General features: G+C 66.0%; 64 protein-coding genes, 1 tRNA gene, 2 pseudogenes and 1 riboswitch. Of the genes and pseudogenes, 27 read left to right on the forward strand and 40 right to left on the reverse strand.

All coding sequences use genetic code 11. The annotated features are described in order from the left end of the window. The 4 genes from ASC94_RS06510 to rpsL form a co-directional block, all read right to left on the reverse strand. Window positions 1-255, reverse strand: a 255-nt coding sequence (locus ASC94_RS06510) for a GTP-binding protein (protein WP_229417188.1), incomplete at its 3' end; no start/stop codon positions are given. 74 nt (window positions 256-329) lie between these two features. Next, a complete protein-coding gene (fusA, locus tag ASC94_RS06515; protein WP_056392506.1) occupies window positions 330-2435 on the reverse strand; it encodes an elongation factor G in 2106 nt (701 codons plus the stop codon). A gap of 111 nt (window positions 2436-2546) precedes the next feature. Next, window positions 2547-3017 (reverse strand): 30S ribosomal protein S7, encoded by a 471-nt coding sequence (rpsG, locus tag ASC94_RS06520; protein ID WP_008444271.1) that lies wholly within the window; start codon window positions 3015-3017, stop codon window positions 2547-2549. Between the two features lie 115 nt (window positions 3018-3132). Then, the gene (gene rpsL, locus ASC94_RS06525) at window positions 3133-3516 is read right to left on the reverse strand and encodes a 30S ribosomal protein S12 (RefSeq protein ID WP_056392507.1); all 384 of its coding nucleotides are present in this window, start codon (window positions 3514-3516) and stop codon (window positions 3133-3135) included. A 268-nt stretch (window positions 3517-3784) separates the two neighbouring features. Between rpsL and ASC94_RS06530 the strand changes: the two genes are divergently transcribed. The 4 genes from ASC94_RS06530 (at window position 3785) to ASC94_RS06545 (ending at window position 9461) form a co-directional block, all read left to right on the forward strand. Then, window positions 3785-4741: a GlcNAc-transferase family protein gene (locus ASC94_RS06530; protein WP_056392513.1), complete on the forward strand. Its 957-nt coding sequence runs from the start codon at window positions 3785-3787 to the stop codon at window positions 4739-4741. 85 nt (window positions 4742-4826) lie between these two features. Next, on the forward strand, window positions 4827-6758 hold the full coding sequence (locus tag ASC94_RS06535) for a phosphoethanolamine transferase (protein ID WP_056392514.1): 1932 nt from the start codon (window positions 4827-4829) through the stop codon (window positions 6756-6758). 118 nt (window positions 6759-6876) lie between these two features. Then, window positions 6877-8331 carry an FxDxF family PEP-CTERM protein gene (locus ASC94_RS06540; RefSeq protein WP_082616308.1) on the forward strand — a complete coding sequence of 485 codons (1455 nt, stop codon included), beginning with the start codon at window positions 6877-6879 and terminating at the stop codon, window positions 8329-8331. Beyond that, the gene (locus tag ASC94_RS06545; protein ID WP_056392519.1) at window positions 8328-9461 is read left to right on the forward strand and encodes a DUF1624 domain-containing protein; all 1134 of its coding nucleotides are present in this window, start codon (window positions 8328-8330) and stop codon (window positions 9459-9461) included. Before ASC94_RS06540 ends, ASC94_RS06545 begins: the two co-directional genes overlap by 4 nt. 21 nt (window positions 9462-9482) lie before the next feature. Here the strand turns inward: ASC94_RS06545 and ASC94_RS06550 are convergent, their stop codons facing one another. Further along, complete coding sequence (locus ASC94_RS06550) at window positions 9483-10406, reverse strand: LysR family transcriptional regulator (protein ID WP_056392522.1); 924 nt, start codon at window positions 10404-10406, stop codon at window positions 9483-9485. A gap of 103 nt (window positions 10407-10509) precedes the next feature. Between ASC94_RS06550 and ASC94_RS06555 the strand changes: the two genes are divergently transcribed. Further along, window positions 10510-10956, forward strand: coding sequence for an ester cyclase (locus ASC94_RS06555; protein ID WP_056392524.1), 447 nt, complete (start codon window positions 10510-10512; stop codon window positions 10954-10956). A gap of 20 nt (window positions 10957-10976) precedes the next feature. Further along, window positions 10977-11897 carry an NADP-dependent oxidoreductase gene (locus ASC94_RS06560; protein WP_056392526.1) on the forward strand — a complete coding sequence of 307 codons (921 nt, stop codon included), beginning with the start codon at window positions 10977-10979 and terminating at the stop codon, window positions 11895-11897. On the opposite strand, the gene ASC94_RS06565 is transcribed toward ASC94_RS06560, so the two are convergent. The 3 genes from ASC94_RS06565 to ASC94_RS06575 all read right to left on the reverse strand — a co-directional run bounded on the left by ASC94_RS06565 (window position 11878) and on the right by ASC94_RS06575 (window position 18332). After that, window positions 11878-13491 carry a hypothetical protein gene (locus ASC94_RS06565; protein ID WP_082616310.1) on the reverse strand — a complete coding sequence of 538 codons (1614 nt, stop codon included), beginning with the start codon at window positions 13489-13491 and terminating at the stop codon, window positions 11878-11880. The genes ASC94_RS06560 and ASC94_RS06565 overlap by 20 nt on opposite strands. A gap of 64 nt (window positions 13492-13555) precedes the next feature. Beyond that, a complete protein-coding gene (locus ASC94_RS06570) occupies window positions 13556-15226 on the reverse strand; it encodes a DUF5597 domain-containing protein (protein WP_056392527.1) in 1671 nt (556 codons plus the stop codon). 13 nt (window positions 15227-15239) lie between these two features. After that, window positions 15240-18332, reverse strand: a complete 3093-nt coding sequence (locus ASC94_RS06575; protein WP_056392528.1) for a TonB-dependent receptor — start codon at window positions 18330-18332, stop codon at window positions 15240-15242. A 343-nt stretch (window positions 18333-18675) separates the two neighbouring features. Between ASC94_RS06575 and ASC94_RS06580 the strand changes: the two genes are divergently transcribed. From ASC94_RS06580 to ASC94_RS06595, 4 genes are read left to right on the forward strand one after another with little or no spacing between them, the layout of a single operon-like run. Then, window positions 18676-19944: an efflux RND transporter periplasmic adaptor subunit gene (locus tag ASC94_RS06580; protein WP_056392529.1), complete on the forward strand. Its 1269-nt coding sequence runs from the start codon at window positions 18676-18678 to the stop codon at window positions 19942-19944. Window positions 19945-19962: 18 nt separating this feature from the next. Further along, window positions 19963-20658 carry an ABC transporter ATP-binding protein gene (locus tag ASC94_RS06585; protein ID WP_056392531.1) on the forward strand — a complete coding sequence of 232 codons (696 nt, stop codon included), beginning with the start codon at window positions 19963-19965 and terminating at the stop codon, window positions 20656-20658. Between the two features lie 11 nt (window positions 20659-20669). Beyond that, window positions 20670-21983 (forward strand): ABC transporter permease, encoded by a 1314-nt coding sequence (locus ASC94_RS06590; protein ID WP_056392534.1) that lies wholly within the window; start codon window positions 20670-20672, stop codon window positions 21981-21983. Between the two features lie 8 nt (window positions 21984-21991). Further along, window positions 21992-23227 carry an ABC transporter permease gene (locus ASC94_RS06595; protein ID WP_056392541.1) on the forward strand — a complete coding sequence of 412 codons (1236 nt, stop codon included), beginning with the start codon at window positions 21992-21994 and terminating at the stop codon, window positions 23225-23227. Window positions 23228-23244: 17 nt separating this feature from the next. On the opposite strand, the gene ASC94_RS06600 is transcribed toward ASC94_RS06595, so the two are convergent. Continuing rightward, window positions 23245-23949: an SDR family oxidoreductase gene (locus ASC94_RS06600; protein ID WP_056392543.1), complete on the reverse strand. Its 705-nt coding sequence runs from the start codon at window positions 23947-23949 to the stop codon at window positions 23245-23247. Between the two features lie 177 nt (window positions 23950-24126). Between ASC94_RS06600 and ASC94_RS06605 the strand changes: the two genes are divergently transcribed. The 6 genes from ASC94_RS06605 to ASC94_RS06630 all read left to right on the forward strand — a co-directional run bounded on the left by ASC94_RS06605 (window position 24127) and on the right by ASC94_RS06630 (window position 31858). Continuing rightward, on the forward strand, window positions 24127-24726 hold the full coding sequence (locus ASC94_RS06605) for a TetR/AcrR family transcriptional regulator (RefSeq protein ID WP_056392544.1): 600 nt from the start codon (window positions 24127-24129) through the stop codon (window positions 24724-24726). 180 nt (window positions 24727-24906) lie between these two features. Further along, a complete protein-coding gene (locus ASC94_RS06610) occupies window positions 24907-26268 on the forward strand; it encodes a sigma-54 dependent transcriptional regulator (RefSeq protein ID WP_056392546.1) in 1362 nt (453 codons plus the stop codon). Window positions 26269-26317: 49 nt separating this feature from the next. Continuing rightward, window positions 26318-27673 carry a PAS domain-containing sensor histidine kinase gene (locus ASC94_RS06615; RefSeq protein WP_056392548.1) on the forward strand — a complete coding sequence of 452 codons (1356 nt, stop codon included), beginning with the start codon at window positions 26318-26320 and terminating at the stop codon, window positions 27671-27673. A gap of 119 nt (window positions 27674-27792) precedes the next feature. After that, on the forward strand, window positions 27793-28326 hold the full coding sequence (locus ASC94_RS06620; RefSeq protein WP_056392550.1) for an FxDxF family PEP-CTERM protein: 534 nt from the start codon (window positions 27793-27795) through the stop codon (window positions 28324-28326). Between the two features lie 102 nt (window positions 28327-28428). Beyond that, complete coding sequence (locus ASC94_RS06625) at window positions 28429-29199, forward strand: spermidine synthase (protein WP_056392551.1); 771 nt, start codon at window positions 28429-28431, stop codon at window positions 29197-29199. 205 nt (window positions 29200-29404) lie between these two features. Continuing rightward, a complete protein-coding gene (locus tag ASC94_RS06630) occupies window positions 29405-31858 on the forward strand; it encodes a TonB-dependent siderophore receptor (RefSeq protein ID WP_056392553.1) in 2454 nt (817 codons plus the stop codon). Between the two features lie 81 nt (window positions 31859-31939). Here the strand turns inward: ASC94_RS06630 and ASC94_RS06635 are convergent, their stop codons facing one another. Further along, complete coding sequence (locus ASC94_RS06635) at window positions 31940-33487, reverse strand: PLP-dependent aminotransferase family protein (protein ID WP_056392555.1); 1548 nt, start codon at window positions 33485-33487, stop codon at window positions 31940-31942. A 68-nt stretch (window positions 33488-33555) separates the two neighbouring features. Here ASC94_RS06635 and ASC94_RS06640 point away from each other — a divergent pair, with 68 nt between their 5' ends. Beyond that, complete coding sequence (locus ASC94_RS06640; protein ID WP_056392628.1) at window positions 33556-34197, forward strand: pyridoxamine 5'-phosphate oxidase family protein; 642 nt, start codon at window positions 33556-33558, stop codon at window positions 34195-34197. 34 nt (window positions 34198-34231) lie between these two features. On the opposite strand, the gene ASC94_RS06645 is transcribed toward ASC94_RS06640, so the two are convergent. The 10 genes and pseudogenes from ASC94_RS06645 to ASC94_RS06690 all read right to left on the reverse strand — a co-directional run bounded on the left by ASC94_RS06645 (window position 34232) and on the right by ASC94_RS06690 (window position 48213). Further along, complete coding sequence (locus ASC94_RS06645) at window positions 34232-35977, reverse strand: hypothetical protein (protein ID WP_056392557.1); 1746 nt, start codon at window positions 35975-35977, stop codon at window positions 34232-34234. Then, a complete protein-coding gene (locus tag ASC94_RS06650; RefSeq protein WP_056392559.1) occupies window positions 35974-38142 on the reverse strand; it encodes a DUF4175 family protein in 2169 nt (722 codons plus the stop codon). The genes ASC94_RS06645 and ASC94_RS06650 overlap by 4 nt, the downstream gene beginning before the upstream one ends. Beyond that, window positions 38126-39394: a BatA domain-containing protein gene (locus ASC94_RS06655; RefSeq protein WP_056392560.1), complete on the reverse strand. Its 1269-nt coding sequence runs from the start codon at window positions 39392-39394 to the stop codon at window positions 38126-38128. The genes ASC94_RS06650 and ASC94_RS06655 overlap by 17 nt, the downstream gene beginning before the upstream one ends. Beyond that, window positions 39391-40404, reverse strand: a complete 1014-nt coding sequence (locus tag ASC94_RS06660) for a DUF58 domain-containing protein (protein WP_056392562.1) — start codon at window positions 40402-40404, stop codon at window positions 39391-39393. The genes ASC94_RS06655 and ASC94_RS06660 overlap by 4 nt, the downstream gene beginning before the upstream one ends. A gap of 12 nt (window positions 40405-40416) precedes the next feature. Then, entirely contained in the window at window positions 40417-41409 is a 993-nt protein-coding gene (locus tag ASC94_RS06665; protein ID WP_373888101.1) for an AAA family ATPase, read from the reverse strand. Between the two features lie 2 nt (window positions 41410-41411). After that, entirely contained in the window at window positions 41412-42032 is a 621-nt protein-coding gene (locus tag ASC94_RS06670) for a DUF4159 domain-containing protein (RefSeq protein WP_056392568.1), read from the reverse strand. A gap of 109 nt (window positions 42033-42141) precedes the next feature. Further along, window positions 42142-43479 (reverse strand): TldD/PmbA family protein, encoded by a 1338-nt coding sequence (locus ASC94_RS06675; protein WP_056392570.1) that lies wholly within the window; start codon window positions 43477-43479, stop codon window positions 42142-42144. 14 nt (window positions 43480-43493) lie between these two features. Next, window positions 43494-45103 (reverse strand): annotated as a pseudogene (locus tag ASC94_RS06680) (TldD/PmbA family protein). 108 nt (window positions 45104-45211) lie between these two features. Further along, window positions 45212-46549 (reverse strand): TldD/PmbA family protein, encoded by a 1338-nt coding sequence (locus tag ASC94_RS06685; RefSeq protein WP_056392572.1) that lies wholly within the window; start codon window positions 46547-46549, stop codon window positions 45212-45214. A 27-nt stretch (window positions 46550-46576) separates the two neighbouring features. After that, window positions 46577-48213: pseudogene (locus ASC94_RS06690) on the reverse strand (TldD/PmbA family protein). Between the two features lie 263 nt (window positions 48214-48476). Here ASC94_RS06690 and ASC94_RS06695 point away from each other — a divergent pair. The 3 genes from ASC94_RS06695 (at window position 48477) to ASC94_RS06705 (ending at window position 50974) form a co-directional block, all read left to right on the forward strand. Beyond that, window positions 48477-49283, forward strand: coding sequence for a class I SAM-dependent methyltransferase (locus ASC94_RS06695; protein WP_056392574.1), 807 nt, complete (start codon window positions 48477-48479; stop codon window positions 49281-49283). A gap of 94 nt (window positions 49284-49377) precedes the next feature. Then, entirely contained in the window at window positions 49378-50106 is a 729-nt protein-coding gene (gene aqpZ / locus ASC94_RS06700) for an aquaporin Z (protein ID WP_056392576.1), read from the forward strand. 7 nt (window positions 50107-50113) lie between these two features. After that, window positions 50114-50974, forward strand: coding sequence for a hypothetical protein (locus tag ASC94_RS06705; protein WP_056392578.1), 861 nt, complete (start codon window positions 50114-50116; stop codon window positions 50972-50974). A gap of 31 nt (window positions 50975-51005) precedes the next feature. Here the strand turns inward: ASC94_RS06705 and ASC94_RS06710 are convergent, their stop codons facing one another. Together ASC94_RS06710 and ASC94_RS06715 are read right to left on the reverse strand one after the other, a co-directional pair. Next, a complete protein-coding gene (locus ASC94_RS06710) occupies window positions 51006-52631 on the reverse strand; it encodes a serine hydrolase (RefSeq protein WP_056392579.1) in 1626 nt (541 codons plus the stop codon). After that, window positions 52628-54481 carry a M1 family metallopeptidase gene (locus ASC94_RS06715; RefSeq protein WP_056392581.1) on the reverse strand — a complete coding sequence of 618 codons (1854 nt, stop codon included), beginning with the start codon at window positions 54479-54481 and terminating at the stop codon, window positions 52628-52630. Before ASC94_RS06715 ends, ASC94_RS06710 begins: the two co-directional genes overlap by 4 nt. A gap of 86 nt (window positions 54482-54567) precedes the next feature. Continuing rightward, window positions 54568-54740: riboswitch (yybP-ykoY riboswitch) on the forward strand. A 27-nt stretch (window positions 54741-54767) separates the two neighbouring features. Here ASC94_RS06715 and ASC94_RS06720 point away from each other — a divergent pair. Beyond that, window positions 54768-55343 (forward strand): TMEM165/GDT1 family protein, encoded by a 576-nt coding sequence (locus ASC94_RS06720; RefSeq protein ID WP_056392583.1) that lies wholly within the window; start codon window positions 54768-54770, stop codon window positions 55341-55343. Window positions 55344-55502: 159 nt separating this feature from the next. On the opposite strand, the gene ASC94_RS06725 is transcribed toward ASC94_RS06720, so the two are convergent. After that, window positions 55503-64202: a GH36-type glycosyl hydrolase domain-containing protein gene (locus tag ASC94_RS06725; RefSeq protein WP_373888102.1), complete on the reverse strand. Its 8700-nt coding sequence runs from the start codon at window positions 64200-64202 to the stop codon at window positions 55503-55505. 242 nt (window positions 64203-64444) lie between these two features. Then, entirely contained in the window at window positions 64445-66550 is a 2106-nt protein-coding gene (locus ASC94_RS06730) for an aminotransferase class V-fold PLP-dependent enzyme (RefSeq protein WP_056392586.1), read from the reverse strand. A 128-nt stretch (window positions 66551-66678) separates the two neighbouring features. On the opposite strand from ASC94_RS06730, the gene ASC94_RS06735 reads away from it, so the two are divergent. The 4 genes from ASC94_RS06735 to ASC94_RS06750 are packed head-to-tail and all read left to right on the forward strand — an operon-like array spanning window position 66679 to window position 72009. Next, complete coding sequence (locus ASC94_RS06735; protein WP_056392588.1) at window positions 66679-67164, forward strand: Lrp/AsnC family transcriptional regulator; 486 nt, start codon at window positions 66679-66681, stop codon at window positions 67162-67164. After that, the gene (locus ASC94_RS06740) at window positions 67161-68312 is read left to right on the forward strand and encodes an HPP family protein (protein ID WP_056392591.1); all 1152 of its coding nucleotides are present in this window, start codon (window positions 67161-67163) and stop codon (window positions 68310-68312) included. Before ASC94_RS06735 ends, ASC94_RS06740 begins: the two co-directional genes overlap by 4 nt. A 32-nt stretch (window positions 68313-68344) precedes the next feature. Beyond that, entirely contained in the window at window positions 68345-70162 is a 1818-nt protein-coding gene (locus ASC94_RS06745; protein WP_056392593.1) for a DUF885 family protein, read from the forward strand. Window positions 70163-70182: 20 nt separating this feature from the next. Continuing rightward, a complete protein-coding gene (locus ASC94_RS06750; RefSeq protein ID WP_056392595.1) occupies window positions 70183-72009 on the forward strand; it encodes a DUF885 family protein in 1827 nt (608 codons plus the stop codon). Between the two features lie 119 nt (window positions 72010-72128). Here the strand turns inward: ASC94_RS06750 and ASC94_RS06755 are convergent, their stop codons facing one another. From ASC94_RS06755 to ASC94_RS06780, 6 genes are all read right to left on the reverse strand, one after another. Further along, window positions 72129-75671, reverse strand: a complete 3543-nt coding sequence (locus tag ASC94_RS06755; RefSeq protein ID WP_056392597.1) for a response regulator — start codon at window positions 75669-75671, stop codon at window positions 72129-72131. Next, complete coding sequence (locus ASC94_RS06760) at window positions 75668-76297, reverse strand: chemotaxis protein CheB (RefSeq protein ID WP_056392599.1); 630 nt, start codon at window positions 76295-76297, stop codon at window positions 75668-75670. Before ASC94_RS06760 ends, ASC94_RS06755 begins: the two co-directional genes overlap by 4 nt. Beyond that, the gene (locus tag ASC94_RS06765) at window positions 76294-77136 is read right to left on the reverse strand and encodes a protein-glutamate O-methyltransferase CheR (protein ID WP_056392601.1); all 843 of its coding nucleotides are present in this window, start codon (window positions 77134-77136) and stop codon (window positions 76294-76296) included. Before ASC94_RS06765 ends, ASC94_RS06760 begins: the two co-directional genes overlap by 4 nt. Continuing rightward, on the reverse strand, window positions 77133-81179 hold the full coding sequence (locus ASC94_RS06770) for a response regulator (RefSeq protein ID WP_056392603.1): 4047 nt from the start codon (window positions 81177-81179) through the stop codon (window positions 77133-77135). Before ASC94_RS06770 ends, ASC94_RS06765 begins: the two co-directional genes overlap by 4 nt. A gap of 124 nt (window positions 81180-81303) precedes the next feature. Beyond that, complete coding sequence (locus ASC94_RS06775; RefSeq protein WP_056392606.1) at window positions 81304-81618, reverse strand: DUF962 domain-containing protein; 315 nt, start codon at window positions 81616-81618, stop codon at window positions 81304-81306. 1 nt (window position 81619) lies between these two features. Beyond that, complete coding sequence (locus ASC94_RS06780; RefSeq protein WP_056392607.1) at window positions 81620-82222, reverse strand: hypothetical protein; 603 nt, start codon at window positions 82220-82222, stop codon at window positions 81620-81622. Window positions 82223-82860: 638 nt separating this feature from the next. On the opposite strand from ASC94_RS06780, the gene ASC94_RS31560 reads away from it, so the two are divergent. Both ASC94_RS31560 and ASC94_RS06790 read left to right on the forward strand, forming a co-directional pair. Then, entirely contained in the window at window positions 82861-83367 is a 507-nt protein-coding gene (locus ASC94_RS31560; protein ID WP_162251396.1) for a GNAT family N-acetyltransferase, read from the forward strand. A gap of 223 nt (window positions 83368-83590) precedes the next feature. After that, entirely contained in the window at window positions 83591-84592 is a 1002-nt protein-coding gene (locus ASC94_RS06790) for a DUF4351 domain-containing protein (RefSeq protein WP_162251397.1), read from the forward strand. A gap of 46 nt (window positions 84593-84638) precedes the next feature. On the opposite strand, the gene rpoC is transcribed toward ASC94_RS06790, so the two are convergent. The 10 genes from rpoC to ASC94_RS06840 all read right to left on the reverse strand — a co-directional run. Next, complete coding sequence (gene rpoC, locus ASC94_RS06795; RefSeq protein WP_056392613.1) at window positions 84639-88862, reverse strand: DNA-directed RNA polymerase subunit beta'; 4224 nt, start codon at window positions 88860-88862, stop codon at window positions 84639-84641. A gap of 79 nt (window positions 88863-88941) precedes the next feature. Beyond that, on the reverse strand, window positions 88942-93051 hold the full coding sequence (gene rpoB, locus ASC94_RS06800) for a DNA-directed RNA polymerase subunit beta (protein WP_056392615.1): 4110 nt from the start codon (window positions 93049-93051) through the stop codon (window positions 88942-88944). A 254-nt stretch (window positions 93052-93305) separates the two neighbouring features. Beyond that, window positions 93306-93680 carry a 50S ribosomal protein L7/L12 gene (gene rplL, locus ASC94_RS06805; RefSeq protein WP_056392617.1) on the reverse strand — a complete coding sequence of 125 codons (375 nt, stop codon included), beginning with the start codon at window positions 93678-93680 and terminating at the stop codon, window positions 93306-93308. 76 nt (window positions 93681-93756) lie between these two features. Continuing rightward, entirely contained in the window at window positions 93757-94287 is a 531-nt protein-coding gene (rplJ, locus tag ASC94_RS06810; RefSeq protein WP_056392631.1) for a 50S ribosomal protein L10, read from the reverse strand. A 279-nt stretch (window positions 94288-94566) separates the two neighbouring features. Next, on the reverse strand, window positions 94567-95262 hold the full coding sequence (gene rplA, locus ASC94_RS06815) for a 50S ribosomal protein L1 (RefSeq protein ID WP_056392619.1): 696 nt from the start codon (window positions 95260-95262) through the stop codon (window positions 94567-94569). A 2-nt stretch (window positions 95263-95264) separates the two neighbouring features. After that, a complete protein-coding gene (gene rplK, locus ASC94_RS06820; protein ID WP_056392621.1) occupies window positions 95265-95696 on the reverse strand; it encodes a 50S ribosomal protein L11 in 432 nt (143 codons plus the stop codon). A 114-nt stretch (window positions 95697-95810) separates the two neighbouring features. Further along, window positions 95811-96431 carry a transcription termination/antitermination protein NusG gene (nusG, locus tag ASC94_RS06825; protein ID WP_056392623.1) on the reverse strand — a complete coding sequence of 207 codons (621 nt, stop codon included), beginning with the start codon at window positions 96429-96431 and terminating at the stop codon, window positions 95811-95813. Further along, window positions 96431-96814 carry a preprotein translocase subunit SecE gene (gene secE / locus ASC94_RS06830; RefSeq protein ID WP_056392625.1) on the reverse strand — a complete coding sequence of 128 codons (384 nt, stop codon included), beginning with the start codon at window positions 96812-96814 and terminating at the stop codon, window positions 96431-96433. The genes nusG and secE overlap by 1 nt, the downstream gene beginning before the upstream one ends. A 35-nt stretch (window positions 96815-96849) precedes the next feature. Then, a tRNA-Trp gene (locus ASC94_RS06835) sits at window positions 96850-96925 on the reverse strand. A 74-nt stretch (window positions 96926-96999) separates the two neighbouring features. Continuing rightward, a partial coding sequence (locus ASC94_RS06840) for an elongation factor Tu (RefSeq protein WP_082616314.1) occupies window positions 97000-97309 on the reverse strand: 310 nt, incomplete at its 5' end.

A 97309-nucleotide genomic window follows, 5' to 3' on the forward strand; every position in this document is an offset into this window, starting at 1 on the left:
GTGGCCTGGGCAGTCAACGTGCGCGTAGTGACGCGAAGCGGTTTCGTACTCAACGTGCGCGGTGTTGATGGTAATGCCGCGTGCTTTTTCTTCTGGTGCTGCGTCGATCTGGTCGTAAGCTTTAGCTTCGCCGCCGAATTTCTTCGACAGAACGGTTGCGATTGCTGCGGTCAGGGTGGTTTTGCCGTGGTCGACGTGACCGATGGTGCCAACGTTGACGTGCGGCTTAGTCCGCTCGAATTTACCTTTTGCCATTTTATTCTTCCTTAGAACAAGATTTAAAGTTGCCCGGCCGGAGGGATCACCCCTCGGCCGGTCAATTCATTATTTTACTTCGCTTTAGCGGTAACGATTGCGTCGGTTACGTGCTTAGGCGCTTCCGAGTAGTGCTTGAATTCCATCGTGTAGGTTGCACGGCCTTGCGTTGCGGAACGCAGGGTGGTCGAGTAACCAAACATTTCCGACAGAGGCACTTCGGCTTTGATGATCTTGCCGCCGCCGCCTGGGATTTCGTCCATGCCCTGCACCATACCACGGCGGGACGACAGGTCGCCCATCACGGTACCGGCGTAGTCTTCCGGCGTTTCCACTTCCACTGCCATCATTGGTTCCAGGATGACTGGAGCCGCTTTACGGCAGCCGTCCTTGAAGGCCATCGAAGCAGCCATGCGGAACGCGTTTTCGTTCGAGTCCACGTCGTGGTACGAACCGAAGAACAGCGTTACCTTCACGTCCACCACTGGGTAGCCGGCCAGCACGCCGGTAGGCAGCGTTTCGCGCACGCCTTTTTCCACTGCAGGGATGTATTCGCGAGGAACGGTACCGCCCTTGATCGCGTCAACGAATTCGAAGCCCTTGCCCGGTTCTTGCGGTTCGATCTTCAGAACCACGTGGCCGTACTGGCCGCGGCCACCGGATTGCTTGACGAACTTGCCTTCGATTTCTTCGCAAACCTTGCGGATGGTTTCGCGGTAGGCAACCTGTGGCTTACCAACGGTCGCTTCCACGCCGAATTCGCGCTTCATACGGTCAACGATAATTTCCAGGTGCAGCTCGCCCATACCACCGATGATGGTCTGGCCGGATTCTTCGTCGGTCTTCACGCGGAACGACGGATCTTCCTGTGCCAGGCGGTTCAGCGCCAGACCCATTTTTTCCTGGTCGGCTTTGGTCTTCGGCTCAACAGCCTGCTGAATCACTGGCTCTGGGAACACCATGCGTTCCAGCACGATGATCGACGATGGATCGCACAGGGTTTCGCCGGTGGTCACGTCTTTCAGACCCACCGCAGCGGCGATGTCGCCGGCGCGCACTTCTTTGATCTCTTCGCGCTGGTTGGCGTGCATCTGCAGAATACGGCCCAGGCGCTCTTTGCGGCCTTTTACCGAGTTGTACACGGTGTCGCCCGAGTTGATGGCGCCGGAGTACACGCGGAAGAAGGCCAGCTGGCCGACGAACGGGTCGGTCATGATCTTGAAGGCCAGCGCCGAGAATTTCTCGTCGTCGGCAGCTTTACGCGATGCAGGCTCTTCGTGCTCGTCGGTACCGGTCACGTCTTCGATGTCGACTGGCGATGGCAGGTACTCGATCACGGCGTCCAGCATGGCCTGTACGCCCTTGTTCTTGAAGGCGGTACCGCACAGCATAGGAACGATTTCGGAAGCGATGGTGCGGTCGCGCAGCGCTTTCTTGATCTCGGCTTCGGTCAGGTCGCCTTCTTCCAGGTACTTGTTCATCAGGTCTTCGGTCGCTTCGGCAGCGGCTTCCACCATCTTCTCGCGCCACTCGGCAGCCGAGTCAGCCAGCTCTGCAGGAATGTCGACGTAGTCGAACTTCATGCCCTGGGACGCGTCGTCCCAGATGATGGCTTTCATCTTGACCAGGTCGATCACGCCTTTGAAGTTGTCTTCAGCGCCGATAGGGATCTGGATCAGGACCGGGTTGGCCTTCAGGCGAGCGCGCATCTGCTCGTAGACCTTGAAGAAGTTGGCGCCGGTACGGTCCATCTTGTTGACGAAGGCCAGACGTGGCACTTTGTACTTGTTGGCCTGACGCCATACGGTTTCCGACTGAGGCTGTACACCGCCCACTGCGCAGTAAACCATGCAAGCGCCATCCAGCACGCGCATCGAGCGTTCAACTTCAATGGTGAAGTCAACGTGGCCCGGGGTGTCGATGATGTTGATGTGGTGCTCAGGGAAGTTGTTCGCCATGCCCTTCCAGAAGCAGGTGGTCGCTGCGGAAGTAATGGTGATGCCGCGCTCTTGTTCCTGCTCCATCCAGTCCATGGTGGCGGCGCCGTCGTGCACTTCACCGATCTTGTGGTTCACACCGGTATAGAACAGCACGCGCTCGGTGGTGGTGGTTTTACCAGCGTCGATGTGAGCGGAGATACCGATGTTGCGGTAGCGCTCAATGGGGGTCTTGCGGGCCATAATAGATCCTAAATCTTTTAATGGACAAAACCGGACGCCATTTTTTCCAAAATGAGCCCGGCTTCGAACAAATGATTAAACGGCCGGAACACCAGATTCCGGCCAGTTTTATTAGAAGCGGAAGTGCGAGAACGCCTTGTTCGCTTCAGCCATACGGTGCACTTCGTCACGCTTCTTCATTGCACCGCCACGGCCTTCGGCCGCTTCCATCAGCTCACCGCCGAGGCGTTGTGGCATGGATTTTTCGCTGCGCTTGTTCGCAGCTTCGCGCAGCCAACGCATGGACAGAGCCATACGGCGCACTGGGCGGACTTCAACCGGCACCTGGTAGTTTGCACCACCGACGCGACGGGATTTCACTTCAACCAGCGGCTTGGCGTTGTTGATCGCGGTAGCGAACACTTCCAGCGGATCTTTGCCGGACTTGGCGGCGATGTGCTCGAAAGCACCGTAGATGATGTTTTCAGCGACGGACTTTTTGCCCGACAGCATCAGCACGTTAACGAACTTGGCGACATCGGTGTTGCCGAATTTTGGATCCGGCAGAATCTCGCGCTTGGGTACTTCACGACGACGTGGCATATCAATTCCTTTCAATCTTCAGTTGAGCGTGCGGCGATATGTTCCGCAGCTCGCGGATCACCATCATAGTGGTCCACTTACTCGGTCAGTACGACCGATACATGTGCTTTTTGTATTACTTCTTGCCAGCTTTTGCGCGCTTGGTACCGTACTTCGAGCGAGCTTGCTTACGGTCTTTAACGCCCTGGGTATCCAGTGCACCGCGAACCATGTGGTAACGCACACCCGGCAAGTCTTTTACACGACCGCCGCGCAGCAGAACAACGCTGTGCTCTTGCAGGTTGTGGCCTTCACCGCCGATGTACGAAATCACTTCGAAACCGTTGGTCAGACGCACTTTGGCGACTTTACGCAGTGCCGAGTTAGGCTTCTTAGGGGTGGTGGTGTACACACGGGTGCAAACGCCACGTTTTTGCGGGCTGTTTTCCAGCGCCGGCGATTTGCTCTTCACGCGCAGCGAAACGCGTGGGTTGCGAATCAATTGATTGATGGTTGGCATCGTTGTTAATCCAACAAAATTACTACCGTTGACAACCCGGACAAGCGTCCGGGGGCTAAAACCTAGTCTCAACTTGCTTCACCGGGGCACGAACAGCCACCCACCAGGAGCGGCCTGCAAAATGCGTATACGATGCGCAGAGTAAATTGAGAACTCGCGAGTATAGACCGGTAAACACCTGCAGTCAAACCCTTTCGCCGCCGGGAAGCCTGCCACTGCGGCATTTCGGCAGCATACCTGCAGTGGGGAAACTGTTACCATTTCCACCATGGCGAACCAGAATATCTTCGTCAGCCTGGCCTCCTACCTGGATCCCATGCTGTTCTTCACGCTCAACGAGGCGGTGGCCAAGGCCACCCATCCGGAGCGGCTGCGCTTTGCCGTGGTGGACCAGCATTATGCCAGCCAGCGCGCCGCCATCGCCGCGCTGCCGTTCGCCGGCCTGGTGCGCTATGTGCACGTGCAGGTGCAGGACACGCTGGGCGTGAGCTGGGCCCGCAACCTGGCCTTCTCTTTATATGACGGCGAGCAGTACCTGCTGCAGATCGATTCCCACACCTGCTTCGAGCCGGGCTGGGATGAGTCGCTGCGGCGCCAGCACAGCCAGCTGCTGGAGCTGGCGCCCAAGCCCGTGCTGAGCACCTACCCCTACCGTTTCGACATGGTGGACGGCGTGCCGCACTATACCCCGCCCGAGGGCAAGACCGTGCTGGTGCTGCGCCCGCATCCGGACACCCCGCTGGTCCCCGGCGGCGATGTGGTGCTGCGCTTCATCGCCAGGCACCTGTTCACCGACCGGCCGGTGCCGGCCTGCCACATCGCGGGCGGCTTCGTGTTCTGCCACGGCAGCTTTGTCGACGAGGTGCCGTACGACCCCTATTTATACTTCCACGGCGAAGAGCAAAGCCTGGCGGTGCGGGCCTGGACCCGCGGCTGGGACATCTACCACCCGCTGCACGTGCCCCTGTACCACTTGTACAAGGCGCCCAACACGCCGCACGACAGCCACCACTGGCACGGCGAGGTGGACCGGCTGCGCGCCTTCAGCGGCGCCTACCTGACGGTGCGCGCGGCCGAGCGCCTGAAACGCCTGCTGTGCGGCGACGGCCTGCCCGGCGCCTGCGGCCTGGGCAGCGAGCGCACGCTGGCGCAGTATGCCGCCTTCAGCGGCATCGACTACCGCAACGGCACCGTCAGCGACCCTTTCCACGGCCAGCTCTGCTAGGGCGGGCCGGGCCGGCGGCAATAAAGCGCTCGCCGCGCGGCGCAAAGGGCCGGATAATGGGCAACTTTTTTTCATTTTCCGTGTCATGCGTCTTCTGTTTCGCCCCACCGCCCCTCCCGCCAGCGCCTCCCTGGGCGCCCAGGCTTTCCTCCTGCTGAGCTACCTGGCCCTGTCGGCCGTGCCCTTCGTGCCCCTGCTGCTGGGCAAGCCGGTGGACGCGCCGTGGCAAACGCTGGGCATGGAAGTGGTGGCGTGGATCGCCGTGTGGGCAGTGTTCAAGCGCCCCGCCTGGTTCCACTGGCTGCTGCTGCCGGCCTTCCTGGCGCTGCCCACCGAGGTCTATCTGATTGTGTATTACGGCCAGGGCATTTCCACCCACCACCTGGGCATCATTGCCGAGACCAGTCCCAAGGAGGCGATGGAATTCCTGGGCCGCACGGTCTACCTGATGGCAGCCGTGCTGGCCGGCGTCATCGTCTGGTTCGGTGCCGCCTGGTACGTGGCGGTCAAGACGCGCGCGCTGGCCTGGAGCGACGTGTCGCGCTGGGTGGCGCTGGGCATCGTGGCGGCGCTGGCTTGCGTGGCCGGCTATGGCTGGGAGTTCGGCGTGGCCGGCAAACCGGCCGTCAAGCACGCATCGGCCCCGGCATCGGCCCCGGCGGCCAGCGTGCACGCCTCCGGCTTCGGCGACGGCGCGTCGGCCGAAGTGGAGGACGCCGAAGAGGAGGAAGCAGCGAGCGCCTCGGAAACCGGCGCCGTTGCAGCGGCCGGGCGCAGCGGCTGGAAGCTCGCGCCGCTGGCCTGGTGGGCCAAGGTGCCGGTGGACTTCGCCGCCTTCGCCAACACCTGGCCGTTCGGCCTGATGGCGCGCGGCGTGGACTTCTACCACGAGCGCCAGCACCTGGCCGAACTGGGCCGCACCAGCAGCAGCTTCACCTTCCACGCGCGCCAGGCCGAAGGCAACGACGCGCCGCAAGTGGTGGTGATGGTACTGGGCGAATCGTCGCGCTACGACCGCTGGAGCCTGAACGGCTACACGCGCGAGACCAATCCGCTGCTGGCCAAGGAAGGCAACCTGGTGGCGCTGCGTGACGTGATCACCTCGGTTTCGGCCACGCGGCTGTCGGTGCCGGTCATTATTTCGCGCAAGCCCGCCATGCAAAGCCTGAAGGACGGCTTCGCGGAAAAATCCTTCATCACGGCCTACAAGGAAGCCGGCTTCAAGACCTACTGGCTGTCGAACCAGATTTCCTTCGGCCAGTTCGACACGCCGGTTTCCGTGTTCGCCAAGGAAGCGGACGTGATCCAGTTCCTGAACCTGGGCGGCTTCACCAACAACTCCAATTTCGACCAGGTGCTGTTCGATCCGCTCAAACACGCGCTGGCGGACCCGGCGCCGAAAAAGCTGATCGTGCTGCACTCGCTGGGCAGCCACTGGAACTACAGCCAGCGCCATCCAAAGGAGTTCGACAAGTGGCAGCCCTCGCTGTACGGCATCAACAAGCCGGCCTACACCGACCTGAAGATCAAGCCGCAGCTCAACAACAGCTACGACAACTCCATCCTCTACACCGACTGGTTCCTGGCGCAGGTGATCGGCACGCTCAAGGCGCAGCAGGCCGCCGCGTCCATGCTGTATGTGGCCGACCACGGCCAGACCCTGTACGACGGCACTTGCCGCCTGGCCTTCCACGGCCACAACACGCAGTATGAATTCCACGTGCCCGCCTTCGTCTGGTATTCGGACCAGTACGGCGAACGCTACCCGGACAAGGTCCAGCAGCTGGCCAAGCACAAGAAGGCGCGGCTGGCGACGGAAAACATGTTCCACACCCTGCTCGACATGGCCGACATCCGCTACCAGGGCGAGCGGCTGGAGTGGAGCTTCCTGAGCGCCAAGTTCAAGCAGCACAAGCGCTACGTGGACAGCTACGGCTGGACCAATTACGACAATGCCATCATCAAGGGCGACTGCCGCGAAGTGATCGACAAGAACAAGCCGCTCAAGCAGGACTGAGCGCTGCGCGCGCGCCACACGGCCGTTGGATGGCTGAACAAAACGTGCTCTAATGTGAGCTGGATTGGTTGCATATTTCTTAATGTTAAATAATTTTTACTAACAATAAGGGGCAAACATGAAAGCGGCAACATTCGCACGCATGGCGGCATGCGCGGCAGCAGCATGCGCGGCAGCACTGGCGCCCGCAGGCGCCTTGGCTGGATCAGCCAGCGCATCGCTGGGCGGGCTGGTATTCCAGCTGGTGGACCTCAATCCCTCCGACGGCGTCACGCCCTCCATGGTGTTCGACAGCCTGACGGACGCCGAACCGGGCATGTCATACGACCAGCACACCCCGGACAGCTATGTCTACGGCTATTCCGAGGAATACGGGGTGCTGTACCAGCCAGGCGCCGGCGGCTACACCGAGACCCGGGTCGCCACCGACGCCCTGAGCAGCGCCGCGCAGGTGGGCCTGCCCGGCGCGCAATTCCAGGCAGTCGCCAGCTGGCATCTGAAATACACGCTGTCGCCCAACACTGCGCTCATCACCATGATGACGGCCGCCGTCGGCGTGGTGCCGGAAGGCAGTTATGCGCACAGCCGGGTGGAGTTCCAAAATGAGCTGGAAAACGGCAGGCGATCCTTCGGCGCGCTGCGCACCAGGGAGAATGGCCTGCCCGACACTGCGCAAGGAACGCTATATGGCAGCGTGCGCAGCGACGCCACCAGCCTGGTCGGCCACTTCACCATGAGCGCGCGCGCCACCGCCAGCGCGCCGGCCGTGCCTGCGCTGGGCGCAGTCAGCCCGGTCCCGGAGCCGGCCGAATGGGCCCTGCTGCTGGCCGGGCTGGCGGTGCTGGGCTGCCTTACGCTGCGCCGGCGCCAGGCCGGCCCGGCGCTGCTACGCGCGCTGTCGTTCGCCGGCCTGGCGATGGCAGGCGGCCATGCGGCGGCAGCACAGAACGCCAGTTTAAACATCGGTTCCTGGGAATACCGCCTGATCGACCTGGCGCCGCAGGATGGCATCGCCCCGCTGCTCAACTACACGCCGGGCGGCGCCAGCCTTACCAGCAGCATCTACTACACCCCTAACGACCAGCTCAAGGACACGGCCGGCCTGCCCATCAGCTACAGCGACCGCTACGGCCATGCATCGGCGCTGGTGACGACGGAAGGCATGGCCCTGAGCAGCCAGTCGAGCCGGCAGCTGCTGGCCAGCGGCATCCAGGAACTGCTGTTCACCCTGACACCGAACACGCTGGTGGAGTTCACGGTGCTGGGGCATACCGAACTGAAGGTGGACAAGCCGACCTACGCCTACACCCGCACCTTCATGAATCTCACGCTGCTATCGGACCATGCCATTAGCTCGGCCAGCGACTTCACGGAGCTGAAGCAGAGCGGCGCGCGCGACTTCACCTTGTCCGGCGTGCTGGTCTCGCAAGACGAGGCTGCTACCGGGACCTTGTCGCTGATCGGCAGCGCGGTTGTGTACGCCGTGCCGGAGCCGGCCACTTGGGGCATGCTGCTTGGCGGGCTGGGCGTGGTCGGCATGGCCGCGGTGCGCCGCCGTACAGCCGCCCCATGACCGCTGCCGCCACGGCCCGGCTCACCTCCATCGACATGCTGCGCGGGGTGGTGGTTGTGCTGATGGCGCTGGATCACACGCGCGATTTCTTCGGCCCGGCAGCGTTCGCGCCGGACGACCTGGCGTCCACCACGCCGGCCTGGTACTGGACCCGCTGGATCACCCATGTGTGCGCCACCGTGTTCGTCCTGCTGGCTGGCACCTCCGCCTGGCTGCGCGGTGCGAGGAGCGCCTGCGGCGCTGCGGCGGCGGGGCCGGCGCTATCTGCGCTGTCACGCCACCTGGCCACACGCGGCCTCCTGCTCCTGCTGCTGGAAGTAACCTGGATTAACTTCAGCTGGCAGTTCGGCTACTACCTCATCGTGCTCCAGGTGATCTGGGCGCTCGGCATGGGGATGCTGCTGCTGGCCGTGCTGGTGTGGCTGCCGCGCTGGGCAGTCGCGCTGGTGGCGGCACTGCTGATCTGCGGTCACAACGCGCTGGATACCTGGCGGCCCGGCGGCCCGGTCTGGCAGGCCCTGCACCAGGGCGGCTACCACCCGCTGAGCGAGCGCTTCGGCATCCTGTTCGTGTACCCGCTGCTGCCCTGGCTGGGACTGATGGCGGCCGGCTACGCGATCGGACCCTGGTTCGCCGCCGGCGTTCCCGCCCGCCAGCGCCAGCGCCGCCTGCTGGTCGCGGCCGCTGGCCTGCTGCTGGCCTTCCTGCTGCTGCGCGCCGCCAACGTGTACGGTGATCCCGAGCCCTGGTCGGTGCAGGGGCGCGGCTGGATGTTCGACCTGATGGCCTTCATGCGCGTGCACAAATACCCGCCCTCGCTGCAGTACCTGCTGGTAACGGGCAGCCTGGGCCTGGCGCTGCTGGCCGCGTTCGAACGCGTGCGGCCGGCCGGCTGGGTGCAGCTGTTCGGCCGCACGCCGCTGTTCTTCTATACCGTGCATGTGGCCCTGATCCACATGCTGGGCAACATCTACTTCCATCTGCGTTTCGGCGCCGTGCCCGAATTCAACGGCCCCGTCCCGCGCATCCCTGACGGCTACCAGCCCTCGCTGGCGGTGGTCTACGCGGCCTGGCTGTGCATGCTGCTGCTCATGTACGGCCTCACCCGGCTCTGGCTGCGCCTGAAATAAGCGGCACGGGCCGCCGGCATCTCATGGTTCGCGCGCGAACTGTCCGCTGGTGCGGACCATGAGATCGCGCAGCCAGCGCTGCGCGGCCTGGCTGTCGTTGCGGCGGTGCCAGATCATGTGGAAGGCGATGTCCGGCAGCGGCACGGGCGGCGGCAACATCAGCAATTCGCCGGCCTGCGCCGAGTGCAGCGCCACCCGCCGCAGCAAGGTCGCGGTGTAGCCAGTCTGGCGCAATATGGCGGGCACGGCGAACATGTGCGGCAGCGTCAGCCGTACGTCGCGCTTCAGCCCGCGCTCGGCGAGGACCTGGTCGACCAGGCCGTGCCTATTGCCCTCGGGCGACACCAGCACATGGCCCAGGGCGAGGTAAGCGTCCAGGTCCATCTTCTTGTGCGCGCGCCGCTGGCCGCTGGCCACCAGCGTAACGAAGCGGTCGCGGAGCAGCTCGCGGCTCAGGATGCGGCTTTCCTGCACCGTCGGCGCGACGCCGATGGCCACATCCACCTTGCCGGCGTCCAGCAGCGCCACCGCCTCGTCGCGGCCGGTGAAGGCCTGCACCTCCACACGCACGCCCGGCGCCTCCTGCGCCAGCGCACCCAGCAACTGCGGCAGCAGCACAAAAGCCGGGTACTCCGACACGCCCACGGTAAAGGTCAGCGCGGCGCTGTGCGGTGCGAACTGCGCGGCGGGCGCGAAGACTGTTTCAATCTGCAGCAGCGCGCGCGCGATGGGTTCCGCCACCTCGTAGGCGCGCGGTGTCGGCAGCAGGCCGCCGGTGCTGCGCTGGAACAAGCGGTCGCCGAGCAGCGTGCGCAGGCGCGCCAGCGCCGCGCTCATGGCGGGCTGGCTGACGTTGACCCTGGCGGCCGCGCGCGTCACATTGCGTTCCTGCATCAGCGCGTTGAACGCCGCCAGCAGGTTCAGGTCCACCCCATTGAAATCCATATTTTGTATATTGCGATATAGGCTGTATTTGTTGGATGGATTTTAGCGCGTCCCCATAATGTCCTCAAGCGCCGCAAGTGCCGGCGCACCACCAGAGGAAGCCATGAACCAGAACCTATCCCAACAGCCCGACAGCCGCCTGGCCGCCGAGCGCCGCGCGGTCGAGCGGCTGTACGCCGCATTCAACCAACAAGACCCGGACCTGCTGGACACCGCAGTGACGCCGGACTGGAACGACATCCCGCTGGCACCAGGCCAGGGCCCGGGGCCGGAAGGCCTGAAGCCCATCATCCGCAGCTTCATCGCGGCGCTGCCCGACGTGAAGATCACCATCCAGGACCTGGTCCAGCTGCCCGGCAAGATCGCCGTGCGCGGCGAGATCAGCGGCACCCACCGGGGCGAACTGTTCGGCATCGCCCCCACCGGCAAGGCGGTCAGCTTCCGCATCCACGAGTTCCATGAGCTCGACGGCGAACGCATCACCACCACTTGGCACATGGAAGACTGGTTCGGCCTGTTCCTCCAGCTTGGCCGCTTCCCTGCCCTATGAACCAGGCGACAGGAGACACCATGCAAGCAGCAATGATTGAGCAGTTCGGCGCCACCGCCGGCACCGCGCTGCACCAGACCGCCCTGCCGCCGCACGCGGCGGACGAGGTGGTGGTGCGCGTCGAAGCCGCCGGGGTGAATCCCCTGGACGTGAAGATGGTCGCCGGGTATATGCAGCAGGTCTTCCCCGCCGCGCTGCCCTACATTCCGGGAACGGATTTCAGCGGCGTGGTGGCAGCGGTGGGCACGCAAGCCGCAGGCCTGCAGGTGGGCGACAGGGTGGCTGGCCGCAAGCCTCCGGGCGCCGGCGGCGCCTTCGCCGAGTACACGCTGGCCACGGCCGCCTCACTGGTGACCATCCCGCACGAGATGAGCTTCGAGCAGGCGGCCGCCCTGCCGACCGGCTTCGGCACCGCGCACCAGGCCTTGTTCGGCACGGGGAAACTGCAGGCCGGCCAGCGCGTGCTGGTGCATGCGGGCGCCGGCGGTGTGGGCGGCTTCGCGGTGCAGCTGGCCAAGCTGGCCGGGGCCCATGTCGCGGCGACGGCGTCGGCCGGCAACCTGGAGCTGGTGCGGCAACTCGGCGCCGACGACGCGATCGACTACCGCACCGACGACTTCACGCGCCTGTCCGGCTTCGACCTGGTGCTGGACACTGTGGGCGGCGACACGCTGGCGCGCTCCTGGCAGGTGCTGCGGCCGGGCGGCACGCTGGCGAGCATCGTCGATTTCGCGATCGCGCCGCGCGATGGCCGCCACGGCGAAGCCGTCTTCTTCGCCGACGCCACCGATGCGCTGCGCGAAGCCGTGACGCTGTTCCGCGCCGGGCGCCTGCACATCGTGATCGATGCGCTATATCCGCTGGACCGGGTACGCAGCGCGCTCGACAAGGTCGCCGCCGGCCACGCGCGCGGCAAGACCGTCATCCGCGTTCCGCACTAGCCGGCTCCACGGCGCCCGCCAGCACGTGGCCGCAGTCCGCCGGGTGGGCCAGGTAGTCGCCCAACCAGGCGTGCACTTTGCCGGCTTTCGATTCGATGGCGGGGCCGAAGCCGCGCTGGGCCAGCAGTGCCAGGCCGTTGGTATGAGCCAGCACGCCGGGACGCACATGCAGCCGGCCGTCGTCGGCGCAGACGCACAGCGGCGCCAGGCGGTGCGCCAGCAAGGGCGCCAGCACGAGGTTGTGCGAGGACACCACCACCGTGCCGTGCTGGGCCAGCGTGTCCAGCACGGCGGCGGCGGCGGAGACGGATTCCAGGTGGTTGGTGCCCCGGAAGATTTCATCGATGATGAACACGGCGCGGCCCGCGCAGGCCAGCGCCAGCAGCTCATGCGCGCGCCGCAGTTCTGCGATGTACAGGCTTTCGCCGCCGGCCAGCGAGTCTTCGCTTTGCATGCTGGAGTAGACCGGCAGCAGCGGCACGCTGGCGCGCTGCGCGTAGCAGAAGCCGAAGGCGCGCGCGGTGACCAGGTTCAGGCCCAGGGTGCGCAGCAAGGTGCTTTTGCCGATGCCGTTCTTGCCGGAGATGAAGGCGCCCTTGCCGTCTTCGCCCAGGCCGAGCGTGAGCGGCATGGCTGGTTCGAGCAGGGGATGCACCACGCCGTCCAGCTGCAAGGCCTCCCCGGGTCCGCACGCCGCGGCCCAGCAGGCCACCGGCACGGTGCGCAGTTCGCGTGCCAGGGCCAGATCGGCATCGAGGCCGGCGACCATGCGGTAGCTGTTGCGCAGGAAGGCGCGGTTGGCCAGGAACAGGTCGCGGCCGGCGAAGTAGCGGCGGATGTTGGACAGGCCGATCCACTCGCCGTATTCCTTCAGCGCGGGCACCAGGCGCTCCAGCGGCGAACGGCCCAGCTGGCGGCTCAGCTTGCCGGCTTGCGCCACGCCCGGACGGAACGCGGCGGCAATGTCCGAAGCGGCGGCGGGGACGCCGGCGGAGAGCGTGCCGAGCAGGCTGTGGGCGCGCAGCTGGAATTGCAGCGTGCGCACCAGGCGCTCCCATTGCTGCGACCGGTCGTAGTATGTGACCTGGACGGCCATCAGCAGCGCGCAAAGGCAGAGCGCCAGCACGCTGAGCGGCCACCAGAGCAATGTCAGGGGCAGCGAGAGCAGGAAGGCGGGCGGCAGCCACTTGAGCCAGCGAGTCCAGCGCGGCGCGGGGGCCGGGCCGGCGCCAAACAGCAATTCGGCGATTTCGGCCTCGGCGCAGCGCAGGTCCGCGCAGGCGGTCTGCAGCGCGGCGGCTGCGGATTCGTCGGCCAGCGCGCGCAAGCGGGCAACGGTGCCGGCGCCGGAACCTGTGGGGACCGCGCCGCTGTGCAGGCGGCGGTGCAGCTCCTGCTGGCCGAAGATGCTGGTGCCGCGCGCCAGGCGGCCGGCGTACTGGTCGAGCAGCATGTCGTCCCACGTCTGCCGGTCCACCAGCGCAGGCGCAGCGCCGTCGGCGGCCGACAGCACGCTGGCGTACATGGCCACGTCGCTGCGTGCAAAGGGATAGTCGATTCGGGGAGCGCTGAAGCCGGCCAGCAATTTGAACATGTCCGCACGTGAGGTGATGGAATTCCTGGCAAGTTGCGGCGCTTGCCAGGAATTCAATCCCGTGTCAGCGGAATTTGTAGAGCTTGACCTTTTGCGCGGACCAGCGGTCGCCGTCGAGGCGGATGTGGCGGCCCTGGTGGGTCTGGTCGCCGTTCATCCAGCGCCCCTCCTGCCACACGCCGTCCTTGAACGTGCCTTCGGTGGCCTGCTCGATGCCGACCGTGGCGCCGGGAGCATCCGGCCCGCCCGGATCGCGGAAAGTCACCGTCATGCCCTTGCCCGCGACGACGAATTCGTCCTCGCCGGTCTGGATAACCAGCCCGCCGCGTCCTTCAAACTCCACGCTCTCGGTCTTGCCCCACTGGTTGGCCAGGCTCACTTCGAGCTGGTAGCCGCCCAGCGCCACTTTGGCCGGCGTGGGATCGACCACGCCGTCGTAGGACACATCGGCCTTGAAGCCGCGCATCACGCCCTTGCCCTGCGCCTGCATGATCAGCGGCGTCATCTGCCGGAGCAGCGCATAGGCGCCGCGCAGCGGATCGGTGGGCGCGCGTTCGATGTCCTCGATGCCGAACGGCGAGTAGCCGATGGCGTCCAGTTCGCCGATGGAGAAGAAGGCATTGGCGCCCAACTCAGGACGGCCGATACGGTTGCCCTCCGGGACGAACAGCGGATTGTCCGGCCGCTTGAACTGGCGCGCCCACTCGGCGAAGTTGGCAAAGTAGGTGTCGATGGCCAGGATGTCGACTGCCGGTGCGCCGGCTTTCCAGATGTCGAACAGGTGCGGCAGCGGGCCCGCGCTCGGATACTCGCCGGGCTTCTTGCCGGGCCGGTTCAGCGCCACGTTGACGAACATCGGCAAGCCGTAGGCGGCCTTGCCCGCCGCCGCGAGCGCGTTGGTGAAGGCGGCGTAGTACCAGGCCTGGAATACTTCCTGGGCTTCGATGCTGTCGCCGAACACTTCGCCCCAGCTGCCGGCGCCGCGGCTACCGTGGCTTTCCCACAACTTGCGCACCATCGGATGCAGGGTGGCGCGGTTGGCGGCCAGGTAGGCCGTCAGCTGCGCCGGCACCGGGCCGGCGTAGGCCGCGTTGGCCGGCGTGCTGTAGTCGCGCACGTCCGGCAGCATGCCGATTTCATTTTCAACCTGCACCATCAGCACGGTGCGCTGCGGGTCCGCCTGCTTCAGGTGCGCCATCATGGCGGCGAAGGCCGCCGCGTCGGCCTTCAGCGTGGCGGCGTTGAACGGAGACAGGATGTCCTGCGCCTCGCCGGCGCGGTTGCGCGCGCGCGGGAAGCGCTGCTGGTCGCGCTTGACGAAGGCCGGCATATAGGTGGACATGGAGTTCTTCCATGCGCCGAACCACAGCAGGATCAAGCGGCTGTTGCTGGCGCGCGCCTGCTTCAGCATGCCATCGAGCACGGTGAAATCGAAGCGGCCTTCCTGCGGTTCCACCTGGTCCCATTGCACCGGGGCCAGCACCGTGTTGACGCCCGCGTCCTGCAGCGGCTTCCACAGCTTTTGAAGCGAAGGGAGATGGGAGGCGGAGGAGTTGTGCAGCTCGCCGCCGAGCACGAGGAAGGGTTGGTTGTCGACGATGAGCTGCATCGCCGTGCCCTGCTTGCGCAACTGCGGCACGGGTGCATCGGCGGCTGCAGCCAGGGCGGGCGATGCGAGAAGCATCGCCGCCAGGCTTGCAGCGGGCCGCCATCGCTTGGGGAAGCGAAGGTTCATGCGGCCCTTCCGTTTAGAACTTCATGCGCAGGCCAAGAGCGAAGGTGCGGCCCGGATCGTACTGCGACATGGTGGCGTTCGGGAACTGGAAGTAGCCGCGGCGCTTGGCCTTGTTCAGGTTCACGATGTCGAAGGTCAGCGATGGCCAGCCTTCGCGGTCGAACACCTGGTCCAGCTCGATGGCCGACGAGAAGTCCCACTGCTTGTAGGTGTCGCCGAACAGCGCCGCTTGCGTGATGCCGCTCTGGTTGGCCGTGGCCACCTGGCTGCCCTGCGAGTAAGTGTGCATGAAGCGCGCCATGTAGCCGTGGTTCTCGTAGTACACGCTGAAGTTGTTGGTCTTCTTCGGCACGCCCAGCGCGATGAAGCCGCTGGAACCTTCGCCGCTGGCCTTCTGGTTGATCAGGGTCAGCGTCTCGTTGAAGCCGAAGCCCTTGATCGGCAGTACCTTGTCGAGCGGCTGCACCCAGCCCAGCTCCAGGCCGCGGATGCGCAGGATGCCGTCGGCGTTGCGCGGACGGGTCATCACCACCTGCGCCACGTCGGGGCCGCCGCGCGAATCGATCGCCTGCTGCTGCGTCGGGATCAGCGTGCCGTAGTTGATGCCGTACTGCGCCAGCGCGCTGAACGGCATGCTGATGTTTTCCTGCACCGTGAAGCCGTTGACGCGCTTCTGGAAGCCGGTCAGCGAAACGTAGCCTTCGCGGCCGGTGTACCAGTCCAGGCCCAGGTCGATGTTATCCGACAGGTAGGGCTTCAGCGCCGGGTTGCCCATGGTGCCGGTATCGGCCGACACGCCGGAGAAGTTGATGCCGGGGCGCAGCGCGTTCGGATCGACGCGGGTCATGCTGCGCGAGGCGGCGGCACGGAACACGATGTCCTTGCGCAGGTCGACAGCGATGGTGCCCGATGGCAGCGTGTTGTTGTAGTCCGTGTTCTGGTACACCCACGCGCTGATGTTCGGGTACTTGCTGCCATTGAGCGGCAGGTTGGCGTTGCGCGGGTCGGACTGCGAATTGAGCGCGCCCACTTGCTGGTTGGTGCGCACGTAACGCACGCCCAGGTTCCAGCGCGTGTCGAAGCCGGCCGGCGACAGCTCGCCGCTCGCTTCCATGTACACGGCCTTGGACTTCTCGCGGATGTAGCCGGCGCTGGCGCCGGTGGACGAGGCGCCTGAATCCGGTGCGGTGCTGTTGTAGTAGTCGTAGTTCGAATCCTTGCGGAAGCGGTCCCAGTCCAGCGCGAGCTTGCCGTACGGGCCGGACACCAGGTAGCCCGGCAGCGCGGCGTTGGTGATCAGCGAACCCTGGTAGGTCAGCGGCGCGGTCTGGCCGGCGGTATAGCCGGTGCCGTAGCCCGGGTACAGCGCGGCGGCACTGGCGCCCGGGGTGCTGGCGCCGTTGCACGGCGGCGCGCCGTTCGGGCCCTGCAGGAAGACGGTCGGGTTATTGCCGCAGACGGCGGCCTGCCAGGCAGCCGAGTTGTCCTGCGCGCGGATCTGGCGGTCGATGTCGTCCCAGGCGAAGCCGCCCTTGACGGTCAGCTTCTTGTCGCCCCATACCAGGTTGGTGTGGAAGCCCTTGGTTTCGGTCTCGCGCAGCTCGTTCTGGATGTTGACGCGGCCGCCCACCCACTGGTAGCTGGCAGGGTTGGCCAGGTCCAGGTTGGAGGTGATCGACGGTACGCCGCCGTTGTTGGCGTAGGTGATGGTGTTGCCGCTGTTGGGCGCGGTAATCGGCATCACCGTCGGCGCTTCGTGCGTGAAGCGGCTGCGGTTGTAGTTACCTGCCACGTCCAGCGCCAGCGTCGGCGTGATTTTCCACTCGGCGCCGGGGTTGATGCCCAGCAGGTCCACCTTGTCGTGGCGCGGACCGAACTCGATGAAGTTCAGCGCGTTGGCGTAGGTGCCGGAGGTGACCGTGCAGCCATTGGCGCAGTCGGTCTTGTCGACCTGCATATTCAGCGGGATGCCGGCATTGTTGCGCACCGCCCAGGTGTAGGCGTTGCGCTGCATGTCGTCGTCCTTCTTGCTGTACATGGTGTCGACATAGAAATGCAGCTTGTCGGTCGGGCGGTATTCGCCCGACAGCACGGCGGAGATCTTGTCCTTGGTGCCGTAGTATTCCATGGTGCGGCCCAGGCGCGGGATGATGGCGTTGTCGATCTGCTGGATCGTCAGGCCCGGGTTGTGGGCCAGCAGGAAGGCCTGGTCGATGACCGTGCCCGCCGCCAGGCCGTTGCCGGCGTTGGCCGGCACGGTGGCCGGGATGGTCCAGTTGCCGCCACCGGTGTTGTTGCGGGTGGGCGAGCTGCTTTGCGCGGCGGTCAGGTTGGGATTGGTCCAGCCCACGGTTTCAAAGCCGGTGGTGCGCGCTTCCTGGCGCGAGAACGAGATGCCGCCCAGGATGCCGTACTTGCCTTCCCAGGTATTGGACCAGATGGCCGTGCCGCGCGCGCCGGCCTTGTCGGCGATCTGCTGCTTGGTGCCGGTCAGGCTGATGGAGGTCTGGCGGCCTTCCTTGTCGAAGGGACGCGCGCTGCGCAGGTTGACCACGCCGGCGGCGCCGCCTTCGATCTGGCCTGCGGTCGGGCTCTTGCTGACGGTGAGCTTGGTGAACAGGTCGGTCGGCAGCAGGTCGAGGTCGACCTCGCGGTTGGTGTTGGCGCCGTCGATCGGGCCGGACGAGGCCACGGCCACCGGCGAATTGTTCAACAGGATCTTGGTGAACGAGGAACCCAGGCCGCGGATCTGGATGGTCATGCCCTCGCCCGTCACGTCGCGGCTCACGCCCACACCCGGCACGCGGGCCAGCGATTCGGCGATGTTCTTGTCCGGGAATTTGCCGAGGTCTTCGGCGTTGATGGAATCCTGGAAGCCGACGGATTCCTTTTTATCCTTGGCGGAAGAGATCAAGCTGTTGCGGAAACCCGTCACTTTCACGGTTTGCAGCCCTGCGCCGCTGTCCTGTACCGCCTCGGGGGCAGGCGCCGGCGCCGTGGCCGCCTCCTGTGCATAGGCTTGCGCGATAACGCCGGCCATAACCGTCAGACCCAATACCACCTGCTTGCGCGCCTGGGCGGCGTGCCTTCCGTGCTGCTTGATCATCTTCGTCTCCTGGTGTTTTTTGATGCTGCTTTTATCAGTGTAGGAGCGTTTCGGCGGGCTTGTCAACATTTTCTAACATCGAATGTTATACGCAACCATTTGCCGCACGGGGCTTGGATACAGTGCGTTACAGCGTCAACAAAAAGGCAACATGGCGGCAGGAAAATAGAGCATGTTTGACGCAATCATTTTCCCGTGGACAGGCTGTCCGGGGCGGACAGGCACGGACAGCCGGACAGCGGACATGGCTGATCCTCCCCTTTGGAATCAAGGACTTAGCCGCGGAGCGGCATTGGCATGGTTTCTGCATTAACGTGCTTACATTTTTCACAAGCACACCACCATGATCCGAGACACTTCCCATCAAGACACCGTCATCGCGGCGCCGCGCGGCCAGCAACTGAAGCGCAAGCTGATCGCGCTGGCGGTGGCCGTGGCCGTGGTGGCCGGCGGCGCCGTCCTGTACGGCAACTGGAGCGGCAGCAGCCATTCGGTGAGCGCGGCGCGGCTGCGGGTGGCCGACGTGACGCGCGGCACGCTGATACGCGACGCCGCCGTCAATGGCCGCATCGTGGCCGCCGTCAGCCCTACCCTGTATTCCACCTCGCCTTCCACCGTCACGCTGAAGACCCACGCCGGCGCCACCGTGAAAAAAGGCGACGTGCTGGCCATTCTTGAATCGCCCGACCTGGCCGATGAACTGAAACGCGAACAGGCGACCTACCAGGAGCTGGCGGCCGAGGTGGCACGCCAGCAGATCCTGGCGCGCAAGCAGAAGATGCTGGCCAAGCGCGACGCCGACACCGCCGAGATCGACCGCCTGTCCGCGCAGCGCACACTGGAGCGCTACGACAGCGTGTCCAACGAGGGCGTGGTGGCCAAGATCGACTACCAGAAGGCCAAGGACGCGCTGCAGGCGGCCGAGATCCGCGCGCGCCACGCGGCGCAGGCGGCGGACCTGGAGAACGACAACGTGACCCTGGAACTGAAGACCAAGTCGGCCCAGCTGGAGCGCCAGAAGCTGAACCTGGCCAACGCCCAGCGCAAGGTGGACGAACTGACCGTGCGCGCGCCGGTGGACGGCTTCATCGGCACGCTGTCGGTGCCAAACCGCAGCGTGGTGCCGGCCAACGCGCCGCTGATGACGCTGGTGGACCTGTCCGCGCTGGAAGTGGAAGTGGAAGTGCCGGAGACCTATGTGGCCGACCTGGGCCTCGGCATGAGCGCCGAAATCCAGGTCGGCGGCAGCACCGCCATGGGCAAGCTGTCCGCGCTATCGCCCGAGGTGGTGAAGAACCAGGTGCTGGCGCGCGTGCGCTTCGACGGCAAGCAGCCGGACGGCTTGCGCCAGAGCCAGCGCGTCAGCGCGCGCTTGCTGATCGACGAAAAACCGAATGTGCTGATGCTGCCGCGCGGCTCCTTCGTGGAGTCCGAGGGCGGCCGCTACGCCTACGTGCTGCGCGACGGCGTGGCCGTGCGCACCCCGATCAAGCTGGGCGCCACCAGCGTGAACGCGGTGGAAATTCTCAGCGGCTTGAAACAGGGCGACAAGGTGGTGGTCGCCGGCACCGAAACCTTCGAGAACGCGGACCGCGTCTCGGTCAATCAATAATTATCTAAAGAGGCCATCATGCTGCGCATGCAAAACCTGAGCAAAGTCTACCGCACCCACATGATCGAAACCCACGCGCTGCGCGGCTTCGAGATCAACGTCAAGCAGGGCGAATTCGTCACCGTGACCGGCCCGTCCGGGTCCGGCAAGACCAGCTTCCTGAACATTGCCGGCCTGCTGGAGGAGTTCACCGACGGCGAATATATCCTCGACGGCACCAACGTGAAAGGCCTGGACGACAATGCCCGCTCGCGCCTGCGCAACGAGAAACTGGGCTTCATCTTCCAGGGCTTCAACCTGATCCCCGACCTGTCCCTGTTCGACAACGTGGACGTGCCGCTGCGCTACCGCGGCTTCAACGCGGCCGAGCGCAAGGAACGCATCGAGGACGCGCTGTCCAAGGTCGGCCTGGCTTCGCGCATGCGCCACTACCCGGCCGAGCTGTCCGGCGGCCAGCAGCAGCGGGTGGCGATCGCGCGCGCGCTGGCCGGCTCGCCCAAGCTGCTGCTGGCCGACGAACCGACCGGCAACCTGGACACGGCGATGGCGCGCGGCGTGATGGAACTGCTGGAGGAAATCAACGCGCAGGGCACCACCATCCTGATGGTGACGCACGATCCGGAATTGGCGGTGCGCTCGCAGCGCAACGTGCACATCATCGACGGCCAGGTGTCGGACCTGGTGCGCAAGGCGCCCACGCTGGTGCAGGCATAAGGGGCGGCGTCATGTTCTCCTACTACTTCCTGCTCGGCGTGCGCAGCCTGCGGCGCAACCCGGCTTTGACCGCGCTGATGGTGCTCACGCTGGCCGTGGGCGTGGCCGCCAGCATCGCCACGCTGACCATCTTGCACGTCATGTCCGGCGACCCGATTCCGTCCAAGAGCGAGCGCCTGTTCGTGCCGCTGCTGGACAACGGCCCGCTGCAAGGCTACACCCCCGGTGACAAGCCGAACGACCGCCAGCTGTCGTATATCGACGCGGCCAATATCGCCGCCAGCAAGCAGGGCGACCGCCGCACCGTGATGTACGGCGTGGCCGGCCCCATCGAGCCGGCGCGCAAGGACCTGAATGTGTTCAACGTGAGCGGCCTGGCGCCGACGCGCGACTTCTTCGCCATGTTCGAGGTGCCCTTCCTGTACGGCCAGGCCTGGAGCGAAGCGCACGACGCGGCCGGCGCAGACGTGGTGGTACTGAGCCGCAAGCTGTCCGAGAAGCTGTACGGCGACGCCGATCCGGTGGGCCAGCGCGTGACGCTGATGGGCTTCGACTACCAGATCACCGGCGTGTATGACACCTGGGAACCGGTGCCGCGCTACGTGCGCATCATCGGCGGGCCGGGCGCCTTCGGCAGCGAGGACGAATTCTACATTCCCTTCGCCGCCGCCATCCGCCACCAGTACGGCCATAACGGCAGCATGAGCTGCAGCGCCTACCGCGACCCCGGCTTCGACGCGCTGCTCAAGTCCGAATGCACGTGGATTCAGGGCTGGATCGAGATGCACTCGGCAGCCGACCGCCCGGCCCTGCAGAACTGGCTGGACGCCTACGCCGCCGAACAGCACAAGCTGGGCCGCCTGAAGCGCAACGCGCCCACCCGTTTGTACAACGTGGGCGAGTGGCTGGAGTACCTGAAGGTGGTGGGCAACGACAACAAGCTGTCGGCCTGGCTGGCCTTCGGCTTCCTGGTGCTGTGCCTGGTGAACACCATCGGCCTGCTGCTGGCCAAGTTCTCGGTGCGCGCGCCGGAAGTGGGCATCCGGCGCGCGCTGGGCGCCTCGCGCAAGGAGATCTTCAGCCAGTTCCTGATCGAGACCACGGTGGTCGGCCTGGCGGGGGGGGTGCTGGGCCTGGCGCTGGCCTTCGGCGCACTGGCCTTGCTGGCCATGCAGTCCAAGCAGCTCACCGTAGTGGCGCACATGGACTGGGTCATGATGGGCACCACCTTCCTGATGGCGGTGGCTTCCGCCGTGCTGGCCGGCCTGCTGCCGACCTGGCGCGCCTGCCAGGTGACGCCGGCCCTGCAACTTAAATCCCAGTGAGGAGCGTCATGGAAATCCGTCCCATCTTCTCCGCGCTGATGCGCAACAAGACCGGCCCCATCCTGGTGGCGGTGCAGGTGGCGCTCAGCCTGGCCATCCTGGCCAACGCGCTGCACATCGTGAACATCCGCCAGGCGGTGGCCGCGCGCCCCACCGGCGTGGTGGCCGAGAACGACATCTTCCACCTGCAGGCGCGCAGCCTGCGGGAAAGCGGCCACGAGGAGCAGCTGGCTACCATCAAGGCGCAGCTGGCCACGCTGCGCGCGGTGCCGGGCGTGCTGTCGGTGGCCGAAGTGAGCCAGGTGCCGCTGTCGCGCTCGGGCAGCTACAACAGCTTCGTGGCAAGCCAGAAGCAGGACAAGGAAACGGCCAACACCGCCTACTACATCTCGGCCGATTCGCTGGTGAAGACCTGGGGCCTGAAACTGATCGAAGGGCGCGATTTCACCGCGGCCGACGTGCTGGAGATCGACCGCAACACCAGCAAGGAAGAGCCCAGCCTGATCATCATCACCAAGGCCCTGGGCCAGAAGGCCTGGCCGGACGCCACCAGCTACGTGGGCAAGACCTTCTACATGGGCATCGGCCCGGAAGGCCGGCCGGTGCGCGTGGTGGGCGTGGTGGAGCGCCTGCAATCGCCGGGCGCGCAGGTGGACGTCACCGGTGAAATCAGCACCATCGTGCCGGTACGCGTCACCGGCGACAACTACTCCATGTACACCGTGCGCGCCGAGCCGGGACAGCGCGACCGCGTGATGAAGGAAGCCGAGGAAGCCATCCGCAAGGCCAGCAACAACCAGGTGGTGGTCAAGACCAAGACCCTGGAAGACGACCGCAAGGACCGCTACCGTGCGGACGTCGGCCTGTCGTGGATGCTGATCACGGTGAGCGCCCTGCTGCTGCTGATCACCGCTAGCGGCATCGTCGGCATGGCCAGCCTGTGGGTGACCCAGCGCCGCAAGCAGATCGGCGTGCGGCGCGCGCTGGGGGCGCGGCGGGTGGACATCCTGCGCTACTTCATCACGGAGAACATCCTCATCACCAGCGTGGGCGTGACGGCCGGCGTGCTGCTGGCGCTGGGCCTGAACCAGCTACTGGTGAGCAAGCTGGAAATGGCGCGCCTGCCGGCCGGCTACATGCTGGCGGGCGCCGCCGTGTTCTGGGCGCTGGGCATCATCGCCGTGTATGGCCCGGCCTGGCGTGCCGCGTCCATCTCGCCGGCCATGGCCACGCGCAGCGCATAGGACGCCGTACGCCGGAACTATACCCCGGCCAGGTAAGGCGCGCGCTCGGCCGACAAGCCGGCCTTGATGGCGCGCGTTCCCTGGTCGGCCAGCACTTCCTGCTTGCCCTGCTCCACCCCGTCCAGCGACTGGATGGCCACTTCCGAGGGCTGCACTTTCGGCACGTCGAAGCCCTGCGTCAGGTCGGTATCGATGAAGCCGACGTGCAGGCCCTGCACGCTGGTGCCCTGGCCTTCCAGTTCGCGCCGCAGCGAATTGGTGAAGCTCCACGCGGCCGCCTTGGATGCCGAGTAGGCCGACAGCAAGGGGCTGGCAATCCAGGCTGCGTCCGACAGCACGTTGACGATGGCGCCGCCGCCGTTCGCTTTCAGCACCGGCGCGAACGCCAGGCTCACGTGCATCACGCCGTAGTAGTTGGTCTCGAAGATGTCGCGCGCCATGTCCACCAGCCCCGGCTCCAGCATCGACGGCAGCACGCGGGCAATGCCGGCGTTGTTGACCACCAGCGTCACGTCGCCCGCCTGCGCCACCGCCGCGGCCACCGAGGCTGGGTCGCTCACATCGAGGCGGATCGCGGTCACGCCGGGAATATCGACACCGTCGGGATTGCGCACGCCGGCATACACCTTGGCTGCGCCGCGCGCCACCAGCTCCCTGGCGAAGGCCAGGCCGAGGCCACGGTTTGCACCGGTAACGAATGCGACGGAATTTTTGATGTTCATGATGTGAGCTCCAGGAGTTTTAAGATTGCGACCGCAATCAATGAATTAATAATAGTGGTCGCAATTATTAAAGTCAAGAACAGTTTTGCGTTTGCGATTCGGTTAATGGGCGGCGGCGTGCGCTTTAATTGTGATCACAACCAAAATATGGGAGAATGGGCGCGAAGGAGCACCATCATGAAAATCTCGAAAGAAAAAGCTGAAGAAAACCGCGCCGCGCTGGTGGAGGCGGCCAGCCGCCTGTTTCGCCAGAAAGGGATAGACGGGGTGGGCGTCGCCGAGATCAGCCGCGCGGCCGGCCTGACCCACGGCGCGCTGTACGCGCACTTCCCCTCCAAGGAGGCGCTGGCGGCCGAAGCGCTGGCATGGAGCCTGGAGCAAAGCAACGCCAAGCTGCTGACCGGCACCGTCGACGGCCAGCCGGACCTGGACAAATTCCTCGCCGACTACCTCACCGTCAGCGAAGGCGAAGACTACGCCGAGCACTGCGCCATGGCCGCCGCCGCCAGCGAGATCGGCCGCCAGGACACGCCGGCCAGCGCCGCCTTCAGCGAAGGCTACATGGTGCTGGTGCGCGCGTTCGAGCGCCGCATCGCCGCCGCCCATCCGGGCGCGGAGGCCGACGCCCTCGGCAGCGCCATGGGCGTGGTGGCTGCCATGGTGGGCGCCCTGTCGATCGCACGCGCCACCCTGAAGGCCAGGCCGGAACTGTCGGCCCAGGTACTGCAAGGCGCGCGCCGGATGATCGCCGCTGCGCTGCAGGGCGCGAAAGGCTAGAACGATCCGGGGCGCAGCTGCCGCTACCGGGGCCGCGGCGGGCGACCCGCCCGGCTCCGGCCAGGGCCTGGATCCGGGCCTGGCGATTGTGCGGCAGGCGGCCGCCAGGGCATGCGGCGCGGTGCGGCCAAGGGGCGAGGCAACGGTTTCAAGCGCCTTGAATTGCGGTATGCTGGCGGGATGCCTACTGTACTGATAATCGACGATAACGCCGCCATTGCCGTCGCGCTCGACGTGCTGTTTTCACTGCACGACATCGACGCGCTGCGGGCCGCCTCGCCCGAGGAGGGCCTGGCCCTGCTGGAGCAGCGCAGCGCCAGCATTGACCTGGTGATCCAGGACATGAATTTCACGGCCGACACCACGTCCGGCGAGGAAGGCGTGGCACTGTTCCGCGCCATCCGCGCGCGCCACCCGGACCTGCCCGTGATCCTGCTCACCGCCTGGACCCACCTGGACGCGGCCGTGGACCTGATCAAGGCCGGCGCCGCCGACTACCTGGCCAAGCCCTGGGACGACAACCGCCTGATCGCCACCGTCACCAACCTGATCGAGCTGGGCCAGGCCAACCGCGCCCTGTCGCAGCGCATGCAGAGCGAACTGCGCCAGCGGCGCGACCTGGAGAAGCACGCGCTGCGCGGCATGGTGTGGCAGGACCCGGCCACGGAACGCGTGATCCACCTGGCCTGCCAGGTCGCCAAGTCCGACGTGCCGGTGCTGATCAGCGGCCCGAACGGCACCGGCAAGGAGCGCATCGCGGAAATCATCCAGGCCAATTCAGCCGTGCGCGACGGGCCCTTCGTGGTGCTCAACTGCGGCGCACTGCCCGCCGAACTGATCGAGGCCGAGCTGTTCGGCGCCGACGCCGGCGCCTACACCGGCGCCTCCAAGGCGCGCGAGGGCAAGTTCGAGGCGGCCGACGGCGGCACCCTGTTCCTGGACGAGATCGGCAACCTGCCGCTGGCCGGGCAGATGAAGCTGCTGCGCGTGCTGGAAACCGGGCGCTTCGAGCGGCTGGGCTCGAACCGCGAGCGGCAGGTGCGGGTGCGCGTCATCAGCGCCACCAATGCCGACCTGCAAGCCATGATACGGGCCGGCAGTTTCCGCGAAGACTTGTTCTACCGCCTCAACGTGATCGAGCTGCACCTGCCGCCGCTGGCGGCGCGGCCGGCCGACATCCTGCCGCTGGCCCAGCATTTCCTGGACGGCCGCAAGACGCTGGACGCGCGCGCCCAGGCGGCGCTGCAGGCCCACCCCTGGCCGGGCAATGTGCGCGAGCTGAAGAACGTGATGCAACGTGCCTGCCTGCTGGCCGGCGGCGAGGTCATCACGGCGGCCGACCTGGGATTGCCGGCCGCGGCGCTGGCGCCGGCCGCGCTAGCCTCGGCCGCTGCTGCCGCCGACGCCGAGCCGGACCGCGACGCCATCGCGCAGGCGCTGCGGCGCGCGCACGGCGTGGTGGCGCAGGCCGCCGCCGAGCTGGGCCTGTCACGCCAGGCGCTGTACCGCCGCATGGAGCGGCTCGGCATCGCCCGCGCATGACGCGCGCCACCGCGCCAGCGCCCGGCCAGGCCCGCGCGAAGGCGGCGCCATGAGCGGCCGGCGCCCGGGCAGGCACCCGAAAGGCATGCGCCTTTCGCTGCTGACGCGCTGGTCGGCGCTGGTGGGCACCCTGCTCACCGTGGGCATCCTGATCGCGCTGGCGCTCACGCGCCTGCTGCCCGACCAGCCCACGCTGGTGGTCGGCATCTGCCTGCTGGCGGTGATCCCGATCGCCGTCATCACCATCCGCGCGCAGCTGGAACACCTGCTGTCGCTGTTCCGCGCCCTCACCGGCACCGTCACCAGCTACAAGGACGGCGACTTTTCCTTCAGCCTGCACTGGCCGCAGAACGACGAGCTGAGCGACCTGGTGGCTGCGCACAACGAACTGGGCCAGGTGCTGCGCGAACAGCGCCTGGGCCTGGTGCAGCGCGAGCTGCTGCTCGACACCATGGTGCAGAACACGCCCGTGGCCATGCTGCTGGTAAGCGACAGCGGCCCCATCGTCTACGCCAACATCGCCGCGCGGCAGCTGCTGCACCAGGGCCGCCGCCTGGAAGGCCACCGCCTGGGCGCCATCCTGGAACACGCTACGCCAGCCCTCGTGGACGCCATGGCGCGCGGCGGCGACGGCCTGTTTACCACCGGCGAAGGCGAGGACGAGGAGGTCTACCACCTGGCGCGGCGCAGCTTCAGCCTGAACGGCCGCAAGCACGAACTGCTGCTGCTGCGCCAGCTGACGCTGGAACTGCGGCGCCAGGAAGTGCAGACCTGGAAGAAGGTGATCCGCGTTATCAGCCACGAGCTGAACAATTCGCTGGCGCCGCTGACCTCGCTGGCCCATTCGGGTGCCGAGCTGGTGCGGCGCGGCCAGACCGAGCGCCTGCCCCACATCCTGGCCACCATCGAAGAGCGCACGCGCCACCTGGAAAGCTTCATCCTCGGCTACGCCCGCTTCGCCAAGCTGCCCACGCCGCGCCTGGAGCAGCACCAGTGGCCAGCCTTTATCGCCGGGCTCAGGGATCAGGTGGATTTCACCCTGGCCGGCGAGCTGCCTCAGGAAAGCGCCTGCTTCGACGGCGCGCAGATGGAGCAGGCGCTGCTGAACCTGCTCAAGAACGCCCACGAGTCGGGCTCGCCGGCCGGCGGCGTTTGCCTCGCCGTGCGCCGCGTGCAGGACTTGGTGCGCATCGAAGTGCAGGACCGCGGCCCCGGCATGAGCGACGCGGTGCTGGCCAACGCGCTGGTGCCCTTCTATTCCACCAAGCGCAGCGGCACCGGCCTGGGCCTGGCGCTGGCGCGCGAAATCGCCGAAGCCCACGGCGGGCGCATCACCCTGGCCAACCGAGACGGCGGCGGCCTGGCGGTGACCCTGATCCTGCCGCTGCAAGCGAGCTGTGCTTGATTTGCCTCAGCTATATTCTTTGATTTTTCATTAACAATAATAATTGGATAAGATTGCTATTTCGGCTAATTTGTACTCAGCTGCTGCGCTGTCGCGGCTGACTATCACGGAGACCCGAAATGAAACTGCCCACCTACCTGGCCGCCGCCGCGCTGGCCGCCGCCTGCGGCCACGCCGCCGCTGAAAACGTCAACGCCAGCTTCCTGCTGAACGGCTCGCCGCCGCTGCAGACCGGCGCCTATTCGGTCACGCACATGCAGTCCGGCGCCTTCACCGACACCATCACCTTCGCGCCCAACGTGGGCCTGTCCTTCGTGGACGCCAGCCTGATCACCATCGGCCTGGACGCCACCAATATCGACCTGACCAGCGTGATGCTGGGCTTCGAGCCGATGACCGTCACCAGCAGCAGCGGCGGGCTGGTGGAAATGGCGGCGGTCTACCATGCGGACGCGATGGGCATCCTGCAAATCACGGTGAACGGCTGGGCCGGCCCGACCGGCGGCGCCAGCGGCCTGCCGGTCAACGCGGTGTACGCCGGCACGCTGAACGTGGCGGCCGTGCCCGAACCTGCCAGCTACGGCATGCTGCTGGGCGGACTGGGCGTGCTGGGCTGGCTGGCGCGGCGCCGTTCGGCCGGCGAGGCGGCCTGAGCGCAACCCGCTACGGCCGCGCTGAGGGAGCGCTGAGGGACCGCTGTGGGACCGCTATGCCCGCACTGCGCCGCCCGGCGCGGCGGCTGGTAAACTAGATGGATGAAATCGCTTCCCACGTCCGCCCGCTACGACCAGCCCGGCCACCCGCCGGCCACCATCACCGAATTCCAGGGCGTGCGCTCGCTGCACCTGGGCACCTCCTGGGTGCAGGGCGCCATGCGCATTGCCAAGCCCGACGCCATCGAGCTGGAATACGTACAGATGATGATGATGTGGATGCTGTTCCACGACCAGCCTCGCCACATCGTGCAGCTGGGCCTGGGCAGCGCCGCATTGACCAAGTTCTGCTACCACCGCTTCCCGGACGCCATGGTAACCGCCGTGGAACTCAACCCGAACGTGATCGCCATCTGCCGGGCGCTGTTCGGCCTGCCCGACAACGACGGCCGCCTGAACGTGATGGAAATGAATGCGCTGGATTTCGTCATGGACCCGGCCAACCACGGCAGCGTCGACATCCTGCAGGTGGACCTGTACGACGAAGAGGCGCGCGGTCCGGTGCTTGACACGCCGGAGTTCTACCAGGCCTGCTTCGATTGCCTGGCCGAGGACGGCATCATGACCACCAATGTGTTCGGGGAGTTCAGCAACTACGACAAGAACCTGCAAGCGATGGAACTGGTGTTCGACGCGGTGGTATGGCTGCCCGAGGTGCACGACGCCAACATCGTCGTGATCGCCTTCAAGAACTCGCCGCAGATCGACTTCAGCGTGCTGTACGAGCGCGCCGGGGCCATCAAGAACCGGCTCAACCTGCGCGCCAAGGCGTGGGTGGACGGGCTGAAAGGCTGGATGCTCGATCAGCAATAAAATGGCAGAAAACCCGCGCAAGGGGTAACCTTACGATATTTCTCCGTAGAAATCACGCAAAAGAATAAAGATTATTCGTTTTTACAACACCTGCACCAAAAGAATGCATTAACTCTTGGACCACTCAATCGTGCGCGTTAGTATTTTCGCACCGCCGGGGCTACCCGCCTACCGCGCCACTATAACGAGAGAGAATGGACCTTACATGAAGATTGCAGCACGCCAGGCTTCGCCTATCCGCTTCAAACGCACCCTCCTCGCCAGCGCCGTCCTGCTGGCAGCCTCCCAAGCCTACGCGCAGACTGCCGCCGCCCCCGCCGGCGAAGAGCAGACCGTGGTCGTGCTGGGGTCGCGTTCGACCGCCAAGACCGCGCTGGACACCTCGTCGCCGGTCGGCCTGATCAACATGAAGGACATGCAGTCGGCCGGTCCGCTGGAGCTGGGCAAGCTGCTGCAGACGCTGGACCCGTCATTCAACTTCTCCACCACCTTCATCAGCGACGGTACGGACATTATTCGTCCGGCCACCCTGCGCTCGCTCGGCCCTGACCAGCTGCTGGTGCTCGTCAACGGCAAGCGCCGCCACCAGCAGGCGCTGGTGAACGTGCAGCAGACCATCGGACGCGGCTCGGCCGGCACCGACATCAACGCCATTCCGCTGTCGGCCATCCACCACATCGAAGTGCTGCGCGACGGCGCCGCCGCCCAATACGGCTCGGACGCCATCGCCGGCGTGATCAACATCGTGCTGAAGTCCAACGTGAACGAAACCGCCGTGAGCGGCCAGATCGGCACCACCAAGGAAGGCGACGGCGACATGATGTCCGGCAGCGTGAACCGCGGCTGGGCGCTGGGCGAGAACGGCGGCTTCATCAACCTGTCGCTGGAAGCGCGCAAGCGCGAGGAAACCAACCGCGCCGGCGTCGATTCGCTGCGCGTGAGCCCGCCGCGCGTGACCCAGCGCATCGGCGACAGCGATGCCAAGGACGCCTACCTGTGGTGGAACGCGGCCCTGCCGATCGACAAGGCCAGCGAGTTCTACGCCTTCGGCGGCTTCTCCAAGCGCAAGGGCGATTCGTCCGGCTTCTACCGCTCCAAGGGCGACGGCCGCAACGTGCCTTCCGTGTACCCGGAAGGCTTCCTGCCGAACATCCGCACCACCGTGAAGGACGGCTCGTTCGCCTTCGGCTACCGCCGCGACCTGGCCAGCGACTGGAAGGCCGACGTCAGCATCAACCACGGCATGAGCGAGCTGGACTTCCACGAGAAGCAGACCATCAACATCTCCTACTGGTACGAGCCAAAACCGGGCGGCCGTCCGGGCGAGATCTACGGCGAGTCGCCGTTCGAAGCCGACACCGGCAAGCTGAAATTCAACCAGACCACCTTCAACGCCGACGTCAAGGGCCCGGTCAAGCTGGGCGGCGCAGAAATCTTCGTGGCAACCGGCTTCGAGTACCGCCAGGACAACTACCAGATCGTCGCGGGCGATCCGGTGTCCTACCAGTACGGCCGCACCAACAACCCGGCCATCACCATCAAGGACCAGAACGGCGGCGTCGCGGCATCGGGCACCCAGGGCTTCCCGGGCTACACGCCGGCTACCGCCGTGGATGAGGGCCGCCACAACATCGCGCTGTTCCTGGACACCGAATACCGTCCGTTCAAGGAACTGCTGCTGGCCGGCGCGGTGCGCTACGAGAAGTACTCGGACTTCGGCAGCACCACTACCGGCAAGTTCAGCGCACGCTGGGATCCCACCAAGGAATTCGGCCTGCGCGGCAGCGTGTCGTCCGGCTTCCGCGCGCCGGGTGTGCAGCAGAAGTTCTACAGCTCCGTGTCGACCAATTTGAACCAGGCCGGCCAGCTGACCGAAACCCTGACCGCCCGCGAAGGCAGCGCCGTCACCACCGCGCTGGGCATCAAGCCGCTGAAGGAAGAGACTTCGCGCAATGCCTCCATCGGCATGGTGCTGCGTCCGGCGAAGAACATGTCGCTGACGGCGGACGTGTACCAGATCAAGATCAAGGACCGCATCGTGTTCTCCAGCGAGATTTCGCCTGAAGCCGGCGGCGGCCCGATCGCCAACGTGCTCAACCCGCTGAAAGTAGGCCAGGCGCAGTTCTTCACCAACGCGGTGGACACCAAGACGCGCGGCCTGGACATCGTGGCCGATCACACCACGAAGTTCGATGCATCCACCCTGGTGCTGTCCGGCCAGCTGGGCTTCAACAAGACCGAAGTGACCAAGCGCCACTCGCCATCGAGCCTGCTGAGCGGCGAACAGCTGTTCAACCAGGCGCAGGTGACGCTGATCGAACGCGGCCAGCCGCGCAAGCACCACGTGGTGGCGGCCGACTACACCCTCGGCAAGTGGAACGTGAACACCCGCGCCAACTACTACGGCGAAGTACAGGGCGAAGGTTTCAGCCCGCTGCAGACCTGGGACGCGAAGTGGATCGTGGACGCGAGCGGCCGCTACAACTTCAGCAAGCGCACCAGCGTGTCGGTCGGCGTGAACAACCTGTTCGACACCTACCCGTCCGAGTGGACCAACGGCGGCGACTTCCCGAAACTGGGCTTCAAGTACTGCTGGGAGACCTGCCCGTTCGGCGTGAACGGCCGTTCCATGTACGTGAAGTTCGACACGGTGTTCTAAGCTCCGCAAGCCGCACTTGAACAGGCGGCATGTGTATCGCGGCGGGACCTTCCGCCGCACGCAACAGGTACACAGCCGCCTTCACCGCCGGGAGCGGCCAGCCGTGCGCAGCGCACCCGTTGCGCCAAGCACGGGCCGCGCCTCGTAGGCGGCCAGGTGGACCACCGCCGCCAGCCGCCGCACGAAACCATCCATCAGCTCCGCAGGAATCTGCGCATACCCCAGCATCAGGCCGTTCCAGGCCTGTCCGCGTTCGGCCGTGCCGTGCATGGCCAGCGTGTGCGCCACGATGCCTTCCTGCGCCAGGCGCGCGCTGATATCGGCGTCGTCCAGGGCTCCATCCGTGAAACGCAGCGCCAGGTGCATGCCGGCGGACGCGCCATGCACCTCGGCGATGGCGCCCAGGTGGCGCTGCAGCGATGCCGCCAGCACGTCGCGCCGCTGGCGGTACAGGCGGCGCATGCGGCGCAGGTGCAGCGCGAACTGGCCGCTGCGCAGGAATTCCGCCAGCGCCAGCTGCTCGGCCACGCGGCCGCGCGCGGTGGACTGCCGGCGCATGGCTGCCAGCGGCCCTGCCAGTCCCGGCGGCGCCACCAGGAAGCCAATGCGCAGCGCCGGGAACATAGTCTTGCTGAAAGTACCCAGGTAGAGCACCGGTGCGTCAGGCGCCAGGCCCTGCATGGCCGACAGGGGCGGGCCGTCATGGCGGAATTCGCTGTCGTAGTCGTCTTCGATAATCAGCGCGCCCGCTTCCCGCGCATGGGCGATCAGCGAGAGCCTGCGCTCCAGTGTCAGCACACCGCCCATCGGATACTGGTGCGAGGGCGTGGTGTAGACCAGGCGCGGCGGACGGCGGCGCCAGTCCTGCGCCGTGGGCGCAATGCCGTCTTCGTCCACGTCCACCCCCTCCACCTTCAAGCCGGCGCCGCGAAACGCAGCCAGCGCGCCCAGGTAGCCGGGGTGTTCGATCCAGACCGTGTCGCCATCGTCGGCGCAGGCCCGCGCACACAGATCCAGGCTGCTCTGGGTGCCGTCGGTGATGAACACCTGGCTGGCGTCGCACAGCACGCCGCGCGAGGCGCGCAGATAGTCGGCAATGGCGGCGCGCAGCGCCGGCTCGCCGGCCGGGTCGCCGTAGTTCAGCTGCGCCGGGTTCAGGCCGCGCCAGGCTTTGTCCAGCAGGCGGCGCCAGTGCGCAACGGGGAAAGCGTCCAGTGCGGGTACGCCCGGCACGAAAGCCCCCATCATGTGTGCCGGCCCAGCCACTTCCCGCAGGTTGCGCGCGCGCCGCGACAGGCCGGGCTGCTGCGCCCCGGCGGCCGGCTTGGCTTCCGCGCGCGGCTCAGCCGTCGCGCCGGTGGCAAGGGCGGCAACCGGCGCCACGCGCGTGCCGCTGCGGTCACTCACCGCATAGCCTTCGCACACCAGCTGCTCGTACGCGTACAGCACCGTGTTGCGCGCCATGCCCAGCTCCGCCGCCAGCGTGCGCGTGGCAACCAGGCGCGTGTCCGCAGCCAGCGTGCCGTCACGGATGGCGGCGCGCAGGCACTCGTGCAGCATGCGCTGGCGCGGCCAGCCTTGCTGCGCGTGGCGCTGCATGAAGGATGAAACAAGCAGGGCGTAATCCATCGTGGCTCCAAGATAATCAAGTCTTCTGGACCTTTTTTCAGGGCCAGATGTTGATTATATTGCAGGACATGCAAACACATACCTCTCCCCGCACCCGCGTACGCCGCATTCCGGCCAACGCCGCCTACGACACCGCCACCCTGTACGCCGTCATCGACGACGCCTACGTGTGCCACATCGCCTTCACCGACGAGCATGGCCCGCACTGCATCCCGACGGCTTGCTGGCGTGAAGGCGGCTATTTATACATCCACGGTTCCAACGGCAGCCGCATGCTCAAGCGCCTGGCCGACAGCCCATCCTGCGTCACCATCACGCACGTGGACGGCCTGGTGATGGCGCGCTCGGCCTTCAACCACTCGATGAACTACCGTTCGGCGATGGTGTACGGCCAGTTCGAAGTGGTGGAGGGCGACGCCAAGCGCAGCACGATGGAGGCGTTCATGGAGCAGCTGCTGCCCGGCCGCCAGGCGCACATACGCGGCGGCAGCGACAAGGAATACGCCGCCACCACGGTGATGCGCATTTCACTCGAAGAAGCCGCGTGCAAAGTGCGCTCAGGCGGACCGGAAGACGACGCCGAAGACATGGCCATCGACACCTGGACCGGCGTGCTGCCGCTGCAGCGCGTGCGCGCCGCGCCCATTCCCGCCGAGGGCGCAGGCGAAGCGCCCGCCTACGTCCAGCAGTGGCAGGACCGCGCGGAGTGAACTCGGCGTGGGCGCGGCGTGAGCGCGGCCTGGTCTAGCGGCGCTCGCGGCGCCAGAGCAGCAGCATGCACGCGGCGCAAACGAAGGCGAAGGGCCAGGAAGGCAGCGGACTGCGCGCGCCGCCCGCCGCCGGCGCTTCCGGCGTGCGCGCGGCGTAAAGCGCCGTGGCATCCTGCCTCAGGGCTTGCTGCCACAGGGGCCAGTCGCCGGCGGCGTGGATGTAGATGCGATGCTCCGACGCGCCGCTGCGCAAGGTCAGCCAGCCCGGCTGCCGTGGCAGGAACGCGGCGCAGACGCTTTCTGCGCGGGCCCGGCGCGCTTGCCATGCCGTGGCGGGCAAGCCATCGATGTGCAGCGCGGCGCCGGCCTCGGCCCCCTGCGCGCACACTTCGGTGCGCAACCCGGCAACCGGCATCGGGTCCGGCTGCTGCCAGGCCATCTTCTGCGTGGCGCCGTCCGCCGCCCTGTCGAGCAGCGCCTGCCACCACTGGCCCAGCGCAGCGGGCGACGAAATGCCGTAGCGGTGCCAGTCCGACACCCCGACCCAGCTGATGCGTCCCTTCTTCCACGTGCGCTGCCAAAGCCAGGGGCGGCCTTTGCTGTCCGCTGCAGCTGCGCGCCACGTCCCGCTCTCCTGGCCGGCAGGGTTGAGCGAGGCTGGCGGCATGGTGAGCTGTTCGCCGCCTATCCTGAACTGTCGGATGTCGTCCTTTTCCGTCGAGGGCGCCTGCGGCGCCAGGCGTAGCGCGAGTTCCCGCTGCCAGAGGGCGGCGTCGCCTGCGTTGCCGGCCAGGATAATCAGCGGCACGCCCTGCCCTGTTTGCGCCAGCAATGCGGCGCGCGCGGGTGCGGACAGCGCTTCGAACCAGGCGGCATCCATCACTTGCGCATTCGGCTCGGCCAGGTCGGCACGCGCCGTTTCGGTTCGGCTCAAGCCTTTGCCCAGCGTGGTTTGCCAGTCTAGCGTTGCGTTGCTGTCGGTAAGGAGCTGGTTCAGCGCACGGGCATCGAACGATGGCGCGCCGAAGCGGCCGATGATCTGCAGCGGAACCGGCGGCACCACCAGCAACGGCACCGGTCCTTGCGCGACCAGCTTGCCGGCAGCGTCGAGCAGGCGTGCTTGCAGCAGCAGTTGCTCGGCAAGCGGAGGCTGCCAGGCGAGGGTCAGCGGTGCAGCGCCGGCCGGCTGTGCTGCTTCGGCGAGGAGCTGGCCGTTCTCGGCAAGCAGCTGGAGACGCCAGCCCGGCTGCGCGCCGCTGTGGCGCGCCGACAGGGTAAAGCTCCGGCCCAGCGGCAGCATGCGCGGGAATTCAAGCCGGAGCAGTTCGCCTTGCGGCGCAGTCCAGCGCAAGGGGCGCGCCGGCAGGTCGTCCCACTGCGCGGCGCGCAGGCCAGGTCCTGTCAGCGCAATCGAACCGGCTTGCGGCACGGCGAGCAGCGCGCGTATCAGCGTGTCGCCGGGCGGCGCTGCCGCTGCGGCGGCGCCGCCCGGCGCGGCAGGTCTGGCTTGCCCCGGCGGCGCGGAAGAAACCGGCGCTGCGGCTGCGGCTGCGGTCATCGGCTCGGAGGCAATGGCGATCTCACCGGCACCCGTGGCGGGCTGCGTGGGTGAAGCCAGCAAGGCAGCAAGCGACAGCGCGGCCACCACCGCCAGCGCGGCGTCGGCGGCCCGGTTCTTGCGCGCATACAGCGCAGCGCTGACCATCCCTGCCAGCATAACGCCCGCGCTGGCGGCGCCGAAGCCGAAGGCCATGCCGAACAAGTCCACATTGGCCATCATGGCTGCTCCTTGCCGCGCCACGCCTGGCGGAATACGCTGTCGGACTGCGGCTGCGCCTGCAGCACCACGCCCGGTTCGGTGAGAGTGGCACGCAGGTAGGCGCGCAGCACGGCGCGGCAATCCGTGCAGCCGTCTTCCACGTCCTGCACGGCGCGCTGCGCGGCCAGTCTGTGTTCGTCCCCACCAATGCGGGCGGCGATGATCTCGCGCGCGCTCCTGCTCCACAATGCAGGCAGCGCGCCGCTGGAAGCGAGCGCCTGCACCAGCTCGCGCACGTCTTGCGGAACCTTGTCATCGGCCACACCCTGTGCCCGCCGGGTGCTTTGCGCGCCGACCACGTCGCCCGTCAGGCGCTTTTCTTCCTTGATGGCGGGCGGCACAAAGGCGGTGCGGTGCAGGTAGACGCGTTCGGCCTGCTGCAGTTCCTTGATGGCGTCGAGCGCCTCGTACTCGGGCGAAAGCGCGGCCTTGGGCGCCATGGCGCGCAGCTGCTTCTCGGCGTCCCACATGGCCTTCAGCGCACGCCGCAGCACTTCCTTGGTCTTCGGATCGAAGATGGTGGCGTTGTCGGTTTCGTCGTGCTTGTGACCGAACTCCGCGACGATGCTGGCCATGCTGCCGTCCTTAAAGCCGCCGCTTGGGGCATGCCCGGCCTCGGCGCCATGATCGTGCCCGTCCCCGTGGCTATGCTCATCGTCGCCGAACAAGGTGGATTCTTCGCCGAGGAACTGGCCATAGCGCAGCCGCAGGCGAGACTGGTCGCTGGCGATGGACTCGCTGCGCTCACGCAGCGTGGCGGCGCTCAGCCGGGGCGCGTCGGCCAGCAGCTGCTCGGTGTCGATGATGATCTGGCGCTGGCTGCGCAGGCTCTGCGGCTTGACCATGGTGGACAGCGCGGAGGAATCCAGGCTTTCCGATTGCGGGCCAGGCAGGCGTAGCGTGTAGGTGGCGGTCTGCACGGTGTGCGGCTGGCCGGGCGCGTTGTCGGTGGCGCGCACGAAGAAGTACAGCTCGTCGCCGGGCTCCATGCCCAGTTCGGCGAGGGACCAGTTCTTTTGCCAGTTGCGTGTGCGCGGGTCGGGCGATTGCGGCAGTGGCAGTTCGCGGTCGCTGAAACGGATGTTTTCGCCGCTGCCGCGCGCCAGCGTGAGGTGCAGGCTGGCGCGGGCGATGCCGTAGTCGTCCCGCACAGCCACCGCGAGTTGCACGGACTGGGTTCCGGCGGCCAGCACCTGGATGGCTTCGATGGGCGCGAGAATGGACACTTGCGGCGCCTGGTCTATGGTGACGCGGATGTTGTGGCGGCTGCCGCCGGCATTCCCGGCTGCGCCTCGCAGGCGCCAGAACAGCGATTCGGTGGCGGTCCAGGTGGCGCAGTCCTGCGCCAGCGCGAGGGTCTGGCCGTCGCTCAGTTCGATCGTAGCGGGCAGCTCGCCAGCGCGCTTGTGACACCAGCGCACCTGGCTGTGCTGGGGCACCTGGATGTCACCGGCATCGGCTTCGAAGGGAGCGGCCTTCGTGTATGCGGGTGGCGTGACGCGGAGGACGATGTCGCCCGAGGCTGGCGGTCGGGTTTTACCTGGCGCGGATTTGGGGCCCTGGCGCACGGGCGCGGCCTGGGACTGTTGCCAGGCGTAGGCCGATGCCGCACACAGCAGGCTGGCGACGATGGGCAGGACGGCGAGGCGGATGCGGGTGCGGGCGATAGCACGGCAGTCGTCTGCTCGGAGCACGTCAAGGATGCGTTCTTGCAGGCGGGCGCGCTGAAGACGGGCGACCGGGGTGGCGGGTTCGGTGGCGAGCAACGCACTGCTGTCTTCCAGCGCGGGTACGGCTGCGTCCAGCCAGCGCGGCCACTCGGCGGCAACACGCCGGCGCAAGGCACGCACGTCGAAGGCGAGCCAGAGCAGCCAGGCGGTCAGCAGGATGATCGACGGGAAGAAGATGGCATCCACGCCGGGGCCGGGCAGGCTGTCCGTGGCCAGAGCGCCGGCGGCGGCAGCGGCGGTGGTCGGGGTGGTACTGGATGTGGAACGCAGCGCGGCGCTTGCGAACAGGAGCAGGACTGGCAGCAGCGCAGCGGCCCATAGCGGCGCGCGGCGCAGCAGGACGGCGCGCCACAACCGGCGCTGCACGGTGGAGCGGAAGTCAGCGTCGGCGGGCATGGGTTATCAGGCGTTCGAGGGCAAACAGGGCAAGCAGCAGGTAGGCCAGCCAGGCAGCGGGTGGGGTGCCGGGCATGGCGAGCGGCGTGCTGCGGCGCGGCGGCAGCTGCTGCGCTGGCAGGGGATAGGGTTGCGCGGGGCGCGTCAGCGATTGCCACGTTTCGTAGAGGGCACGGGCGGCGTCGGCGTTCTGCGGCGGCAGCGCGGGAGAGAGCCACAGGCGGCCGCGCGGGCTGTCGGTGATCTGGAGCGTGAGACCGTTGATCGTCAGTGGCTTGGCGAGGGGTTCCCTTGCGCCGAGCGCCGCGAGCGGAGCCGACGCTGGCAGCCACCACAAGGGCGCGTGCCAGCCGGGCGGCGGCGCGGCCTGCGAGTCCCAGACGATCAGCCCGGTTCCGGCGCCGGGCTTGTCTTCAATGATGTAGCGGCCATGGCCAGCCGATTCGAATGCCGCGAACGTTGCGCGCCAGGCGGCCAGGTGCTCAGGCGGAGCTGACAGGGCAATGCGGTGTTCCGGGCGCTCGGCAGCGGCTGTGCCGGTGGCGGGAGCGGCGGCGGCGCCAGTGGCCGCCCGACCGGCAGCGGCCGCAGAGGCGGTGGCGGGAGCGGCGCGACCGGCTGTGGCGGCGGTGGCGGCGCGATCGGCTGCTGTGGCGGCGGCGCGATCGGCTGCGGCGACGACAGGGGGCAACACGCGGATGTCGACCATATGGGCCAGCGGCGGGAGTTGGGCGGGCATGGGGATGGATTGGGCAAGGATGAGCAGGCGCGCGCCTGGGCGCCATGCGTGTTCGTTCGCCTGCAGCCACTGCAGGGCATTAGCCGGCAGGGCGATGCGCTGCGCCCCGCTCATTCCGGCGGCGGCGACTTGTTGCTCAATCCAGTACGAGGCGGAAGCGGCAGCTTGGGCTGGGGATGCCGGCCCCGCTGCGGGGCCGCGCGCTGGCAGTGCAGCTGCGGCCTGCTCGCGGGCGGTCAAGGCGGGATCGATGAAGACGGTGTCGCCGCGCCACGGCATGCTTACGGCGGCGAGCCAGCCGATCAAGGCGATCAGGAACAGGCAGCGCAAGGCGAGCAGCAGCAGGTCTTCCCAGCGCCAGATACGAACGGTCTGCGGCGGGGCCGCCGGGAGGAAACGGGCCGTCGCCAGCGGTTCGGACTTGATACGCTGGCGTTTCTGCCTGTGCCACCAGATCGGCAGCAACAGCAGCGGCAGGGCGAACCACCACAGGGGCTGGGCGCTTGCCATCATCGTGCCCTCGCCCGCGGCGATGCCAGTTGCAGCCAGCCGCGCAGCACCTCTGCCAGTGACTGCTCGACGCGCGCTTCGTAGTAGGGGATGTCATGCCGCCGGCAGGCGCCGCTGACAGTGGCGAAGTGCGCGCTCAACGCGGCCCGGAACGCGGCGCGGCCGGCTTCGTCAAGCAGGTGCATGTGGGCGCCAGCCTGCCCGCCGGATGCCGGCGCGGGGGCCGCCGCCATGGATGCCGCCATGGATGCCGTCATCGCTGCCACCCCGGGGTCCACCACGGATGCCGCCGGGGACGCGGCCTGCACGTCCAGCTCGGGATCGCGGTAGCCGGCGCCGGGATTGAAACTGGCATCCACTTCGGCTTGCGTGCGTACCGCCAGCAGGCGCACGTCGTGCCGCATGTGGCGCAGGCGCAGCAGCGCCTCGGACAGGGGCGACGGCCACTCCAGGCAGTCGCCGGCGGCGAACACCAGGCTGGGCGCGCGCGCGAAATGCAGGCTGGATTTGAGTGTGGCGGCATCCGGCATGGCGCCTTGCGGCCTGGCCTTGGCCAGCTGCGCCAGCACGCGCTGCAACTGGCGCGGGCCGCGCGAAGCGGGCGTGAATTCAGTGCGCCCGCCGGTACAGATGACCAGCCCGAACGCGTCGCCCTGGCGCTGCGCGACAGCGGCGATGCAGCCCAGCACCGTGGCCGCGAAACGCAGCTTGTCGACATTGGGCACTTCGCGGCTGGGCTCGGACATGGACGCGCTGGCATCCAGCCACAGCCAGGTGGCGACATGGCTGTCGCGCTCCGCCTCGCGCACGTAATAGCGGTCCGCGCGCGCCAGCAGCTTCCAGTCGACACGGCGCCACTCGTCGCCCGGCGCGTAGGCCCGGTACTCGGAGAACTCGACGCCGGCACCGCGCTCGCGGCCCGCGTGGATGCCGTGGCCCAGCCCCGCCAGGACGTGGCGGATGATGAGCTCAAGGTCGTTGGTGTGCGCCAGCAGCGCGGGTGATTCCAGCATCGGCTACCCTGCTTAGTCCGGGCGGATATCGTTGCGCAGCGCAGCCAGGATGTCGGCGATGGCGACGCCGTCCGCTTCCGCCTCGAAGTTGCGCAGCACGCGGTGCGCCAGCACCGGCAGCAGCATCGCGGCGATGTCTTCGCGCGTCACAGCGAGCCGGTTATGCATCAGCGCGCGCGCCTTGGAAGCCAGCACCAGCGCCTGACCCGCGCGCGGACCGGCGCCCCAGCCCACGTGCTTGCGCACCGCCGCCACGCTGCTTTCCTTAGGGCGCGTAGCGCGCACCAGGCGCGTTGCGTACACCAGCAAGTGGTCGCCGATCTCGATATCGCGCACCAGCTGCTGCAGGCGCAGCAGGGTGGCCACGTCCATCACCGGTTGCGCGTCCGCCAGGCCGGCATGCGTCGTGGCCGACACCATGGCCACCTCCTCCGCCTCGCTCGGGTAGCCGACGTCGATCCGCAGCAGGAAGCGGTCCAGCTGCGCTTCCGGCAGCGGATACGTGCCCGCCTGCTCGATGGGGTTCTGCGTGGCCAGCACGAAGAAGGGCCTGGGCAGCTTGTGGGTCTGGCCGGCGAAGGTGACGGCGCGCTCCTGCATCGCCTCCAGCAGCGCGGACTGGGTCTTGGGCGGTGCACGGTTGATCTCGTCCGCCAGCAGCACTTGCGTGAACACCGGGCCTTGCTGGAAGCGGAATTCGCGCTTGCCGGTGGCGTGTTCCTCTTCCAGGATCTCGGTGCCGACGATATCGGACGGCATCAGGTCCGGCGTGAACTGCACGCGGCGGAACTCCATCTCGGTGGCCTGCGCCAGCGATTTCACCAGCAAGGTCTTGCCCAGGCCCGGCACACCCTCCACCAGCGCATGTCCGCCGCCCAGCAGGCAGATCACCAGCGAATCGATCACATCCTGCTGGCCGATGATCACTTGCGACATGCTGGCCTTGAGCGCCGCCACCTTGCCGGTCAAAGCGCCGATTTCGTTTTCATTCCACTGCACAGACACGGTTATGCTCCCAATGCGTACTGAATTATGTTGACCGCGAAGCGGGTGTTGTCCACCACCAGCCAGCGCTTGTTGCGGAAGTCGTAGTCCCACTCGCAGCCGTAGTCCTTGTTGCTGTACAAGACCCGCACCCGGCCGCCGAACTCGATCGCCTTCAGGTAGTCGTGCACCAGGTCGTCGCCCCAGCCGTTCAGCTCCACGCTGGTGTTGGGCGGGCCGTCGAACTTGAAGAAACTCGAATACACCGGATGGCTGTTCGGGATCTTGTGCAAGGCCTTGGGGCCGAACATCGTCGCCAGCTCGGCCTCGAAGGACTTGGCGAACAGGCCGTCGATATCGTGGTTGCAATCGTCCACGAACACGAAGCCGCCGCCCTTCACGTAGCGCTCGAAGTTCTTGCGCTCGGCGGGCGTGAACTGCACCAGCTTGTGGCCGGCCAGGTAGCAGAACGGCGCTTCGAGCATCTTCGGGTCGGACAGCGCCACCACCCGTTCAACGGGATCAACCCGCAAGGTCGTGTATTCGACCAGCGAGTTGAGCACGTTGCTCGGCATGCGGATGTCCACATCCCAGTCGCCCGACTCGTAGGTCAGGCGAGTGAAGTAAAAATCGAAGCTGGCCATGGTTTAGCCCCGGACGGCGCTTGGCGGGTTACGGCTGCGCCTAACCCGCCCTACGGGCCCCAGCCGGGGTTTCGTAGGGCGGGTTAGCGCAGCGTAACCCGCCGTGCGCTCAGACTGCATCGGACAGCGACGTGAAGTTGAAGTCGCGCACCTTCATTGCCGGCAGCAGCATCTGGAAGCTGGCATTGGTGCCGCCCACCACCACCGGCTTGCCCAGCTCTTCGATGTTGTTCAGCATGGCGACCGGACTTTCGTTGAAGCGGAAGTTCTTGATCGGATGCTTGATCTTGCCGTTCTCGATGTAGAAGGTGCCGTCGCGCGTGAGGCCGGTGAGCAGCTGCGACTGCGGATCGACCATGCGGATATACCAGGTGCGGGTGACCAGCACGCCCTTCTTGGTGCTGGCGATCAGCTCCTCGGTGGACTTGGTGCCGCCGGCCATGATGACGTTGCCGTGGCGGCCGATGGCGCGCTTGCCCTGCTTCTGCGCCCAGTAGCGCGTGTAGTCCATGCCCGCCACCACACCGTTCTTGATGATGTCGGCGCGCTCGCGCGCCAGCATGGATGCGCTGTCCCACGGCAGTACCGGCACATCGGGGTTCCACGGGTCGGCCCACACGTTCACCTGCTCGTCGTACAGCTTCTCGCCCACGCGGTTGCCGCCGCCCTTCTTCGACAGGAAGCTGCGGCCCTCGTCCGCATTGCGCGCGTCGAAGGCGCCGAACATGAAGTTCAGCATGTCCGAGGTGGCATCCGGTTCCAGGATCACGGTGTAGCGGCCCGGTTCCAGCGCCTTGGCGTCCACAGAGCGCAGCGCCTTCTCGATGGCGATGGCCGACGCTGCGCGCGCGTCGAACTTGCCGGCGTCGTTGGCGTAGCGCTTGGCCCAGCCGGAGCCGCGCCCGTCCTCGGTGCGGGTGGTGACGGTGAAACCGAGGCTGGTCAGTTCCTGGTAGCCGAACACGCCGTTCGAGTTGGCGTGCGCCTGGAAGGACGTGGTGTCGTCGAAGAAGCCGGCGGCCTTCAGGTTGGCCTTGCGCGCCGCCTCGATGCTGCGGAACGCTACTTCGGCGCGGTAGTCCGGGTCGATGGCGGCGGTGTTCTTGTTCCACGTGGGCGTGGCCTTGTACTGCTGCGCCGTGACGTTGGGCAGGAATTCCGGATTCTCGGGCGCCAGGCGCGCAACATCTTCGGCGCGGCGCACGGCCTTTTCCAGCGACTTGTCGTCGAACTCGTTGATGGTGGCGCTGCCCACCCGCTTGCCGAAGGAGACCGTGACGTTAAGCTGCGTGTCCTCGGCCAGGCCGGCCGTGGACACGGCGTTGTTGGCGTAGCGGATATTGCCTTCGCGCTCGCCGCTCAGGTTCACGCGGCATTCGTCGGCCTTGGAAAAGGCGATCGCCTTTTCGCAGATGCGCCGGGCTTCATCCTGGGTCAAAAATTTCATCTTGCGCTAGCTCCTCAGCCGATCTTGCGGGCAGTGTTGATGACGTTCACGCCGTTGAAGCGCGTGGTGCTGGAACCGTGCGACACGGCGCTGACCTGCGACGGCTGGCCCTTGCCGTCGAAGAAGGAGCCGCCCATGCGCCAGTCGCGCTCGTCGCACATGGCGCTGCACGCGTTCCAGAATTCCTGGGTGTTGGACTGATCTTGCCGTCCTTGATCTCGTAGTACAGCTGGCCGCCGAACTGGAAGTTGTAGCGCTGCTGGTCGATGGAGAAGGAGCCGCGTCCGGCGATGTAGATGCCCTTCTTCACGTCCTTCACCATCTCGTCCGGCGTGAGCGGCTTCTTGCCCGCCTGGAGCGACACGTTGGGCATGCGCTGGAACTGCACGCTGCTCCAGCTGTCCGCGTAGGAGCAGCCGTGCGATTCCTTTTCGCCGATGATATGGGCCTGGTCGCGCGTGGCCTGATAGTTCACCAGAACGCCGTCCTTGATGATGTCCCAGCGCTTGCACTGCACGCCTTCGTCGTCGTAGCCCACGGTGGCCAGCGCGCCCGGCGCGGTCTTGTCGGCCACGAAGTTGACCATGTCGGAGCCGTACTTGAATTTCTTCGACTGCCACTTGTCCAGCGTGGCGAAGCTGGTGCCGGCGTAGTTGGCCTCGTAGCCCAGCACGCGGTCCAGCTCCGTGGCATGGCCGACCGATTCGTGGATGGTGAGGAACAGGTGCTCGGGGCTGAGCACCAGGTCGTACTTGCCCGGCTCCACGGTCTTGGCGCTGAGCTTTTCGCGCGCCTGCTTGCCTGCCGCGCGGGCGTCCTCGATCAGGTCGTAGCGGTCCTTGTACAGGGTGGTCACGCCGCCCGGCGCGCGGATCCTGTGCTGCGGCTCGGCGTCGAAAAATTCATAGCCCATGCCAGCCGGCGAGGACAGGCCCTGGCGGGTGCGGAATTTGCCGCTGGCCTTGTCCACTGCGGTGGCGGTGAAGGGCGACCACAGGCGGTGCACGTCCTGGTCGATATAAGAGCCGTCCGTGGAAGCGAAGTACTTCTGCTGGTTGACCTGGAACAGGGTCGATTGCATGAAGCTGGCGCCGGCGTCCATGCCGGCCTTGTTGGCGGCGATCAGCATCTCGGCCTTTTCCTTGATCGGCACCGCGCGCCAGTCCTTCTTGAAGGGCGTGGCCCAGGCCACTTCGCCCACGCCCTTGACGGGCGCCAGCTGCACCGGCGCGCTTTGCAGGCGCGCGTTGGCCTTGGCGATGGCGACCGCCTGGCGCGCCGCTTCGGCCACCGAGTCCGGCGTCATTACGTTGGTGGAGACGAAGCCGTAGGCGCCATTGGCCAGCACCCGCACACCCACGCCGCTGGACTCGGTATTGACGATGTTTTCCACGTTCAGGTCGCGCGTGGTGACGAACTGGTTCAGGTAGCGGCCGATGCGCACGTCGCAGTAGCTGGCGCCAGCCTTGGTGGCGGTGTTCATGGCGGCGTCGGCGAGCGACTTCCTGAACTGCACCGCCATGGGGTTGAGCAGCTCCTCGGCCGCGATCGCGTTGCCGAACACCGGCACCAGCAGGGTGCCGCCGGTGATGGCGCCCACCTTTAAAAATGTACGTCGTTCCACAATCTCTCCTGATTCAATTGGCGGGTTACGGCTGCGCCTAACCCGCCCTACAGTTCCCACCCGGGGGTTTCGTAGGGCGGGTTAGCGCAGCGTAACCCGCCGGTACCGTTACACCGCGTCCGACAGGGACGTGAAGTTGAAGTCCCGCACCTTCATCGCCGGGATCAGCAGCTTGTAGGGCGATTCGTCGCCGCCCAGTATCACCGGCTTGCCCACTTCTTCAATATTGTTCAGCATTGTGACCGGGCTTTCATTGAAGCGGAAGTTCTTGATGGGGTGCTTGATCTTGCCGTTCTCGATGTAGAAGGTGCCGTCGCGCGTGAGGCCGGTGAGCAGCAGCGACTGCGGGTCCACCATGCGGATGTACCAGGTGCGCGTCACCAGCACGCCCTTCTTGGTGTTGGCGATCAGCTCCGCCGTTTCCTTGTTGGTGCCGGCCATGATGAAGTTGCCCGGCGAGCCGACCGCGCGCTTGCCCTGCTTCTGTGCCCAGAAGCGCGAATAGTCCAGCGCGGCGACCTTGCCGTTCCTGACGATGTCCATGCGTTCGCGCGCCAGCAAACTGCCGCTGTCCCACGGCGTCACGGCGATGTCCTTGTCCCACGGGTCGGACCAGATGTTGACCTGCTCGTCGAACAGCTTGTCGCCCAGGCGGTTGGCGCCGCCCTTCTTGGACAGGAAGCTGCGGCCCTCGTCGGCGCTGCGCGCGCTCAGCGCGCTGAACATGTAGGCCAGCAGGTCGGAGGTAGCCGCCGGTTCCAGGATCACCGTGTAGCGGCCCGGTTCCAGCGCCTTGGCATCCACCGAGCGCAGCGCCTTTTCAATCGCCACGTCGGACGCTTCGCGCGCGTCGAACTTGCTCACGTCGCCGGCGTCGCGCCGCACCCAGCCCGAGCCCCGCCCGTCCTCGGTGCGCACGGTCAGCGTGAAGTTCACGCCGGTTTCCTCCTGGTGGCCGAACACGCCGTTCGAATTGGCCACTGCCTCGAAAGAGGTGCTGTCGGTGAAGAAGCCCGCCGCCTGCAGCTTGTTCTTGCGGCTGTTCTCGATGCTGTAGGCCGCCACCTGGGCGCGGAAATCGGGATCGATGGCCGCCGTGTTCTTGCTGTAGGTGTTGCTGGCCTTGTATTCCTGCTTGCTCACCGCCGGCATGAATTCCGGATTGTCCGGCGCCAGGCGCGCCAGGTCTTCCGCGCGGCGCACCGCTTTTTCCAGCGACTTGTCGTCGAACTCGTTGATGCTGGCCACGCCCTGCTTCTTGCCGAAGGCCACCGCCACGGTCAGCTGGCTGTCCTCCACCAGGCCGGCGGTGGACACGGCGTTGCGCGCGTAACGGATATTGCCGGTGCGGCTGCCGGTCACCTTCACTTCGCACTCATCGCCCCTGGACAGCGACAGCACTTTGTCGCAGATGCGCTTGGTTTCTTCCTGACTCAAAATCTTCATGTCGTCGTCCTGATGTTAGCTGAACAATTAACCGATCTTGCGGGCGGTATTGATCACATTGATGCCGTTGAAGCGCGTGGTGCTGGAACCATGCGAGACCACCGACACCTGGGAAGGCTGGCCCTTGCCGTCGAAGAAGGAGCCGCCCATGCGCCAGTCGCGCTCGTCGCACATGGCGCTGCACGCGTTCCAGAATTCCTGGGTGTTGGACTGTAGGCCACGTCCTCCAGCGGGCGGGTGATCTTGCCGTCCTTGATTTCGTAGAACAGCTGGCCGCCGAACTGGAAGTTGTAGCGCTGCTGGTCGATCGAGAAGGAGCCGTCGCCGACGATGTAGATGCCCTTCTTCACATCCTTGATCATTTCATCCGGAGTGAGCTTCTTCTTGCCCGCCTCCAGCGACACATTGGGCATGCGCTGGAACTGCACGCTGCTCCAGCTGTCGGCGTAGGAGCAGCCGTGCGATTCCTTCTCGCCGATGATATGGGCCTGGTCGCGCGTGGCCTGGTAGTTCACCAGCACGCCGTCGCGGATGATGTCCCAGCGCTTGCACTTCACGCCTTCGTCGTCGTAGCCGACCGCGCCCAGCGAACCCGGGGTGGTCTTGTCGGCGACGATGTTGACGATGTCCGAGCCGTACTTGAATTTCTTCGACTGCCACTTGTCCAGCGTGGCGAAGCTGGTGCCGGCGTAGTTGGCTTCGTAGCCGAGCACGCGGTCCAGTTCCGTCGGGTGGCCCACGGATTCATGGATGGTGAGCCACATGTGTTCGGGGCTGAGCACCAGGTCGTACTTGCCCGGCTCGACCGACTTGGCGGACAGCTTGGCCCTGGCCTGCTTGCCGGCGTTGCGGGCATCCTCGATCAGGTCGTAGGAGTTGCGGTACAGGGTGGTGACGCCGCCGGCGGCCTGGAACTTGTCTTCCTTGCGCGCGTCCAGGTATTCATAGCCCATGCCGACCGGCGACGAGAGCCCGGAACGCGAGCGGAATTTTCCGCTGGCCTTGTCCACGGCGGTGGCAAAGAACGGCACCCACAGGCGGTGCAGGTCCTGGTCGATATAGGAGCCGTCGGTGGAGGCGAAGTACTTCTGCTGGTTCACCTGGAACAGCAAGGACTGCATGAAGCTCGCGCCCGCGTCCAGGCCGGCCTTGTTGCCGGCGATGAGCAGCTCGGCCTTGTCCTTGATCGGCACGGCGCGCCAGTCCTTCTTGTAGGGGGTGGCCCAGGATACGGTGCCGGCCCCTGTCACCGGCGCCAGTTGCAGCGGTGCGCTTTGCAGCTTGGCGTTGGCCTTGGCGATAGCGACGGCCTGGCGCGCGGCGACGGCCACGCCATCCGGCGACACGTCGTTGGTGGCGGCGAAGCCGTAGGCGCCGTTGGCGATGACGCGCACGCCCACGCCGGCCGACTCGGTATTGGTGATGTTCTCGACGTTCAGGTCGCGCGTGGTGAGGAACTGGTTCAGGTAGCGGCCGATGCGCACGTCGCAGTAGCTGGCGCCGGCCTGGGTGGCGGCCGTCATGGCCGTATCGGCCAGCATCTTCTTGAAGGCGGTGTCCGCCGGCTTGAGCAGCTCTTCGGCCGCGATCGCCCTGCCGTAGGCGGGCAGCAGCATGGTGCCCAGGGCCACGCCACTGATGTTGAGGAATGCACGTCGTTCCATAGTCTCTCCAAAAGAACCTTCGCCGGAAAGCACACCATGACGCAAGTTTTGTGCCATTGCAAAGATTGCGCGCGCCTCTTGCGGATCGCTAGCGGCTCGCGGCGGAAGTGTCCGCGAGGTGTCCGCGCAAGTGTCCGGCTGGTGTCCGGCCGGTGTCCGGCTGGCCGCGGCGGACACTATCGAATCCGCTTGACCGGCTCCCGAAGTTCCCCGATGATCGGCGCACACGACCGATACGGGTCGTCAACCACCTGGAGACATGCATGAAACAATTCATACTGGGCGCCGTCATCGCCTGCGGCCTTGCCGCTCCCGCCATCGCCGACGACGCGCTGAAAGCGGCCATCGCCAACCCGGCCCGCACGCCTGCCAACGTGGCGCGCGATCCGGCCCGCCATCCCTATGAAACGCTGACCTTCTTCGGCATCAAGCCCAACATGACCGTCGTGGAGCTGTCGCCGGGCGGTGGCTGGTACACCGAGATCCTGGGCCCCTACCTGCGCAAGGACGGCAAGCTGATCGCCGCCGGCGTCACGCCCGGTTCGGCCAGCGAAAACATACGCAAGGCCGCCGCGCGCTTCCAGGACAAACTGAACGCCGTGCCCGCGTCGTACGACAAGGTGGTGCTGGGCGCGTTCGAGCCAAGTAATAATGTGTTTACCTACGCCCCCAAGGGCAGTGCGGACATGGTGCTCACCTTCCGCAACATCCACAACTGGATCGGCAACGGCGACGCCAGCCTGAAGGCGCTGTTCGCCAGCGTGTACGACACGCTGAAGCCGGGCGGCGTGTTCGGCGTGGTGGAGCACCGCCTGCCGGCCGCGATGAAGCAGGACGCCAAGGCCAGCACCGGCTACGTGCACGAAGCCTATGTGATCAAGCTGGCCGAGAGCGCGGGCTTCAAGCTGGCGGCCAGGTCGGAGATCAACGCCAACCCCAAGGACAAGGCCGACCATGAGGAAGGCGTGTGGGCGCTGCCGCCGACCTACGCCAACAAGGACAAGGACCGCGCCAAGTACGAAGCCATCGGCGAGAGCGACCGCATGACGCTCAAATTCGTGAAGCCGTAAGCACCCCCGGCGCCTGCAAAAGGCGCTGGAGGGATGGACATTTGCTGCACCCCGGTATAAATTGTTAATTCGTTAAATTTACCAAGGGGTACACATGAAATCATATGGCGCAGAATTTGTCGGCACCTTCTGGCTGGTGCTGGGCGGCTGCGGCAGCGCGGTGCTGGCGGCGGCCTTCCCGGGCGTCGGCATTGGCTTGCTGGGCGTGTCGCTGGCCTTCGGGCTGACGGTGCTGACCATGGCCTACGCCATCGGCCACGTCTCCGGCTGCCACCTCAATCCAGCGGTATCGATCGGCCTGTGGGCCGGCGGCCGCTTCCCGGCCAACAAGCTGCTGCCCTACATCGTGGCGCAGGTGCTGGGCGCCATTGCAGCGGGCGGCGTGCTGTACCTGATCGCCAGCGGCAAGGCGGGCTTCAGCCTGGCCGGCGGCATGGCTTCCAACGGCTACGGCGAGCATTCGCCGGGCGGCTACTCGCTGACCGCCGCGCTGGTGACCGAAGTGGTGATGACGATGATGTTCCTGATCGTGATCCTGGGCGCCACCGACCGCCGCGCACCGGCCGGCTTCGCGCCGCTGCCCATCGGCCTGGCGCTGACCCTGATCCACCTGATCAGCATCCCGGTCACCAACACCTCGGTCAACCCGGCGCGCAGCACCGGCGTGGGCGTGTTCGTCGGCGACTGGGCGGTGAGCCAGCTGTGGCTGTTCTGGGTGGCGCCGATCGCAGGCGCCCTGCTGGGTGCGCTGGTGTACCGCCTGATCGCGCAGGAAGAGGTGGCCACGCTGCCGGAAGCCATTACGCCCGCCAAGGCGGCTTAAGGACTGCATGCCGTCCGGCCTGCTGATAGGCCTGCTGCTGCAGGCGCTGGCGATGCTGCCGGCGCCGGCGGCAGCGGCGGACCGGCCGGCGGCGGCATCTCCGGCGAACCACCCGGCGCTGCAGCGCTTCGTGCTGCCCGCCATCTCCACCAGCGCCAAGGAGCATGCCTCCTATTTTCCGCGTCTGCTGCAGCTCGCGCTGGACAAGACCGTGGCCAGCGACGGCCCGTACGAGCTGGCCTACTACGGCAGGGAACTCACCAGCCTGCGGCGCAACACCGAACTGAAAAACAATGGCGTGATCAATGTGATGTGGGACGGCACCGACCGCCGGCGCGAAGCCGAGCTGCTGCCAGTGCGCATTTCGCTGATCAAGGAGCTCAATGATTACCGCGTATTCCTGATCCGCAGCGAGGACGCGCCCCGCTTCGCGGCGGTGCGCACGCTCGATGAGCTGCGCCGGCTGAAGGCCGGCGCAGGTGCCAACTGGCCGTCCACCGAGGTGCTGCGCTTTAACGGTCTGCCGGTGGAGACCTCGTCCGGATACGAGTACCTGTTTCCCATGCTGCGCGTGAAGCGCTTCGACTATATGCCGCGCGGCGTGCAGGAGGCGTGGGCGGAGCTGGAACTGCACCCGGACGAAGGCCTGCAGGTTGAATCGACCATCTTCCTGCACTACCGGGTGCCGTTTTATTTCTTCGTCAGCCGCAGCCGGCCGGAGCTGGCGGCGCGCATCGAGCGTGGACTGCGGCTGGCGCAGAAGGACGGCAGTTTCGACCGCCTGTTTAACAGCATCCCCGCCTTCCGGCAGGGCATGGCGGAGATTGCGGCGCGCAGGCGACGGGTTTTTGAGCTGACGCTGCCGTAATGGCGGGTTACGGCCTGCGGCCTAACCCGCCCTACTTTTGCGGGACCGGGGTCAGGTTCAGGTCCTGGAAGTCGTAGCTGAAGTCTGTCTCTGCCGATACCGGTTTCATTTTCACGCGCTCGATGCTGCCGTCCGGGTTCAGCGCGAAGCTCACGTAGGCGTCCGCGTTGAAGTTGCGCTGGCGCCAGCGGACGATGAAACTGTCATGCTGGAAGTGTTCCAGCTCGCCCACCAGGTCCGGCGTTTTCGCAAAGCGCATCACCTGTTTCCGGCCTTCGCGCGTGATGGTGACCAGGCCATACCAGGGGTCCTGGTATTCGCCTTCGTAGGCCGCCAGGGGCAGCGAGGGCTGCGACCCGGCCGCGCGCGCCGACGAGGCCTTGCCCACTTTCGCCAGCTCTTCCTGGTGTTTGGCCTGCTCGTCGGCCGAGACGATGCCGATCCAGTCGGTGGCGGGCGCGTTCAGGTACTGGTCCAGCAGGCGCCACTGCAGCGCCGCCATGGAGCCGCTGTTCTCCGCGTTGGTGAGGATGGCGATGCCCAGCTTTTCTTCCGGCACCAGCAGCACACGCGAGTAGAAGCCTTGCAGCGCGCCGCCGTGCAGGGCAACCTTGCGGCCGCGGTAGTCGCGCAGCTGGAAGCCCAGGCCGTAGGCGGCGAAGTTCGGCCGCGTGGCCGCCAGCGGCGGCTTGGGCTCGGTGATCTTCATCGGCGTTTGCGCGGTCCACATTTCGCGCAGCTGCTTGTCGCTGACCAGCTGCCTGCCGTCCGGCGCCTTGCCGCCGTTCAGCAGCATGGTCATCCAGCGCGCCATGTCCTCGGCGCTGGTGTTGATGCCGACCGCGCCGGCGGCGTTCTCCACCGGCATGGGCTTGACCACGGTGGTGGTTTCGCCGACCTTGCTGTGCGGCGCGGCATAGTCCGCGCTCCTCAGCATCTCGGCCACGCTGGTGGTGCTGCCGTCCATGCCCAGCGGCGCCAGGATGCGCTCGCGCACCGCCTCGCCCCACGACTTGCCGGCCTTGCTGGCAATGATCTTGCCGGCCACGATGTAGAGCAGGTTGTCGTAGGCGTAGCTGTTGCGGAAGCTGGTGGCTGGCTTGAGATAGCGCAGGCGGTCGATGATCTCGTCGCTGGTGAAGGTGGTGGTCGGCCACCACATCAAGTCGCCCGCGCCCAGGCCAAGGCCGCTGCGGTGGGTCAGCAGGTCGCGCACGGTCATGGCGCCGGTGACGTAGGCGTCGTACATCTGGAAACCGGGCAGGTGTTTGGTGACGGGGTCGTCCCATTTCAGCTTGCCTTCGTCCACCAGCATGGCCAGCGCGGCGGCCGTGAAGGCCTTGGAATTGGACGCCACTTCAAACAGCGTGCGCCCCGTGACGGGGGCCGGCTCGCCGAGCCTGCGCACGCCGTAGCCTTTGGCGGCGACCACCTTGCCGTCCTTGACGATGGCGATGGCAATGCCCGGCACATCGAAGGTTTTCAGGACGCGGTTGACGTCCGCGTCCAGGTCGAAGGCGGCTTGCGGCGCGGCAGCCGCCGCCGATGCCGAGGCGGCTGCCAGCACCGGCGCCGCATCGGCGGAGGGGGCGGCCCAGGCGCCGGTGGCGCATGCCAGCAGCAGCGCGGCGGCCAGTCTGGTGCTCACTGCCTTCATTTCTTCTCCAGCAGCTTGTTGACCGCTTTCTGGGTATCCGGGTGGTAGCGCGGACGTGCTTCCTTGTACAGCGCCAGCGCCCAGTCGCGGTCGGCGGGGTTCTTCAGCAGCGCGGTGTAGAGCGGCACCACGAACTTCTTGCGGCCCACGCTCAGCAGGAAGCTTTTCAGCGGGGCGCGCACGTCGTAGCCGGCCTTCACGGACGCCAGGTAGAAGCGGAACGCCACCTCGTTATTGCCGCTCTTGGCCAGGCCGAACGCCTGGTCCAGTTCCTTGAGCTGGGCGGCGCCAGCCTTGCCGTCGATGTCGTTCAGGAAGTGCATCCACTCGATGGCGATCCAGTTCTTGGTGGCCAGGCTGGGGGTGGCCAGTTCGCCCTTCAGCCATGCGTCGCGCTGCGCGTCCAGCCCTGCCAGGCGCGGCGAGGTGACGCGCCTGGCACTGGCGGGCACGCCCGCGCCGTACAGCCATTCATCCAGCTCGGCCTGGGTCATCACCTCGGGGTGCTGGGCCAGCAGGTTTTTCTGCAGGTAGCTCACGAACTGCTCGGTGGTGGCAGACTGGAAGGCGTGCTGGTCGAACCAGCCGCGCAGGAAGGGATCGAACACGGCGCGGCCGGCGCGCTGCTCCAGCGTGTGCAGCAGCCAGGCGCCCTTCGGATAGGCCAGGCCTTCGTCGGTATAGGTGGCGGTGCCGGTGTCCGGGTCGCGCGTGATGAGCGCCTGCTTGGGAACCGGGATGTCCTTGAGCGACGCGAACAGCTCTTCCTGCTCCAGCTGCAGGCCCATCTCGGCCACTTCGGCGCCGTACAGGCTCTCGACAATGCGGGTGGTGACGTAGGTGGTGAAGCCTTCGTTCAGCCACCAGTGCTTCCACGAGGCGTTGGTGACCAGGTTGCCGGACCAGGAATGCGCCAGCTCGTGCGCGATCAGGTCCACCAGGCTGCGGTCGCCCGCGATCATGGTGGGCGTGAGGAAGGTCATGCGCGGGTTTTCCATGCCGCCGATGGGGAAGGACGGCGGCAGTACCAGCATGTCGTAACGCCCCCAGCGGTACGGGCCGTACAGCGACTCGGCGGCGTCGATCATCTTCTCGGTGTCGGCCAGCTCGTGGGCGGCTGCGTCGATGCGGGCCGGCTCGGCATACACGGCCGTGCGCGGGCCGAGATTGCGCACCTCGATTTCGCCGATGGCGATGGCCAGCAGGTAGGACGGGATCGGCTGCGGCATCTTGAACTTCCAGCCGCCCTGGCCGTTGGCCTTCTGGTCGTTCTCGGCGCTCATCACCACCCGCAGGCCGGACGGCGCATCCACCCGCGCGCTGTAGGTGAAACGCACGGCGGGCGTGTCCTGCACCGGCGCCCAGGAACGCGCGTCGATGGTTTCGGACTGGCTGAACATGAAGGGACGCTTGCCGGACATGGTCTGCTGCGGCGTCATCCACTGCAGGGCGGACGCGGTGGGCGCGGTGCGGTAGTACACGCGCACCTTCTCCGGCTGGTTCGCCAGCGCGATGCGCAGGGCCTGGCCCTTCTCGGCGTCGGGCTTGTCCATCATATAGGAGGCGGGCGCCCAGCGGCCGTTCGGCTGCAGCACCTGCACCTTGGCGATGCTGAGCTGGCGCGTGTCCAGCACCAGCGAGCGGGCCGACTTGTCGAGCCAGTTCAGGGTCAGTTCGGCATAGCCGCTCAGGGTCTTGCGGCCGAAGTCCGCTTTCAGGTCGAGATGCAGGTCCGTGGTGCGGACCTGGTCGTAGCGGGCGTAGCTGAGCGGGTCTTGCGCCATGGCGGCGGTCCCGGTCTGGGCCAGCAGCGCGCACAACAGCAAGCGCAGGGGGGTATGGTTTTGCATAGTCTTCTTTGGTTAAGAAAGGGCGCGGAGCAGAATAGCATAGAAGGGTTGGATTTTCAGTCTGCTATAATGCGCCCTGAACTTTAGGGAGTAGTCGGCTTCCGGCTCCCACCGGAAGAATCTGCGTCAACATAATCGGCCCGCAGGCCGTGGCGCAGATGGCAACAGCCGCGCGCATCATGCGCGTGCTGCACGCTTGACGAGACTATCGATCGAGGAGCGGCCGCGATGGGCCGGAGTCGCTCCTGGATCTTTGGTTAACGTCCGGCCCTGAAGACCTCATCACATGGAAGCTTTTCTTCTCTCCACCGGCATCGTTGCCCTCGCTGAAATCGGCGATAAAACCCAGCTGCTCGCATTTTGCCTGGCCGCGCAATTCCGCCGCCCCATCCCTATCGTGCTGGGCATCTTCACGGCCACGGTGGCCAACCACGCCTTCGCCGGCGCCGTGGGCAGCTTCATCACCGGCCTGATGGGGCCGGACGTGCTGCGCTGGGTACTGGGCCTGTCCTTCCTGGCCATGGCGGCCTGGATACTGGTGCCCGACGAGATCGACGAGGACGCGCAGCCGACCGCCAAGTACGGCGTGTTCGCGGCCACCGTGATCGCCTTCTTCCTGGCCGAGATGGGCGACAAGACGCAAATCGCCACCGTGGCCCTGGCGGCGCGCTTCGACAGCCTGCTGGCAGTGGTGGCCGGCACCACCTTCGGCATGATGCTGGCCAATGTGCCGGCGGTTTACCTGGGCAAGAGCGTGGCCACGAAAATCCCGCTCAAGCTGGTGCACGGGATTGCGGCGGCCATCTTTGCCGCGATCGGTATTGCCACCTTGCTGGGGGCGGGCGCGGGCCTGGGCGTTTGAGGCGGCTCTCGGCGGATCTCGGCGGATCTCGGCGGGTTACGCGCTGCGCGCTAACCCGCCCTACGCCCGACGCCCGACGCCATGCGCCCTGCCCCGCTGCACCGTAGGGCGGGTTAGGCGCAGCCGTAACCCGCCAAAGCCGGCCCGCTACGCCTCCGCCTAAGGCGCCAGCACCAGCGTGGCCGCGTGCGGCCGGCCGTCGTCCACCAGCTGGATGTCGGCGCCCGCCTGCAGGGCGCCGTCCACCGTCAGGCCGGCCGCGCCTTCGCGCTTGATCTCGATGGTGTACACGCTGGCGCCGTAACGGTAGCTCAGCGTATAGCCCGGCCACGCGGCGGGAATGCGCGGCGCCAGCGACAGTTTGTCCGCCGTGCGCGTGAGCCCCAGCAGGGACTCCAGTATCAGGCGGTACATCCAGCCCGATGAACCGGTGTACCAGCTCCACCCGCCGCGCCCCACGTGCGGCGATACCGCATACACGTCCGCCGTCACCACGTAGGGCTCCACCTTGTACACCGCGCTCGATTCGGCCGTGCTGCCGTGCTGCACCGGATTAATCATGCGCATCAGCTCCCACGCCTTCTCCACGTCGCCCATCTTGGCGAACGCCATCACGGTCCAGATGGCCGCATGCGTGTACTGGCCGCCGTTCTCGCGCACGCCCGGCACGTAGCCGCGGATGTAGCCGGGATTCAGGTCGGCCTTGTCGAACGGCGGATCGAGCAACTGGATCAGGCCGAAGTCGCGCCGCACCAGGCGCTGGTCAACCTGCGCCATGGCCCCGTGCACGCGCTCCTTGCTGGCCGCGCCCGACAGGATGCCCCAGCTCTGCGAAATGGAATCGATCTGGCATTCCTCGTTCTCGTGCGAGCCGAGCGGGGTGCCGTCGTCGAAATAGGCGCGGCGATACCACTGGCCGTCCCACGCGTTCTGCTCGACGTTGGCGGCCAGCTTGCGCGCCTCCTCGCGGCACTCGGCGCCGAAAGCGCCGTCGCCGCGCTGGTCGGCCACCTCGCCGAAGCGCTGCAGCACCTCGTACAGGAAGAAGGCCAGCCACACGCTTTCGCCCTTGCCCTCCTCGCCCACCTTGTCCATGCCGTCGTTCCAGTCGCAGGAGCCGATCAGCGGCAAGCCGTGGACGCCAAAGCGCAGGCCGTTGCGGATGGCGCGCACGCAGTGCTCGTACACGCTGCCGGTAACGGCCGAGCGGGTCGGCATGTCGTAGTAGGAATCCTCTTCCGGCTTGACCGGGCGGCCTTCTAGGAAGTGCACCACTTCATCCAGCACCGTCAGGTCGCCGGTGGTGGTGACGTAGCGCGCCACGCCCAGCGGCAGCCACAGGTAGTCGTCCGAGCAGTGCGTGCGCACGCCCCGGTCCGACGGCGGGTGCCACCAGTGCTGCACGTCCCCTTCCAGGAACTGGTGCGCGCAGCACAGCACGATATGGTCGCGCAGCAGCTGCGGTTCGGTGTGCACCATGGCCATGGCGTCCTGCAGCTGGTCGCGGAAGCCGAAGGCGCCGCCGGACTGGTAGTAGCCGCTGCGCGCCCACATGCGGCAGGCGATGGTCTGGTACATCAGCCAGCCGTTGGCGATCACGTCCAGCGACGCTTCCGGCGTGGCGATCTGCACCGCGCCCAAGGTCTTGTCCCAGTGCGCGCGCACCGCGGCCAGCGTGTCGCGCGCGGCCGCCTGGCCGCCGTGTTTCTGCACCAGGCTGGAGGCGTCGGCGTTGCGGCGCCCGCCCAGGCCGAGCAGGAACACGATCTCGCGCTCCTGGCCGGGCAGCAGGTCGAATGGCACCTGGATGGCGGCGCACGAGTCGAGTGCGGTGCCGACCTTGCCGGACAGGCGCACGCGGTGCAGCGCCTGCGGGTTGGCCAGGGTGCCGTTACGGCCCAGGAACTCGGTGCGGTCCGCCGTGATGGAGCGGGTGGCGGCGTCCGCGTTGAAGAAGGCCACGCGGCCCGAGAACTCGGTGTTGTACGGGTTGCGCGCGAACAGCGCGCCGCTGATCGGGTCCAGCTCGGTGATGATGTGCATGCCGGACTTGGAGCGCATGTCGCCCAGCACCCACTCGACATAGCCGGTGGCCGACAGCCGGCGCGGTATCTGCGAGTCGTTGCGCACCTTGAGCACGGTATAGCGCAGCGGCGCGTCCAGCGCCACGAAGGTGGTCAGCTCGGACGCGATGCCGGCCTCGGTATGCTCGAAGGTGCTGTAGCCGAAGCCGTGGCGGGTGACGTAGTCGCCGCTGCCGCGCGCCGGCAAGGCGGTGGGCGACCAGAAGCGGCCGCTCTGCTCGTCGCGCAGGTAGAACGCTTCGCCGCTGCCGTCAGACACCGGGTCGTTATGCCACGGCGTGAGGCGGAATTCGTGCGCGTTCTCCTGCCAGGTGTAGGCCTGCCCGCTTTCCGAAATGACGCTGCCGAACTGCGGGTTGGCCAGCACATTGGACCAGGGCGCGGGCGTGCGCTGCGCCTCGCTGGTGACGATCACGTACTCGCTGCCGTCGGCCGAGAAGCCGCCGATGCCGTTGGCCAGCTGCAGGCCCTGCGGCGTGTGCGTGTGCGGGCCGGCCTCGTCGTACTCGCCGCGCGGGTCCGCCATCAGCGGCGGCATGCGCAGCGGCGCCGTGCCGGGGCGCTTGATCTGCTCGGCCAGCGTGCCGCGCTGGTCGCTGATGATGACGCGCGCCACCGACTGCAGCAGGATGCGGTCCTCGGGCGCGATCTGCTCGCCCATGCGCACGAAAATGCCGCCCGGGCGGTCGATGGCCTGGGCGTCGATGCCGGACGCAATCAGGCCCATGATCTGATCCTGCAGCGCCTGCCGGTAGCCGGACAGGTCCTCGTACCAGATCACCAGGTCCACCGTGAGGCCCTTCAGGCGCCAGTAGGCGTGCGCCTGCACCATCTGGCGCGCCAGCTCGATGTTTGCCGGGTCGCGGATCTGCAGCAGCACAATCGGCAGGTCGCCGGAAATGGCATAGGCCCACAGGCCGGACTGGCCGCGCTGGTTCTTGCTCAGGATGCCGGCGTCCGCGCGCAGCACGGCGTTCGGGTAGATCACGCTGTTGGCCAGGCGGCCGTACAGCTGCGCGTCCGTTTCGCTGGCGTTGAGCTGGCGCAGCACCACCTGGCTGTGGGTCCAGGCCAGTTCGAACACGCGGTCGGCCAGGTGGCGGTCCTGGTATTTGTCGATCAGGTGCAGGGCCGATTCGCGGGTGTCCGTCATGCCGGTGACGATGTCGACCGTGGCCGATTCGTCCGGCTCCAGCACGATCTGGTAGCGGATCGAGACGATGGGATCCAGCACCGAACCTTCCGCGCCGCTCAGCGGGCCGGCTTCCTTCATGGCGCGCGGCGCCACGGCGGTGTTGCCGCGGCCGATGAAGCGCGCGCGGTCGGTTTCATAGGAGACGTTGCTGATGGCCGCGTCGTGCAGGGTCATCAGGTGCAGCATGTAGGGCATGTGCTCGCCCTTGCCGCGCGGGCGGCGCGTGCACAGGATGGCGGTCTCCTGCGGCAGGATCTCGGTCTGCACGAACAGCTTGGAGAAGGCCGGGTGCGCCGCGTCGGCCGGCGCCGGCGCCATCACCACTTCGGCGAAGCTGGTCACCTCGATGGTGCGGCGGCGCTCGGACTTGTTGGTGATGCGGGTGCGCCGCATTTCGATATCGTCTTCCGGCGACACCACGATCTCGGTGTACAGCTCCAGGTCGCGGTCGCTGCGCCGGAACTCGGCGCGGCCCTCGGAGAAGATCACCTCGTATTTGCGCGGCTCGGCCAGCGTGGGCTGGTAGGTGGTGGACCAGTAGGTGCCGTCGTCCAGGTCGCGCACGTAGCAGAAGTTGCCCCAGTTGTCGCGCGTGCTGTCCTCGCGCCAGCGGGTCACGGCCAGGTCGCGCCAGCGGCTGTAGCTGCCGCCGGCGCTGGTCACCATCACGTGGTAGCGGCCGTTCGACAGCAGCTGGGTTTCCGGCACCGGCGGGTTGGGCTGGTTCAGGATGCGCATCGGCTGCGCCTGGTCCTGCGCCACGGTGCGGATCGCGGCCTGCTCGGCGGTGTTGGAATAGAAGGCGCCGGCGCGCGGGCTGCGCTCCTGCAGCACCAGCAGGGTCGATTGCAGCAGCGGGTCGGCCTCGAAGCGGCGCTGCATCGGCCTGTCGTGCAGCAGATAGCTCAGCGACAGCAAGCCCATGCCCTGGTGGTGCACCATGAAGGAGCGGATCACCGCGTGCTGCTGGCCGCGCGGCAGGCGCGCCGGCGTGTAGTCGATCGCTTCGTAGAAGCCGTAGCGGCCCATGAAGCCCATGGTGGCCATTTTCTGCAGGTTGGCGCAGGACGCTTCCGGATGCACCATCAGCCCCATCATGCTGGCGTAGGGCGCCACCACCAGGTCGTCCGCCAGGCCGCGCTTCAGGCCCAGACCGGGCACGCCGAAGGCGCGGTACTGGTAGTTCAGCGCGGCGTCCACCGTGTTGTAGCCGGACTCGGAAATCCCCCACGGCACGCTGCGCTGCTTGCCGTAGTCGATCTGCGCGGCGATCACGGAATTGTAGGTCTGGTCCAGCAAGGTGCTGGGGTAGTTCGGCATCACCAGCAGCGGCATCAGGTACTCGAACATGGAGCCGCTCCAGGACAGCAGCACCGGCTTGCCGCCCAACATGCACAGCTGGCGGCCCAGCGCGAACCAGTGCTCCTGCGGCAGCTGGCCCTGGGCGATGGCCACGAAGCTGGCCAGCCGCACCTCGGAGGCCAGCAGGTCGTAATAGCTGGCATCGAGGCGGCGCTCGGTGACGTTGTAGCCGATGGCCAGCAAATTCGTGGTGGGGTTGAACAGGAAACCGTATTCCACCTGGGCGTAGTCCTGCGCCTGGCGCGCCAGCTCCTGCAATTGTTCCATGCGGCGGCGCGCGTGCGCGGCGCCCTGCGCCACCAGCCCGCCCAGCAGCTGCTGGCGTTCGCGCTCGCCCGGCGCCAGGTCGGACTGGGCGGACACGCCCTGCGTGCCTTGGGTGCCTTGGGCACCTTGGGCACCTTGGGCACCCTGTATCCCGTGCGGCATGGCGGCCAGTTCGCGCAGGGTGGGAATGCGCAGCAGGTTGGCGTCGAACACCTCGCCGGCCGTGATCCACGGCGCCAGCAGCAGCAGGTCGTCCAGCGCGGCCTTGCACTGCACGGCCAGCGCGGCGGCCCACGGCTGCACCGTGGCATCGGCCGGCTGGAACGCCGCGCTGGCGGCCACCGCCCGCTGCAGCCAGGCGTGCAGCTCGATCAGGTTGGCCGGATACAGGGGCCGCAGCGGCGCGATGTCCTTCTGCAGCTGGAGCAGTTCGTCCGGCACGTCGGCGCCGCCGCCGGGCACTTGTGCGGCCGCCTCCATCAGCACCAGGATGGAGGTGCCGATGCCGTCCACCACCTGCGGCGCCACGATGGGCTGGTCCGCCAGCTGCAGCAAGCCTTGCTGCAGGGTGAGCAGATGGCCCGCCAGGTTGCCGCTGTCCACCGTGGAGATATAGATGGGGTACAGCGGCTTCATGGTGAGCGTGTCGTACCAGTTGTAGAAGTGGCCCTGGTGGCGGTCCAGCCTGGCCATGGCGTCCAGCGTGCCGGCGGTGCGCACCACCAGCTGCGCGCCGCAGATGTAGCCGAAATCGTGCGCCGTGAGATTGGCCAGCAGCGCCATGCCGATATTGGTGGGCGAGGTGCGGTGGGCGATCACCTGCACCGGATGCTCCTGCATGTTATCGGGCGGCAGCCAGTTGTCTTCCGGGCCCACGAAGGTGTCGAAATAAGCCCAGGTCTTGCGCGCCAGCATATGCAGGAAGGTGTTCTGCTCCGCACTCAGCGCGGCTTGCTCGCGGCGCAGCGGCTGGCTGATCCACCATGCCACCACGGGCGCGCCCAGCCAGCCGGCCAGGAACAGCAGCGCGGGCCCGAAAGCGTCCGGACGCCAGGCCAGCAGGGCCACGCCGGCCACCAGCGCCAGCGTGGGCGAGGCCCACATGGTGCGCCAGTAGTCGGACAGTTCGTTGCCGCCGCGGCTGAGCGCCGAGGCGCGCCACTGCAGCAGCTTGCGCTTCGAGACCAGCGTGCGCCACATGGCGCGCGCGATGGCATCCAGGCCGAAGAAGGATTCGTAGGGCAGGAACACCAGCGTCAGCAGCGCGTGCGAGAATTGCATGCCGCTGCGGCGCGCAGTGGCGTTCACGTGCTGCGTCCACAGGGTGTCGCGCGGCTTGTGCGCCAGGTCGTACAGCGAGCTGGCCAGCGGCGGCACCAGGATCACGGCCAGCACGGCCAGGGTCCAGAACCACGGCTGGGGCAGCGCGCTCCATGCCAGCAGCAGCGACACCGTCAGCACCGGCGCCACCAGGCTGCGGCGCAGGTTGTCGAACAGCTTCCAGCGCGACAGGGCCGACAGCGGATTGCGCTCGCGCTGGCTGCCGCGCAGCGGCACCTTGCCCGCCACCCAGGACAGCAGCTGCCAGTCGCCGCGTATCCAGCGCTGGCGGCGGCTGATGTCGTCGCTGTAGCGGGCCGGGTACTGCTCGTAAAGCTGGGCGTCGCTCAGCAGGCCGGCGCGCAGGTAGCAGCCCTCCAGCAGGTCGTGGCTGAGGATGCGGTTGTCCGGCAGGCGCGCGCCGAGCACGCGCTCGAACACGTCCACGTCGTAGATGCCTTTGCCGATGAAGGAGCCTTCGTAGAACACGTCCTGATAGACGTCGGATACGGTGCGGGTGTAGGGGTCGATGCCGGGCTCGCCGCCGCACAGCTTCTCGTAGCGCGAGGCCTGCTCGCTGGGCAGGCTGACCGCCACGCGCGGCTGCAAGATGCCGTAGCCGTCGGTAACGCAGTTACGGCGCGGGTCGATCACCGGCCGGTTCAGCGGATGCTGCATGGTGGCCACGAACTGGCGCGCGGCGTCGCGCGGCAGCTGGGTGTCGGTGTCGAGCGTGATGACGTATTTGAAGGTTTCCAGGTCGCTGGTGTCGCCCACCACCAGTGCGAAGCGGTCGCGCGCGCCGCCGCGCAGGAAGCGGTTCAGGTCCTCCAGCTTGCCGCGCTTGCGTTCGCGCCCCATCCACGCGCTCTCGGACGCGTCCCACAGGCGCGGACGGTGCAGCAGCAGGAAGGGGCCGGCGGCCGCGTTGCCCTGCGGCCCGGCGGTGGGCGCGGCGCCGCGCGGCGTGGCGTCCGCACCGGCGGTATAGAGCGCATTGAGGCGGCGGATTTCTTCCTGCGCCTGCTGCAGCAGGGCGGCGTCGCCCGGCAGCACTTCCTCTTTCGCGTCGGGGAAGTCGGTCAGCAGGCAGAACCGCAGGTTGCTGTCGCGGTTGGCCAGGAAGCGCACTTCCAGCTGTTCGCACAGTTCCGCCACATTCTCCTTGCTGTAGATCAGGGTCGGCACCACCACCAGCGCGCGCGCGTCGGACGGGATGCCGTGCTTGTAGTCCATGCGCGGCAAGGGGTTGGGCCGCGTCAGCAGCGTGGCGAGCCAGTTCACCAGCGCCAGCGCCAGCTGGCTGCTGCACAGGAAAGCCAGCACGGCCAGCAGCGCCAGCTGCCAGCCCTGCACGCCCTGGTTGCCGGCGCGCTCCACCAGCAGGCCGGTGACCACCACCGTGATGGCGGCGATCGCGCCCAGGTAGGAGGTGAGCGGCGAGGCGCGCGTGGTGCGCTGCAGGGATGCCAGCGGCGGCAGGCGCACCCCGGCCTGCTGTTCCAGCGCCAGCGCGCCGCGCCCCACCAGGTAGTAGCCGATGTGGGCCTGGCGCGGATCGGCGCTGTCGCGCCGCGCGCTGGCCAGCTGCAGCGCCATCACGGCGATTTCCGATTCGCTGTGCGGCGAACGCTTGGCCAGCTTCTCGATCACGTGGCGGTACTGGTCGCGGGTGGAGAAGTCCATTTCGCCGTAGATGTCGGCCGGGTCCAGGCGCAGGGTCTGCTCCACCGCGCTCATGGTTTCGACGAACTCCTGCCAGTCCATGGTGCCGAGGAAGCGCAGGCTGCCGATGCTGTTGGCAATGGAAACCTGCTCCGCGGCCTGGTGCTGGATCTCGGTCTGGATCTGCTGTTCTATGGTCTGGCCCGATTCGGCCAGGCGGTGCGTGATCCAGGTCAGCGCCAGGGTCAGCGCGGCGCTCTGGCCCTGCAGGCGGCGCGCCAATTCGGCCACGAAGCCGCTGGTGATGGGCGGGTTGGAGCGCGCCATGTCGGCCACCAGCAGTATCAGGCCGCTGGGGTTCTTGTCGGCGGTCTCCATCATCTGGTCGGCCCAGCTGTTGGCCAGGTCGCGCTCGATGCGGTTCTCGGCCACGCGCGCGGCCACGCGGCGCAGGTTCTCGATCAGCGCCAGGCGCAGCATGATGGGAATGGCCCACAGTTCGCCCAGCTTGAGCGTGGACACTTCCTGGTAGGCGTCGACAAAGCGGCACAGGCTTTCGGGGTCGACCCGGCCGTCGCCGTGGGCGATGATTTCCAGCGCGATCTGGTACACGCGCGGCGTGCCGTCCGGCGCGCCTTTCGACAGGCGCGGCAGCTCCTTGCTGTAGTCCTTGGGCAGGTGGCGCCGCGCGATGCGGATCTGTTCTTCGATCAGGTAGGAGTTATCCAGCAGCCACTCGGAAGCCGGCGTGATCTGGCGCGCGTTCTTGACGGCGTCGGTCAGCTCGTCGCAGGTCTGGGCGATGACGCCGGCGTTCTCCGCCAGCCGCGCCAGCAGGCGGTCCGGGCCGCCGCGCTTGCTTAGTTCATGGGTCTCGGCCAGCGTCTTGCCGTGCGCCGCCATCTGTTGCGCGCTGAATAGCTCCGCACGCAGGGGGGAGTCGCCGTCGTGCGCTCCGTCCTGCAAAGCGCCGGTGCTGACTTCTCGGAAACCTATCGTCGCACTTGGCAACAGTATCGGATGTTCATTCAACTTGGACCTCGCAATCTACCCTGACAAGCATTGTCAAGTATGGTCCAAGCAATGTTACGCAGGCGCACGGCACGTGACGGTGCGCTGACGTACAGAAATACCTACACTCAGCAGTAGCGCTGGCGGAACGATGGGTTCCCTACATCAACTTCCGCGGCGCGCGGCGCGCGGTTTTGTCAGGCAGCGAGCGCCAGCGCGTGCGGCGCCGGGGCCTGCAGCGCCATGCCGCCGGCCAGGTCGTACGCCTGCGCGTAGCCGAGGCGGCGCAGGCATTGCGCGGCCCGGGTGCTGCGGTTGCCGCTGCGGCAGAAGAACACCAGCGGCACCGGCACGGACGCGTCCAGCCAGGCCGGGATCTGGCCGGCCAGCTGGCCCAGCGGCACGCTGAGGACGTTGCCTTCCAGCGGCGCGGGCACGCCCAGCAGATGCTCGTGGCTTTCGCGCACGTCGATCAGCACCGCGTCCGGATGGCGGCGCAGCAGTTCCTGCAGCGCCGCCGCGTCGAGATGCAGGTCGCCGTCCTGCGCCTGGCCTTGCGCCTGGTCCCCGCACGCGGCCTGATCTGCTTCCAGCGCCCGCAGCGTGCTGCAGAACGGCCGCCGCGCGTCGCTGGCGGCGCACAGCAAAGTGTCCGCATGCACCAGGCCCGCCACCTGCTGCGGCGCCAGTGTGCCGATGAAGGCGTGGCGCACGGCGGCCGGCAAGGCGCCGTGCGCGGCCTCGCCCAGCAGGTACACAGCCTGTTGGCTGTCCACCAGCACGCGGCGCAAGGCCAGGCCGCCCAGCGCCAGCAGCTCGCCGCCGCCATCGCCATTGCCATTGCCATCCTGCGGCCAGCCGAATGCGTCCGCGCCCGGCGCCACGTTCAGCGCGCGCGACAGCGTCGCCACGTCCGCCCCCGGCGAAGTGCCCAGCACGGCCCGCACGCGGTAGCCCAGGCCGCGCACGTGGGCGGCGATGCGCTCGGCGAATTCCGGCTGCGGATCGATCACCACGCAGCTGCGGCTGGCCGCGTCGTGCAGCAGCCAGCTGCACGCGCCGCCGCTGCCCAGCTGCAGCACGCCGTCCTGCGCCGGCAGGCTGCCGTCCGGCGCGATCAAGCCGCTGGCGCGCAACGCGGCGCCGCAGCGTTCAATGCGCTCGCAGGCGCGCGCGATGGACGCTTCGTCCGCCAGCGGCCCGAAGGACATGCGGATAGCGCTGGCGGCGCGCCAGTCCGGCACGCCCATGGCCTGCAGCACATAGCTGGGCGCCGCCTTGGCGGCCGAACACGCGCTGCCCGAGCTCACGCGCACGCCGGCCGCGTCGAAGACATCCATCAGCTCCTTGCTGGACAAGCCGGGCACGGAAAAATTGAGGGTGGTCGGCAGCGCGTGCTCGAAGGGGGCGTTGAACAGCACGCCCGGCAGCGCGCGGCGCAGGCTGGCCGCCAGGCGCTCGCGGAAGGCGCACAGCACGTCGTGCGGACGGAACACGCCGCCCTGCTCCAGCGCCGCCAGCACCGCGTCCAGCGCGGCCACGCCGGCCATGTTCTCGGTGCCCGAACGCTGCGCGCCCTCCTGCCCGCCGCCCACGATCAGCGGCGTAAACGGCGCGCCCTCGCGCACGTACAGCATGCCGATGCCCTTGGGCGCATACAGCTTGTGGCCCGAAAAAGGCGCGTAGTCGATACGGCTGCGCGCCAGGCGCAGGCGGAACTTGCCCAGCGCCTGGACGCAATCCACCATCCAATAGACGCTGCTGCCGGCCTCATCCAGCAGCGCTTCGATGCCGGCGATATCGGACAGCACGCCGGTTTCGTTATTGGCCGCCATGGTGCACAGCATGGCGGCTTGCGGCAGCAGGGCGCGCAGCGCCTGCAGGTCGTGCCGGCCTTCGCTGTCGACCGGCAGCTTGCTCAGGGTGAGATTCAGGCCCAGCAAACGGTTCCAGTGCGCCAGCGCTTCGGGCACCGCCTTGTGCTCGGTGGCGCCGTACACCAGCAAGGCGCCAATGGCCTCGCCGGCGTCGCGCCGCTCGCGCAGCGCACACAGCGCCGACAGCACGGCGGTCTGGATGCCCTCGGTGGCGCCGCTGTTGAACATCAGCCGGCCCTGTTCCACGCCCAGCAGGCGCACGGCGCGCTGGCGTGCGCCGTCCAGCAGCGCCCTGGCCCGCAGCCCGGTGGTGTGCGTGCTGCTGGGGTTGCCGTAGCAGTCTTCCATGGCGCGCACGGCGGCGGCGATGGCGGCGGGCAGGACGGGGCTGGTGGCGTTGCCGTCCAGGTAGATGTCGGAAGTCATGGATGAGGCCGTATGCGGATTTCTGATACTCAACAGCTTACGCACTGGGGCGGAATCATATATTCCAAAATCACACTCCAAAGGCGCATAATGCGGAATGTCTGTCCTATATTTTCCATTTTTTTAGAATGAACCAGCTAGACCGTTACGATTACGCCATCCTGGGCGCCCTGCAGCTGGACGGCACGCTGTCGATAGCCGACCTGGCGCAGAAGGTGGGCCTGTCCAGCACGCCGTGCTGGAAGCGCCTGAAACGGCTGGAGGAGGAAGGCTATATCGACAAGCGCGTGGCCATCGTCAACCGGCGCAAGGCCGGGCTGGGCGTGACCGTGTTCGTCAGCGTGCGCACCAGCCAGCACGACGAGAAATGGCTGGCGCGCTTCGCCGCCGCCGTGCAGGCGCTGCCCGAAGTGCAGGAATTCCACCGCATGAGCGGCGACATCGACTACCTGCTCAAGGTAGTCACCACCGACATCGAAGGCTATGACCGTTTCTACAAGAAACTGATCAAGGCCGTGCAGCTGACGGGCGTGTCGTCCGCTTTCTCCATGGAACAGATAAAATTCACGACTGAATTACCTCTGCACCTCGTTTCCCACGGATTGCCTACATGAATCTTTTAGCTTCCCTGCTGCCCGCGCCCAGCCACACCAGCTTCCGCGAGCGCGCCCGCGCCTGCAGCGGTGCCATCCTCGCGCTGCTCATCACCGGCCTGCTGTGCCGCTACCTGCTGCCCAATGAACCGTCGCACCTGTTCCTGGTCGGTCCCATGGGCGCCTCGGCGGTGCTGCTGTTCTGCCTGCCGGCCAGTCCGCTGGCCCAGCCCTGGTCCGTGATCGGCGGCAACGTGCTGTCCGGCCTGGTGGGCGCAGCCTGCGTGCGCTGGCTGGGCGACTCGGTGCCGGTGGCCGCGCTGGCCGTGGCGCTGGCTATCGGCGCCATGTTCGTGCTGCGCTGCCTGCACCCGCCCGGCGGCGCGGTGGCGCTGACGGTGGTGATGGGCGGCCCGGCCCTGCACGCGGCCGGCTTCGAGTTCCCGCTGGTGCCGGTGCTGATCAACTCCCTGATGATGGTGGCGGTGGCCATCCTGTACAACAATCTCACCGGCCGCCGCTATCCGCACCTGCAGCAGCCGGCGCACGCGAATCCGCACGCCACCCAGGACCCGGTTCCCACGCTGCGCCTGGGCTTCAAGCCGGAAGACCTGGACGCGGTGCTCAAGCAATACAACCAGGTCCTGGACGTGAGCCGCGACGACCTGGAGGAGATCTTCCTGAAAACCGAGATGCGCGCCTACCAGCGCCGCTTCGGCGTGATCTCCTGCGGCGACATCATGTCCAAGGACGTGGCGACGGCGGAATTCGGCACCGAACTGGAAAAGGCCTGGCACGACATGCGCGCCCACAAGGTGGCCGCGCTGCCGGTGCTGAACCGCGCGCGGCGCGTGATCGGCATCGTCACGCAGAGCGATTTCCTGGACCACAGCGGCCTGGACGACTACCGCAGCGTGACCCAGAAGCTGCGCCGCTTCCTGCGCCGCACCGGCGTGACGCACACCGAGAAAGCCGAAGTGGTGGGCCAGATCATGACCACCAGTCCGGCCACTGCCACACTGTCCACGCCCATCATCGACCTGGTGCCGCTGATGGCGGACGCCGGCTTCCACCATATCCCGGTGGTGGACGAGGAACAGCGCTTCGCCGGCATCGTCACCCAGTCCGACCTGGTGGCGGCGCTGTACGAATCGCGCCTGGCCAACTAAAGACCCTTCCCTTCCACGACAGGAAACGCCGCATGAAACTCCGCACCAAGCCCGCCGCACTGGCTATCGCCATGCTGCTCGCCGGGGCGCCGCTGGCCCACAACGCCAGCGCTGCCGCCAATGCCGCCAATGCCGCCGCCGCCAGATCCGCAGCGCCCGCGCAGAAACGCCTGCTGGCCCTGGCCGGCGAATACTACGAAGCCGTGGCGCGCTTCGACCCCATGGCGGCCACCGCCAGCGGCAACAACCGCTACGACGACCAGCTCGGCCTCACCATCTCACCGCAGCGGCGCGCGCAGCAGTTCGCGCTGTACCGGCAGTACGCCAGGCGCCTGCACGCCATCCCGCGCTCGCAACTGGGGCGTGAAGACCGCATCAGCTACGACATCCTGGACTTCGAACTGAAGTCGCTGCTGTCGCTGGCGCCCTTCCCCGACCACCTGCTGCCGCTGGAGCAGATGAGCAGCATGCCGGTGATGCTGGCCAACCTGGCCAGCGGCGAAGGGCCCCAGCCTATCGGCACCGTGAAGGAATACGAGGCCTACCTGAGCCGCCTGCAGCAGCTGCCGGGCTGGATAGACCAGGCCATCGTCAATATGCGCGAAGGCATGCGCAAGGGCGTAGTGCAGCCGAAGGCGCTGATGGCCTCACTGCTGCCGCAGCTGAAATCGCTGGCCGCCGCCAGCGCGGACAGCAGCGCCTACGCAGCGCCGCTGAAGAAGCTGCCCGGAGCCGCCTTCGCCGACGCCGACAAGCAGCGCCTGGCGGCTGCCTACCGCGACACCGTCGGTACCAAGGTGCTGCCGGCGCTGGCGCGCCTGGCCGCCTTCGTCGAAAACGACTACCTGCCGGCCTGCCGCGACACGGCAGGCTACGGCGCGCTGCCGAACGGCGCGGCTTGGTATCAGGCTTACGTGGCGCTACAGACCACCACCGCGCTCAAGCCGGACGAGGTGCACGCCATCGGCCTGCAGGAAGTGGCGCGTATCCAGCAGCAAATGCAAGCCGTGGGCGAAAAGCTCGGCTACACCGGCCCGGCCGCCGGCCTGCCGCTGTGGGTATCGAAGCAGCCCCGGTTCTTCCCCTTCAAGACCGACGCCGAAGTGCAGGCGGTGTTCCACAAGCTGAACGCCCTGCTCGACACCAGGCTGCCGGCCATGTTCTCCGTGCTGCCGAAGGCCAGGCTGGACCTGCAGCTGGAGCCCGAGCTGACGCGCGCCACCGCCGCCAACCACTACACAGCACCTTCCATCGACGGCAGCCGCCCCGGCGTGTTCTGGTCGGTGGTGAACGACCCCGCCAAATACAACGCCACCGGCATGACCACGCTGTATCTGCACGAGGGCAAACCGGGCCACCACTTCCACCTGGCGCGCATGCCGGAACTGGCCATGCCGGACTTCCGCAAATTCGGCGGCAACAACGCCTATACCGAGGGCTGGGCGCTGTACGCGGAATCGCTGGGCAACGAGATGGGCGTGTTCGACGATCCTGCGCAGTACTTCGGCCACCTGAACGCCGCGCTGTTCCGCGCTGCGCGCCTGGTGGTGGACACCGGCCTGCATGCGAAGGGCTGGACCCGCGAACAGGCCATCGCCTACATGCGCGACACGCTGGGCTTCGAGGGCCGCGCCAAGAGCGAGACGGAGCGCTACATGGCCTGGCCCGGCCAGGCGCTGGGCTACAAGATCGGCCAACTGCGCATCAGCGCGCTGCGCGAGCGCGCCGAGCGCGCGCTGGGCCCGAAATTCAGCCTGCCCGCCTTCCACGAAGTGGTACTGGGCGATGGCACCGTGCCACTCAGCCTGCTGGAAGCCAAGGTCGATCAATGGATCGCCGAGACCAAATAAACTACCCGAACAGGAACACCATGAAACACCGCATCAGCCTGGCCTCTATGGCCACCATGGCCACTATGGCCACCATGGCCGCCGCCGTCGCCCTGGCCTGCGCGCCAGCCCATGCCGCCCATGCCGCTGCCGGCAAGCCGCCCGCCGTCAGCGCGCCGGCCGCCAAGCAGCAGTTCAGCACCCTGGCCGACGACTACTACGCCGCGCTGGCGCGCTACGAGCCGGTGAACGCCACCCAGAACGGCGACAACCGCTTCGACGACCAGATCGGCATGAGCATTGCGCCCGCGGTGCGCGCCAAACAGTTCGCGCTGTACCACGCCTACCAGAAACGCCTGAAAGCCATCGCACGCGCGCAGCTGGACCGCAGCGACCGCATTCACTATGACGTGCTGGCCTTCGAGCTGAAAACCCTGCTGTCGTTCGAGCCGTTCCCCGAGCATCTGCTGCCGCTGAACCAGATGGACAGCATGCCGGTCACGCTGGCCAATTTTGCCGGCGGCGAAGCGTCGCAGCCCATCGGCACGGTCAAGCAATACGAGGCCTACCTGAGCCGCCTGACGCAGCTGCCCGCGTGGATAGACCAGGCCATTGCCAATATGCGCGAAGGCATGGCCAGGCGCGTGGTGCTGCCGAAGGCGCTGGTGCAGTCGGCCCTGCCGCAGTTCAAGAAGCTGCCGAGCGCCACGCCGGAAGCGAGCATCTACTACGCCTCCATCAACAAGCTGCCGGCCTCCTTCTCCGACGCGGACAAGCAGCGCCTGACCGCCGCCTACAAAGACGCCATCGTCAAGCTCAATCCCGCACTGGAGCGGCTGGCACAGTTCATGGAAGCCGACTACCTGCCGGCCGCGCGCGACAGCGCCGGCTGGGGCGCTCTGCCGCAGGGCCGGGAGTGGTACCTGGCGGCGGTGGCCTCATCCACCACCACGTCCATGCAGCCGGAGCAGATCCACGCCATCGGCCTGAAGGAAGTGGCGCGCATCCAGCAGCAGTTCGCCGTGCTGGGCCCCAAGCTGGGCTACAACGGCCCGGCCGCCGGCTTGCCGGTGTGGGTGTCCGAACAGCCGAAGTTCTACCCGTTCAAAACGGAAGACGAAGTGCAGGCCGTGTACCGCAAGCTGAACGACCTGCTGGACACCAAGCTGCCCGCCATGTTCACGCTGGTGCCGAAGGCCAGGCTGGACCTGCGCCTGGAGCCTGAGCTGAGCCGCGCCACCGCCGCCGACCACTACACCGCCCCGGCCGGCGACGGTTCGCGCCCGGGCGTGTTCTGGTCGGTGGTGAACGACCCGGCCAAGTACGGCAGCACGGGCATGAACACGCTGTTCCTGCACGAGGGCAAACCGGGCCACCACTTCCATATCGCACTGACGCAGGAGCTGGACCAGCCGCTGTTCCGGAAATACGGCGGCAACAACGCCTTTACTGAAGGCTGGGCGCTGTACGCGGAAACGCTGGGCAAGGAGATGGGCCTGTTCGACGACCCGGCGCAGTACTTCGGCCACCTGAACGACGAGCTGCTGCGCGCCACCCGCCTGGTGGTGGACACCGGCCTGCACGCCAAGGGCTGGACCCGCGAGCAGACCATCCAGTACATGCGCGACACGCTGGGCTACGACGCCGTGGCCAAGAGCGAAACCGAGCGCTACATGGCGTGGCCGGGGCAGGCCCTGGGCTACAAGATCGGTTCCCTGAAGATCGTGGAACTGCGCCAGCGCGCGCAGAAGGCGCTGGGCCCGAAATTCAGCCTGCCGGCATTCCACGAGATCGTGCTGGGCGACGGCACCGTGCCACTCAGCCTGCTGGAAGCGAAGGTGGACCGCTGGATCGCCGACACGAAGTAGGCGCCATGGCGGGTTACGCAGCAAGCTGCTAACCCGCCCTACGCCGATCCCCTGCCACGCCGTCCTGCCGGTGCCCGTAGGGCGGGTTAGCGCAGCGTAACCCGCCAAGCACGCATGCCTCAGCCCTCCGATAGCAGCGCGAACAGCTCCCGGTAACGGAACGCCTGCGTCATATGCCGCAGGCGCAGCGCCAGGTCGGGACAAATGCTCTCGACCGCGGCCAGCGCGCCCGCCAGCCGCTGCTGGTCCAGCGCCACCGAGCCTTCCCTCAGCGCCAGCTTCACTTCGGCCGGCAAGTGCGCCAGCTCCTCCTTCCGCAGCGGCACCAGGCCGGGCGCGGCGGCGCCGCTTTCGGCGCAGGCGGCGCGCTGGAAGCGCACCCCCAGCAGCTGCTCGATGCGGCCATACAGTTCCGCCGTGTCCAGCGGCTTGCGCAGGAAGGCATCCGCGCCCGCTTCCAGCGCCACCTGGCACTGCTCCTCGAACGCGCTGGCCGTGCACATGATGATGCGCACCTCGCCGCAATCGGGCTGGCTGCGGATGCGCCGTATCGCCGCCAGGCCGTCCAGTTCCGGCATGCGCCAGTCCATCAGCACCAGCTGCGGCGCGAAGCTGGCCATGCGCGCCAGCGCTTCCAGGCCGTTGCCCGCGAACGCCACCACGAAGCCCAGCGGCTCCAGCAGCTCCCCCAGCAGCAGCTGGGATTCGCGGTCGTCGTCCACCACCAGCACACGCTTGCCGCGCTCGTGCAGCGGCAGGCCCAGCACCGCGCCGCCTGCCGGCCCGGCCGCCACCGGCGAGGCACACGGCGCGTCGGCCAGCGGCAAGGTCAGCGCAAAGCGGAACGACGAGCCCCGCCCCGGCTCCGACTCCACCTGCAGCTCGCCGCCCAGCAGTTCCACATACTGGCGCGATATCGCCAAGCCCAGGCCGGTGCCGCTTTCGCTGGCCGGGCCGCCCACCTGCACGAAGGGATCGAAGATGCGCTGCAGGTCGCCCGGCGCCATGCCGATGCCGGTGTCGCTGATGACGAAGCTGACGCGCGCCTGCCCCGCCTGCCGGCCCTGCAGCAACTGGCCGCCGGCCCGCAGCTGCACCCGCCCCTGCTGCGTGAACTTGAGCGCATTGCCCAGCAGGTTGATGAGCACCTGGCGCAGTTTGACCGCGTCCACCTGCACGGCCGCCGGCAGCTGTTCCATGACCAGTTCCAGGTCCAGCCCGGCGTTCTGCGCGCGGATGCGCAGCATCTCCGCCACTTCCTCCAGCAGGCGCGCCAGGGCCGTGTCGGCCGCTTCCAGGCGCGTGCCGCCGGCCTCGATCTTGGACAGCGCCAGCACATCGTTGATCAGCGTGAGCAGGTGCCGGCCGGAGCGGTGGATGATGTCCAGGTTGCGCTGCTGGTCCGGCAGCAGGGTGCCGGAACGCGACATCAGCTGCGAGAACCCGATCACCGCGTTGAGCGGCGTGCGCAGCTCGTGGCTCATCTTGGCCAGGAACTCGGACTTGACCTGGCTGGCCGTTTCAGCCGCGTTGCGCGCCGCGATCAGGCTGGCCTCGGCCGCCTTTTGCTGCGAAATGTCGCGCAGGATGCCGATCACGCGCGGCCGCCCGCCCACCTCCACCTCGCTGATCGCCACGTGCATGGGGAATGCGCTGCCGTCGCGCCGCTGGCCTTCCAGTTCCACGCTGCGCAGCGTGGCCGCGCCGGGATCGCGCCGTGCGGCCCGCCCGGCATGCGGGATCAGCTTGCCCACCGGGCGCCCCAGGATTTCCGCTTCCCCGTAGCCGAACATTTCCTCGGCGGCGCGGTTGAAGCTCAGGATGACGCCCTGCTCGTCCAGGGAGATGATGCCGTCGGCCGCGTTGTCGACGATGGCGCGCAGGCTGGCGTTGCGCTCGTCCACCAGTTCCAGCAGGTGGTCGCGGTGGCGCCGCATTTCTTCTTCGGCTTGTTTGCGCTCGGTGATGTCGTGGTGGGTGCCGGTCATGCGCACCGCCTGGCCTTGCGCGTTGCGCAGCACCTGGCCGTCCGACTTCATGTAGCGGATGCTGCCGTCCGGATGGATGACGCGGAACTCGATCTCGTAGGGCTGGTCGCCCTCCAGCGCGCGCTGCATGGCGCGTTCGCACAGCTGGCGGTCGTCCGGGTGGGTGGTGGCCAGCCAGGTCTGGTGCGCGTCGCCCAGCTGGCCGGGCGCCACGCCGCACAGGCGGTACATGCGCTCGTCCCACAGCAGCTCGTTGGTGGCCAGGTTCCAGTCCCAGATGCCGAGCCGCGCCGCGCGGGTAGCCAGCGCCAGCTGGTCCACCAGGTGCGCACGCTCCTCCTCGCCGCGGCGGCGCTGGTCGATGTCCTCGATCAGCACATCGCAGGCCGGACTGCCGGTACTGCCGGCGCGCACGAAGGTGGAGCGCACCCAGCGCAGCGCGCCGTCGCCGCAGCGGATGCGGTGCTCGCACTGGCTGATGGCGCCACCGTCCAGCGCGGCGGCGGCGCGCGCCGCAACCAGCGCGCGCTCCGGCTCGGCCACGATGGTGAGCCACAGCGTGGGGTCGTCGTGGAAGGCCTGCGCCGGATAGCCGGTGACGGCTTCGCAGCCCGAGCCGTGGCCGTGGGAGCGCAGCTGCCCGCCTGCGCGGCGCAGCGAAAACAGCTGGTGCGTGACGGCGCTCAGCAGGCGGCGGTAGCGCTCGCGCGAATCGGACAGCTCGCCGGCGCTGCGGCGCAGCGCCTCGGTGCGCTCGGCCACCAGCGCTTCCAGGCGCGCGCCCTGCTGCTCCAGCGCCACGCGCTGGCGGTACAGCTCGCAGAACACGCGCGCCTTGGACACCAGCACGTGCGGTTCCACCGGCTTGATCAGGTAGTCCACCGCGCCCAGCTCATAGCCCTTGAACTGGGCCGCCCGGTCTTTCATGCCGGCTGTGACGAAAATGATGGGCAAGGTACTGGTGCGGGGATTGGCGCGCAGCAGCTCGGCCGTTTCGAAGCCGTCCATGCCGGGCATCTGCACGTCCAGCAGCACGGCCGCGAAGTCGGCCCGCAGCACCGCGCGCAGCGCTTCCGGACCGGAGCCGGCGCGGACCAGCTGCACCCCGGACTGCTCGGCCAGGTCCGCCAGCAAGCCTTCCAGCGCCAGCAGGTTGGCCGGCTGGTCGTCCACCAGCAGCAGGCGCAGTTGCCCGCTGTCCGGGCCCGCGCGCTGCGCCGCCACCGCGTGCTCCGCCACCGCAGGGCGCTCGGCTGCGGCAATGGCCAGGCGCTGGCGGTACAGCGTGGCGAACAGGCTCACCTTGGCGTGCAGCACCGCCGCGTCGACCGGCTGGACCAGGTAGTCCGCCGCACCGCTGCGGTAGCCCCGCAGCGTGGCGCCGCCGTCCGCCTCGGCGCTGAGGAACACGAGGGGGACCTGGCGCGTTTTCGGATTGGCGCGCAGCAGCGCGGCCGCTTCGTAGCCGTCCATGCCGGGCATCTGCACGGCCATCAGCACCAGCGCGAAATCGCGCCGCAGCACTTGGCGCAGGGCCTCCTCGCCGCCGCCGGCGGTTACCAGCTCCAGCCCGGGCAGGCCGTCCAGCAGCGCGGCCAGCGCCGCCAGGGCGGCGCTGTCGCTGTCCACCAGCAGCACCGGCGCCGTGGCCTGGATGGCAGCGCGCTGGTTCATGCGGTCTCCAGGGCCGCCAGGCGTTGCAGCAGCAGCGGCAGGCTCGCCAGCGTGGCGATGGCGTTCGGCGTGGCGGGCGCGAGCCGGGCCAGCGCGGCGCGCGGCATCAGGTCCATGGCCGCGTCGGCCGGGTCCTGCACGATGGTGTAGCCGCCCAGCCGGGCGATGCACGCCAGGCCGTCGGCGCCGTCCGCGCCGGCGCCGGTCAGCACCACACCGGCCAGCGCGCAGCCATAGCAGGCGGCGGCCGATTCGAACAGCACATCCACCGAGGGGCGCGCGAAACTCACCGGCGCGTCCGCCGACAGCGCCAGCCTGCCATCGCGCTCCACCAGCAGGTGGTAACCGGCAGGCGCCAGGTAGGCGCAGCCGGGCTGCGGCAGTTCGCCCTCGTCGGCTTCCTTCACGCGCAGCGCGGCGCCGCTGTCGAGCAGGCGCGCCAGGCTGTCGCCGGCGCCGGGCGAGAGGTGGATGACCACCAGCAGCGGCAGCGGAAAGTCCGGCGGCAAGGCCGGTAGCACGCGCTGCAGCGCCTCCACGCCGCCCATGGACACGCCCAGCACGACGGCGCGGAAGCGCGGGCGCCGCAGCCGCTGCCGGCCGGCTGCGGGGGAGCGCGCGTTCATGCGGGCGCCCCGGCGGCGTACTGCTTGCGGTAGATGCGGGCCGGCGCGGCCACTTCGCGGTAGCGCGGCGCGACGGCGCGCTGCTCCAGCGTTTCCTTGCTGCCCAGGCAGAGGAAGCCGCCCGGCGTGAGGCAGCCGTCGAACAGCGACAGCAGGCGTTCCTTGAGGGCCGGCTTGAAGTAGATCATCACGTTGCGGCACAGGATCAGCTGCATCTCGCTGAAGTCCGCATCGGTGGCCAGGTTGTGCGCGGCGAACACCACGCCGCGCAGCAGGCCCGGGTCGAACAGCGCGCGGCCATAGCGCGCCACGTAATAGTCGGAGAAGGCGGCGCTGCCGCCGGCCTGCTGGTAGTTCTGCGTGTAGCGCCGCATGTCGCGCAGCTCGAACACGCCCTGGCGCGCGCGCTCCAGCACGGACTCGTTCAGGTCGGTGGCGTAAATGCGGCACTGCCCTTCCATGCCGGCCTCGCGCAGCAGGATGGCCAGCGACAGCACCTCCTCGCCCCCGGCGCAGCCGGCCACCCAGATCTTGGCGTGCGGGTAGGTGCGCAGGTGCGGCAGCACGTCCTCGCGCAGGGCCTTGAAGAAGGTGGGGTCGCGGAACATGTCGGACACGTTGACGGTGACTTCCTCCACCATCGCGCGGCACAGCTGCATGTCGCGCAGCAGCGCCGAGGTGGCCGCGCCGAAGCTGGCGAAGCCCGACCCGGCCAGCCACGCCGACAGCCGCCGCGTGAGCGAGGCGGTGGCGTAGCCGCTGAAGTCGTAGCCGTGCGCCTCCTTGACGGCGCCCACCAGCAGGCCGACCTCCAGCGCCACGATGTCCTGCTCGTTCACGCCGTCTCCCCGGCCTGGTACAGCCACACGCGCATCAGCGAAAACAGCTTGTCCAGCTCTACCGGCTTGGCCAGGTAGTCGCTCGCGCCCGCATCCAGGCACTGCTTCTGGTCGCCCAGCATGGCCTTGGCGGTGAGCGCGATGATGGGCAGGCGCGCCCAGCGCGGATCGCGGCGGATGCGGCGCATGGCCTCGAAGCCGTCCATTTCCGGCATCATGATATCCATCAGCACGATGTCGATGTCCGGGTGCGCCTGCAGCTGCGCCAGCGCTTCGGCGCCATCGCCCGCTTCCACGATGTGCATGCCCTTCTCGGCCAGCACCGAGGACAGCGAGAAGATGTTGCGGATGTCGTCGTCCACCAGCAGCACCTTGCGCTGCTCGAACATGGCTTCCTTGTCGAGCGCGCGGCGGATCATTTTCTGCTGGTCCTGCGGCAGCGAGCTTTCCACCAGGTGCAGGAACAGGCTCACTTCGCCCATCAGCCGCTCCGGACTCTTGGCGCCCTTCACGATGATGCTGTCCGTGTAGCGGCGCAGGCGCGCCTCGTCCACTTCGTTCAGGGTCCGGCCGGAATGCACGATCACCGGCATCTGCGGTGCGCAGGCGCTGTCGCGCAGGCGGTCGAGCAGCTCGAAGCCGCTCATGTCGGCCAGGCCCAGGTCCAGCACCATGCAGTCGTAGCGCTTGTCCGCCAGCAGGGCCAGCGCGGCGCTGCCGGAATGGGCGATGGTGATGTCCAGGCCATCGGTCTGCAGCAGCTCGGCCACGGTCATGGCTTCGAATTCGTCGTCCTCCACCACCAGCAGGTGCTTGTCGGTGCGCGCGATGGCCGCGCCGATGGAATCGAGCACCGCGTCCAGCTGCCCGGCGGTGACCGGCTTGGTGATGAAGCCGATGGCGCCCAGGCCCATGGCCTTCTGGCGGTCTTCCAGGCAGGTGATGAAGTGCACCGGGATGTGGCGCGTGGCGGGATTGTCCTTGATGCTGCGCATGACGCCCCAGCCGTCAATATGGGGCAGCATGACGTCCAGCAGGATGGCGTTGGGGAGATAGCGCTCGGCCAGTACCAGGCCGTCCTCGCCGTCGCAGGCGACAATGGCCTGGAAGCCATGCCCGCGCACGGTATCGCGCAGGATGCGGGCGAACGCCAGGTCGTCCTCCACGATGAGGATGCAGCGGCACTGCGGCTGCACCGCATCGCGGTCGTCATCCATCACCATGGCCGGGGGCGCGGCGGGTACGCCCGGCGGCGCGGCGCCGATCTGGGCGGCGCGGCCCGGATAGGCTGGCGCGCCCAGCGGGGCGGCAGCCGGCAGCGGTGCGGACTGCACCGCGCCCGCGTCGAGCGGCAGGAACAGGGTGAAGGTGCTGCCCGCGCCCGCCGTGCTGCCGAGCCCTATCTCGCCGCCCATGCGGCGCGCCAGCTGGCGCGAAATCGACAGGCCCAGGCCGGTGCCGCCGAACTTGCGGCTGGCCGAGCCGTCGGCCTGCTGGAAGGCGCGGAAGATGCGCTCCTGCTGATCGGCCGCCACGCCCACGCCGGTGTCGCTGACGGCAAACGCCAGCGCCTCGCCGGCCAGGCCGTGTTCGCCGTCCCGCGCGCGGCGCACGTTCATGGCCACCCTGCCCGCCGGCGTGAACTTGACCGCGTTGGCCAGCAGGTTCTTCAAAATCTGCTGCAGGCGCTGGCCATCGGTATGCAACAGCGGCGGCGTGCCGGCGGCGATGTCCACGCTGAAGTCCAGCCCCTGGTGCTCGGCCAGCGGCTGGAACAGGGCCCGCATCTGCTCGGCCACCCCGGCCAGCGCCACGTCCTCCAGGTGCAGCTCGACGCGCCCCGCCTCGATTTTCGACAGGTCCAGGATGTCGTTGATCAGGTTGAGCAGATCCCTGCCCGCACTGTGGATGGTGCCGGCATACTCCACCTGCTTGCCGCTCAGCTTGCCCTCCTTGTTTTGCTGCAGCAAGCTCGACAGGATGAGCATGCTGTTCAGCGGCGTGCGCAGTTCGTGCGACATATTGGCCAGGAACTCGGACTTGTAGGCGCTGGTGCGCTCCAGCTCGTCGGCCTTGCGGCGCAGATCGCGGCTGGCCTGCTCGCTTTCAGCGCTCTTCTGGCGTATCACTTCGCGCTGCTGTTCCAGCAACTGGGCGCGCTCTTCCAGTTCCACGTTGGACTGCTGCAGCTCTTCCTGCTGCGCCAGCAATTCCTCGGTCTGCACCTGGGTCTGCTCCAGCAGGTCCGCCACGCGGCGCCGCGCGTGCTCCACGCCGATGGCCACCGCCGCCGCCTCGGCCGCCTGGCGCAGCCAGGCCAGCGCGGGCGCCTCGAACTGGCCGAAGGTGCCGATTTCCACCAGTCCCACCAGTGCGCCGTTGTGCACCAGCGGCACCGCCGCCACGGCGGCCGGCGCGGCCTGGCCCAGCGCGGACGCCACGTCCAAATAGGCGGCCGGCACCGGCGCCAGCACGGCGACCGCGCCTTCGCGCGCCGCGTTGCCGGCCCAGCCTTCGCCCAGCGCGAAGCCGGCGCGCGGCGCGGTGCCGGGCGTATAGGCGTGACTGGCCGCCAAGGCCAGCCACTGGCGCTCCGCGTCATACAGATACAGCGCGCCCACCGCACCGCCCACGTGGCGCGTGAGGAAACTGGCCACGGCCTGGCTCAGCTCGGCCAGCGGACGTTCGCCGCGCAGCGCGATATTGAGCGCATTGATGCCGGTCTTGGCCCAGTCCTGCAGGCGCTCGTCCTCGCGGTGCAGGCGCAGCGTGCGCGCCATGCGGGCGAAGCCGCGCCCCAGGCTGTGCTGGGCGTCGCTCATGGCGGCGATCGCGCCCACCAGTGCGCCGATCTCGTCGCGCCGCGCCACCAGCGGGCCGATGGCCAGCGCGGACGGCTCGGGCACCTCGCGGCTCAAGTCGCCCGCCGCGATGGCCTCCACCAGCCGGGCGCGCTCGGCGCTGTCCTCGTTGAGCGTGCGCAGCGTATCCAGCACACTGCGGATCTGCCCGGTGAGCGCCAGGTAAGTGCCCACCGCCAGGTAGGCGAAGGCAGCGCAGGCGAGTGCGCTGAGCACCACAGTCCAGGCCAGGCTGCTTTGCGCCCGTTCGATACGCCGCTCGATTTGGCCGCGCAAGGCCGGCGCCAGCACTTCGTTGCCGCCGGCGTAGATCTGGTCGATCAGACTGGTGAACTGCGCCACGTATTCTTCCGAACTGCTGCCGAAGCGTGCGCCGATGATGTCTTCCTGTACCATGCCCAGCGCGACGCCCATGCCGGCTTCCGCGTTCCGGTCCAGCCCGGTCAGCACGCTGCGCAACGCGGGGTTGTAGCTGATGACTTTTTCAAGGTTGGCGGTTTGTAAATCTCGCGCGATGCGGGTGTGGCCCAGCAGGCCGGCCATTTCCAGGCGCTCGGCTTCCGTGACGCGCTTGCGCGCCAGGATGGCGGCGCCGAACGCGCGCGTCTGGCCCAGCCGTTCAGTGAAGAAGGGCAGCTTGACGATGGTGTCCATCAAATAATAGCTGGCGATGTCGGGGTCCAGTGTGAGCGCGCTGGAGTCGGCCACGTCCGAGGCCAATGCCAGCATCTTGGCGATCAGCTGTTCGTGACGCAATGTGTTGGTCTGCTGCGACCACTCCAGCCCGAACTGGCGCAGCGAGCGCCAGTCAGCGCTGACCTCGCGCCAGCGCGGCTGCGCCAGCACCTTGGCTGGCAGTGCTTCGCCCAGCCTGAGGAAGGCCAGGTCCACCTCGGCCGCCTTGGCCTGCAGGCGGGGGGTGAATGACTTATTGCCACCGAGCAGTCCGGCAGCCAGGCCGCGGTCGTGCTGGACCAGCTGGATGGCGCGGTTCAGGCGCACCAGCGCTTCCAGGCCGCGCAATTCCTGGCGGGACGGCTCGATGACCCTGTCGAGCGCGCGGTACAAGCTGAGCTGGAGCACCGCCACGGCGCCCAGCGCGAGCAAGCCCAGCAGCAAAAACTTGTGCGCATAGCGGAGCCTGCCCATCAATTTGATGGCGGGGTAAAACAGGGCCTTCATTAGTCTCCCGATCGGATGTCAGCGCACGCACTGAGGCTAGGATCGGCGCGCGCCGTGGTAGTGTCAAGGAGAAAAAAGATTTGCCGCTCAGCGCTGCGGCGTTGCCGCCACAACGGGGCTGGCCTTAAAAAGCGACGCGGCCAATCAGCATGTCGCGGTACATCACCCAGTCGCCCAACAGGCTATATAAGGGATATTTAAAAGTGGCCGGGCGATTATGTTCAAAAAAGAAATGGCCGACCCAGGCAAAACCGTAACCGGCCAGCGGAACAAACCACAGCAGGCCATAAGTGCCGCGCACCACAGCCGCAGCGATGATAATCAGGATAAGGCTGGTGCCAATAAAATGCAGCCGCCGGCAGGTGGAATTCGAATGCTCTTGCAAGTAAAAGGGATAAAACTCCTTGAAACTCTGAAAGCGCGCATTCGGCTTATCCATTTCAATTCTCCTCGACGCGGCTGGCGTAGGTCAGATCCGTTTCATCGCCCCACACAAATACCTTCGGCTCCTGCAATACGTGCACCAGAAATTGCTGGCGCTCGCGCAGGCGGCGCCGAAAATCCGGCAGCGTATAAAGATTGGGATTAATCTTGCGGCGCAGAATACGCTCGGCAACCGGCAGACGCGACAGCAATTCGCCGTAGCTGGTGTTGTCGCCAATCAGCAGCAATTCTATCTTGTCCTCACTGGCTTCCTGTTCCTTGGCGGTGGCGCCGTACACAAAGGCCACATTCAGCTGGTCCCCAAGCGGCGAGAGCGCGGAATTAAGCACGCTCACCAGGCCGAAAGTTTTACGGACCAGGCTGGATAATTCCGCGTACACCAGGCTTTCCTTGTTCGGACGGAAGCGGCGCACATTGCCGATGCGCTCAGAGACGATCAAACCCGAATCATGAAGGCGGCGCAATTCGCGTTGCGCGGACGCGCTGCCCAGTCCCGTGAGGCGCATGATTTCGTTGAGGTGGAAACCGTCATTAACGCGCACGAACATCAGGCCGAGCAGCTTCTGCTGGGCGGGGGTGAAGAGGGCTTGGGCGATCATGGGCCAAATCTTAGCACGGATAAGCCAGCATCTGGCATAGCATTCGGTAGCCGCGCGGGCGGAAGCCGCATTCTGCCGTGCACCATGTGGCGCCAGCTGGACGCATCGCACAGCCTCCCCTGCTCCCGTACGTCAACACTGCCTTTCCATCTCAACAGGAGCGAACATGTCTTCCTCTCTTCCGAAGGACGAAGCAGGCGGCTTTATGTTGCACCATGGATATTAACGACGTGCACCATGAGGCGGAGCGGGCCAGTATGCGCGTACGGCCATCATAACTCTGCTATTAACTGTTGCTGCGCGCTGGAGCACATTCGGACATAGAAGAGCGGAGCCGGAAATCCCGGAACCCGGGCAGTGCATCATATCGGCGGAGAATTGTTCAAGGCTATCCGCCTGACGTGAAGGATGCCTGCGGCGCGGACGAAAAGACGAGAATGCGAATTAAGGACCAGCGGAGCGTTGTCTTATTCACGCTCATCCAGGCCAGTACGCATGCCACGTCCTGATTTGATCGGCGAACAGGAAAAAGCCATGGCGCCATCGTGTGTCAGTACCCCTATATGCTACCGCTCCAAAGAAGCGACATTCATGGCAGAATAGGCGTCTCCTCAGATCAACAACCCTTATGGTCCCGTATGAAATTAGTTGAAGCGCAAACTGACGACCTATGCCGAATCGTCGATATCGTCAACGAAGCTTATCGCGGAACCGGCTGGACGAGTGAGGCGGAACTGATTAGCGGGCCGCGCGTGGATCTGCAAACCTTGCAGGAAATCGCCGGCGGCGGCAGCACAACCGTATTTGCGGCCAAGGATGAGAATATCGGCTTACTCGGCTGCGTATCCCTCAGCCCGGGCGACGACAGCCAATGGTATCTTTCCATGCTGGCGGTTAATCCAGCCATTCAGGCCGGCGGCACAGGCAAAGCCATTATGGCCGCTGCGGAAAGTTATGCCCGCGAGCACGGCGCCACCGCTATCAAGATTTCTGTCATCCAGCAGCGCGACAGCCTGATCGCGTGGTACGAGCGGCGCGGCTACCGCAAAACCGGTGCAGTCCTGCCCTTCCCCTACGACGATCCCAGCGTCGGCATCCCGCTGCGCGACGATTTGGCGCTGCTGACGCTAACCAAGCCACTGTAAATCCTGCTTTACATTCGGCGCAAATGTGCCATCCTGTAGTTGTGAGGTGCTGCTGTTCCGGATTGACTCAAGCTACCGGGCGGGTACATCACAGAAGTAAGGGGGCCGCTTTCGTAGTGGCCCCTTCTATTTTGCTTGCTCACTGCGCAAAGCAAGCTGCGCGGTATCAACTCCCCACCGGCCCGGCCATGCCACCATACTCCTTCAATCCATGGGAGCCGCGATGGCAGACAACTACGATACGCCTTGGAAAAACACGGTCCGCGCTTATTTCCCGGAGTTTATGGCCTTCTATTTTCCGGCCGCGCACGCTGACATCAACTGGACGCAGCCGATCGAATTTCTTGACCAGGAGTTGGCCCAGCTGGCAACCGATGCTGTGATCGGACCGCGCCGTGTCGACAACCTGGTGAGGGTCAGTACGCTCAGCTCGCCGGAGCAAGCAGTCCTGGTGCACGTGGAAGTCCAGAACTGGCCCGGCCGCAATTTTGCCGAGCGGATCTTTATCTACAATTACCGCATCTATGACCGTCATCGGGGTCCGGTCGCATCGATGGCCGTCACCGCCGACAGCGGCTTGCGCAGCCCGCCGAACCGTTTTGGCTACGAGGCCTTCGGCTGCAGCCTCTGGCTGGACTTCGCCGTGGTTTCCCTGGCCCGCTACGCGCGGGATCTTGATCATTTATTACAAAGCAACAATCCATTTGCCTTTTTGACGGCGGCGCATGTGCTGGCGCTGCGCACTCGGCTCAAGCATGACGACCGTTACGCCGCCAAGCTGCACCTGATTGAGCAGCTTTACGAGCGCAATTGGGACAGCGGGCGTACCATGGACTTCGCGCGAGCGATAGGCTGGATGATGCGCTTGCCCGCTGAGATGGAAACCAGCCTGTGGCAAGAAATCGAGCAGAAGAGAAAGGAGCATGCCGTGGAATATTTACTGCCGTTTGAGCGGGAGGCGCTCGAAAAGGGCCTACAAAAGGGCCTGCTAGAGGGACTGGAGAAGGGCCTGGAAAAGGGCATTGAAGAAGGCCTCCAACAAGGCCGGCAACGCGGGCAGGCTGAATTGATAGCGCGCCAGGCGAGCAAGCGCTTCGGACCGTTGCCCGATTCCATTCAGCAGAGGCTGGCTGAGGCGAGCACCGAGCAGCTGGGTGCATGGGCCGACGCCTTGCTGGGTGCGGACACGCTGGACGACATCTTCGGACCGCAGCAGACGGCCTAAAAAAAAACGCCACCCGAAGGTGGCGTTTTGCTTTGGCGCTTGGAGATTACGCTTCGTCGCTGTTGTGCGGAACTTCTTCCGGCAGCTCGGCCACGATGGCCGCGCGTTCCGCGTCCAGCAGGGCCTTGCGTTCTTCCGCTTCCCAGACTTCCTTCTCGCGGCGGGCGCGGTGGAAGGCCAGACCGGTACCGCCTGGGATCAGACGGCCCACGATCACGTTTTCTTTCAGGCCGCGCAGACCGTCGCGCTTGCCCATGATCGCTGCTTCGGTCAGCACGCGGGTAGTTTCCTGGAACGATGCGGCCGAGATGAACGAATCGGTCGACAGCGATGCCTTGGTAATACCCAGCAGCACGTTCTCGTAGGTTGCAGGAATCTTCTGAGCCGCATTCATGCGGTCGTTTTCTTCCAGCAGCTCGGAACGCTCCACCTGCTCGCCGACGATGTAGTCGGTGTCGCCGGCGTTGACGATCTGAACACGGCGCAGCATCTGGCGCACGATCACTTCGATGTGCTTGTCGTTAATCTTCACGCCCTGCAGACGGTACACGTCCTGCACTTCGTCAACGATGTAACGCGCCAGCGCTTCGATACCCAGCAGACGCAGGATGTCTTGCGGATCGGCAGGGCCGTCCACGATCATCTCGCCCTTGTTCACCACCTGGCCGTCGTGCACCAGCACTTGCTTGTCCTTGGTAATCAGGAACTCGTGCTTGTTGCCGTCCATGTCGGTGATTTCCAGACGCTGCTTGCCCTTGGTTTCTTTACCAAACGCAACCGTACCGGTGACTTCCGCCAGCATGCCCGCGTCTTTCGGCGAACGTGCTTCAAACAGCTCGGCAACGCGCGGCAGACCACCGGTAATGTCGCGGGTCTTCTGCGATTCGGTCGGGATACGCGCCAGAACCTCACCCACGGACACTTGCTGGCCGTCTTTCACCATGATCAGCGCGCCGACCTGGAAGCCGATCGCCACTGCGTGTTCGGTGCCGGCGATCTTCACTTCGGCGCCGTCTTCGTTCAGCAGTTTCACCTGCGGACGCATGGTCTTGGTCAGCGAACCGCGGCGCTTGGCATCGATCACCACCAGGGTCGCCAGACCGGTCACTTCGTCCACCTGGCGGGCCACGGTCACGCCTTCTTCGACGTTCTCGAAACGCACCGTACCGGCGTACTCGGTGATGATCGGACGGGTCAGCGGATCCCAGGTCGCCAGGGCCGTACCGGCCTTGATGACCATGCCGTCCTTGACGATCAGGGTCGCGCCGTACGGCACTTTGTGACGCTCGCGCTCACGGCCGTGGTCGTCGGTAATCAGCACTTCACCGGAACGGGAAATGACGATTTGCGCGCCCTTGCCGTTGGTGACGTAACGCATGGTCGAGGTGAAGCGGATGGTACCGTTCGACTTCGCTTCCACGCTGGAGGCCACTGCCGCACGCGATGCCGCACCACCGATGTGGAAGGTACGCATGGTCAGCTGGGTACCCGGCTCACCGATCGACTGTGCCGCCACCACACCGACTGCTTCGCCGGAGTTCACCAGCATGCCGCGGCCCAGGTCGCGGCCGTAGCACTTGGCGCACAGGCCGTAGCGCGTGTCGCAAGTCAGCGGGGTACGGACCTTGACTTCGTCAATGCCCATGCGCTCGACTTCTTCCACCATGTCTTCGTCCAGCAAGGTGCCGGCTTCGAACACAGTTTCCTGGGTTTCAGGATTGACGATGTCGGTGCCAGCCACGCGGCCGAGGATACGGTCGCGCAGGGCTTCGATCACTTCACCGCCTTCGACCATCGCCTTCATCAGCGTGCCGTTCGAGGTGCCGCAATCATCTTCAATGACGACCAGATCCTGGGTCACGTCGACCAGACGGCGGGTCAGGTAACCCGAGTTCGCGGTCTTCAGTGCCGTATCCGCCAGACCTTTACGAGCGCCGTGGGTCGAGATGAAGTACTGCAACACGTTCAGGCCTTCGCGGAAGTTCGCGGTAATCGGCGTTTCGATAATCGAACCGTCCGGTTTCGCCATCAGACCACGCATACCCGCCAGCTGGCGAATCTGCGCTGCGGAACCGCGGGCGCCCGAGTCGGCCATCATGTAAATCGCGTTGAACGATTCCTGGGTGGTGGTGGTGCCGTCGCGCTTGACAACGTCTTCCACTTTCAGCTGGTCCATCATGGCCTTGCCGACTTCGTCCGAGGTCTTGCCCCAGATGTCGACCACCTTGTTGTAACGCTCGCCTGCCGTCACCAGACCCGAAGCGTACTGCTGCTCGATCTGCTTGACTTCGGACTCTGCAGCCGAAATCAGGGTGACTTTCTGTGGCGGTACCAGCATGTCGTCCACGCAGATCGAAATACCGGCGCGGGTTGCCAGGCGGAAGCCGGACTGCATCAGCTGGTCGGCGAACACCACGGTGGCGCGCAGGCCGCACTTGCGGAACGACGTGTTGATCAGCTTCGAGATTTCCTTCTTCTTCAGCGCGCGGTTCAGCACGGAGAATGGCAGGCCCTTCGGCAGGATCTCGGACAGGATGGCGCGGCCGACCGTGGTTTCATAACGGGTCAGGGTGCGCACGAACTCGCCGGTCGCCGGATCTTTTGGATTCTCGACGATACGCACGGTGATGCGCGTGGTCAGTTCGACTTCCTTGTTGTCGTAGGCGCGGATCACTTCGGACACGTCCGGGAACAGCATGCCCTCGCCCTTGGCGTTGATCGCTTCGCGGGTCGCGTAGTACAGACCCAGCACGATATCCTGCGAAGGCACGATGGACGGTTCGCCGTTCGACGGGAACAGGATGTTGTTCGAGGCCAGCATCAGGGTGCGGGCTTCCATCTGCGCTTCGATCGACAGCGGCACGTGGACAGCCATCTGGTCACCGTCGAAGTCGGCGTTGAACGCCGCGCAGACGAGTGGGTGCAGCTGGATGGCCTTGCCTTCAATCAGGACCGGCTCGAACGCCTGGATGCCCAGACGGTGCAGCGTAGGCGCACGGTTCAGCATGATCGGGTGTTCGCGGATGACTTCTTCCAGGATGTCCCACACCACCGGCTCTTGAATCTCAACCAGTTTCTTGGCCGCCTTGATGGTGGTAGCCAGACCCATCAGTTCGAGCTTGTTGAAGATGAACGGCTTGAACAGTTCCAGGGCCATCAGCTTGGGCAGACCGCACTGGTGCAGTTTCAGCTGCGGACCCACCACGATCACCGAACGGCCCGAGTAGTCGACGCGCTTGCCCAGCAAGTTCTGCCGGAAGCGGCCGCCCTTACCTTTGATCATCTCGGCCAGCGACTTCAGCGGACGCTTGTTGGCGCCGGTCATCGCTTTGCCGCGACGGCCGTTGTCCAGCAGCGAGTCCACTGCTTCTTGCAGCATGCGCTTTTCGTTGCGCGTGATGATCTCTGGAGCGCGCAGCTCCATCAGGCGTTTCAAGCGGTTGTTACGGTTGATGACGCGGCGATACAGGTCGTTCAGGTCGGAGGTCGCAAAGCGGCCGCCGTCCAGCGGGACCAGCGGACGCAGTTCCGGCGGCAGCACCGGCAGCACTTCCATGATCATCCAGTCCGGCTTGATGCCGGAGCGCTGGAATGCTTCCAGCACTTTCAGGCGCTTGGCGTACTTCTTGATCTTCGCTTCGGACTTCGATTCCTTCAGTTCCACGCGCAGGGTCTCGGCATCGCGGTGGATGTCGATCGAGCGCAGCAGTTCACGGATACCTTCGGCGCCCATGAAGGCGGTGAAGTCGTCGCCGTACTCTTCGTACTTGGCGGCGTAGTCGTCTTCCGACATGATCTGGCACTTCTTCAGCGGGGTCATGCCGGGATCGGTCACGACGTAGGCTTCGAAGTACAGCACGCGTTCGATATCGCGCAGGGTCATGTCCAGGACCATGCCCAGGCGCGACGGCAGCGATTTCAGGAACCAGATGTGCGCGGTCGGCGAAGCCAGCTCGATGTGGCCCATGCGCTCGCGGCGTACCTTGGCCAGCGTGACTTCCACGCCGCATTTTTCGCAGATCACGCCGCGGTGCTTGAGGCGCTTGTACTTGCCGCACAGGCACTCGTAGTCCTTGATCGGGCCAAAGATCTTGGCGCAGAACAGGCCGTCGCGCTCAGGCTTGAAGGTGCGGTAGTTGATGGTTTCCGGCTTTTTGACTTCGCCGTAGGACCACGAACGGATTTTTTCAGGAGAGGCCAGACCGATCTTGATCGCGTCGAACGTCTCGTTTTGCTGAACTTGCTTGAATAGATCGAGCAGAGCTTTCATGTATCACTCCAGGTGATTGAATTCTTAAAACTGCCCCGCCGCACAGGCGGCGGGGCGTGCCGTGAATCTAGCCGAAGCCTTAGTTGCGTTCCAGGTCGATATCGATACCCAGGGAACGGATCTCTTTCACCAGCACGTTGAACGATTCCGGCATGCCCGCGTCGATCACGTGGTCGCCTTTGACCAGGTTTTCGTACACTTTGGTACGGCCGTTCACGTCATCCGACTTCACAGTCAGCATCTCCTGCAGCACGTAGGACGCGCCGTATGCTTCCAGTGCCCACACCTCCATCTCACCGAAGCGCTGGCCGCCGAACTGGGCTTTACCGCCCAGTGGCTGCTGCGTCACCAGCGAGTATGGACCGGTGGAACGCGCGTGCATCTTGTCGTCCACCAGGTGGTGCAGCTTCAGCATGTGCATCACGCCGACGGTGACCTTGCGCTCGAACGCTTCGCCGGTGCGGCCGTCGTACATGGTGACCTGGTTCTTCGACGGGGTCATGCCCAGTTTGTGGGCGATCTCGTCAGGGTAGGCCAGGTCCAGCATGCGGCGGATTTCCGATTCGTGCGCGCCGTCGAACACCGGCGTGGCGAACGGCACACCCTTTTTCAGGTTGTGCGCCAGCTTCATGATCTCTTCGTCGTCGAACTGGTCGATGTCCTCAGGACGGCCCGACTCGTTGTACACGGTGGTCAGATACTTGCGCATCTCTTCCACTTTGATCTGCTGCGCCAGCATTTCGCCGATGCGGATGCCCAGGCCCTTGGCAGCCCAGCCCAAGTGGGTTTCCAGGATCTGGCCCACGTTCATACGGGACGGAACACCCAGCGGGTTCAGCACCACGTCGGCCGGCGTACCGTCGGCCATGTACGGCATGTCTTCCACCGGCACGATACGGGAAACCACACCCTTGTTACCGTGGCGGCCTGCCATCTTGTCGCCCGACTGCAGGCGGCGTTTCACGGCCAGGTAGACCTTGACCATCTTCTGCACGCCTGGCTGCAGCTCGTCGCCTTGCGTCAGCTTCTTGCGCTTCTCTTCGAAGGCCAGGTCGAACTGGTGGCGCTTCTCGTTGATGGATTCCTTGATGGCTTCCAGCGCGGTAGCGGCGGCGTCGTCCGCAGGGCGGATGTCGAACCAGTGGTACTTGTCCAGATCGTCCAGGTATTCCTTGGTGATCTTGGCGCCCTTGGCCAGCTTCTTCGGACCGCCGTTGACCACTTGGCCGATCAGCATCTTTTCCAGACGCTGGAAGGCGTCGCCCTCCACGATACGCATCTGGTCGTTCAGGTCCAGGCGGAAGCGCTTCAGCTCGTCGTCGATGATCTGCTGGGCGCGCTTGTCGCGCACGATGCCTTCGCGGGTGAACACTTGCACGTCGATCACGGTGCCGACCATGCCCGAAGGCACGCGCAGCGAGGTGTCTTTCACGTCCGACGCTTTTTCGCCGAAGATGGCGCGCAGCAGCTTCTCTTCCGGGGTCAGCTGGGTTTCGCCCTTCGGCGTCACTTTACCGACCAGGGTGTCGCCGGCGGTCACTTCCGCGCCGATGTAGACGATACCGGACTCATCCAGACGAGCCAGCTGGTTCTCAGCCAGGTTCGAGATGTCGCGGGTGATTTCTTCCGCGCCCAGTTTCGTGTCACGGGCAACCACGGACAGCTCTTCGATGTGAATCGAGGTGTAGCGGTCGTCTTTCACCACGTTTTCGGAGATCAGGATCGAATCTTCGAAGTTCAGACCATTCCATGGCATGAAGGCCACGGTCATGTTCTGGCCCAGTGCCAGCTCGCCCAGGTCGGTCGATGCGCCGTCGGCGATCACGTCGCCCTTGGCCACGCGGTCGCCCACTTGCACGATAGGACGCTGGTTGATGTTGGTGTTCTGGTTGGAACGGGTGTACTTGATCAGGTTGTAGATGTCCACACCGACTTCGCCAGCTTGCGCTTCTTCGTCGTTGACGCGGATCACCACGCGGCCTGCATCGATGTAGTCCACCACGCCGCCGCGCAGCGCTTGCACGGTGGTGCCCGAGTCGACCGCCACAGTGCGTTCGATACCGGTACCGACCAGCGCCTTTTCAGGACGCAGGCAAGGCACAGCCTGGCGTTGCATGTTGGCCCCCATCAGCGCGCGGTTCGCATCATCGTGTTCCAGGAACGGAATCAGCGAGGCTGCCACGGACACGATCTGGCCTGGGGCCACGTCCATGTACTGGATGCGCTCCGGCGACACCAGGATGGTTTCGCCGGCTTCACGGGCCGACACCAGCTCGTCGCTCAGCTTGCCTTCGTTGTTGATGGTCGCATTCGCCTGGGCGATGATGTAGCGGCCTTCTTCAATGGCGGACAGGTAGTCGATCTTGTCGGTGACGACGCTGTTCTCCACCTTGCGGTACGGGGTTTCCAGGAAACCGTACTCGTTCAGGCGGGCGTACAGTGCCAGCGAGTTGATCAGGCCGATGTTCGGGCCTTCAGGCGTTTCAATCGGGCACACGCGGCCGTAGTGGGTCGGGTGCACGTCGCGCACTTCGAAGCCGGCACGTTCGCGGGTCAGACCGCCAGGGCCCAGGGCCGATACACGGCGCTTGTGGGTGATTTCCGACAGCGGGTTGGTCTGGTCCATGAACTGCGACAGCTGGGACGAACCGAAGAACTCGCGGATAGCAGCCGAGATCGGCTTGGAGTTGATCAGGTCGTGCGGCATCAGGTTGTCGGCTTCCGCCTGGCCCAGACGCTCTTTCACGGCGCGCTCAACGCGCACCAGGCCGGCGCGGAACTGGTTTTCAGCCAGTTCGCCCACGCAGCGTACGCGGCGGTTACCCAGGTGATCGATGTCATCGACTTCGCCGCGGCCATTGCGCAGCTCGACCAGGATCTTGATCACGGCCAGCACGTCTTCGTTCGACAAGGTCATCATGCCGGTCAGTTCGTCACGGCCGATGCGGCGGTTGAACTTCATGCGGCCGACGGCGGACAGGTCGTAGCGGTCGGCGCTGTAGAACAGGCCGTTGAACAGCGCTTCCACCGATTCTTCGGTTGGCGGCTCGCCTGGACGCATCATGCGGTAGATCGCGATGCGGGCGGCGGTCTGGTCCATCGTGTCGTCGATGCGCAGGGTCTGCGAAATGTAGGCGCCCTGGTCCAGATCGTTGGTGTACAGGGTCTGGATGTCGGCGATCGACGCGTCGCGCAGGCGTGCCAGCACGTCTTCGGTCAGTTCGTCATTGGCGTTGGCCACCACTTCACCGGTTTCCGGATCCACGATGTTCTTGGCCAGCACACGGCCCAGCAGGTAGTCTTCCGGCACGGAAATGTGCTTCAGGCCAGCCGCGTCGATGTCGCGCACGTGCTTGGCGTTGATGCGTTTGTCCTTGGCGACCAGCACTTTGCCGGTTTTCGGGTCCACCACGTCGAAGCGCGCAACTTCGCCGCGCAGGCGCTCGGCCACGAATTCCATCTCGGCGCCTTCGGAGCGCAGGTGGAAGTTGTCGAACACGAAGAAGTTCGCCAGGATCTGCTCCGGCGTCATGCCGATGGCCTTCAGCAGGATGGTCACTGGCATCTTGCGGCGGCGGTCGACGCGGAAGAACAGGATGTCTTTCGGGTCGAACTCGAAGTCCAGCCACGAGCCGCGGTAAGGAATGATGCGGGCCGAGAACAGCAGTTTGCCGGACGAGTGGGTCTTGCCGCGGTCGTGCTCGAAGAACACGCCCGGGGAGCGGTGCAGCTGCGAAACGATAACGCGCTCAGTACCGTTGATCACGAACGAACCGGTGGTGGTCATCAGGGGCAGTTCGCCCATGTAGACTTCCTGTTCCTTCATTTCCTTGACGACAGGCTTGGTTGGCGATTCCTTGTCCAGGATCACCAGACGCACCTTGGCGCGCAGCGGCGACGCGAACGTCAGGCCGCGCAGCTGGCATTCCTTGACGTCAAAGGCGGGGTCGCCCAGCACGTACGACAGGAACTCGAGACGCGCGAAGCCATTGTGCGAAACGATGGGGAAAATGGAGGTGAAGGCCGACTGCAGGCCGTCATTCTTGCGCGTCGACGGTGCGATGTCTTCTTGCAGGAAGTTGTGGTAGGACTCGAGCTGGGTAGCCAGCAGGAACGGAACGTTGTGGACGTTGGCGCGCTTCGCGAATGACTTGCGAATGCGTTTCTTCTCAGTAAATGAGTAGTGCATGGACACTCCGTGAGTGACAGAAAGGATAGAAAATTCAGGTTTTGCAAGGTGCGCTGCGGAACGAACGTCACACAGACGAAACCTCAAGCCTCTATCATTTCAGGTCGATATGATCAAACTGCGGCGCAATGATGTGACAACTACGCGCTACAAATACGACAAAGACGACAAAGGAGCCAAAGCCGGCATTCCTCCCTTTCGGAAGGAATACCTCACTTTGGCTCGGGCGAAAACTGCTCGCCGGTACAACTAGATTACTTCAGATCGGCCTTGGCGCCAGCTTCTTCCAGCTTTTTCTTGCCGGCTTCAGCGTCAGCTTTCGACAGGGCTTCTTTCACGACTTTTGGTGCGCCGTCAACTACGTCTTTAGCTTCTTTCAGGCCCAGACCGGTGATTTCGCGAACAACTTTGATCACGCCAACTTTGTTTGCGCCAACTTCGGACAGAACCAGGTTGAATTCGGTCTGCTCTTCAACTGCTGCGCCAGCTGCTGCGCCGCCGGCTGCTGGAGCGGCCATTGCTGCTGCCGACACGCCGAATTTTTCTTCGAAAGCTTTAACCAGGTCGTTCAGGTCCATTACGGACATTTCGGACACTGCGTTCAGGATATCGTCTTTGGAAATTGCCATTTGAAACTCCTAATTTATTTGTATGCTACAGAATTGTTTACTTGAGAAAAAAAGCGCGATGCTGTTGCCGTAGCAATTAAGCAGCGGCGGTTTCTTCGGCTGCAGGAGCAGCTTCCGAACCTTCGCCTTTTTTCGCTGCCAGAGCAGCCAGACCACGTGCAAAGCCCGATACCGGAGCCAGCATAACGCCCAACAGCTGCGAGATGAGGACTTCACGGCTAGGAATGCTCGCCAGCGCGGTAACAGCAGCTTTATCCAGCTGCTTACCTGCGTAGTTGCCGGCGATGATGACCAGTTTGTCGTTGGTTTTGGCGAAGTCGTTGATGACTTTCGCTGCTGCAACGGCATCATCCGAGATCGAGTAGATCAGCGGACCGGTCATGCTGTCAGCCAGGGCGGCGAACTGCGTACCTTCTACTGCACGGCGGGCCAGGGTGTTCTTCAGAACACGCAGGTATACGCCTTGGGTACGCGCTTTAGCACGAAGTTGCGTCAAGTGAGCAACCTGGATGCCACGGTACTCGGCCACGACCACGGTTTGCGCAGTTGCTACTTTTGCGGAAACTTCGGCTACGACGGCCTTTTTGTCATTCAGATTGAGACCCACGGTCAACCTCCTTAAATGATGTTTGGCAAATGCCGCACATCGGTTCGAACAACGGCGTCCGAGGTTAGGAGTCCAATGGACTGCAAAACTTGTTCGGGTACACCATCTGCGTTGGGCGCTTGTGGCGATTAAGCGGAAAGCCTGCCTGCTGCCCCCACCCCAACGGTCTTTGATTGCCTGGCGGCTTGCACCGCCAGCCCAAAGATGCGCCCGGTTTGCACCGGGACTTAATTCTTTGGCGGGTTACGGCGCTGCGCGCCTGACCCGCCCTACGCCTGCTTAGGCTGCCAGGCCAGCGTGGTCCACACGGACGCCAGCGCCCATGGTCGACGAGATCGCTACTTTGCGCAGGTACACGCCTTTCGACGATGCCGGCTTGGCCTTGTTCAGCGCTTCGATCAGGGCAACCAGGTTGCGCTTCAGATCGGCGTCGTCGAAGGACTTGCGGCCGATGGTGGCGTGGATGATACCAGCCTTGTCGGTACGGTACTGAACCTGGCCGGCTTTCGCGTTTTTCACGGCGGTAGCAACGTCAGGGGTAACAGTGCCAACCTTCGGGTTAGGCATCAGGCCGCGTGGGCCCAGGATCTGGCCCAGGGTACCAACGATACGCATGGTGTCTGGCGAAGCGATGACGATGTCGAAAGGCATGTCGCCGGCTTTGACGCGCTCGGCCAGGTCTTCCATACCAACAACGTCGGCGCCGGCTGCTTTAGCCGCTTCAGCCTTTTCGCCCGAAGCGAACACGGCTACGCGTACGGTCTTGCCGGTGCCAGCTGGCAGCACGACGGAACCACGCACAACCTGGTCGGATTTCTTAGGATCCACACCCAGCTGTACCGACACGTCGATCGATTCGTTGAACTTGGCGGTGGCCAGTTCTTTGATCAGAGCAACTGCGTTGTCGAAAGCGTACACTTTGGTACGGTCTACTTTAGCCTTGATGGCTTGAGCGCGTTTGGACAGTTTTGCCATGATTAGATGCCCTCTACCGTGATGCCCATCGAACGTGCGGAACCAGCGATGGTACGCACTGCTGCGTCCATGTCGGCGGCGGTCAGGTCCGGGGTCTTCAGTTTTGCGATTTCTTCAGCTTGGGCGCGGGTCAGCTTGCCGACTTTGTCGGTATGTGGCTTCGGCGAACCCTTGGTGACGCCCGAGTGCTTCTTGATCAGGTACGTCGCTGGAGGGGTCTTCATCACGAAGGTGAAGGACTTGTCGGCGAAGGCGGTGATCACGACCGGGATCGGCATGCCTGGTTCCATACCCTGGGTCTGCGCGTTGAACGCTTTGCAGAATTCCATGATGTTCAGACCGCGCTGACCCAGCGCTGGACCGATTGGAGGGGATGGGTTTGCTTTACCGGCTGGCACTTGCAGCTTGATAAAGCCAATGATTTTCTTTGCCATTTGGGCACTTCCTATCTTTGGGTTTGAGTAGTAGCGCCCCGCCGGTACAGCTTGGCAGGGCTCCTCTTGGTGGATTCGGCCGGAGCCGCGCTCCGTGGGCGCTTGCTGCTAAACTTAAACCTTCTCGACCTGGCCGAACTCAAGTTCAACCGGGGTGGCGCGGCCGAAGATGGTGACCGAGACGCGCACCTTGGACTTCTCGTAGTTCACTTCTTCCACGTTGCCGTTGAAGTCGGTGAACGGACCGTCCTTGATGCGGACCTGCTCGCCCACTTCGTACAGCACTTTCGGACGCGGCTTCTCAACGCCTTCCTGCATTTGCTGCATGATCTTGTCGATCTCGCGCGCAGGAATCGGAGTAGGCTTGTTCGATTTGCCGCCGATGAAGCCGGTCACCTTGCTGGTGTTTTTCACCAGGTGCCAGGTTTCGTCGGTCATCTCCATTTCCACCAGCACATAGCCGGGGAAGAAACGGCGCTCGGTGACGGACTTCTGGCCATTCTTGACTTCCACCACTTCTTCGGTGGGGACCAGGATCTGGCCGAACTGGTCTTGCATGCCGGCGCGCTCGACGCGCTCGGTCAGCGCACGCTGGACGCTCTTTTCCATACCGGAATAAGCGTGCACAACATACCAACGCTTATTGCTGACTGGCGTGCTCAGCGGTGCGGCGGCATCTTGTGCCGGTGCCGGAACTTCGCCCGGCACGTCGTCTTGCTGCACATTTTCGCTCATTATTGTTTCCAACCCAGAATCACGTCGTACAACAGGAATTCCAGCAACTTATCCGTGCCCCAGAGGAACACAGCCATTACCAATACAAAGGCAAACACGATCATCGTGATTTGCGTTGCTTCTTTGCGCGTAGGCCAAACGACTTTTTTGGTTTCGCGGACGGCTTCTTTGGCGAAATTCAGGAAATCGCGGCCGGAGGTAGAGGTGTAAGCAATGCCGGCGGAAATAAGCAAACCACCCACAAGCGCAGCTGCCCGCACCAGGGATGGTTGACCTGCCAGGTAAAAGAACCCGACTACGCCTGCAATCGCTGCAACCACTGCCAGCACGACTTTGAACTTGTCGTTTGACGTGCTAACGGTTTGCACGGATTGATTAGACATTCTATTTTACTTTCGGTGCCCTGCACCAGATTCGGTGGCAGGGGCGGAGGGCCTCGAACCCCCAACCTTCGGTTTTGGAGACCGACGCTCTGCCAATTGAGCTACGCCCCTACGTAAAACTTGATCAGTGAATCCGCAATTATAGCACCCGACTGCAGTCGGGCGCTAGTCTTTGGCGCGAATTCTTAGCCGAGGATCTTGGCAACGACGCCAGCACCCACGGTACGGCCGCCTTCGCGGATTGCGAAGCGCAGACCTTCTTCCATGGCGATCGGGTTGATCAGCTTGACAGTGATCGACACGTTGTCGCCTGGCATAACCATTTCTTTGTCCGCTGGCAGCTCGATCGAACCGGTCACGTCAGTCGTACGGAAGTAGAACTGTGGACGATAGTTATTGAAGAACGGGGTGTGACGGCCGCCTTCGTCTTTCGACAGAACATAGATCTCGCCGGTGAAGTGGTTGTGCGGCTTGATCGAGCCTGGCTTCGCCAGA

The sequence above is a fragment of the Massilia sp. Root418 genome, from assembly GCF_001425265.1.
In the GTDB taxonomy this organism is placed as follows: Bacteria; Pseudomonadota; Gammaproteobacteria; order Burkholderiales; family Burkholderiaceae_D; genus Rugamonas.

Coding starts and splice junctions, on each gene's coding strand:
- fusA (WP_056392506.1), bottom strand. CDS start 2,435: ATGGCCCGCAAGACCCCCATTGAGCGCTACCGCAACATCGGTATCTCC.
- rpsG (WP_008444271.1), bottom strand. CDS start 3,017: ATGCCACGTCGTCGTGAAGTACCCAAGCGCGAGATTCTGCCGGATCCA.
- rpsL (WP_056392507.1), bottom strand. CDS start 3,516: ATGCCAACCATCAATCAATTGATTCGCAACCCACGCGTTTCGCTGCGC.
- ASC94_RS06530 (WP_056392513.1), top strand. CDS start 3,785: ATGGCGAACCAGAATATCTTCGTCAGCCTGGCCTCCTACCTGGATCCC.
- ASC94_RS06535 (WP_056392514.1), top strand. CDS start 4,827: ATGCGTCTTCTGTTTCGCCCCACCGCCCCTCCCGCCAGCGCCTCCCTG.
- ASC94_RS06540 (WP_082616308.1), top strand. CDS start 6,877: ATGAAAGCGGCAACATTCGCACGCATGGCGGCATGCGCGGCAGCAGCA.
- ASC94_RS06545 (WP_056392519.1), top strand. CDS start 8,328: ATGACCGCTGCCGCCACGGCCCGGCTCACCTCCATCGACATGCTGCGC.
- ASC94_RS06550 (WP_056392522.1), bottom strand. CDS start 10,406: ATGGATTTCAATGGGGTGGACCTGAACCTGCTGGCGGCGTTCAACGCG.
- ASC94_RS06555 (WP_056392524.1), top strand. CDS start 10,510: ATGAACCAGAACCTATCCCAACAGCCCGACAGCCGCCTGGCCGCCGAG.
- ASC94_RS06560 (WP_056392526.1), top strand. CDS start 10,977: ATGCAAGCAGCAATGATTGAGCAGTTCGGCGCCACCGCCGGCACCGCG.
- ASC94_RS06565 (WP_082616310.1), bottom strand. CDS start 13,491: ATGTTCAAATTGCTGGCCGGCTTCAGCGCTCCCCGAATCGACTATCCC.
- ASC94_RS06570 (WP_056392527.1), bottom strand. CDS start 15,226: ATGAACCTTCGCTTCCCCAAGCGATGGCGGCCCGCTGCAAGCCTGGCG.
- ASC94_RS06575 (WP_056392528.1), bottom strand. CDS start 18,332: ATGATCAAGCAGCACGGAAGGCACGCCGCCCAGGCGCGCAAGCAGGTG.
- ASC94_RS06580 (WP_056392529.1), top strand. CDS start 18,676: ATGATCCGAGACACTTCCCATCAAGACACCGTCATCGCGGCGCCGCGC.
- ASC94_RS06585 (WP_056392531.1), top strand. CDS start 19,963: ATGCTGCGCATGCAAAACCTGAGCAAAGTCTACCGCACCCACATGATC.
- ASC94_RS06590 (WP_056392534.1), top strand. CDS start 20,670: ATGTTCTCCTACTACTTCCTGCTCGGCGTGCGCAGCCTGCGGCGCAAC.
- ASC94_RS06595 (WP_056392541.1), top strand. CDS start 21,992: ATGGAAATCCGTCCCATCTTCTCCGCGCTGATGCGCAACAAGACCGGC.
- ASC94_RS06600 (WP_056392543.1), bottom strand. CDS start 23,949: ATGAACATCAAAAATTCCGTCGCATTCGTTACCGGTGCAAACCGTGGC.
- ASC94_RS06605 (WP_056392544.1), top strand. CDS start 24,127: ATGAAAATCTCGAAAGAAAAAGCTGAAGAAAACCGCGCCGCGCTGGTG.
- ASC94_RS06610 (WP_056392546.1), top strand. CDS start 24,907: ATGCCTACTGTACTGATAATCGACGATAACGCCGCCATTGCCGTCGCG.
- ASC94_RS06615 (WP_056392548.1), top strand. CDS start 26,318: ATGAGCGGCCGGCGCCCGGGCAGGCACCCGAAAGGCATGCGCCTTTCG.
- ASC94_RS06620 (WP_056392550.1), top strand. CDS start 27,793: ATGAAACTGCCCACCTACCTGGCCGCCGCCGCGCTGGCCGCCGCCTGC.
- ASC94_RS06625 (WP_056392551.1), top strand. CDS start 28,429: ATGAAATCGCTTCCCACGTCCGCCCGCTACGACCAGCCCGGCCACCCG.
- ASC94_RS06630 (WP_056392553.1), top strand. CDS start 29,405: ATGAAGATTGCAGCACGCCAGGCTTCGCCTATCCGCTTCAAACGCACC.
- ASC94_RS06635 (WP_056392555.1), bottom strand. CDS start 33,487: ATGGATTACGCCCTGCTTGTTTCATCCTTCATGCAGCGCCACGCGCAG.
- ASC94_RS06640 (WP_056392628.1), top strand. CDS start 33,556: ATGCAAACACATACCTCTCCCCGCACCCGCGTACGCCGCATTCCGGCC.
- ASC94_RS06645 (WP_056392557.1), bottom strand. CDS start 35,977: ATGATGGCCAATGTGGACTTGTTCGGCATGGCCTTCGGCTTCGGCGCC.
- ASC94_RS06650 (WP_056392559.1), bottom strand. CDS start 38,142: ATGCCCGCCGACGCTGACTTCCGCTCCACCGTGCAGCGCCGGTTGTGG.
- ASC94_RS06655 (WP_056392560.1), bottom strand. CDS start 39,394: ATGATGGCAAGCGCCCAGCCCCTGTGGTGGTTCGCCCTGCCGCTGCTG.
- ASC94_RS06660 (WP_056392562.1), bottom strand. CDS start 40,404: ATGCTGGAATCACCCGCGCTGCTGGCGCACACCAACGACCTTGAGCTC.
- ASC94_RS06670 (WP_056392568.1), bottom strand. CDS start 42,032: ATGGCCAGCTTCGATTTTTACTTCACTCGCCTGACCTACGAGTCGGGC.
- ASC94_RS06675 (WP_056392570.1), bottom strand. CDS start 43,479: ATGAAATTTTTGACCCAGGATGAAGCCCGGCGCATCTGCGAAAAGGCG.
- ASC94_RS06685 (WP_056392572.1), bottom strand. CDS start 46,549: ATGAAGATTTTGAGTCAGGAAGAAACCAAGCGCATCTGCGACAAAGTG.
- ASC94_RS06695 (WP_056392574.1), top strand. CDS start 48,477: ATGAAACAATTCATACTGGGCGCCGTCATCGCCTGCGGCCTTGCCGCT.
- aqpZ (WP_056392576.1), top strand. CDS start 49,378: ATGAAATCATATGGCGCAGAATTTGTCGGCACCTTCTGGCTGGTGCTG.
- ASC94_RS06705 (WP_056392578.1), top strand. CDS start 50,114: ATGCCGTCCGGCCTGCTGATAGGCCTGCTGCTGCAGGCGCTGGCGATG.
- ASC94_RS06710 (WP_056392579.1), bottom strand. CDS start 52,631: ATGAAGGCAGTGAGCACCAGACTGGCCGCCGCGCTGCTGCTGGCATGC.
- ASC94_RS06715 (WP_056392581.1), bottom strand. CDS start 54,481: ATGCAAAACCATACCCCCCTGCGCTTGCTGTTGTGCGCGCTGCTGGCC.
- ASC94_RS06720 (WP_056392583.1), top strand. CDS start 54,768: ATGGAAGCTTTTCTTCTCTCCACCGGCATCGTTGCCCTCGCTGAAATC.
- ASC94_RS06730 (WP_056392586.1), bottom strand. CDS start 66,550: ATGACTTCCGACATCTACCTGGACGGCAACGCCACCAGCCCCGTCCTG.
- ASC94_RS06735 (WP_056392588.1), top strand. CDS start 66,679: ATGAACCAGCTAGACCGTTACGATTACGCCATCCTGGGCGCCCTGCAG.
- ASC94_RS06740 (WP_056392591.1), top strand. CDS start 67,161: ATGAATCTTTTAGCTTCCCTGCTGCCCGCGCCCAGCCACACCAGCTTC.
- ASC94_RS06745 (WP_056392593.1), top strand. CDS start 68,345: ATGAAACTCCGCACCAAGCCCGCCGCACTGGCTATCGCCATGCTGCTC.
- ASC94_RS06750 (WP_056392595.1), top strand. CDS start 70,183: ATGAAACACCGCATCAGCCTGGCCTCTATGGCCACCATGGCCACTATG.
- ASC94_RS06755 (WP_056392597.1), bottom strand. CDS start 75,671: ATGAACCAGCGCGCTGCCATCCAGGCCACGGCGCCGGTGCTGCTGGTG.
- ASC94_RS06760 (WP_056392599.1), bottom strand. CDS start 76,297: ATGAACGCGCGCTCCCCCGCAGCCGGCCGGCAGCGGCTGCGGCGCCCG.
- ASC94_RS06770 (WP_056392603.1), bottom strand. CDS start 81,179: ATGAAGGCCCTGTTTTACCCCGCCATCAAATTGATGGGCAGGCTCCGC.
- ASC94_RS06775 (WP_056392606.1), bottom strand. CDS start 81,618: ATGGATAAGCCGAATGCGCGCTTTCAGAGTTTCAAGGAGTTTTATCCC.
- ASC94_RS06780 (WP_056392607.1), bottom strand. CDS start 82,222: ATGATCGCCCAAGCCCTCTTCACCCCCGCCCAGCAGAAGCTGCTCGGC.
- ASC94_RS31560 (WP_162251396.1), top strand. CDS start 82,861: ATGAAATTAGTTGAAGCGCAAACTGACGACCTATGCCGAATCGTCGAT.
- ASC94_RS06790 (WP_162251397.1), top strand. CDS start 83,591: ATGGCAGACAACTACGATACGCCTTGGAAAAACACGGTCCGCGCTTAT.
- rpoC (WP_056392613.1), bottom strand. CDS start 88,862: ATGAAAGCTCTGCTCGATCTATTCAAGCAAGTTCAGCAAAACGAGACG.
- rpoB (WP_056392615.1), bottom strand. CDS start 93,051: ATGCACTACTCATTTACTGAGAAGAAACGCATTCGCAAGTCATTCGCG.
- rplL (WP_056392617.1), bottom strand. CDS start 93,680: ATGGCAATTTCCAAAGACGATATCCTGAACGCAGTGTCCGAAATGTCC.
- rplA (WP_056392619.1), bottom strand. CDS start 95,262: ATGGCAAAACTGTCCAAACGCGCTCAAGCCATCAAGGCTAAAGTAGAC.
- rplK (WP_056392621.1), bottom strand. CDS start 95,696: ATGGCAAAGAAAATCATTGGCTTTATCAAGCTGCAAGTGCCAGCCGGT.
- nusG (WP_056392623.1), bottom strand. CDS start 96,431: ATGAGCGAAAATGTGCAGCAAGACGACGTGCCGGGCGAAGTTCCGGCA.
- secE (WP_056392625.1), bottom strand. CDS start 96,814: ATGTCTAATCAATCCGTGCAAACCGTTAGCACGTCAAACGACAAGTTC.